Source organism: Dyella sp. 01N36 (assembly GCF_056399745.1).
This window is the reverse complement of the sequence record NZ_JBFTRY010000007.1, coordinates 1-110,259: the sequence shown is the minus strand read 5'-3', so window position 1 is coordinate 110,259 and position 110,259 is coordinate 1. Positions and strand designations below refer to the sequence as shown.

General features: G+C 61.9%; 103 protein-coding genes and 1 pseudogene. 40 read left to right on the top strand and 64 right to left on the bottom strand.

Going from position 1 to position 110,259, the window contains the following annotated elements:
- On the bottom strand, positions 1–187 hold a 187-nt coding region (locus AC1DMG_RS03500; RefSeq protein ID WP_477180176.1), incomplete at its 3' end, for a transposase.
- Between the two features lie 224 nt (positions 188–411).
- Here AC1DMG_RS03500 and AC1DMG_RS03495 point away from each other — a divergent pair.
- From AC1DMG_RS03495 to AC1DMG_RS03485, 3 genes are all read left to right on the top strand, one after another.
- Positions 412–2,514: a S9 family peptidase gene (locus tag AC1DMG_RS03495; protein WP_477177087.1), complete on the top strand. Its 2,103-nt coding sequence runs from the start codon at positions 412–414 to the stop codon at positions 2,512–2,514.
- Positions 2,515–2,797: 283 nt separating this feature from the next.
- Positions 2,798–5,008, top strand: coding sequence for a TonB-dependent receptor (locus tag AC1DMG_RS03490; RefSeq protein ID WP_477177088.1), 2,211 nt, complete (start codon positions 2,798–2,800; stop codon positions 5,006–5,008).
- On the top strand, positions 5,008–5,715 hold the full coding sequence (locus tag AC1DMG_RS03485; protein WP_477180175.1) for an acid phosphatase: 708 nt from the start codon (positions 5,008–5,010) through the stop codon (positions 5,713–5,715). Before AC1DMG_RS03490 ends, AC1DMG_RS03485 begins: the two co-directional genes overlap by 1 nt.
- A gap of 290 nt (positions 5,716–6,005) precedes the next feature.
- Here AC1DMG_RS03485 and AC1DMG_RS03480 read toward each other — a convergent pair whose 3' ends face one another.
- Both AC1DMG_RS03480 and AC1DMG_RS03475 read right to left on the bottom strand, forming a co-directional pair.
- The gene (locus AC1DMG_RS03480; protein WP_441603885.1) at positions 6,006–6,446 is read right to left on the bottom strand and encodes a hypothetical protein; all 441 of its coding nucleotides are present in this window, start codon (positions 6,444–6,446) and stop codon (positions 6,006–6,008) included.
- Positions 6,447–6,817: 371 nt separating this feature from the next.
- Positions 6,818–7,405: a c-type cytochrome gene (locus tag AC1DMG_RS03475; protein WP_477178624.1), complete on the bottom strand. Its 588-nt coding sequence runs from the start codon at positions 7,403–7,405 to the stop codon at positions 6,818–6,820.
- 362 nt (positions 7,406–7,767) lie between these two features.
- Between AC1DMG_RS03475 and AC1DMG_RS03470 the strand changes: the two genes are divergently transcribed.
- Complete coding sequence (locus AC1DMG_RS03470) at positions 7,768–7,974, top strand: universal stress protein (RefSeq protein ID WP_477177217.1); 207 nt, start codon at positions 7,768–7,770, stop codon at positions 7,972–7,974.
- Positions 7,975–8,086: 112 nt separating this feature from the next.
- Here the strand turns inward: AC1DMG_RS03470 and AC1DMG_RS03465 are convergent, their stop codons facing one another.
- Positions 8,087–9,052, bottom strand: coding sequence for an AraC family transcriptional regulator (locus AC1DMG_RS03465; protein ID WP_477177091.1), 966 nt, complete (start codon positions 9,050–9,052; stop codon positions 8,087–8,089).
- A gap of 178 nt (positions 9,053–9,230) precedes the next feature.
- Here AC1DMG_RS03465 and AC1DMG_RS03460 point away from each other — a divergent pair, with 178 nt between their 5' ends.
- Entirely contained in the window at positions 9,231–9,725 is a 495-nt protein-coding gene (locus AC1DMG_RS03460; protein ID WP_477177092.1) for a DUF417 family protein, read from the top strand.
- Between the two features lie 93 nt (positions 9,726–9,818).
- On the opposite strand, the gene AC1DMG_RS03455 is transcribed toward AC1DMG_RS03460, so the two are convergent.
- The 13 genes from AC1DMG_RS03455 to AC1DMG_RS03395 form a co-directional block, all read right to left on the bottom strand.
- A complete protein-coding gene (locus AC1DMG_RS03455) occupies positions 9,819–10,757 on the bottom strand; it encodes an acyltransferase domain-containing protein (protein ID WP_477178623.1) in 939 nt (312 codons plus the stop codon).
- Positions 10,758–10,760: 3 nt separating this feature from the next.
- Positions 10,761–11,654 carry a triphosphoribosyl-dephospho-CoA synthase MdcB gene (gene mdcB / locus AC1DMG_RS03450; protein ID WP_477177094.1) on the bottom strand — a complete coding sequence of 298 codons (894 nt, stop codon included), beginning with the start codon at positions 11,652–11,654 and terminating at the stop codon, positions 10,761–10,763.
- An 8-nt stretch (positions 11,655–11,662) separates the two neighbouring features.
- Entirely contained in the window at positions 11,663–12,337 is a 675-nt protein-coding gene (gene mdcG / locus AC1DMG_RS03445; RefSeq protein WP_477177095.1) for a malonate decarboxylase holo-[acyl-carrier-protein] synthase, read from the bottom strand.
- Positions 12,312–13,037, bottom strand: a complete 726-nt coding sequence (gene mdcE / locus AC1DMG_RS03440) for a biotin-independent malonate decarboxylase subunit gamma (RefSeq protein ID WP_477177096.1) — start codon at positions 13,035–13,037, stop codon at positions 12,312–12,314. Before mdcE ends, mdcG begins: the two co-directional genes overlap by 26 nt.
- A complete protein-coding gene (locus tag AC1DMG_RS03435; RefSeq protein ID WP_477177097.1) occupies positions 13,024–13,971 on the bottom strand; it encodes a biotin-independent malonate decarboxylase subunit beta in 948 nt (315 codons plus the stop codon). The genes mdcE and AC1DMG_RS03435 overlap by 14 nt, the downstream gene beginning before the upstream one ends.
- Positions 13,968–14,285 (bottom strand): malonate decarboxylase acyl carrier protein, encoded by a 318-nt coding sequence (gene mdcC / locus AC1DMG_RS03430; protein ID WP_477177098.1) that lies wholly within the window; start codon positions 14,283–14,285, stop codon positions 13,968–13,970. Before mdcC ends, AC1DMG_RS03435 begins: the two co-directional genes overlap by 4 nt.
- A gap of 11 nt (positions 14,286–14,296) precedes the next feature.
- Complete coding sequence (mdcA, locus tag AC1DMG_RS03425) at positions 14,297–15,943, bottom strand: malonate decarboxylase subunit alpha (protein WP_477178622.1); 1,647 nt, start codon at positions 15,941–15,943, stop codon at positions 14,297–14,299.
- A gap of 255 nt (positions 15,944–16,198) precedes the next feature.
- Entirely contained in the window at positions 16,199–17,575 is a 1,377-nt protein-coding gene (locus AC1DMG_RS03420; protein WP_477177100.1) for a S41 family peptidase, read from the bottom strand.
- Between the two features lie 287 nt (positions 17,576–17,862).
- Positions 17,863–18,996, bottom strand: coding sequence for a phosphatidylinositol-specific phospholipase C1-like protein (locus AC1DMG_RS03415; protein WP_477177101.1), 1,134 nt, complete (start codon positions 18,994–18,996; stop codon positions 17,863–17,865).
- A gap of 59 nt (positions 18,997–19,055) precedes the next feature.
- A complete protein-coding gene (locus AC1DMG_RS03410; RefSeq protein ID WP_477177102.1) occupies positions 19,056–21,302 on the bottom strand; it encodes a GH92 family glycosyl hydrolase in 2,247 nt (748 codons plus the stop codon).
- A 213-nt stretch (positions 21,303–21,515) separates the two neighbouring features.
- Positions 21,516–22,844 (bottom strand): phospholipase D-like domain-containing protein, encoded by a 1,329-nt coding sequence (locus tag AC1DMG_RS03405; protein ID WP_477177103.1) that lies wholly within the window; start codon positions 22,842–22,844, stop codon positions 21,516–21,518.
- On the bottom strand, positions 22,798–23,766 hold the full coding sequence (locus AC1DMG_RS03400) for a CDP-diacylglycerol diphosphatase (RefSeq protein WP_477177104.1): 969 nt from the start codon (positions 23,764–23,766) through the stop codon (positions 22,798–22,800). Before AC1DMG_RS03400 ends, AC1DMG_RS03405 begins: the two co-directional genes overlap by 47 nt.
- Positions 23,763–24,503, bottom strand: a complete 741-nt coding sequence (locus tag AC1DMG_RS03395; RefSeq protein ID WP_441603901.1) for a ZIP family metal transporter — start codon at positions 24,501–24,503, stop codon at positions 23,763–23,765. The genes AC1DMG_RS03400 and AC1DMG_RS03395 overlap by 4 nt, the downstream gene beginning before the upstream one ends.
- Before the next feature lie 809 nt (positions 24,504–25,312).
- On the opposite strand from AC1DMG_RS03395, the gene AC1DMG_RS03390 reads away from it, so the two are divergent.
- A complete protein-coding gene (locus tag AC1DMG_RS03390; RefSeq protein WP_477177107.1) occupies positions 25,313–25,516 on the top strand; it encodes a hypothetical protein in 204 nt (67 codons plus the stop codon).
- Between the two features lie 160 nt (positions 25,517–25,676).
- On the opposite strand, the gene AC1DMG_RS03385 is transcribed toward AC1DMG_RS03390, so the two are convergent.
- From AC1DMG_RS03385 to AC1DMG_RS03370, 4 genes are read right to left on the bottom strand one after another with little or no spacing between them, the layout of a single operon-like run.
- Complete coding sequence (locus AC1DMG_RS03385; RefSeq protein WP_477177108.1) at positions 25,677–26,105, bottom strand: DUF4259 domain-containing protein; 429 nt, start codon at positions 26,103–26,105, stop codon at positions 25,677–25,679.
- A gap of 51 nt (positions 26,106–26,156) precedes the next feature.
- Entirely contained in the window at positions 26,157–26,405 is a 249-nt protein-coding gene (locus AC1DMG_RS03380; RefSeq protein WP_441603904.1) for a hypothetical protein, read from the bottom strand.
- A 30-nt stretch (positions 26,406–26,435) separates the two neighbouring features.
- On the bottom strand, positions 26,436–26,912 hold the full coding sequence (locus tag AC1DMG_RS03375) for a GNAT family N-acetyltransferase (protein ID WP_477180174.1): 477 nt from the start codon (positions 26,910–26,912) through the stop codon (positions 26,436–26,438).
- A 19-nt stretch (positions 26,913–26,931) separates the two neighbouring features.
- Entirely contained in the window at positions 26,932–27,546 is a 615-nt protein-coding gene (locus AC1DMG_RS03370; protein ID WP_477180173.1) for a hypothetical protein, read from the bottom strand.
- A gap of 224 nt (positions 27,547–27,770) precedes the next feature.
- Here AC1DMG_RS03370 and AC1DMG_RS03365 point away from each other — a divergent pair, with 224 nt between their 5' ends.
- Entirely contained in the window at positions 27,771–28,193 is a 423-nt protein-coding gene (locus AC1DMG_RS03365; protein WP_441603907.1) for a VOC family protein, read from the top strand.
- Between the two features lie 119 nt (positions 28,194–28,312).
- Here AC1DMG_RS03365 and AC1DMG_RS03360 read toward each other — a convergent pair whose 3' ends face one another.
- A complete protein-coding gene (locus tag AC1DMG_RS03360) occupies positions 28,313–28,624 on the bottom strand; it encodes an OmpA family protein (protein WP_441603908.1) in 312 nt (103 codons plus the stop codon).
- A gap of 147 nt (positions 28,625–28,771) precedes the next feature.
- Here AC1DMG_RS03360 and AC1DMG_RS03355 point away from each other — a divergent pair, with 147 nt between their 5' ends.
- Positions 28,772–29,740, top strand: a complete 969-nt coding sequence (locus AC1DMG_RS03355) for a cytochrome b/b6 domain-containing protein (protein WP_441603909.1) — start codon at positions 28,772–28,774, stop codon at positions 29,738–29,740.
- Complete coding sequence (locus tag AC1DMG_RS03350) at positions 29,733–30,488, top strand: molybdopterin-binding protein (RefSeq protein ID WP_441603910.1); 756 nt, start codon at positions 29,733–29,735, stop codon at positions 30,486–30,488. The genes AC1DMG_RS03355 and AC1DMG_RS03350 overlap by 8 nt, the downstream gene beginning before the upstream one ends.
- Positions 30,489–30,591: 103 nt before the next feature.
- Here AC1DMG_RS03350 and AC1DMG_RS03345 read toward each other — a convergent pair whose 3' ends face one another.
- Entirely contained in the window at positions 30,592–31,296 is a 705-nt protein-coding gene (locus AC1DMG_RS03345; protein WP_441611168.1) for a hypothetical protein, read from the bottom strand.
- Positions 31,297–31,767: 471 nt separating this feature from the next.
- Between AC1DMG_RS03345 and ligD the strand changes: the two genes are divergently transcribed.
- On the top strand, positions 31,768–34,308 hold the full coding sequence (ligD, locus tag AC1DMG_RS03340) for a DNA ligase D (protein ID WP_477177111.1): 2,541 nt from the start codon (positions 31,768–31,770) through the stop codon (positions 34,306–34,308).
- A gap of 40 nt (positions 34,309–34,348) precedes the next feature.
- On the opposite strand, the gene AC1DMG_RS03335 is transcribed toward ligD, so the two are convergent.
- Entirely contained in the window at positions 34,349–34,549 is a 201-nt protein-coding gene (locus AC1DMG_RS03335; RefSeq protein ID WP_441603913.1) for a hypothetical protein, read from the bottom strand.
- A 498-nt stretch (positions 34,550–35,047) separates the two neighbouring features.
- Between AC1DMG_RS03335 and AC1DMG_RS03330 the strand changes: the two genes are divergently transcribed.
- Positions 35,048–35,488 (top strand): hypothetical protein, encoded by a 441-nt coding sequence (locus AC1DMG_RS03330; RefSeq protein WP_477178619.1) that lies wholly within the window; start codon positions 35,048–35,050, stop codon positions 35,486–35,488.
- Between the two features lie 127 nt (positions 35,489–35,615).
- Here the strand turns inward: AC1DMG_RS03330 and AC1DMG_RS03325 are convergent, their stop codons facing one another.
- Positions 35,616–39,512 (bottom strand): ATP-binding protein, encoded by a 3,897-nt coding sequence (locus AC1DMG_RS03325; RefSeq protein ID WP_477178618.1) that lies wholly within the window; start codon positions 39,510–39,512, stop codon positions 35,616–35,618.
- A 348-nt stretch (positions 39,513–39,860) separates the two neighbouring features.
- Between AC1DMG_RS03325 and AC1DMG_RS03320 the strand changes: the two genes are divergently transcribed.
- The 3 genes from AC1DMG_RS03320 (at position 39,861) to AC1DMG_RS03310 (ending at position 41,154) form a co-directional block, all read left to right on the top strand.
- Positions 39,861–40,127 (top strand): hypothetical protein, encoded by a 267-nt coding sequence (locus AC1DMG_RS03320; protein WP_441603917.1) that lies wholly within the window; start codon positions 39,861–39,863, stop codon positions 40,125–40,127.
- 124 nt (positions 40,128–40,251) lie between these two features.
- Positions 40,252–40,599, top strand: coding sequence for a YciI family protein (locus tag AC1DMG_RS03315; RefSeq protein ID WP_477179201.1), 348 nt, complete (start codon positions 40,252–40,254; stop codon positions 40,597–40,599).
- A gap of 24 nt (positions 40,600–40,623) precedes the next feature.
- Complete coding sequence (locus tag AC1DMG_RS03310) at positions 40,624–41,154, top strand: dihydrofolate reductase family protein (RefSeq protein ID WP_477178616.1); 531 nt, start codon at positions 40,624–40,626, stop codon at positions 41,152–41,154.
- 30 nt (positions 41,155–41,184) lie between these two features.
- Here the strand turns inward: AC1DMG_RS03310 and AC1DMG_RS03305 are convergent, their stop codons facing one another.
- Positions 41,185–41,973 carry an anti-sigma factor gene (locus tag AC1DMG_RS03305; protein ID WP_477178615.1) on the bottom strand — a complete coding sequence of 263 codons (789 nt, stop codon included), beginning with the start codon at positions 41,971–41,973 and terminating at the stop codon, positions 41,185–41,187.
- Positions 41,974–42,431: 458 nt separating this feature from the next.
- Here AC1DMG_RS03305 and AC1DMG_RS03300 point away from each other — a divergent pair, with 458 nt between their 5' ends.
- On the top strand, positions 42,432–43,457 hold the full coding sequence (locus AC1DMG_RS03300; RefSeq protein ID WP_477178614.1) for a DUF1254 domain-containing protein: 1,026 nt from the start codon (positions 42,432–42,434) through the stop codon (positions 43,455–43,457).
- Between the two features lie 124 nt (positions 43,458–43,581).
- Complete coding sequence (locus AC1DMG_RS03295) at positions 43,582–46,410, top strand: C1 family peptidase (RefSeq protein WP_477178632.1); 2,829 nt, start codon at positions 43,582–43,584, stop codon at positions 46,408–46,410.
- 34 nt (positions 46,411–46,444) lie between these two features.
- On the opposite strand, the gene AC1DMG_RS03290 is transcribed toward AC1DMG_RS03295, so the two are convergent.
- Complete coding sequence (locus AC1DMG_RS03290) at positions 46,445–48,010, bottom strand: phospholipase D family protein (protein ID WP_477178613.1); 1,566 nt, start codon at positions 48,008–48,010, stop codon at positions 46,445–46,447.
- 244 nt (positions 48,011–48,254) lie between these two features.
- On the opposite strand from AC1DMG_RS03290, the gene AC1DMG_RS03285 reads away from it, so the two are divergent.
- The gene (locus tag AC1DMG_RS03285) at positions 48,255–48,635 is read left to right on the top strand and encodes a DUF5329 family protein (protein WP_477178612.1); all 381 of its coding nucleotides are present in this window, start codon (positions 48,255–48,257) and stop codon (positions 48,633–48,635) included.
- 229 nt (positions 48,636–48,864) lie between these two features.
- Here the strand turns inward: AC1DMG_RS03285 and AC1DMG_RS03280 are convergent, their stop codons facing one another.
- Positions 48,865–49,341: a hypothetical protein gene (locus AC1DMG_RS03280; protein ID WP_477178611.1), complete on the bottom strand. Its 477-nt coding sequence runs from the start codon at positions 49,339–49,341 to the stop codon at positions 48,865–48,867.
- Positions 49,342–49,478: 137 nt separating this feature from the next.
- Entirely contained in the window at positions 49,479–50,459 is a 981-nt protein-coding gene (locus tag AC1DMG_RS03275; protein WP_477178610.1) for a fatty acid desaturase, read from the bottom strand.
- A gap of 406 nt (positions 50,460–50,865) precedes the next feature.
- On the opposite strand from AC1DMG_RS03275, the gene AC1DMG_RS03270 reads away from it, so the two are divergent.
- Positions 50,866–51,540, top strand: a complete 675-nt coding sequence (locus AC1DMG_RS03270) for a VOC family protein (protein WP_477178609.1) — start codon at positions 50,866–50,868, stop codon at positions 51,538–51,540.
- 54 nt (positions 51,541–51,594) lie between these two features.
- On the opposite strand, the gene AC1DMG_RS03265 is transcribed toward AC1DMG_RS03270, so the two are convergent.
- From AC1DMG_RS03265 to AC1DMG_RS03215, 11 genes are all read right to left on the bottom strand, one after another.
- Complete coding sequence (locus AC1DMG_RS03265; protein ID WP_441603927.1) at positions 51,595–52,278, bottom strand: hypothetical protein; 684 nt, start codon at positions 52,276–52,278, stop codon at positions 51,595–51,597.
- A 155-nt stretch (positions 52,279–52,433) separates the two neighbouring features.
- Positions 52,434–53,729, bottom strand: coding sequence for an amino acid permease (locus AC1DMG_RS03260; protein ID WP_477178608.1), 1,296 nt, complete (start codon positions 53,727–53,729; stop codon positions 52,434–52,436).
- A gap of 12 nt (positions 53,730–53,741) precedes the next feature.
- A complete protein-coding gene (locus tag AC1DMG_RS03255) occupies positions 53,742–56,054 on the bottom strand; it encodes an Orn/Lys/Arg family decarboxylase (RefSeq protein WP_441603929.1) in 2,313 nt (770 codons plus the stop codon).
- A 92-nt stretch (positions 56,055–56,146) separates the two neighbouring features.
- Positions 56,147–58,480, bottom strand: a complete 2,334-nt coding sequence (locus tag AC1DMG_RS03250; RefSeq protein ID WP_477178607.1) for an Orn/Lys/Arg family decarboxylase — start codon at positions 58,478–58,480, stop codon at positions 56,147–56,149.
- Between the two features lie 68 nt (positions 58,481–58,548).
- On the bottom strand, positions 58,549–60,024 hold the full coding sequence (locus AC1DMG_RS03245; protein WP_477180172.1) for a DcaP family trimeric outer membrane transporter: 1,476 nt from the start codon (positions 60,022–60,024) through the stop codon (positions 58,549–58,551).
- 146 nt (positions 60,025–60,170) lie between these two features.
- Positions 60,171–61,109: a transporter substrate-binding domain-containing protein gene (locus AC1DMG_RS03240; protein ID WP_477178605.1), complete on the bottom strand. Its 939-nt coding sequence runs from the start codon at positions 61,107–61,109 to the stop codon at positions 60,171–60,173.
- A gap of 47 nt (positions 61,110–61,156) precedes the next feature.
- A complete protein-coding gene (gene potE, locus AC1DMG_RS03235) occupies positions 61,157–62,488 on the bottom strand; it encodes a putrescine-ornithine antiporter (protein WP_441603933.1) in 1,332 nt (443 codons plus the stop codon).
- A gap of 307 nt (positions 62,489–62,795) precedes the next feature.
- Positions 62,796–63,272, bottom strand: a complete 477-nt coding sequence (locus AC1DMG_RS03230) for an ion channel (RefSeq protein WP_441603934.1) — start codon at positions 63,270–63,272, stop codon at positions 62,796–62,798.
- 57 nt (positions 63,273–63,329) lie between these two features.
- The gene (locus AC1DMG_RS03225) at positions 63,330–64,433 is read right to left on the bottom strand and encodes an AI-2E family transporter (protein WP_477180171.1); all 1,104 of its coding nucleotides are present in this window, start codon (positions 64,431–64,433) and stop codon (positions 63,330–63,332) included.
- 78 nt (positions 64,434–64,511) lie between these two features.
- Positions 64,512–64,724 carry a hypothetical protein gene (locus tag AC1DMG_RS03220; protein ID WP_477178603.1) on the bottom strand — a complete coding sequence of 71 codons (213 nt, stop codon included), beginning with the start codon at positions 64,722–64,724 and terminating at the stop codon, positions 64,512–64,514.
- 459 nt (positions 64,725–65,183) lie between these two features.
- Positions 65,184–65,855: a MarC family NAAT transporter gene (locus AC1DMG_RS03215; protein ID WP_477178602.1), complete on the bottom strand. Its 672-nt coding sequence runs from the start codon at positions 65,853–65,855 to the stop codon at positions 65,184–65,186.
- A gap of 361 nt (positions 65,856–66,216) precedes the next feature.
- Between AC1DMG_RS03215 and AC1DMG_RS03210 the strand changes: the two genes are divergently transcribed.
- Complete coding sequence (locus AC1DMG_RS03210) at positions 66,217–66,786, top strand: OmpA/MotB family protein (protein ID WP_441603941.1); 570 nt, start codon at positions 66,217–66,219, stop codon at positions 66,784–66,786.
- Between the two features lie 161 nt (positions 66,787–66,947).
- On the opposite strand, the gene AC1DMG_RS03205 is transcribed toward AC1DMG_RS03210, so the two are convergent.
- Positions 66,948–67,553 (bottom strand): hypothetical protein, encoded by a 606-nt coding sequence (locus AC1DMG_RS03205; RefSeq protein ID WP_477177133.1) that lies wholly within the window; start codon positions 67,551–67,553, stop codon positions 66,948–66,950.
- Between the two features lie 356 nt (positions 67,554–67,909).
- Between AC1DMG_RS03205 and AC1DMG_RS03200 the strand changes: the two genes are divergently transcribed.
- The 8 genes from AC1DMG_RS03200 (at position 67,910) to AC1DMG_RS03165 (ending at position 77,056) form a co-directional block, all read left to right on the top strand.
- Entirely contained in the window at positions 67,910–68,764 is an 855-nt protein-coding gene (locus tag AC1DMG_RS03200; protein WP_477178601.1) for a hypothetical protein, read from the top strand.
- 279 nt (positions 68,765–69,043) lie between these two features.
- Positions 69,044–69,742, top strand: coding sequence for a response regulator (locus tag AC1DMG_RS03195; protein WP_441603944.1), 699 nt, complete (start codon positions 69,044–69,046; stop codon positions 69,740–69,742).
- Positions 69,743–69,807: 65 nt separating this feature from the next.
- Positions 69,808–70,383 carry a DUF4136 domain-containing protein gene (locus AC1DMG_RS03190; RefSeq protein WP_441603945.1) on the top strand — a complete coding sequence of 192 codons (576 nt, stop codon included), beginning with the start codon at positions 69,808–69,810 and terminating at the stop codon, positions 70,381–70,383.
- A complete protein-coding gene (locus AC1DMG_RS03185; RefSeq protein WP_477178600.1) occupies positions 70,370–70,888 on the top strand; it encodes a hypothetical protein in 519 nt (172 codons plus the stop codon). The genes AC1DMG_RS03190 and AC1DMG_RS03185 overlap by 14 nt, the downstream gene beginning before the upstream one ends.
- A 219-nt stretch (positions 70,889–71,107) precedes the next feature.
- Positions 71,108–72,253, top strand: coding sequence for a TolC family protein (locus tag AC1DMG_RS03180; RefSeq protein WP_477178599.1), 1,146 nt, complete (start codon positions 71,108–71,110; stop codon positions 72,251–72,253).
- A complete protein-coding gene (locus AC1DMG_RS03175; RefSeq protein WP_477178598.1) occupies positions 72,250–73,536 on the top strand; it encodes an efflux RND transporter periplasmic adaptor subunit in 1,287 nt (428 codons plus the stop codon). The genes AC1DMG_RS03180 and AC1DMG_RS03175 overlap by 4 nt, the downstream gene beginning before the upstream one ends.
- Positions 73,533–76,712, top strand: coding sequence for an efflux RND transporter permease subunit (locus AC1DMG_RS03170; protein ID WP_477178597.1), 3,180 nt, complete (start codon positions 73,533–73,535; stop codon positions 76,710–76,712). The genes AC1DMG_RS03175 and AC1DMG_RS03170 overlap by 4 nt, the downstream gene beginning before the upstream one ends.
- On the top strand, positions 76,709–77,056 hold the full coding sequence (locus tag AC1DMG_RS03165) for a copper-binding protein (RefSeq protein ID WP_477178596.1): 348 nt from the start codon (positions 76,709–76,711) through the stop codon (positions 77,054–77,056). Before AC1DMG_RS03170 ends, AC1DMG_RS03165 begins: the two co-directional genes overlap by 4 nt.
- Here the strand turns inward: AC1DMG_RS03165 and AC1DMG_RS03160 are convergent.
- Both AC1DMG_RS03160 and AC1DMG_RS03155 read right to left on the bottom strand, forming a co-directional pair.
- Entirely contained in the window at positions 77,047–77,307 is a 261-nt protein-coding gene (locus tag AC1DMG_RS03160; protein ID WP_477178631.1) for a GDCCVxC domain-containing (seleno)protein, read from the bottom strand. The genes AC1DMG_RS03165 and AC1DMG_RS03160 overlap by 10 nt on opposite strands.
- 2 nt (positions 77,308–77,309) lie before the next feature.
- Positions 77,310–77,942, bottom strand: coding sequence for a cation efflux transmembrane domain-containing protein (locus tag AC1DMG_RS03155; RefSeq protein ID WP_477178595.1), 633 nt, complete (start codon positions 77,940–77,942; stop codon positions 77,310–77,312).
- A 62-nt stretch (positions 77,943–78,004) separates the two neighbouring features.
- Between AC1DMG_RS03155 and AC1DMG_RS03150 the strand changes: the two genes are divergently transcribed.
- Together AC1DMG_RS03150 and chrA are read left to right on the top strand one after the other, a co-directional pair.
- Positions 78,005–78,409: a MerR family transcriptional regulator gene (locus tag AC1DMG_RS03150; protein WP_441603952.1), complete on the top strand. Its 405-nt coding sequence runs from the start codon at positions 78,005–78,007 to the stop codon at positions 78,407–78,409.
- 172 nt (positions 78,410–78,581) lie between these two features.
- Entirely contained in the window at positions 78,582–79,754 is a 1,173-nt protein-coding gene (gene chrA, locus AC1DMG_RS03145) for a chromate efflux transporter (RefSeq protein WP_477180170.1), read from the top strand.
- A 40-nt stretch (positions 79,755–79,794) separates the two neighbouring features.
- Here chrA and AC1DMG_RS03140 read toward each other — a convergent pair whose 3' ends face one another.
- From AC1DMG_RS03140 to AC1DMG_RS03130, 3 genes are all read right to left on the bottom strand, one after another.
- Positions 79,795–80,154: an ArsR/SmtB family transcription factor gene (locus AC1DMG_RS03140; RefSeq protein WP_441603954.1), complete on the bottom strand. Its 360-nt coding sequence runs from the start codon at positions 80,152–80,154 to the stop codon at positions 79,795–79,797.
- A 64-nt stretch (positions 80,155–80,218) separates the two neighbouring features.
- Complete coding sequence (arsB, locus tag AC1DMG_RS03135) at positions 80,219–81,301, bottom strand: ACR3 family arsenite efflux transporter (RefSeq protein WP_477178592.1); 1,083 nt, start codon at positions 81,299–81,301, stop codon at positions 80,219–80,221.
- Positions 81,298–81,816 carry an arsenate reductase ArsC gene (locus AC1DMG_RS03130; protein WP_477178591.1) on the bottom strand — a complete coding sequence of 173 codons (519 nt, stop codon included), beginning with the start codon at positions 81,814–81,816 and terminating at the stop codon, positions 81,298–81,300. Before AC1DMG_RS03130 ends, arsB begins: the two co-directional genes overlap by 4 nt.
- Positions 81,817–81,911: 95 nt before the next feature.
- Here AC1DMG_RS03130 and arsH point away from each other — a divergent pair, with 95 nt between their 5' ends.
- Entirely contained in the window at positions 81,912–82,706 is a 795-nt protein-coding gene (arsH, locus tag AC1DMG_RS03125; RefSeq protein ID WP_477178590.1) for an arsenical resistance protein ArsH, read from the top strand.
- 49 nt (positions 82,707–82,755) lie between these two features.
- Here arsH and AC1DMG_RS03120 read toward each other — a convergent pair whose 3' ends face one another.
- The 4 genes from AC1DMG_RS03120 to AC1DMG_RS03105 all read right to left on the bottom strand — a co-directional run bounded on the left by AC1DMG_RS03120 (position 82,756) and on the right by AC1DMG_RS03105 (position 86,459).
- The gene (locus AC1DMG_RS03120; protein WP_477178589.1) at positions 82,756–83,724 is read right to left on the bottom strand and encodes an SOS response-associated peptidase family protein; all 969 of its coding nucleotides are present in this window, start codon (positions 83,722–83,724) and stop codon (positions 82,756–82,758) included.
- 97 nt (positions 83,725–83,821) lie between these two features.
- Entirely contained in the window at positions 83,822–84,157 is a 336-nt protein-coding gene (locus AC1DMG_RS03115; protein ID WP_441603959.1) for a helix-turn-helix domain-containing transcriptional regulator, read from the bottom strand.
- A gap of 23 nt (positions 84,158–84,180) precedes the next feature.
- Positions 84,181–84,558 carry a type II toxin-antitoxin system RelE/ParE family toxin gene (locus tag AC1DMG_RS03110; protein ID WP_477178588.1) on the bottom strand — a complete coding sequence of 126 codons (378 nt, stop codon included), beginning with the start codon at positions 84,556–84,558 and terminating at the stop codon, positions 84,181–84,183.
- A gap of 473 nt (positions 84,559–85,031) precedes the next feature.
- On the bottom strand, positions 85,032–86,459 hold the full coding sequence (locus AC1DMG_RS03105; RefSeq protein WP_477178587.1) for an amidase: 1,428 nt from the start codon (positions 86,457–86,459) through the stop codon (positions 85,032–85,034).
- Positions 86,460–86,740: 281 nt separating this feature from the next.
- Here AC1DMG_RS03105 and AC1DMG_RS03100 point away from each other — a divergent pair, with 281 nt between their 5' ends.
- Positions 86,741–87,316, top strand: a complete 576-nt coding sequence (locus tag AC1DMG_RS03100) for a TetR/AcrR family transcriptional regulator (RefSeq protein ID WP_441603962.1) — start codon at positions 86,741–86,743, stop codon at positions 87,314–87,316.
- A gap of 38 nt (positions 87,317–87,354) precedes the next feature.
- Here the strand turns inward: AC1DMG_RS03100 and AC1DMG_RS03095 are convergent, their stop codons facing one another.
- Both AC1DMG_RS03095 and AC1DMG_RS03090 read right to left on the bottom strand, forming a co-directional pair.
- Positions 87,355–87,579 carry a DUF2798 domain-containing protein gene (locus tag AC1DMG_RS03095; RefSeq protein ID WP_477177153.1) on the bottom strand — a complete coding sequence of 75 codons (225 nt, stop codon included), beginning with the start codon at positions 87,577–87,579 and terminating at the stop codon, positions 87,355–87,357.
- Between the two features lie 59 nt (positions 87,580–87,638).
- Entirely contained in the window at positions 87,639–88,067 is a 429-nt protein-coding gene (locus AC1DMG_RS03090) for an ester cyclase (protein ID WP_477178586.1), read from the bottom strand.
- A 148-nt stretch (positions 88,068–88,215) separates the two neighbouring features.
- Between AC1DMG_RS03090 and AC1DMG_RS03085 the strand changes: the two genes are divergently transcribed.
- A complete protein-coding gene (locus AC1DMG_RS03085) occupies positions 88,216–89,103 on the top strand; it encodes a LysR family transcriptional regulator (protein WP_441603965.1) in 888 nt (295 codons plus the stop codon).
- 36 nt (positions 89,104–89,139) lie between these two features.
- Here AC1DMG_RS03085 and AC1DMG_RS03080 read toward each other — a convergent pair whose 3' ends face one another.
- Positions 89,140–89,658, bottom strand: a complete 519-nt coding sequence (locus AC1DMG_RS03080; protein ID WP_441603966.1) for a VOC family protein — start codon at positions 89,656–89,658, stop codon at positions 89,140–89,142.
- A 12-nt stretch (positions 89,659–89,670) separates the two neighbouring features.
- Positions 89,671–90,954 (bottom strand): MFS transporter, encoded by a 1,284-nt coding sequence (locus tag AC1DMG_RS03075; RefSeq protein ID WP_477180169.1) that lies wholly within the window; start codon positions 90,952–90,954, stop codon positions 89,671–89,673.
- A 111-nt stretch (positions 90,955–91,065) separates the two neighbouring features.
- On the opposite strand from AC1DMG_RS03075, the gene AC1DMG_RS03070 reads away from it, so the two are divergent.
- On the top strand, positions 91,066–91,974 hold the full coding sequence (locus tag AC1DMG_RS03070) for a LysR family transcriptional regulator (protein WP_477178584.1): 909 nt from the start codon (positions 91,066–91,068) through the stop codon (positions 91,972–91,974).
- A gap of 124 nt (positions 91,975–92,098) precedes the next feature.
- Here the strand turns inward: AC1DMG_RS03070 and AC1DMG_RS03065 are convergent, their stop codons facing one another.
- The 5 genes from AC1DMG_RS03065 to AC1DMG_RS03045 all read right to left on the bottom strand — a co-directional run bounded on the left by AC1DMG_RS03065 (position 92,099) and on the right by AC1DMG_RS03045 (position 95,637).
- The gene (locus AC1DMG_RS03065) at positions 92,099–92,467 is read right to left on the bottom strand and encodes a hypothetical protein (RefSeq protein ID WP_477178583.1); all 369 of its coding nucleotides are present in this window, start codon (positions 92,465–92,467) and stop codon (positions 92,099–92,101) included.
- A gap of 16 nt (positions 92,468–92,483) precedes the next feature.
- Positions 92,484–93,068: a hypothetical protein gene (locus AC1DMG_RS03060; RefSeq protein ID WP_477178582.1), complete on the bottom strand. Its 585-nt coding sequence runs from the start codon at positions 93,066–93,068 to the stop codon at positions 92,484–92,486.
- A gap of 127 nt (positions 93,069–93,195) precedes the next feature.
- Positions 93,196–93,870 carry a hypothetical protein gene (locus AC1DMG_RS03055; protein ID WP_477178581.1) on the bottom strand — a complete coding sequence of 225 codons (675 nt, stop codon included), beginning with the start codon at positions 93,868–93,870 and terminating at the stop codon, positions 93,196–93,198.
- A gap of 363 nt (positions 93,871–94,233) precedes the next feature.
- Complete coding sequence (locus AC1DMG_RS03050; RefSeq protein WP_477178580.1) at positions 94,234–94,815, bottom strand: TMEM175 family protein; 582 nt, start codon at positions 94,813–94,815, stop codon at positions 94,234–94,236.
- Positions 94,816–94,905: 90 nt separating this feature from the next.
- Complete coding sequence (locus AC1DMG_RS03045) at positions 94,906–95,637, bottom strand: DoxX family protein (RefSeq protein ID WP_477178579.1); 732 nt, start codon at positions 95,635–95,637, stop codon at positions 94,906–94,908.
- Between the two features lie 75 nt (positions 95,638–95,712).
- Here AC1DMG_RS03045 and AC1DMG_RS03040 point away from each other — a divergent pair, with 75 nt between their 5' ends.
- Positions 95,713–96,087 (top strand): BlaI/MecI/CopY family transcriptional regulator, encoded by a 375-nt coding sequence (locus tag AC1DMG_RS03040; RefSeq protein WP_441603974.1) that lies wholly within the window; start codon positions 95,713–95,715, stop codon positions 96,085–96,087.
- The gene (locus AC1DMG_RS03035) at positions 96,087–97,634 is read left to right on the top strand and encodes a M56 family metallopeptidase (RefSeq protein WP_477178578.1); all 1,548 of its coding nucleotides are present in this window, start codon (positions 96,087–96,089) and stop codon (positions 97,632–97,634) included. Before AC1DMG_RS03040 ends, AC1DMG_RS03035 begins: the two co-directional genes overlap by 1 nt.
- Before the next feature lie 47 nt (positions 97,635–97,681).
- On the opposite strand, the gene AC1DMG_RS03030 is transcribed toward AC1DMG_RS03035, so the two are convergent.
- Positions 97,682–99,757, bottom strand: a complete 2,076-nt coding sequence (locus AC1DMG_RS03030) for a TonB-dependent receptor family protein (RefSeq protein WP_477178577.1) — start codon at positions 99,755–99,757, stop codon at positions 97,682–97,684.
- Positions 99,758–100,003: 246 nt separating this feature from the next.
- Between AC1DMG_RS03030 and AC1DMG_RS03025 the strand changes: the two genes are divergently transcribed.
- The 5 genes from AC1DMG_RS03025 to AC1DMG_RS03005 all read left to right on the top strand — a co-directional run bounded on the left by AC1DMG_RS03025 (position 100,004) and on the right by AC1DMG_RS03005 (position 105,787).
- Complete coding sequence (locus tag AC1DMG_RS03025; protein WP_477180168.1) at positions 100,004–101,680, top strand: PQQ-dependent sugar dehydrogenase; 1,677 nt, start codon at positions 100,004–100,006, stop codon at positions 101,678–101,680.
- A gap of 220 nt (positions 101,681–101,900) precedes the next feature.
- Complete coding sequence (locus AC1DMG_RS03020; RefSeq protein WP_441603977.1) at positions 101,901–102,344, top strand: MarR family winged helix-turn-helix transcriptional regulator; 444 nt, start codon at positions 101,901–101,903, stop codon at positions 102,342–102,344.
- 93 nt (positions 102,345–102,437) lie between these two features.
- Complete coding sequence (locus AC1DMG_RS03015; RefSeq protein WP_477178575.1) at positions 102,438–102,764, top strand: hypothetical protein; 327 nt, start codon at positions 102,438–102,440, stop codon at positions 102,762–102,764.
- Between the two features lie 313 nt (positions 102,765–103,077).
- On the top strand, positions 103,078–105,402 hold the full coding sequence (locus AC1DMG_RS03010; protein WP_477180167.1) for a SpoIIE family protein phosphatase: 2,325 nt from the start codon (positions 103,078–103,080) through the stop codon (positions 105,400–105,402).
- On the top strand, positions 105,392–105,787 hold the full coding sequence (locus tag AC1DMG_RS03005; protein WP_441603980.1) for an STAS domain-containing protein: 396 nt from the start codon (positions 105,392–105,394) through the stop codon (positions 105,785–105,787). Before AC1DMG_RS03010 ends, AC1DMG_RS03005 begins: the two co-directional genes overlap by 11 nt.
- A 91-nt stretch (positions 105,788–105,878) precedes the next feature.
- On the opposite strand, the gene AC1DMG_RS03000 is transcribed toward AC1DMG_RS03005, so the two are convergent.
- From AC1DMG_RS03000 to AC1DMG_RS02985, 4 genes and pseudogenes are all read right to left on the bottom strand, one after another.
- Positions 105,879–106,151 carry a hypothetical protein gene (locus AC1DMG_RS03000; RefSeq protein WP_441603981.1) on the bottom strand — a complete coding sequence of 91 codons (273 nt, stop codon included), beginning with the start codon at positions 106,149–106,151 and terminating at the stop codon, positions 105,879–105,881.
- A 120-nt stretch (positions 106,152–106,271) separates the two neighbouring features.
- Positions 106,272–106,619 carry a hypothetical protein gene (locus AC1DMG_RS02995; RefSeq protein ID WP_477178573.1) on the bottom strand — a complete coding sequence of 116 codons (348 nt, stop codon included), beginning with the start codon at positions 106,617–106,619 and terminating at the stop codon, positions 106,272–106,274.
- 368 nt (positions 106,620–106,987) lie between these two features.
- Entirely contained in the window at positions 106,988–109,198 is a 2,211-nt protein-coding gene (gene dcp / locus AC1DMG_RS02990) for a peptidyl-dipeptidase Dcp (protein WP_477178572.1), read from the bottom strand.
- 866 nt (positions 109,199–110,064) lie between these two features.
- Positions 110,065–110,259, bottom strand: a pseudogene (locus AC1DMG_RS02985) (IS110 family transposase); the annotation flags it as partial.

Below are 110,259 nucleotides of genomic sequence, written 5' to 3'. Positions count from 1 at the left end.
GCTTCATCTGCCCTTGCCCGGGAAACGCCTGCTGCGGATCGGCCACCAGCTCTCGTACCCATTTGCGCAGCACGTTCTCATGCAGCCCCAGATCACGGGCCGCCTGCGTCACCGCTACACCGCGCTCGTTAACCAGTCGCACCGCTTCAAGCTTGAACTCGCGACTGAACGTCCTTCGTGTTCCCATAAACCACCTCCGGCTTCATCATCCCACCTAAACCCGGTGTCTGTGAAACCGGCCGCAGTCCAGTACGTTTCAGCGCGCTTCATGCTGTCTTTCAGAACGCAGGATGCCTGGTGACCGAGTCGCCCATGGGTCAAGAGTCATGGCATCGATTTTCGCGCCCGACGCATCCAACCGTTCCAGGCTGGCATCAAGTAACAGCCAGTCGCCGCGAGAGTGAGTCGGTAATGAAGCCTGCGTGCACAAAAAGAATGAAGGCATGCGCCTTCGCCTTCGGATTGATGATGGCGTTTGCAGACTCGACCCTCGCCCGCCCCCTTACGCAGTCGGATCTTGTCGAGCTGGCCCAGATCGGTGCTGCCACCGTATCGGGTGACGGACAATGGCTGGTATGGGAGCAATCCTCAGAGAACCTGCTTGCGAAGCGAACGCAACGCTCGCTGTGGCGCCTTGATCTCACACGAAGCGGCGGCAAGCCCGAGAGACTCACCACCCTTGATGATGCCGCGCCGACGGCTCCTGAGTTTGGGGCGGACGGTGCGTTGTACTTCCTGTCCGAACGGCCATCGGCGACGCCGACGATCTTTCGGGTCGCGATGGATGGCGCCAGACCAACGGCCGTTTTGGCATCCGACGGCCTTGCGGGATTTCGCATCGCTCCACGGGGCGATTCCATTCTCGTCTGGGCGGATAGACGGCCGCACGCGTCATTCCTCGACGAGAAGGGCAGCGCGCCCAAAGCCATCAGCGGCGCACGGATCTTCGATCATCTTCCCATCAGGCACTGGAACCAATGGGCAGACGGCAATCGGTCCCAGTTATTCCTGATGCGTTTGCGCAGTGGACAAGTCACAGGACGAGGCTGCGCGGTTGCGCCCACGCTGGTCGGAGACGTTCCATCCAAGCCTGGCGGCGGAAAAGAGGAGACGACGTGGAGCCCGGACGGCAAAACGATCTATTTCTCACTAAGAGTTGCCGGCCGGATCGAGCCACTATCAACCAATGCAGATATCTACGCCCGGCAAGCAGACTGCTCCGATGGTCCGGTCGATCTCACCGCTGCGAATGCAGCAGCGGACGAGCTGCCCACGGTGTCGCCCGACGGGCGATGGCTGGCGTGGCTCGCGGCCTCGCGTCCGGGCTATGCCGACGACAGGCGCGTGGTGTGGCTTCGTGATCTGGCAAGCGGAATGATTCATCCGCTCACCCAGGAATGGGATCGGTCGCCTGATGCCATCGTCTGGTCCGCCGATTCGAGAACGCTTTACGTGACTGCCAATGACACGCTGGACCATCCTGCGTTCAGCGTCGATGTTGAAGGCGGTGCCGTGCGGCGGCTGACCGCCTCTGGCCATATCACGCTGATAGCGGCCGAGCCCGATCGTTCGCTGATCCTCAAGAAGGATGGCCTCACGGAGCCGCCGGATCTGTGGCGTCGAGAAGCTTCGGGAGAGCTTGAGAGGCTCACGAATATAAATGCCGAAAAACTGGCTGGAATCGACTGGCCACAGGTATTCCGTTTCACATTTATCGGCGCCAAGGGAGACGAGGTGTGGGGTCTGGCGCTACGCCCACCTGAGCTGGCTCGCGGCAAGAAAGCCCCCGTCTCGCTGATTGTTCATGGTGGTCCGCAATCCTCGCTCGGCGACATCTGGTATGCCCGATGGCCGTTGAATCTGGCGCTCTACGCGGAACACGGTTATGGCGTGGTTTCCATCGATTTCCATGGAAGCACGGGACACGGCCAGGCGTTCACGGATGCCGTCAATCGCCATTGGGGTGATCTGCCTCTTGAGGACATCCAGCGCGGCCTGGCGGCAGCGATCGAGCGCTTCGATTTCCTCGATGGCGATCATGCCTGCGCGGTAGGCGCCTCGTACGGCGGCTATATGATGAACTGGATCGAAGGCCATTGGCCGGACCGATTCCAATGCATTGTCCAGCACGACGGCATCTTCGACGAACGCGGGATGACCTACGAGACGGACGAACTGGCCCAGGATCACTGGGACTTCGGAAACCAGCCGTACTACGTCGCCCCCGCCGACTACGAGCGCTGGAATCCCGTCAATGCCGTTGCCCAATGGCGAACGCCGCAGCTGGTGATCACCGGCGAAAAGGACTTCAGAAGCCCCAGTGGGCAAGCCGTGGCTGCCTTTACAGCGCTGCAGGAGCGAAATATTCCATCCAGGTTGATCGTATTCCCCGACGAAGGGCACTACGAAGTAAAAGCGGCGGACACCATCCAGTGGTACGACGAAGTCTTTCAATGGATGGACCGGTGGACATCCAGCGCTGCGAACGCGAATCGAAGGCAGACCGCTCGGTGAAGTCGATCCGGTGCCACATCCAGTGGCATCGTTGGCGCCGCCCCTTCCGAAGCACCGCAAGTCCCTGACACAGCGATCCTTATGACCAGCTTATTAAATCGCCTTATTAAATCTTAGATTTACCTTACAAAATCACTTTCACAAATCTTATGATTATCTTAGCGAAAATAAATGCGATTATTCGGCGAATTATCGAATAATCATTTTGTTGCCAAATTGTCATTTGCCGTCATTACGGTGTCGCCCCACGTCGCCTCTCCCCAAAATCAACAACGGGCACACCATGACACGGCATATTTCGGCGCTATTCGGGCGCTCCCGCACCACGCTTGCTCTTTGCCTGGCCGCCGCGATCGCCTCCCCCGCATGGGCTGGCGACAACGCCACCGCCGACACCAGCGCCACGCCGCAACAGGCCAAGAGCCTCGATGCGGTGCAGGTGACCGGCACCGACACGGTGACCACGATCGCCCCGTCGCAAGCCTCCATGGTGGCCACCGAGCCGCAGTCGACCATCGGCCGCGTCTACATCCAGGAAAATGTGCCACCGACCGGCGACTACACCGACATCGCGCAGATCTCGCCGAGCGTGTACACCGTGACGCCGAACGGTTCGGGCCTGATGGAGGCGCCGGTCGTCTCCATCCGCGGCTTCCAGGACGGCCAGTACAACGTGACGTTCGATGGCATCCCGTGGATGGACTCCAATGACTTCACGCACCACTCCACCTCGTACTTCACCAACCAGCAAACCAACTCGGTGACGGTGGATCGCGGCCCGGGCACCGCCGGCACGCTCGGCAACGCCACCTTCGGCGGCACCATTTCGGTGGATTCGCTCAATCCGCAGCAGCAGTTCGGCATCAACCCGTACATCAGCCTGGGCAGCTGGGAAACGGCGATCGAAGGCGCAACGATCAATACTGGCGCCTTCACCAGCAGCGGCACCAGCGCGGTGATCAACCTGCAGAACAGCTCGTCGGACGGTTACCTCACCTTTGCCGGCCAGCGTCGCCAGACCGTGTTCGCCAAGGTGGTCCAGCCCTTGGGCGAGAACACCACGCTGACCTTCGTCGCCATGGACAACGAGCTGAACCAGTACGTGCCGTTCGGCGCCACCAAGGCGCAGATCGCGGAGCACGGCAACAACTATGCGCTGAACGACGACCCGACCAGCCAGGCCTACTACCGCTACAACAAGGACGAGATCAACACCAATTTCGGCTACATCGGGCTGCACTCGGCGTTCGACGGCTGGACGATCGACAACAAGGTCTACACCTACGGCTACAACCACTTCGGCTTCAACGGCCTGGATCCGAACGGCGAAACGCCGAACGGTACGTTCTATAGCGCCACCGACGTCCCCGGCCAGCACATGCGCAACACCAATCGCTCGTGGGGCGACATCTTCCGCGTGGGCAAGGAACTTGGCCCTGGCGAATTGCGCGCCGGCGTGTGGTACGACCACCAGGACGACATCCGCTGGCTGTATGAGTTCGACGACACGATCAACCAGCTCAATCCGGTGATCGCGCCCGGCGCGTCCTCGCTGGCGCTTGCTTCGGCGGATCGGCGCATGACCGACACGCTGATCACGATCCAGCCGTTCGTCGAGTACCAGTGGAACATCACCGACAATGCATATGTCATTGGCGGCGTGAAGTACAACAACTTCGAGCGCGATCTGAACGCAACGGTCAACCAGAAGACGGAAACGCCGCTCGACTATTCCAAGAAGTGGAATGCCACCCTGCCTTCGGCCTCTTTCCACTACAACTTCAGCTCGAACTGGACGGCTTATGCGCAGTGGGCCAAGGGTTACCTGGCGCCCAACCTCAACCTGCTGTACGTGCCCAATCCGGCGGTTTCCGATAGCGCCGTGGCGCCGGAAAAGACCACCAATATCCAGCTCGGCACCACCTGGACCGACGATCGCCTGACGGTATCGGGTGATGTGTACAAGATCGACTTCAACAACTTCGTCCAGAGCCAGAAGGTCGGCGGCGTCACCGAGTTCTACAACGGCGGCGGCGTGCACTACAAAGGCCTCGAGCTGGAAGGCACCTACGTGCTCGGCGCGGGCTTCAGCGTCTACGCCAACGGCTCGCTCAACCGTGCGATCCAGACCACCGACAACCAGTGGAATGCGAACACGCCGCACAAGACCGCCGCGCTTGGTTTCATCTATAGCGATGGTCCCTTCTACGCTTCGCTGTTCGACAAGTTCGTCGGCAAGACCTATTACACGGCCAATGCTGAGGATGACACGCCGATCGGCGGCTATGCGATCACCAACTTTGCCGCCAGCTACAAGTTCGATCCGCACATCAGCGATGTGAAGGACATCAAGATCGGCGTGCAGCTCAACAATCTGTTCGACAACACGCACATCAACGCGCTGGCCGGCGTCACGGCGGCGGACAGTACGCCGCTGTACTGGACCATTCCGGCGCGCAACTTCAACTTCACCATTTCGGCTGACCTGTTCTGATGAAACGCCTTGCACTCTTGTCGTTGATGTTGCTGATCGGCCAGCCCGCACTGGCCGACGGTGTCAGTCCGAATCGTGCTTCTATCGAACTGCCGAACCTGCTGCCGCCTCCCCCGGCAGCAGGTTCGGCTGCGGCCAGGCAGGATCTGCAGGCCGTGCTCGCCGTACAACGGTCGCGAACGACCGACGAACAGTCGGCAGCGAAAGCGGATATGGAACGCTCCGTTTTCCGTTTTGCCGACACGCTTGGCCCGGCCATGCAAGCGGCGACATTGCCGAAGACGGCCGCATTCTTTGAACGCGTCGCCGACTTCGACAAGGCCGAGGTGAAGGATGCCAAGCTTTACTGGCGACGGCCCCGTCCCCCAGTGACGTCCGACCAGGTGCACCCGCTGTCCAAGGAAAAGCCGGACGATTGGAGCTACCCGAGCGGACACGCCACCTTCGGCTATACGACGGCGATCTTGCTTGCCAACATGGTGCCGGAGAAGCGCGCGGAAATATTCGCTCGAGCCGACCAGTACGCGCAGCATCGCGTAGTGATGGGCGTGCATTTTCCAAGCGACGTGGAAGCCGGGCGCCTGGCCGGAACGGTGATCGGAGCGCAGTTGCTGCAGCAAGCCGACTGGCAGGCGGACTACCAGGCGGCGTGCGCTGAACTTCGGGCAGCACTGCAATTGCCGCAATCGCCCCCGCAAACACCTTGATACGCACTCAAGGCAGGGAATCTACCTGGTGCTGACCAACGCGGGAAAACGCGAACGGCGCGGAGCTGGCAAACCACGCCCCCAGAGTTGACCAGCCCCGCCCCCCCTATTCAGCCGGACTCGTGGACGGAGCCCGGCGAATGGATCAAGGTCCCGCCGCGATAACTTGCCCTGATCCGCGCCGCCCTGCGCTCCCTTCCCTTCCCCGGGAATCGTCGAGCTCTGCGTTGGGCCAGAAGCAGACCTGGGCGATGGTCTTGGGACCCATCATTTCGACAAAGGCTTCAGCGCTACTTGTCTTCCGAAATCGTCATGCCACCTATGCTCACGCCGAGATCGATACCTTGGCCTGCGCCAGATAGCGCAAGCGAGACCTGGCCCTTGGTGAGCACCTGTGCCGTTCCGGATTTCACGGCGCCTGCGCTGGCATCCGCCTGTGCATAGGTGCCGAGCACATCGCCAATCTTGGTGATATCGCTGAAATTGCCGATGCCGTTATCAATGCGCGATTTGCCGGCCGTCAGTCCGCCGCCATGGCTTTCGATCTTGACCTTCATGGTCTGACCGTTCGTGCAGGTAACCACGCCGGTTCCGCTCGTGTGCTTGTAGATCACCGACCAGCCGGATAGGTTGAACCGCATGGTGCATTCCAGGTTGGCGGCACTGACGATCTGGCAGAGGGTTAGCGCGCATAACACCAAGGATGTCTGAACGAGGCGTCGACCTTTCATAGGATGACTCCGTGACTGAGGGTGAAAGTTCCGGCTATCCATCGCATGCTGGGTGACGCGACACCTGAATCCTGATGACGATCACCGGGGTGAAGATCACCGATTCTCCACGTACCCATACCGCAGCAGCAGCTCATCGTCCCGCAAAGACGCGCTTCAGAAAACCGTAGTTTTACGCAGAGTCCGGTGTGCCATCCGATCCATGCTGCATCGGATGGCGAAGTCGCTACCGCGCACGCCATTGCCTTGGCCAAACCCGATGATCAGGCCCGGACGAGGGATTCGAGCATCGGCGACATGGCAATGTGCTGTTGTGGAGAACGTATCGGCTTGGTCCATGTCTGGCCAAGCGATCTCTGAGTAAACGATGGTCAGGGCATGGTTACGGAGAAAAAAGCAGCAGACGCTTCGATCTGCGCGTCGTCCATTTTTGATGCAACCTCGGTCATCGATCCCGGCTTGGGCGGTGCGGCTCGGGCCCTTGCCTGGAATTCGTGAATCCGTGCGATCAAGAATGTCTTTGGCTGGCCCGCAATGGACGGAAAGCGCGCGCCGTTACCTTGCCCGGATGGGCCGTGGCAACTAAAACAAGAGGGAACGCCATGCGTGCCCCCGCTTTCGGCAAGCCGCCTGCCAGCCGAAATCATCTCCGCCGAGGGAATATGCTGTGCCTGCGCAAGCGGTGGATGTTGCCCTGAAAAATACGTTGCAAGCGCGTGCATGTCGTCCTCGGAGAGCCTTTGTGCTACCGGTTGCATGACGACGCTGGTTCGAGTCCCGTCCTTGAACATCGACAGGGCGTGCGCGAGGTAGTCCGGATTCATACCGGCCAGGCGAGGCGCACCCACTGCATCGGAACCCGCCCCGCGATCGCCGTGACAGCTCACGCACAGGGCGACAGGAGGTGCCTGGGCCGCCAAGATCGTGGTGGCGGTGGACGTGGCTGATGGTCCGGCCATCGCAAGTGCTGGCAGCAAAGCGAGCAGGATGCAAGGGGTGACGACTCGGCTTAGTCGGCCAGAGGGAGATTCGTCCTTGCCATGCCGAGTGTGCGGGAACCCGAGATATCGCCAAACATGGGGAGTAGGCATTGTTCTGCACTACATGAAAGCGGAGTGCCGACGATACACCGGCCACCTGTTTCGATGCCGCGCATGCGCATCGTTATCGTTTGTGCCTTCATCGCGCTCCCTGGAGATGCAATGTGACCAGGCAGTCGGCAGACAGTCGCCCAGCTGTTCGCATCAACTCCGGACCGGAGTTCAACGGGCTCGCGTATGGCGGAATCTCGCTGACGCTCACGCCACGCGAGCGCAAATAGATCGTCGGATCGAATGGTGGCTGGCGGTCCTCGTTCGAATACACGCATCGCCCGCATGAAGCCATCGACCGTATCGCTCGCGAGCAAAGGTGTGACCTCATCATGATGGGTTCCCATGGCCGCTTGGGGATGGGTCGCCTTTTACTGGGTAGCGAAACCAACAAACTGCTTCTGAGTACGGAAGTGCCTGTCCTTGTGTGTGATTGAGATCGATGATGGAACGAGGACGGCAGCGCACTGCACGATGCGCCGTGGCCCGATCACGTGCGCGTCCTCGCATCATCGTCCCGCGCCCTTGTGTTCACCACGCAACAACTAACTAGCCAGCGCCTTCGTCGACTCCCGCCTGCTTTCGCCAGCGTGCCGGGGTCACGCCCATGTGCAGCTTGAAGGCTCGCTGGAAGGCGGCTTCGGACTGATAACCGATGGCTTCAGCAATGGCGCCGGTGGAGGCGTTCGTTGTTCGCAGTTCGTTCGCCGATAGTGTCATGCGAATATCCGTCAGCAAGTCGCTGGCCGACATGCCGAGTTTTTCCTGGAACAGACGGACGAACGTCGCCCGCGACATATTGCACTTCTGTGCGAGCAGCGGAAGCGTCCACGGATGTCCGGGGTTGTGGAACATGGCATCCAGTGCCGGAGCAAGCCGCGGATACCCCGCCAATGCCAGCAGCCCGGCGGGCGCTTCGCCCGACGCACTGGCAAACCTCAGAGTCAGGGCAAACAAGGCAGTCGACAAGGCGTCGAGCATCGCGCGTCCACCCAGGAAATCAGCACCACTCTCAGCGTGCATCAGCGCCATGAGGCTGTGTAGCGCTGCGCCGTTTTCCTGGCCGTTCGATGTTGCCGCGGCAACGCCGGTGCGCGCGATGAGGCGCGCCGGAAGATAGCGGCGCAGGAGACGCGCATGCGGGGGCGACAGCACAAAGCGTCCGCACAGCATATCCAGCCGATCGCCTCTGCCTGCGTTGTGACTGAACACGAGGTTGGCAGCAACGCGAGTCTTTGCGGGCTTGGCACGAGCTCCGCTGCCGTCGTGCAAGCTATGCGCTTCACCATGGGCCAACAGCAGGATGTCGCCAGCTTGCAGAACTTCGGGCTTCCCTCCATCGGGATCGACCAAGGATGCCGAGCCACTCAGGACGATGTGGTAGGCCATCTCCCCGCTTGCAAAAGCCGCCTGATCAATACGCCAGGGCGCTCCGTATTGGCAGCGCAAATCGAGCTGCCCGCGCACCGGCGTCACTTCCAGCAATCGGCTCAACCAATCGAGCGGTGGAGACATGGCCCATTTCCTTTGATACGTTTGAGCATGTAATCAAGACGATTCGATATTAATCGTCTCAGCAGTCCTTCGTAAAGTAGCTCCGTCGCACAGATCAACCCGAGCGGATGTGACGCCGCCCTGGTGGCCCGATGCACACCACGCGACTTCTGCCAACCCATCTCACGAAGGAAAAGCCATGAACGCCCTCCTCCAGCTTCTTGCCAAATCCGGCCTGTTGAAGAAAGACCTCGATTACCACCTGCTTCGTGCTGCGATGGTCGTCATCTTCGCCTGGTTCGGCTACGACAAATGGTTCCAGTCCGAGATCACGGCCCTGGCACCGCTGATCATGCACGGGCCTCTGATCTTCTGGACGATCCCGCTGCTGGGCATCCACGGCACCGCCATCCTCCTTGGCACTGCCGAATGGACGTTCGGTTCGCTGCTGCTGTTGGGCTTCTGGAACAAGAAGCTGGGTGTGTTGGGCGCGCTCGGCTCCATCGCCACTTTCATCTCCACCCTGACGATTCTGCCGTTCGTACCCGATGGCTGGGACGCTGGTGCCGGCGGCTTTCCCGCGATGGCGATGAACGCAGCCTTCCTGTTGAAGGACCTCGTGCTGCTGGTCGTATCGGTGTATCTGCTCAGGGAAGACGTGATCCGCGCGTTGAGTCTTCCGCGCAAGCATTGATGGTCGCGGCCTGCTTTCGAGGTCGTACGGCGCGGGAGGCTATCGAGCCTCCCCGTTGCCGCGTGTCGAACAAATCAGGCAAAGGCATGGAGCTCACGCCGATCCCATGACTCGCTTCAACCAATCGAGTATGCCGCCTACCGAACGAAAATCGTCAAGGCTTCGCGCGGGAATCCCGGGATAGACGCCTGCGGCCATATCGGCGAGGGCCCGACCGGGACCCAGTTCCAGAAAGACGGTGGCGCCCGCCTCCACGCAACCCGCCAGGCATTTTTCCCATTGGATGGGATGCGATATCTGCAAAGCAAGCTTGTGGATATCGGTGCCGGCATCCAAAACGGGATCGCCATCGATGCCACTGAAGAGACGAACCTTCGGTTGGCGTGCGGTTTGAAGATGGACGTCTGCCAGCGCGCGGTCAAAAGCGACAGAAGCGTTGGCAAGCAGATAGGTATGGGAAGGCACGTTCACGGGAATCGACGAAACGCGTAAGGCGCCATGTTGGGTGGCTTCGTGCGCGATGAGGTCCAGTGCGTCCTTTTTACCGGCGAGTACCCAGGCGTTGGCGGGATTGCAAATCGCAATGGCTGCTTCGCGACCTGCGCATAATTGATCGACGCTCGCCCGATCCAATCCACGAATAAAGAGCATGCCTTCATCGCCATGGCTTTGGGCATCCATCAGGCGGGCCCGTGTGTCGATGAGGTCGAGCGTGTCGACGGCTCCTGTCAATCCCGCCACGCCCCAGGCGGCGACTTCGCCCACACTGTAGCCGGCCACACAGCGCTGGCCCGGAAGTGCGCTATCGAGCAGCGCTGCTGCGGACAGTGCCTGGAGCGCGCATAGCAGTTGTGCCGTCCGATTGAGGTGGAGTGTCTCCTGGTCGGCTTGCTTTACCAGGGTGCGGGGATCGCTGCCGAGCTGCGCCGAGACATGTGAAAACAATGAAGCGGCTTGAGGTGCGTCGCCTGTCAGGTCGAACATACCGGCGTGTTGACCGCCCTGCCCGGAACAAAGAATGGCCAGTGCCATGCTTTACCTCATCTCAGCGGCAGAGCGATGCGATGGCAGCTGTTCCAGTTCCATGGCGAAGACGCTCATGGCGAGTAGGTCTGCCGCACCACCCGGACTGAGTCGGCGCCGGACAAACGCGCGATGAATGCGTTCGGCACGTCCCTGCCACGCCGGATCGCCGACGCCGCCTTTGTCGAGAAACGTTTGCGCTGCTTGCTGCGCGAAACGCAGACCCTCCGCGCCGCCGCGATGCAACAGGTTGGTGTCTTCGATGGCGGCAATCAGGGCAAAGCACGCCTGTACGCGCGCCGCTTCGAGATGGCCCGGCGCAAGGCGTTGCGCATCGTGCAGTGCAGGCAGTCCAACTTCATAGATGCTTGGAAAACCTTGCGCTGCTTCCTGGCGAGCACCGCCGGCACCATAGCGCGCGCCGGCCATTTCGCCATGGCTATCGGGGAGTCTCGGACCGGCAAGGATCTCCCTGCCCCATCGACGCTTCACCACGGTGCCCAAGGCTTCACCCGCATCGACAAGGCCGGCTTCTCGCAAGCCTGCCGCCGCGCAGAGCAAGCCGACGCCAAAGATCGCGCCGCGGTGCGTGTTCACGCCACCGGTGGCAGAGAGCATGGCGCGTTCGGCGCGCAAGCCGATCTTGCGTAGTGTTGTCATGGAGGCATTGTGCATGCCCGCTTCGGTCAAGGCGGCAAAGTAAGGCCGCAGAGCCGATGCGCTCCGCCTGAAGGTGTCGGCGTCCATATCCACATGGCTTCCCGTATCGACATGACTCACCAGGCCAGGCTTGGGCCACGTCTCGATTTCCAGTATCAAACTGCGCTCGGCCCATGCCGCCACGCGCTCCTGGAAAGATTGAACAGGCAGGCGGTCGGCCAGCAGGGCATTCGACGCAGCGGACATGCAAGCATTCATGATGCGATTCCGATGAACGATTCACGCCGACACAGGATCACGTCAGCAGCCCTCTTGAGGATCAGCTCAGGCACGCCGGAGTGCAGTTCGCGCCAGTTCACGCCGGCGCCATCGGCGCGCAGAAGTTCACCATCGATTCGTACCGGTGCGTGCGAATCGATATCAGCCAGGTCCGAAAGAAACCAGCTGATCCTATTGCGATCTGGAAGCGTCCAAACGATATCGAGATCGGAGCCCGGGCTCAGATAGGTCAGGCCTGTCAGCCGCTGCCATGCCAGGCTGCCGAACACACGAGCCTCCACGCCATAGGCCCCTGCGTGAGTTGCCAGTTGCCGCAGGCTCGGTTGCCACGCAGCTGGAGCCGTATCGACGCATTCGGCCAGTGTGGGCAGCGGGGTCGTGGCAACCATATCGTCAGCGGCCATCTGTATGGCTATGCGTCGCTTGCCTGCCGAAGGCGGCAGCGGCAAGCCAAGCGGCATCCCGTCACTGTCGCCAGGCGCGGGGCGACGCACGATGAGTGGCCAGCCGCGAGCTACCCAACCGGGCAGCAACGGCTCATTCGCCAAGTCGCTACGTGACGCCAGCAACGCGTTCCACGCAGCGGAACTGACGTGAACCAGCCGGTGTCGCTGCAGCAGCGGATCAGACTGAGGCGCGTGCAAGTTCATGGACACGCCTCGCGATATCGGCAGCCTTGGGGCGACCGTTGCGTTGTGCACCAAGTTGGTCGCGGTTGTCTTCGCGCTCGGCCGGACGGGACAGTTGCGCCTGCAGTTGATCGGCGAGCGAACTGGCCGGGTCCAGCGTGACAGCCACAGCGCCCGTCTGAAACAGGTTGTCCAGACCAGGCGCAAAGACCGGCGTGGACCTGGCCTTCTCCTCAAGCACGTCGATGGACAATTTGGTCACACGCGACATGGAAGGAAGATCCATCACCGCCGGCTCCGCACCAGGCAGCGCCAGCAGCGTGCGTGTTGCCAGCGCCGTGGCGATGAACGCCCCCGCGGCTGTATGGCCATAAAGCAGGCCGACCGTGGGGTGCCCCAGCTTGTCGGCGAGTATCAGGCACTTCGCCAGATGCGCCAGGAACTCATTGATGCCCAGCAGCTCGTCGCGCTTGCTCATGCGCTGGCTGCCGCTGTCGATCAACACCAGGATGGGCTCGTTGCCACCTGACTTGATGACTTCGATGACGTCACTGGCGAGCCTGGCGGCCTCTTCCACGCCGACAGGCGTTTGACCTTCGACGCCGATCACGGCGATCGAACCACCCTCCGGGAGACGGCCCCGCCCGGATATCAGGCCGCCCTCACGGACGACGTCGTGGCCACCAGGAAACAGCGATGCAAGAATCTTATCGAGCGTCATGACGAAGCTCCTGAAGTCGATCGGCCAGCGCAACGAATGCCTCGTAGGACATGGCGGGAATGTTTTCCGGCTCGGTCGCGCCCAATAAGCGCCAGATGTCGAGCGCATCGGCGCAAGCGCCAAAGTCGCCGATACGCTGTGCAAGGCGTGCCTGCTCCGCCTCCAGCGTGGCCAGCGTCGGCGCCGACACAAGCTCGATGAGATAGCGGGCGGCATCCCGGAAGCTGTCGATGGTGTCGTCGGCAAACACGTCCGCACCGCCGATCAGGCGCCGATGTTTGCCGCCCATGGTGCGCCATACCAGGGCGCGATCCCTGGAGTCGAATTCCTCTACGCCACGATTGGTCTCAATGACTTCCGGCCCGGAAACGCTGATGCGTCCCTGTTCCGACACCGCCAGGGCCGAACAGCAGCCCGCAATCAATCCGCCACCGCCGTAGCATCCTGCTCGGCCACCCACCAATCCCACCACGGGCACACCGGCGAAGCGCGCTTCCATCAAGGCGCGCATGATCTCGGCAATCGCCAGTTCACCGGCATTCGCTTCCTGCAGGCGCACACCACCGGTGTCGAACAGCATAAGCACCGGCACCGAGGCGATATCGCGGGCGGCACGCAGCAGTCCTGTCAGTTTGGCGCCGTGTACTTCGCCAAACGCGCCGCCCATGAAACGGCCTTCCTGCGCGGCAACGAACACGGGCGCGCCATCGATCCGGCCGTGCCCTACGATCATGCCGTCGTCAAACTGCTCGGGCAGGTTGAACAGCGCCAGGTGCGGACTTGTCTCGCGCATCTCCGGGCCGATGAATTCCACGAAGCTGTTGGCGTCGAGAAGACCCTCTACGCGCTGTCTGGCTGAGGCCTCGTACCAGCTATCGGTTGATACAAAGGACTGGCGCCCGAGTTTCGTATTGTCCAGGGCGAGCGTGCTCATGTGTGATCTCCTTCCATGGCGCTGACCGCCTGCGCCAGTCGAAGAGCGACCGTGTCGGGTCGCGCGCCACCGTCGTTGACCGAGAGCTTCAGCCCTCCCGGCGAGCGGCGTTCGACGAAGTCGGAAATCACGGCCTGCCACACGTCGCCGAAACCTTCTGCTGCCGTGCGAATGTCCACTTCACACTCCCCATCGGGAAGTATGCGTTCGACCAGCACCTCCAGATTTCCGGAGGCCACCACGCCGACGATGGCCTGTCGCCTTGTGCCCTTTGCGCGCTGCTGCGCCTTGTTGCGGTAGTTGAGTGTTTCCACGATGGGTCTCCTCACCAATTTCGGAATTTGGACGGCGGTGCGTACAGATGGCCGGACCATTGCACCAGGTCCTTGATGGAGCGTGCCGCCAGCAAGCGGCGATCGGCGTCCAGGGGATCAATGCCCAGATCTTCCGGGCGCCGGATCACGCCGCGCTCCCTCAACTGCTGCACCAGCTTCCTGTCGCGCGCGCGCCCTACGTCGGTATAGCCCGCGACGCCGCGAATGGCGTGCTCCCGCTCATCATGGCTTCGGCACAGCAGAAGGTTGGCAATACCTTCCTCGGTGACGATGTGGGTCACGTCGTCGCCATAGACCATGACGGGCGCCAGTTCCAGGTCGAGCTTTGCAGCCAGTTTCAAGGCGTCCAGTTGCTCCACGAACATGGGGGCGTTCTTCTCGCCAAAGGTCTCGCCAATCTGCACGACCAGCTTTCGACCACGACGCAACGGAGCAGGACTATCGGGATCGGCTTCCTTGCCCGCCTGCAACCAGGGCTGGCTGGGATGGCGCCGGCCGCGTGCGTCGCTACCCATGTTGGGAGCGCCGCCAAAGCCCGCCACACGGTCGGCGGTGACCGTCGATGAATTGCCATGCAAGTCGATCTGCAGCGTGGAACCGATGAACATGTCGCCGGCATACAAGCCGGCGGTCTGGCTCATGGCGCGATTGGAGCGCAGGGAGCCATCAGGGCCCGTGAAGAACACGTCGGGCCGCGCCTGGATATAGCCATCCATACCCACTTCCGAGCCAAAGCTGTGGATCTGCCGCACCCAGCCCGATTCGATCGCGGGGATCAAGGTGGGGTGCGGATTGAGCGCCCAATGGCTCGCCACCTTCCCTTTCAGGCCCAGGCGTTCGCCGTAGGTCGGCAGCAACAGCTCGATGGCGGCCGTGTTGAAGCCAATGCCGTGGTTGAGGCGCTGCACGCCATAGGGCGCGTAAATGCCCTTGATGGCGAGCATCGCGGTAAGGATCTGTGTTTCAGTGATGGCGCCGGGATCGCGCGTGAACAGCGGCTCGACGTAGAACGGCTTGCCGCTTTCGATGACGAAATTCACCCAGTCGCCCGGGATATCGACACGGGGCAGCTTGTCGACAATCTCATTGACCTGCGCAATGACGATGCCGTCCTTGAACGCGGTCGCTTCAACGATGGCCGGGGTGTCCTCGGTATTGGGCCCCGTATAGAGATTACCTTCGCGGTCGGCACTGACCGCCGCGATCAATGCCACCTGGGGCGTGAGGTCGATGTAATAACGTGCGAAAAGCTCCAGATACGTGTGTATCGCACCAAGCTCGATCTTGCCGGCAAAAAGCGATTTGGCGATGCGCTGGGACTGCGGTCCCGAATAGGCATAGTCCAGGCGCTTGGCGATGCCGAGTTCGAAAAGATCCAGGTGTTCGGGAAGCACCACGCCCGACTGCACCATATGCAGGTCATGGATTCTGTCTTTGTCGACCGCAGCCAGCGCGCTCGCCAGCAGGTCGGCCTGCTTCTGGTTGTCGCCCTCAAGGCACACCCGATCGCCGGGCCGTATAACCGCCTCGAGCAAGGCCGTGGCGTCTGCTTTTGCAACCCGCTTGCCCTGCGCGTACGTCGCCCCTGCGCGTAGCCTCTCATCGCGCAGGCGCTGCGCGCTGTCCCAGACGGTCATACATAATCCTCCACGTACTTCAATCAGAGCGTTTCCGCCGATCAGCGATGGCACGGGAGTCGCGGTCAGAAGGCCCGCTGCAACATGCCTCGCATTCGATGGAAAGATCCTAACGCGCGGAACGACTGGGATTTATGAAGTTATCAGAGGGGATTCAGAGGCATCCTCAATGAGAGGCGGCGCGGGTGCAAAATCGGGGGTCAGAGTGCACATTTTTGCACGCCTTTTGGCCACGCGAGAGTTCTGGTCGCGAACTTACATCTTGCGGGCTGGAAGCAAAGCTAGCTGACGTGCCGTCTCGAAGGCTGCGTCCTTGCCCATGTTCCAGTCTTCAAATCTGAGCGGCACGACGATATCCGGCTGCAGAGTCTTCACTCTGACTGGATAGAACCAGTTGAGCCAAAAGCATACGCGCCAGTTCTCGCAGGGCTGCTGGTAGTCGTGTTTCGCCGTCTGCGCGTAGACGCATACCTTGAGATTGGGCAAGCAGGCTTTACTGCCCTCGGAGAAAAAGGACAAGCGATCGCCGACGGGTTCGCCAATGATGGTGACCCGGTCGCCGCCAGCGTCTTTGACGAATGCAGCCGTCGTGATCGCAGCGGAAAACGTCTGCGAATTGGTGAGCACCAAAATGCGGCCGTCTCGCGCGATCAAGTTGGGTAGTGCATGCGCGAAGTGCCAGGTGTTGGTGTAATCGCCACCACCATCGCCGCGCAGGTCGAGTATCACGGCGCAAGGCGGGTTTGCGCGAAGCGTTGTTTTCGCCGCGTTGAGAAACGGCGCAATCCGGTGGCTGCCGACGTCCCCGATACTCTGCAGTTGCACAACCTGGGCACAGCTGCCCGCGGCGGGGAATATCCGGTAAGGGTTATCGAGATCCCGCCACGTTTGCGGCAGCTCGGCGGATTGCGGATGGTATGCGCTCCAGCCTTGCTCGGCGCCCTTGCTCAACTCGGGCGACAGCCAGGGTCCTTCCAGAGGCATGCTGTCGTCCTTGCGCTTCGAATAAGCATCCAGCGGACGCGTCACCGTTCGACCGTCGGGCAGCACGACAGTCCAGGTCGAAGCCGTGGCGGTGGCAGCGACGCCCAAACCGTAAAGCAAATCCTGCACGCTGATGTATGCCGCATCGTTTTCCTGGCGAAATGGCTCCACGCCGCCGCGAAGCGTGTCCAGTTGAAGCAAGATCTGATCGATCGGATGACCGTCGATACTCACTACGCGGCCGCCGAGCATGTCGCGATAGGCAGCCGCCGCCCGAGTTACGTAGAAACCTTCCGCAAAGCGCGTCACCCTTAGCGGAACGAGCAGCGTGCCCTGATCGGACGTTGCATCTATTCGGGAATGACCATTGTCGGCCAGCGCCATCACTTGCATTAGCGCCACGTGCAACTTGGCTGACGGCAGCGCACTTGGCAGGGCCCGCAGGGCGGCGATGCGTGCTTCCGCCTTTTGGCGGTCGGCAGGTGAAAAAGCACGATCGCGCGCTACCACCTTGGCGAAATAGTCGACATCTTGCTGCTGCGCCTCCAGTGGCGACGCCGCTGTCGGATAACTAGCGTCTGGCGCAGCGCGATGGAAATTGAAGTGCAACGCAAGAGCGAACCCGCCTGCGATCACAACGAGCGCCAAGGCCGCACTTGCGGAAATAAGGGCCACTCGTCGAAGGATTGCGCGCACTGATCACCCGTTTGTTCAGTCCGTGACGCCCAGCATCACCTACAGGTTGCATCGGCCGCCTGATAAGCCAGTAGTGCCGCAAGTCACATGGGCCTGGAGGCTTGCCATGAGCGCCCTGGCTCGCGGGGATAAAGCTGAACTGCCCGGTGGGTGACCTGATACCGCAATAACTTCCTCCAGTCGCAAGCGCAGCGCTGCCATGCAATGGCCCGCCCGATCGGCAGCGGGCCACCTCACAGTCAATGCTTCGCCAGCTTCTCCAGCGTCTTGCCCTTGCAGGCATCCGGCACGAGCACGGGGTTGCACCGTGCAGCGACGCCATCGGGCAAACCAACCTGATAGCCGTGCTCCGATGGTTCACCGGCGGGATAGTCGGTGCTGATCATCTGCGCGCCGCTGTTGATGATGGCATCGCGGCGGGTGCCGTCGTTGCGCTTGCCCTGCCCTTGTTCCGGGTCGTCCGAACGCGTGCGTACCAGGTAGCCGCGATGCACCAGTTCGTTGATCTGCGCTGCGGTGCACTCGTTGCATTCGGTGAAGGCTGCGTCCGGCGCGCCCGGCGTGGCGTTGGTGAAGATCATTCGGTCCTTCAGCACCGGATGTCCTTCGAGATAGATAGACTCCGCCTTGCGCTGGTCGAGCAGGAACACCACCTTGCCGCGTGCCTTGGTCAGTGTCGGCCAGCCGCCTTCGCGCACGGCCTCGTCCAATGTGGCGTGGCCGCCGCGCACCTGGTCGGGCGTGATGATCTCGTCGGCAGCGAAGACGGAAGCGATCTCCTTATCCAGTGCATCAAACACCGCCGGCGTGAACGGATCCGGCGTCACGCTGGGAATCTTTGCCTGCAAGGCGCCGTCTTTCGTTTCGATCAGGATAAAGATCGGTACGTGACCCGGATGCGCCTTTGACCACGTCCGCACTTCCGTGAGGCAGGCGGTGAACGGCTGGCAGGTGCTGCGCTGATCGATGTCCTGGATGTGCATTACCTTGAAACCGGGTTGATCGAACACGCCCGGCGGCGCCATCGGCGGATCATCCGGCAGGCCGGCCAGGTCGATCATGTGCGAGATCGACGGATGCGCGTACTTGCCGCCTTTAGGGTCGGCAAACACGTCCAGCTCGATCTGTCGCACGCCGTCGTCCAGCTGGCGAGTGAGCGCCGGATGGCTGTAGTCGATGGCGGCGAGCGCCTGCGGCGCTTCCGATTGCATCAGCCGCGTGGCGCTGGGCGCGAAGCCCATGTGATAGCTGTTGTGCGTGCCGATGACCTGGATCTGGTTGATGCGCAGCGCATCGTCGGCCGCAGCCGGCGACACCAGCGCCACGGCGGTCAGTGCAAACAGCGACCATGAAATGGAATGACGGAGAAGCATGTCGGACATCCTGAAATCGTGGAGAGACCGCGCCGGGTTCGCCGGCGCGATGCAGGGAATCAACGCTTGGCCGTGCAGAGCGCAAAGCCGGGATCGGACAGGGACGGCGGCGGTGTCGCGGTGCCCCAGCGTGAAGGTGTCGGCCCCATGACCAGCATCAGCGTGCCGCCCTTGGCGATCTGGCCGTGTCGGAACCACGCGTTGTCCAGCGGCTGGCCATTGAGCGTGGCCGACTGGATGTAGCGATTGACGCTGTTCCCGTCGAGGTTGTCCGCGACGATGGTGAAGGTGTGGCCGCCACCGAGGTCGATGTCCACGCGCGGATACGACGGCGTGCCGATCAGGTACACGTCCTGCCCTGCGTTCGGATAGAAGCCCATCGACTGGAACGCGTACCAGCTGGACATCGCACCGGAATCGTCATTGCCCGGAATGCCGTCACGCGTATCCTTGAACGCCTTGTGCAGATAGGTCAGCAAGCGATCCGCCGTGCGGTCCGGGCGTCCGGCCCACAGATAGAGATCGGGTATCAGGAAACCTGGCTCGTTGGTGATGTCGAAATGCAGGCCGTCGAACAGGGCATCCAGTCGCTTGACGAAGGCTTCGTTGCCGCCGGACAGCTGCACCAGCTTGCGCACGTCTTGCGGCGCGTAGAGCGAGTACGTCCACAAGTCGCCTTCGTAGTAGAAATCCGGCCAGGTGCCGCGGCGCACCAGGTATTGCGGCGCCCAGCTTCCATCCGCGTTGCGTGGACGAAGGAAACCGGTGATGCCCTCCTGTTGCCACGAGGCATCCCACAGGTTCGCCCAGTTGCCGGCATGGGACTTGTACAGCTCGGCTTCCTTCGCATGGCCGAGTCCGCAGGCCACTTCGGCGATGCCGAAATCGTCATAGGCGTATTCGACGGTGCGCGAGCCGGCGCGTTCGGTCGGCTGCGCGATGTAACCGAGCTTGTTGTACGACTCCAGGCCGCCGCGCCCTTCCTTGCGTGCATTGGCGGGCGGCACCTGCGCATCTTTCTCCATCGCCTTCAGCGCCGTGGCGTAGTCGATGCCGCCAAGCCCCTTGACGTAGGCATCGGCCACCAGCACGTCGGCATTGCTGCCGCCCTGCGTGCGGCCGTTGTCGTTGCCCACGCGCGCATCGGGCATGTAACCGGCGTGACGATAGGTATCGATCAGCGAACGCAGGATGTCACGCTGGCGATCCGGCGCGATCAGGATCAGCAGGGGCGCATCGCTGCGGAAGGTGTCCCAGATCGCCTGGAAGTCGTCGTAGTAGGGCTCCTTCGAGGACCACTTCGGATTCTCGCCGGTGTGGTCCGACGGCATCATCATGGTGTGGTACAGCGCGGTATAGAACTGGCGACGCTGCGACGGTGTCGCGCCGCTGATCTCGATGCGGCCCAGCGCCTTGTTCCACTGCGCCACGGCACCGTTGCGCACGTCGTCGAAGCGCCAGTCGCGCACTTCTTCGGTCGCGTTGCGATGCGCCTGCCCTGCACTCACAAAGGAAATGCCCACCTTCGCCTGGATCGCCTGCCCTGGCGTAACGCGATAGTCCAGCGACGCGCCCAGCGGCCGGTCGCTGCCGGTGCTGGCTTTGGGCGTGGCGCTCAAGGTGTCGCCCAGCCACGTATGTGCGCCTTGCGAAGGCGTATCGGTGATCAGGTCGACATACACGTCGTACTCGCCGCCCTCGTTCCAGCCGCCGATGTAGCGGCCCACGCCGACGATCTCATTTGGTGAGACGACCGACATCTCGCCGCCGAGGAAGCGCTGCGTCTCCTCGCCCGTCCCTTTGACCAGCAGATCCAGGTCCAGCGTGATGTGTGCGTCGCCGGCCTGCGCGAACGTATAGCGATGCATGCCCACGCGACGCGTTGCAGTCAGCTCGGCTTTCACCCCGTAGCGATCCAGGTTCACCGCGTAATAGCCGGCGCTCGCCTGCTCGCCGCTGCGTGGCGAATGGATGTCCTTGGGATCAAGAGCCCCCATGACCGGCGCGACGCGGATGTTGTCGTACTTGCCGCCGCCACCGCTCAGATGCAGATGGCTGAAGCCGCGGATGTCGCCTTCGCTCTGGAAACCCTTGCGGGCGCCGAAGTCGTGGACATCGGGACCTAGCTTCACCATGCCGAACGGCGTGGTCGCGCCGACAAACACTTCGCCGAACCAGTCCTCGCCGATCAGGGGATCGACGTCCGCCGCATGATCGGCGGCCATCGCGGGAACTGCGCAAACGAGCGTGGCAAGGCCAAAGAGTGTCACGCGCAAGACCTTGCGCAGCGATGGATAGCGTTTCATCAGGATCATTTTTCGACTGTCTTCTTCGTATAAGTCAACCGGACCGCGGAGTTGCGCCCGGACAGGTCATCAGCGTCGGGTCGCGTCGCTGCGCCGTCAGCGTGAGGACGCTGCGATGGCCGGACAGGTTACTCAACGAAAGTTGCAGTCTTAGATCAGGCATGCACCGGCAATCGAGGTCGCCAGCAGCCACGTTGCGCGCGCAGCCGACCTTCAATGTGTTCGCGGCGCCTGATAGCTCTCGCCGGGGACCAGCGTTGTGACGTAGCCCCCGCTCCAGTCGCGATCAAAGATCGATGCCAAGGTGCTGGCGGCCGATTTCCCGTTCAGGCGAACCGACACGTCCACGGTGTTGTGGAAATAGCTCCACTCCCAGTTGCCCGTGCCGACGAACGATTTGTCGTCGTCCGCGACGGCATATTTGGCGTGCTCCACTCTCGCGTACGGGATGAATCCACTTGGCGATGGAGGAACACGGCTGAACTTCACCGTGATATTGGGTAACGACGCAAGACTCTTCAGGTAGGACTGCGTAGGTTCGCTGAGCGACCAGTCGCCGACGATGATCCGGACGTCCACGCCCCGGGCGGCTGCGTCGCGAATGGCTGTGTCCAGATCAGACCACCAGCCCTTGGCGCCAAAATGTCTGATCGCCGACAGTGTCATGACCTGTATGCGCATGACGTGCTGGCTTGCGTTGATCATATGGATCAATGCCCCCTCTTCGCTGCTGACCCATGCAGGCATGAGTGACGGCGGGCTGAAAGCAGGGAAAGCCGTGATCAGTGAAGAGTCGCCATCCTGGAGAACGACCGGATTGTCTTCGGTCGCGGGCGTGAAGCCGGGCGAAACCTGGGCCGCCTCGGCAGCCTTGGGCAAATCCGGATGGCCGGCCAATTGCCAGTCGAATTCAAAGGACGCTTCCACCGTTTTTGCGAAGCGCTCATTGCGAATACGCGCGCCTATCTCGTGGATCTGCTCAAGTGCTCGCCAGTCCCAGTTCTGGCTGCCAATGAACACCGCCTCCTCGTCGATCACCATGTATTTGGCGTGCAGCACCCCACCCGTCAATTCGTCCACGGGAAGAACGCGGATCGTGATGCCAGGTACTTGACGCAGGCGATCCACGCCCTCCTGGTTACTCTTCAGGAACGTGTGATCCACCAGCACCCGCACGGCGACACCTGCCGCAGCGCGCTCGGCAAGTGCGTTCAATACAGGCGAAAGTGCCCCGCCGCCCGGCTTGTCTGCAATGTAAAACGCGGCCACGTCGATGCTCTTGTGGGCCGAGCGGATCATCTGCAGCCATATGGCCTGCGTGCGCGGCACGCCTGGTTCACCATAGAACGTCCCCTCCGGCACGCTTTCAACGATCTGGAAGTCAGGCTCGGGAGCGCGCGTAACGGGCTTTGCGGCAACGATCGACAACGAACAGAGCCCCAAGCCCACGCATGCACAGATCAGCTTGAGCGTCGTTGACCGAACGCTTCGTGGCTTAAGGTGGACCCAGCAGAATGGCTTCTTTGTTTGAGACAGTTTCATGTGGGGACTCGTGATGCCTCGTGGGAAACGAAATGGCGGTATCGGTGCGATGTGGTTCGCCTGCGATCGCGCATTGGTGATCTTCCAGTTCCTCGGCACTGCCGCGGTTGCCCTGGTCGAGCGACGCCTTGATGCTGAGCAGGATGAATCCTGGACGGCCGTCCGGCGCTCGCGCTCCGACGACGGCGAGGCCATGACGACCCATGGCGTCTCCTGCAGGGAGTGCGGCCGCCAAGGACTTGAACGGATCAACCGATAGCGATTCGCCGCCCACCCATCGGGCGTCATAGGCATGCCCAAAGGGAGGCAGCGGCTGAGCCAGCTTCTGCCACTGGATACCGATGGTGGGAAGCAAGCGTTCCAGAACCTCGTGCACATCCGTCCGCACACAGTCGATATGGATGTGGAGCTGATCCTGTGATCGTCCGTAGCGGGAATTCACTGCGAGCATCAGCTGGTCACGCGGACGAGGTCCGTGCAACGCCGCCTCCACATATCGCTTCGCGTCCCAGGCGCGCGCGAAATAGTTGGGCGCGCGGTCCTTCTGCAATGCCGGATCTTCCACGCCGCTGATGCGGTCAAGCGGTATCACCAGGTACTGATAGCGCCCCTTCTGATCCTTCAGGATGGCGTAGCCACCAAGAGCTCCATCGCCTGGAACTACGATGCAAGGCGATGGCGGGTGGACGCGGGAGGCCGCTGCAGGCGCGCAGACTTGACCCAGCTTCTTCCAAAGTGCATTTCGGTCTTTGACGCCATCCGGTTCTCGCACCTGGCCATCGGCAGTGACTTCCTGCGACAGGCTTGCCAGCACGAGCCCGAGGAAAATCAGGCGCAGTCGCTTGTGCCAGGCTGCGCAGCTCATCATCGAACCCGTCGCCCAACGCCTGCCGGCCGTCCGTACCAAACGCTTGGCCGTCATGCCCGTTCGCCCCGGGCCAGCAGCCACATGGACACCACACCAGCGGCAATGCCGATGGCGGGCGCCAACCGCGCACTTCCGGTTGCCTTGAGCCACGCCGCGGGAAGGATGTCCGCCAATGCGACATACAGGATGGAGCCGGCGGCGAACGCCGCTGTCAACGCTGCTGCTCTCTCCGATGGCAAGGTCGCTGCCACGGCGAGCGCCCCGGCAGGCACGGCGATGGCCATGGCGAGCGACAGAATGAAGGCGCGCCGCGGATCATAGCCATTGGAAACAAGCACGCCGGCGCTCGCCATCTCACGGGGAATCTCGTGGATCGCAATAGCGGCAAGCGCCGCATATCCGGCCGCAGGACTCGCCAAAAAAGCGCCGGCCAGGATGATCCCATCGACGCAATGGTGAATAAAATCGCTGGCGAGCGTCATCCGCGCGGCCGGCGCGATCACGCTTGCGCTGAGGCCCCGGGCACGCACCACGTTCTCGACCAAGGCGAGAAATGTCGCGCCAATCATGAAAGCGAGCATGATCTCGCTCAGGTCGTCATGTGACCCCAACGCGTGCGGCAAGAGATGCAGAAGGCTGTCGCCGATCAGCAATCCCACGGCCATGGCCTGCAGCCATGGCAGCCAGCGAGTCCGCACGCCGCCAGGCATCCAGACTACGATGCGGGAGAACAAGGACGTCGCCCCAAGCACGAGGGACGCCAGGAAGATTTCGATCAGACGAGCATGCACGGATACGTCCCGATTGGCCGTTGCTTGACGACATCCATGCCCATCAATGAGGCCATCAAATGTTATGTTATAACATCATGGTGACGCACTGGGGCGACGGATACAGCCCTGCCAGAAGTCATGGCGCGCCAGTAAGGCCATGCGATTGCGCGCCATGCCGTGAGCCCCGGTATGCAGAAATGCGCAGAAATGCCCGCCGCCAAATTCATGGTGAAGCTTCATCCCCCCCTGCACAACGCATCGCTACTTCTTTTGACGGATGGCGCAGTTTGGTGCTTTCTGCGAATTCTTGAACGGTTCCGCGATACGAATCAGTGGACGCATAAACCGCCTTCATATCACTTGATGGCAGAGGTGCGCGCCATGGTTTCTCGGTACACGCGTCAATGCGTTCGCAAGTTCGTTTCGCCTCGCCCTCCTTCCACCCACGGGCGATGCACGGGGATCAATTTCATCGAGTCATTGCCGGGAACCTTGGCGATGGCTTCGTAGACTTTTGGTGCATCTGATATCCAGGAGCCGATCGTTCCATGGACAACGTGCGGGGGAATCGGCTGGGGGAAGCCATGCACGCACGTGGCGTCTATAAGCTCAGCGTCTTGGCCGCGCTGTTGGGCGTCACCGAAAGTGCCGTCAGTCGATGGCGGCACAGTGGCGCGATGACAGTGGAGAACGTCGCTTGCGCGGACGATGACTTCCTCAAGCAATGCACGGCAGCCACGCTGCCGCGCGGTCGAAGCAGGCCATGGACTGGCGTCATGAGCGCGTGAAGCCGGTCCATCCAACCCATCGCGTTCATGCCAAGGGGTTTGACCCCACTCAACATCGGCAAGGCGGTCAGCACGGTATTGGATACCACGCTGGTGACAACCCTCCCGTGGTCCGACTTTCAACGTGCCGCACTAGCCTTCCAGTCGGACGCACAAAAGACGCTGCAGGCACTTCGTGCGGATCTGCTTGATTACATGAATGAGGCTTATGCCACGGTACTGAAAGATGGTGATGAACCATAGGACAGATGGGTCATGACCCATCTCGCCGGATGCTGGCGCGTCCGGCGAGATGGAGTCGCCAAAGAGCACGATGCCATGGGTGGCACTGGGCATGTCTAGCCATGCGTGGAATCGACCCACTGACGTCGCCGTCGAAGGCGATATCTCGCGTCCTTGCAGGTCACTGGCCGGAACGGCTGTGTTTCATATCTCTGGCCAACGACTCGACATGGCCGATCCAGGCGGAAAGCAAATCGGCGTCTTCTTCCCAGAGCTCTCTCAGTTCGCTGGACTCGCCGCAGACGCGCAAGCATGCCTTCGAACCAAGCTCGGCCAGGGAGGAGAAGTCGAGTGAGGCCAGGCCTTCGCGCCAGGCTATCCGCGCTCCGGTTTCGTCATCGTCCAAGGGCTGCCCGTTCCTTGCCGACAGGATGACTGCCGCGCAAGCGAGCACTGCCTGGCCATCGTCATAGTCCACGTAGTCCACGGCAAGCGCGCGTTCGAATGCTGCTCGCATCACTGCTCGCGGGTCGGCCCGCGGAATGAGCTGTTCCTCGAGGAAATCCAAAGCGGTGTCATCGTCGAAGACTCTTGCAGCCCACGCACCCATCTGCTTCTCCTTACGTCAATAGCTGGTTGAAATGCTGCATTGGCGACACAGTCATTCCTTCAACCTGTGGCTGTCCTCGGCGGTCAGGTCCAGCCCGTAGACCTCTCGCAGCTTCTGGATGTGCTGCAGCGTCTTCGTCGAAAAGGGTTTCTTGTTCTCAAAGGCATGCAAGGCGATCCCTTCAATCAGATCACCCAATGAGATGTCCATGGTCTCGGCGAGGCTCTTGAGTACTTTCAAGATCCGCTTTTCGATGCGTACGCCTGTCTGCACGCGATCGATCTTCTTTTCGTCATTCATGGTGAATTTGTCGGTTGCCCAGATTCGAAATCAACTCTTGGCCAAGGACTTCCGGAACAGGAGGCTCCTTGGGCTGCGCTCCAGAAAAGGCTCTTCCTTGTAATCCAAGCTTCGGTAGAGGGCAACCGCGGAGACGAGATCCTGGCCGGTGTCGAACTCGATGGTCCGGGYACCCTTTCCCGCCACGAATTGTTCCGCCCGCATCATCAATGCCCGTCCCATGCCTGAGCGCCGTGCCGAAGGAACAATCCAGAGGCGATAGAGCCTGGCAAGTCCGGCTTCTGCAGCATGACTGACCACGATCATGCCCAGTACCGAGAGATCACGGATGGCGAAGATGACATGGGCCTGCTGCAGCTCCTCCGCAGAGAGTGAACCCTCCGGCTGGTCGTGGCCGCTCTGGCGAAGCTCGGCCGTCATATGCGAACTGATGCGATGAAACAGGCTGCAGTTCGCCGCCGTCTCCAGAAAATCGATCGTGTTGCTTGAGGTGATCGCGTCGTTCATTGGAGTTGCTCGATTCCGATTAGTGGGGTTGCGCGGTGGAGTGCGCAAGCATGCCGACGATCGCGTCGCGCCACTCCGGGCCCTGCGCCGTGAAGAACTGCTCGAACTCGGCGAGATACCTGGCATCGGCGTTTTTCAGCAGCGTGCGACTGCACCACACGTGCACGTGCACGGTTGCCGGGTCTCTCTGGCTCAGCGAAATGTCGTAGCGCGACACTCCCGTCGCTGGAATGAAGATGAGATAGCCGACCTTGCCCTGCGTGGGCTCGTAGCGATCCATGACCCAGGTTGCAGCGCCCCACTGCGACTTCGTCTGGAAAACGGCGCCGACTTCCTGGCCGCCACCGGCGGGGCGCACAAATTCAGGGTTCCAGTCGGGCGTCCACTCTCGCTCTTTTACCGGCCCAAAATAGGGCGCCAGCGCCGCCACGGTTCCCGGTAAGTCGAAGTCGAACTCGCGTTCTGCATACATCGATGGAGCTCCTGTATGGGATGAAGGGCTCGACACGCCGTGGATGCCGTGTGCGGCAAGCACACCGTGCCCCTCCTTCGCATCGCCTTGCGAATGCACCATCGCCACTCCCAGGCCGATCGCCAGGGACGCGGCTACAGGGCCGATCAGTATCATCTTCATGCTCATTGAAACCCCCAGCCAGGTAGGTGGCTCTCGACCACGCCGTCCGCTCATTGCAATTTAGGTACCTTGGTACCACGGTACATCATAAAGCCGAAATGACCTGCCGTGCAAGCGGGTCGCCGGGCGTGGCTCCTGCCCTCGCGGCCGAATGAACACGCACTCCACGGTCCGTTGTCAGGACAATGGCCCGCGAGTAAGTTGCATCCATGGCGCTTAAACGGATGGACAACGTAGGCATCGTGGTCGAGGACCTCGACGCGACGATCGCTTTCTTTCGCGAGCTCGGCCTCGATCTCGAGGGGCGGACCATGATCGAAGGAGCATGGGCCGGACGTGTCACGGGATTGGGCGATCAACGCGTCGAGATTGCCATGATGCGCACACCCGACGGCCACAGCCGGCTCGAGCTCTCCCGGTTTCTCGCTCCGCCAACGATCGCCGATCACCGGAACGCCCCGGTGAACGCGCTGGGCTACTTGCGCGTCATGTTCACCGTGGATGATGTCGATGAGACGCTCGAGAGGCTTCGCAAGCGTGGCGCGCAGCTTGTGGGCGACGTCGTCCAGTACAAAGACGCGTATCGCCTCTGCTACATCCGCGGTCCTGAAGGACTGCTTATTGGACTCGCCCAGGAACTTGGCTGACATCCCGGGCCCATGAACCGGCTCAGGGCCTCTGAGGTGAGTGATCCACGATATCGCCGGGCATCAGCTTGCGCGTGCGCCAGTGCCCGCATGAGGGCATGGCTTCAGGCGAACAGGCACTAGGGAAGCTTGAACTTTCGCGTGGCGCGTACCGGCCAGATCGAGGTGAAGCTCGATCCGCCAGCCACCCGGAATGCCGCGGAAACGCCGTTCGTTATGCCCAGTTCTTCCAACACGTCTTTTGCGCGCCGAAAGGATAGCCGCGGATCGGACGCGAGCATGAAAAGATTGATCTCTTTGGGGCTGACATCGTAGCCCTCCAGCTCGACGGTATGGCCCAGGGCCTCCTTCAGCCTTGCCTCGATCGTTGCGAGGAAGGCTTCGTCGGCCAGCGACTTGCGCCAGAACTTGATGATGAGTTGATAGTCCATCGATCGATTGTAAGCGCAACTACCTGCGCTATCGTCAACAGCCTTTCACCATGCGGCAAGCCACCGGGCAAGCAAGTGTCTGCGCATCTTCAGGCGAGTACACTGTTCGCATACTGGCCCGTCATCGCCACACCCAGGTGCAACGACATGAACGCCCCCAGCGCCGTCGAGTCCCCTAGTGTTTCCGTGACACCCAGGTCGTCGTCGACGGCTTCACGGCTGGTCTATCGTCATACGCTGCCGATCCGGATCATGCACTGGATCAATGTGATCGCATTGACCCTGATGCTGCTCAGCGGCCTGCAGATCTTCAATGCGCATCCCAATCTCTACTGGGGCAACCGCTCCGACGAGGGCACCGCCTGGCTGGCCCTGGATGCACATGAAGATACGGCCGGCAATCTGGTCGGCACCACGCGGGTTGGCCAGCACCAGGTCACCACGACCGGCGTACTGGGCGTGTCCAAAGGCAGCGACGGCACGCCGACCGCGCGGGGTTTTCCCTCTTGGCTGACGGTGCCCAGCGCGGGCTGGCTGGCCATGGGTCGGCGCTGGCATTTCTTTTTTGCCTGGGTGTTTGTGCTCAATGGGCTTTGCTATATCGCCTACTCATTCGCGCATAAGCACCTGCAACGCGATATGTGGCCGACACGTGCGGACTGGCGTGGCATCGGCCGCTCCATCGTCGATCACATCCGGTTCAAGCACCCCCATGGGGACGAGGCGCTGCGCTACAACATTCTGCAACGGCTTGCTTATCTGACCGTGATCTTCATCTTCGGCATCGGCATCGTATTGATGGGCCTGGCGATGTCTCCGCGCCTGGATGCGGTGCTTTCGCCCCTGGTCGAAGCGGTGGGTGGACGCCAGTCAGCAAGGTCGATTCACTTCATCATCGCCTGGGCGTTTGTCGCCTTCGTGGTGATTCATGTCTTCGAGGTATTGGTGAGCGGGGTCTTCAACCAGTTGCGCGGCATGATTACCGGCTACTACAAGGTCAAGCCCGGACCGGCGGCGACTGTCGATGCCAAGCCTGAGCCAGCGGCGCCCGCCATGTCTCCCGAGCGCGCCACTGCCGAACAAATGCCGATCGTGGAGGACCCCCGCCATGAGTGATCGCCGATCGTTTCTGCGTATGGCCGGCATGGGGGCCGCGGGCATTTTCCTCGCGGGTTGCGACCGTATTTCCCAGAGCGGCCTGGGTGCCCGGGTATTGGGCAGCGCCGAAGGATTGAATCGTCGCGTGCAGACGCTGCTGTCGCCCTCCACCGCCATGGCAAAGGAATACTCCGAGGCCGAGATCTCCCCGGTGTTTCATCCCAATGGCACCACCATGCCGGACACGCCTGCCTATCAGGCATTGATGGCCAACCAGTTCCGCGACTACAAATTGCAAGTGGACGGACTGGTGACGCATCCGGCGATGCTATCGATTGACGACCTGAAGGCGCTGGATGACCGCACCCAGATCACCCGGCACGATTGCGTGGAAGGCTGGAGCGCGATCGGCAAGTGGCGCGGCACTGTGCTCTCGGCCGTGCTCGACCACGTGGGCGTGAGTCCACAGGCAGCCTTTGTCGTCTTTCATTGCTTTGACGAAATGGACGCGGACACGCCGTACTACGAAAGCGTGGACATCCGCGAAGCAAGACATCCGCAGACTTTGCTGGCCTTTGAATTGAACGACCAGCCGCTGCCGGTACCGAACGGCGCACCCTTGCGCCTGCGCCTTGGCCGGCAGCTTGGTTACAAGCAGGCCAAATACATCAGCCGCATCGAGCTGGTGAGCTCGTTCAAGGATATCGGCGACGGCAAGGGCGGTTATTGGGAAGACCAGGGTTACGAGTGGTACGCGGGCATCTGACCCGAGGCCGGAACCCGGGTCGCACAGCGCACGTGGAGTCCGGACTTGTCCATGGTGCTTGGACAAGTCCGGATCGACCGCGATGGCCTCGACGCAATGCCTGTTACATCGGCGGCGCAGTACCGTTCAGCCCGACTGCCACGAACCCGGCAGCCACCGGATTGCCCGGCTTGCCGGCCACGAAGACCTTCGCACCTTTGACGATGGCGCTCTTGTCGGCTGGCGCGAAGGTCACGATCGGCGTGTTCGCCGTGACATTGATCGTCTTCTCGCCCGAGCCGTAGTCGACCACCAGCGTGCGCGCGCCACTGCCATCAGCCGTCTTCACCGTGCCGTTGGTCATCGCCGAATGCATGGCCGAACCACCGGCTGCGCTGCTCTTGACGGTGCCATTGGTCATCGCCGACGACTTCACGCTGCCGTTGGTCATGGCCGACCCGGCACCGCCATGGGCGGGCAGATCCCAGGCGTAGTCACCCAGGCCCGTGCCCTTCATCGCCGGCGGAAACACCACGACTTCCAGGGCGTTGGCGGCGGCGCCGTGCGGCACATTGGCCGAACCAATGTAGGAGCCTGGCTGGATCGCATCCAGATTGCTGGGCACCACGCCGGCGATATGGGTATCGGCTGCGATCGCGACGTTCTGCGCGCCCGTCGCCGTCTGCACCGTAAAGCCCGTGGCGGTGACATCCGTCACCGTGCCGCGCACATGCACCGCTTGATCCGCGGCGATGGCGGGTACGGCGGTCGCCATGGCGATGGCCATGCCGGCGAGCAACAGCGTTCGTTTCAAAGTTCCATATGTCATGACTAACAACCTCCAGTGGATATCTCGGATCAGGTGTGACCACTGTTACTTCGCCTGGAATCAACTGAAGGTTACTCAGGAGATGTTGGAACGGCATGAAGATGGAGCGAGCAGAGGCGACCCGGGCGCCGTACGAGCCTCAGGCCGGCCAAAGCAGGAACCGCGCCAACGCCCGCTCAAGGCGCAATCCGCACGTGATGGCCTTTGGAAGGTCATGCAGCGAGCAGCACCGTTGCCGTTGGACGGCGCGACTTGCGCAGGACTACTGAGCCTCGCGCTCTCTACGCGCATGTCGCGAGACAGGCTAAACAGGAGGCGCACATCGGGCTTCGTGTCTGCAAAAGGTTGACGGTCGATTCACCTGCCCCGTGAGAATCGTTGCGCTGCATGAGGTGGATCGACGTTGCGCGATCCCATGAGACGCCACCCAGTCACGACCAGGCAAGCCGCCATGGCGGCGGGAAGACAGCCATGTCACTACGCGACTACGCCCGCAAGCGGCACTTCGACAAAACGCCGGAGCCTCGTCCAGAAAAGTCCGTCGGAAAGGCCGGGCGTGAACTGTTTGTGGTGCAACTGCATCACGCGCGGCGGCGCCATTACGACTTCCGGCTGCAGGTGGGAGACGTACTGAAGAGCTGGGCCTGCCCCAAGGGACCCAGCTATGACCCCAAGGTGAAACGGCTCGCCGTGGAGGTGGAAGACCATCCGGTGTCGTATGCCTCCTTCCACGGCGATATTCCCGATGGCTACGGCGCAGGTCACGTCGATACCTTCGACACGGGGGTGTGGGCGACCTCGGGCGATGCGGAGGCGCAACTTCAGAAAGGACATCTGCGCTTCGAGCTGTTCGGCCAGCGGCTCAAGGGTGGCTGGCACCTGGTTCGAGGTCATCGCCAGGAAAAGAAGCCCGTGTGGTTCCTGATCAAGGACGAGGATGCCTATGTGTCCAAGGTCGAGGCCGATGACCTGCTCGACGCGACCATGGTTGCCAGCACCAGGCGAGCATCGGGAAAGAGCGGCGGCGCGAAAGAGGTGGTGGAGAAGTTGACGCACTCAAAGCGCAGACACGCTCCAACCGCCGGCAAGCGACGCGTGTCGCCCTCGCGATGGATCGCCAAAGTCGAGGGCGCCAAGAAGCGAGTTGCACCCAAGGGCTTTTTCAAGCCGGAGTTGGCGACGTTACGCGACGCGCCTCCCACGGGTGACGACTGGCTCAACGAGGTGAAGTGGGATGGCTATCGCATCCTCACCTCGATCACCGACGGACACGTGGAATGCTGGTCGCGCAACGCCCTGCCCTGGACCCACAAGCTGCCCGAGATCAGGCAGGCCATCGAGGCGCTCGGGCTGAACTCGGCGCAGTTGGACGGCGAACTGATTGCCCTCGTCGATGGACAATCGGACTTCAACGCCCTGCAGCAGACCTTGTCGGGCGAACGCGCGTCGCCGCTGGCCTATGTGCTGTTCGACCTGCCTTATCTGGAAGGCTACGACCTCTCCCGCTCGCCCCTGATCCATCGCAAAGAGGCGCTGCAGCGCCTGCTCCAGGACGCCCCATCCCAGCTTGCCTATAGCAGCCACATCGTGGGTGGCGGCGAAGCGGCCTTTGAGAGTGCGAGCGCCCACCACCTCGAGGGCATCATGTGCAAGCGCGTCGGTTCGCCTTATCGGGGTGGACGTGGCGACGACTGGGTCAAGGTGAAGCGCCTGCAGTCCGATGAGTTCGCCGTGGTGGGCTATACCGCTGCCAAGGGATCGAGGAAGGGATTTGGCTCGCTGTTGCTGGCCAGGCCTGCGCCCGCTGGCGAGTGGAGTTACGTAGGTCGCGTGGGTTCAGGCTTTACCGACGCGATGCTGCGTGAACTCACCCGCACGCTGGCGCGCGCCGGCTCGCGTTCGCCCACCATCAAGCATGCGAGCGAAGCGCCTCGCGATGCCCACTGGATTGCGCCGACCGCGGTGGCCGAGGTGTTCTATCGCGGCATCGGCAATCACGGACTATTGCGGCAACCCAGTCTCAAGGCCATGCGGCCGGACAAGTCACCCAGGGACTTACGCAGTGGCGATCGCACCGGCAAAAGCCATGTGGCTGCAAAGTCCCGCCGTGGCACGTCGACCGAACCGGCAGGCATCGTCATCACACATCCCGATCGCGTGGTCTATCCCGGGGAAGGCATCACCAAGCAGGACATCGTCGACTACTACACGGCAGCCATGACGTGGTTCCTGCCTGGCGTCATCAACCGGCCGATGTCCGTGATTCGTTGGCCAGGCGGCATCAACAAGCCCAGCTTCTTCCAGAAGCACTTGCCAACCGGCGGCCTCAATCATGTCGGCTCCGTCCGCCTGAAAGAGGAAACCGGCGCCTCTGCTGTCTACCTCTATCCGGACAGCGCGGACTCGATCATCGAGCTGGTGCAATACAACGCGATCGAGTTCCATCCCTGGGGTGCGCATATCGATGACCCTGATGGCGCCGATCGCATCGTGTTCGATCTGGACCCAGGCCCCGATGTCGAATGGACCCGCGTGAAGGCCGCCGCTCGCCTGCTCAACAAGCTCCTGGATCAGCTTGGCTTGAAGAGCTTCCTGCGCACCACCGGTGGCAAAGGGCTGCACGTCGTGGTGCCCTTGAAGCCGGTGGCACCGTGGGACGAGGTGAAGTCCTTCGCGCACGGCTTCGCGCAGGCGCTCGAATCGATGTACCCGCTGGAGTTCGTGTCGGTCAGTTCCAAGACGCGACGCGCAGGCAGGATCTACGTGGACTATCTGCGCAACGGCCGCGGCGCCACGGCAGTGGCGTCCTATTCGCTGCGTGGCCGCCCAGGCGCACCTGTCGCCATGCCCTTGCGCTGGAGCGAGCTGAGCCGCCTGAAGAGTGCTTCGCAGTTCGACATGCGCTCTGCTCTTGCACGACTGAAGCGGCAACGTGCCGACCCTTGGGAAGGCATCGACACGACCAGGCAGAGCCTGGCGACAGTCATGAAGGCGCTCGAAGCGAGATCGTAGGCTCGGTCACCGATAGGTGGCCCAGCCTCCTGTGCAGCCTTCAGGCGCTGTCGTTCGCCGCCGATGCATTGAGTGCCGACGCCACGGCGGCGTCGCCGCTGACGATGTCCTTCCACTGGAGTTCCGTGCCCTTGCGATGACCGCGAGGCGTCAACTTCAAACCATTCGCGTCGAGCACCAGGGTGTAGGTCTCGCCATCGATGGTGACTTCGCGGCGCAGGGTTTTGTCGAGAGGTGTCATGGAAGGCTCCGTGGGTTCTCGTTCGTGCGTGATGGTACTACCCTCGGCGCGTCATGGTGACCGGTCCGCGACATCGCACATCCACCACAGAACGTCGACAACATCGATACATGCAGCCACGCACAGTTCATCGTTTCGCCAGTCAGCCCATGTCATGAAATTTTCACGCCGAGCGGCCTTGATCGTCTTCATCGTCGCACTGCTGGTTATCCTTGCCGCAGGTTTCTACCGCGCCGCGATGCATGAAGATTTGCGGCCCGAGCCGGCGCCTGCGACATCGGCACAGCAGCCATAACAAGCCGCGCCGGCAATTTACACACCGCCGCAACGAGCGATGCGGAAGGATGCACGGGCGATCGGCTGCGAGTCCGCACTACCCAGGCTGGATTCTCCGACCGGGCAAGGACATCAAGGCCATTCGCACCGGGGCAGCGTCCGTACCGCATTCGGACCCTGCCCCTCTTTTTGTCTCACTTCGCAGCCCTCAGGACTCCAGCCATGCCGATCCGGAAAAACAGGGCCCTCACCCAGGCGTTGCCCATGGCCTGGTGGTGGGAACTGGCGGCGAAATCGACACAGATGCTGGGCGCCTCGGCGGAGGTGGTCCTGCGGCGCAGTGCTCAGATCAGTGGCATGAGCAACCCGCCCTCCGCGGCCGATCAAAGGGAATTGACCACGATGGTGACGGAGAAGGTGGCAGCCGCGCAGCAATCAGCCACAGCCATGATGATGAGCGCGAGCGCCACCGCCTCGCAGTTCTGCTGGAACCAGTGGATGGCGAGCACGGGACTGAGCGGTCGCAAGGCCGTCACCTCCTCTGGCATCGCCGCCAGCGCATCGCGCTCGTCTGCCGCCATGCTCACGGCCGGTCTGCAGCCGTATCGCCAGCGGGCGATGAGTAATGCCAAACGGCTGCGCAAACGCCGACCCAAGCGGTGACTTGGTCTATGGACGGCCGTTTGCAGGAGCGCACTGGTGCGCGACCACCTGGGGGAGCGGTGTTACGGTGGCGCTTCGGTCGCGCACAAGTGCGCTCCTACAGGGTCGCGCGCGGTGGCGTTTAACCTCAGCGCTGCCGGACCAGGCGTTTTGCTTCCAATCGCTCGATCATTCCATCGACCTGCGATAGTTCGACGAGGACGGCGTCGCGGCGTTCGTTGACGCTTAGACCGGGCGCCGGTTCCTGCAGGCCCATGCGCAGCAATTGCAGTGAGCCGGTGATGCGATGGAGCACATCGCGCTGGGCGGTTGTATCGCCCGCCTTCACCGCCTCGTCGAATCTGGCGAGATCCGACCGCCCCGCTTCCAGCAGGCCGTGCAACAGCGTCTCGACTTGTTCTTCCGAACCGAAGATGGCGACCAGCTGAGTCACTGCATCGTCACTGGCCTGGGTTTGCCGATCGACGACTTTCGCCAGGCTGCCGACCATGCTTTCAATCTTCTGTTGCAACTCTTCCAGGCGGGCAGGCTTGGCGAGGAAGTCGTCCATGCCGGCCCGCCGGCACTTTTCCACCTGCTCCGGCAACGCGCTGGCCGAGAGCGCAATGATGGGCATATGGGCGCCCGTTTCGACTTCCGCATCGCGTATGCGCTGCGACAGCGCATAACCATCGAGCACGGGCATGTGACAGTCGGTCAGCAGCAGGTCGTAGTGGGTGGCAGCCAGCGCCTCCCAGGCGCGCTGGCCATCCTCGGCCATGGTGCATGCGTAACCCAGAAGATCCAGCTGTCGCTCGATCACGGCGCGATTGATGGGATGGTCTTCGGCCACCAGGATCCGGGCGGAGCGCGCCTGGCGGGGCGCGGCAACGCTTTCCTTGTCGCCAGCCGAGTCCAGGCCCAGCGCCGCGCGGCACGCCTCTACCGCTGACCGCCACAACAAGGGACTGCCGCAGAGCATCATCTTGCCGCCTTCACGATAAAAGCCCCGCGTATCGGTATCGGGTATCACGTGAATCGCCGGCACACCCTCCACGATGACGCCTTGCTCGATCAGACGCGCGTCCGCGATATAGACGTCCGCATCGTCTTTACTGAGTTCCACGACGTCCTCCGCATCCGTCTCGATCACGCTAAAGCCCATCGCAGACAACGCGTTGGCCAACTCGCGTTCGAACATGCCGTCACGCGTGCAGACCAGGGCCCGCTTGCCTTCGATACCGGGAATGATGCTGGTGCCCTGCAGCACCGGTAGCACCACTTCGACGGTGGCTCGCGTGCCCTCGCCCACCTTGCTTTCAAGGCGAACGTCGCCGCCCATCATGCCCGCCAGGCGGCGACAGATGCTCAGGCCCAGGCCCGTGCCGCCAAAACGTCGGGTGGTGGACGCCTCCGCCTGGGTGAACGGCTGGAACAGGCGATTGAGTTGATCAGGCGAGATGCCCATGCCCGTATCGGTGACGCTGAATCGCAGGCGCTGCCCTCCCTTGACCTCGTCGAGCAGATCGATACGCAGCTTGACGTGTCCGGACGCGGTGAACTTGAGGGCGTTGCTGATCAGGTTGTTGATGATCTGCCGAATGCGATTGGCGTCGCCTCGATATTCCGACGCGAGTCGCCAGTCCAGCACCAGGTAAAGGCGCAGGTGTTTCTCTTGCGCCCGTGCCGCGAAGGTGCCCACCGCACTGTCGGCCAGCAGGCGCAGGTCGAATGCCTGCGGCTCCAGTTCGAGCTTCTCGGCCTCGATGCGCGAGAAATCCAGGATGTCGTCGAGGATCTGCAGCAGCGCCACCGCCGAATCCTGCGCCATGCCGACCATGTGCGACTGCTCGGTGCTCAGCGGCGTCTTGGAGAGCAACTCCACCAACCCCAGTACGCCGGCCATGGGCGTGCGGATTTCGTGACTCATCATGGCCAGGAACGCACCCTTGGCGGCCACCGCCGCCTCGGCCGTGGCCTTCGCCTCCACCAGTGCCCGCTCCTGTTCCTTCTCGATGGTGACGTCGGCGCAGTAGACGCTCCAGAAATAGCCGCCTTTCCCACTGGGCTTGGGTTCCCCGCCCAAGGCGCGAATCCAGCGCGTCACGCCGTTCACCCTGGTCTTGAACTCGACCACGCCMGAATGCTTCGATCGCAGGCTTTGATCCACCGCCTTCTGGACCATCTCGCGATCCTCATCGACGGCCGCTTCGAGCGGGCCGGCGTGGCCGGCAAGAATGTCCTCGCGGGACATGCCGAAGATGGCCATCGAGGGCCCGCTCACTGATTCATAAGTGCGGCGGTCCGCGGCATCCACGTGCAGACGGATCACCACGCCAGGGAGATTTTCGTTGGTGTCGACCAGTCGCTGCTCGGATGCACGAGCCCTCGCTTCGGCATCCCTCATGCGCTTATAGGCAAAACCGATGATGGCCACGATGGACGCCACCACCAGCAATCCGATCAGCACCCAGTTCCACGGCACGCCGTAGCTGTAGTCGGCGCGCAGCCAGCGCGTGCGGATCGCCTGCCGCTGATTGTCCTTGACGCCCGCAATCACGCGATCGATCAAGCCCGCAAGACGGGCCTTGTCGCGACTGACGCCAAAGGTGATGTCCTGATCCAGACCCGCCGGCGCCACCACTCGCAGGGTGGCGGCATAGCGATCGCGGATCAGCGCATCAATGGCAGGCAAGGTGCCGATGTAGGCCGACACTTCGCCTTTTTCGACCAGGCGCAACCCTGCTTCATTGCTGGCGACCGGCACCAGTTCGCTGCGCGGCAGCAGCATCTTGAGACCGGCGAGCAGACCCGCCTCTTCGCGAACAGCCACCTTCTTGCCGCGCAGGTCTTCCGGGCCGGCGATCGCGGCGCCATGCAGCGGCGCCACGATGACTTCAGGAAACCGCTCGTACGGGCGGCTGAATACCATGGCCCCGGCGTCGTAGTCGGCGGGCATCGCGGCCGCGACCATGTCCACTTCATTGGCGCCGACGCGGCGTTGCAGTTCGTCCAGGTCGCGTGCAGGCACCAATTCAAAACGCAGGCCCAGCTCTTTCTTGATCAGCGAGAGATAGTCTTCGGCCAGGCCATCGAGCATGCCGTCCTTGTTGATGAAGCTATACGGATAACGATCGGTTTCGTAGCCCACGCGCAGCGTGCCCAGGCCGGCGAGCCACTGGCGGTCGGCATCGGAGATCGCCGTGCTGCGTGGAAGCGGCGCAGTGAAGTCTTCGTCCATACCCCATTGCTGTCGAAGACTGGCCAGCTGGTTCGCCGGCACGGTGGCCTCGGCCTTGCGCAGGATGGAGGCCAGCACCAGGTGATCGCGCGGCACCGCCAACGAGGCCTGCAGCGGCGGGATATCGGCAAGGCGCTGAAGGATGGTGACGTCGTCGTGCTCGCGCTCCGTCAGCAGCCAGCGCGTGCGTGCGGAGGAACCGATGTACGCGTCGGCCACGCCCTGGGCCACCATGTCCAGCGCCTCGCGGCCATCGTCGGTGAAGATGAGTGTGGCCTGGGGGAAACGATCCTTGATGATCTTGTTGTAGACGCGGGCGACGCGCTCCATCGCGATCCGCCCATGGACCACATCGGCCTCGGTGCGGACCTTCAGGTCACCCTTGCGAGCAACCAGCACCAGGCTGGCTTCGACGTAGGGGTTGAGGTATTCAAGGCGATCGCTACGCCGGTACGGCTGGCCCACCAGCAAGTCGAAAGGAATGGGCTTGCCCGAATCGCTGAAGGTCACCGCATCCCAGTCCGTGAACGGACGAAACTGCAACCTGAGTCCTACACGGCCAGCGAGCAGCTTGGCGTATTCCACGCCAATGCCTTCGGCCCCGCCCGCCACCCAGGCCTCGATGGGAAAGTGATTGCCCGCAAAAATGCCGACGTCGACCACAGGGTGCCGAGCGATCCAGGCCGACTCCTCTGCGCTCAGCGCGACCTGGGCGTCCGGCTTGACCGGCACATCCGGCGGGACCTGCGTGGCGAATGCAACGAACGACAGCGACGCGCACAGCAGGAACAGCGACCACAGCACCCACCGACAGCCCCCCTGCCGCGACCCACTGGAAGGTGAGGCAATCATGGTCAGGCCGTGAAAGCGATGCATAAACGTGCCCAGCCTTGTCGATTCGATCAGTCAGATTAGGCGCACACGATCGACAGCATCTATAAGAATAGTCTCAATTGCAGGCGGTGGCGCTGGTTGATTCATGGGCGCTGTTTCGTGACTCCCAAGCTGCCGCAGCGGGGCCTGGCTGTGGGCGTCCGGACGTCGTCGTCAGCGCGCTCCAGGGCATGCATTGCGCGGTCGTGCTGCCGTTTCGGCGACAGCCAGCTTTGCGCCGCTACGCTAGGCAAACCCTGGGAAACCCGAGGTATCGCCATGACTGCAGTTACGAAGACGCCGCTTGAACACGTCAACGATGTGCTGGCGCAACTCAAGGAAATGCGTCACTACGCAAAGAACAACGTAGAAGCGCTGACGGCGCAGTGGTTACTGTTCGACGGCGAGCTGAAGAAGCTCAAGCAGGCCGGTTCCATCGAGACGCTGATGACGCGCCAGAGCGAATTGCACGATGCACTGAACGACCAGATCGCCACGTTCGAGGAGTTGGCCGTGACGCTGCAACCTCCTCCGGAAGAGACCTAGCCACGCGGGATGCCGCGTCCACGCGAAACGTTTTTCGCACGACGTGTCGAATCCGCGTCCTGCCGTTCGTCATGACAGTGAGGGCAGGCATTGTGCCCGCCTCAGGGTGTTCACGGGAGTCGTCATGCCACAGTATCTGGTTGCCATTCATCACCCCGACAACTATGACCCGTCGCAGGAAGGCGAAGCGATGATCAACGATATCCACCGGCTCAACGAAGAGATGATCGCCGCAGGCGCCCGGTTGTTCGCCGGCGGCCTGGAGTCGCCTGGCAAGGCGAGGTCCCTGCGCAAGCAGTCCAGCGGCGAGTTACTGGTTACCGACGGCCCGTACGCCGAGGCCAAAGAGCATGTTGGCGGTTTCTGGATACTGGATGCCGCCAACATGGACGAGGCGCTGAGCTGGGGACGCAAGGCCGTCGTCGCCTGCCGGGCACCGGTTGAGGTGCGCGCCTTTCTCCGCCATAGCTGACCGCTTCTGCCTGGGAGGCTTTCCATGGCCACGCTTGTCTTCGCAATGAACCAGTCCCTCGATGGCTATGTCGACCACGACAAGTTTGGGCCCAGTCCATTGCTGTTTCGTCACTTCGTAGAGCAGGTGCAGAACCTGACGGGCAGCGTGTACGGCCGCCGCATGTACGAGATCATGCGCTACTGGGACGAAGACTCTCCCGAGTGGAACACAGACGAACGCGACTTCGCCATGGCGTGGCGGCGCCAGCCGAAATGGGTCGTGTCGCGCACGCTGTCGTCGGTCGGCCCCAACGCCACCCTTGTCGCCGATGACTTCGAGGCTGCCATACGGCGGCTCAAGGCCGAGCTCACCGGGGAGATCGAAGTCGCCGGTCCCGGTCTGGCGCACAGCCTCACTGAGCTTGGTCTTATCGACGCGTATCAGATCTATCTGCACCCCGTCGTGCTTGGTCAAGGCAGGCCGTACTTCGCCGGCCCTCGGCCGCGGCTTCGCCTCGTGGCCAATGATGTCATCGACGGGGATGTGATCCGACTGACCTACGTTTCCGCCTGATGGCGCGCTGGCTCCGACGGACGCCAGCGACTAACTCCACCATCTCCACCGTGGCAAGTACAAGCTTGCCGTATGGGGCTGCCCGCCGCTGTCCGGTGCGGCGCCGATGGCGCCCGTGGCGACAACGGGCCCGGTGGGCTGGCCCGTCGGCGAGCCACTGATGGGCTCTACCGATACCGCGAGGGCGGCCGTGGGTCCCAGTTGCGCGAGCAGAACCGGATCGAGCTTCAACGTGGTAGGCGCGTTGGCGGCAATCATGCCGACCGAAATGGGCTTTTGACCTGAAGGCACCAGCCACAACTGCGGCGCCTTGCCTTGGGCGAACGAGGTCGGCGCCACCGGCACGACGATGATGCGGGCCTGTTGGATATCCATCGTAGCCGTCCAGCCCACCTGACCATTCGTCTGGGTGATGGTCGATGCCATGAACGCAACCGCTGGCGCGCCCGGCCTCGTGCGCGGCCCCATGCTCACAAACAGCAACAGCAGGCACGCCGCGGCCAAGGTGCTCGCGCCCAGGCCGAACCAGTGCCAGAAACGCAGGCTGTCCCACAGGCGGGGCCGGGTGTATGCGCGCTCCCGTGTATCCATGCGCAGCGCCTGCTGGATGCGAGTCCACACATGATCGGGCGGCTCGACCGGCGCAATCTCCTCACTCATGGGCTGCAATCTGCGATGCCAAAGCTTCACGGCGGTAGCGGCCTCGTCGCTGGTTTGCAGCTCGTGTGCCACGGCGGCGCGCGCATCGGCATCCAGCACGCCAAGCACATATTCGGCGTAGCGCAGCTGGGAGTCGTCGTGGTTCAGTGGTGTATTCATGCGTCCAGGCACGTGCGAAGTTGCAGCAGGCTGGCGCGTCCATGCTGCCGGCCATCACCCATGGCGAAAGCGAAGTAACGCCCAGTGCAAGACCCACCCCAAGAAGCATCGAACGTACGCGTTGATTGCTCTTCATGTTCATCTCCGTAGCTGGCGACTTCCGACTGGAAGCACTGTTAGATACGGATGCGCGCGGTCAACGGATGCACAGGCGCCAAAAAAAACTTAAGCGCCTGGCGTCGGCGAGCTAGGTAAAACTACTGGATGCACTTGATGGGTTTTACCGATGCAGGCATCGATGCTGCCGGCGCAAGCTGAGCGCCAGCTCGCGGCCCTGCGCTAAATCTCGATGCCGCACGTGCCCGCTACGGCCATGGTCGCTGCGCCCGCCGCAACAGCCGTGACCCTCGCGCCTTGTGGACATCATCCGTCGCCCGTTTACAACCATCGGAAACGCCATGCGCATACCGACCTTACGCACCGCCCTTGGCATCGCCATACTCAGCACCGCGTACGTCCACGCAGGTACGGCGCCGACGGACGTTACGCCCGTCACGATCAACAACTTCGCCCGCGCCGAATCCGATACCTACCTCGCGTCCCTGGTAAAACGCGGCGGCCTCGGCGTTCTTCGTTCCGAACGCGAACCCGCCTCCATCGACAAGCAGGATGTCATCCGTCTCAACCGCGACACGCTCTATACCTTTGGCGTCTTTGACCTGGATGCCGGCCCGGTCACCATCACCCTGCCCGACGCCGGCAAGCGCTTCATGTCGCTGCAAGCCATCAATGAAGACCACTACGTGCCTGCCGTGGTTTACGGCGCGGGCAGCTACACCTTCGACAAAGAGAAGGTGGGCACTCGGTATATGGCCGTTGCCATCCGCACCCTGGTCGACCCCAACGACGCAAAAGATCTGCAGGCCGTCCATTCACTACAGGACGCCATCAAGGTCTCCCAGGCAAGCCGCGGTACGTTCGACGTGCCGCATTGGGATCCGGTAAGCCAGAAGAAGATCCGCGATGCGCTGCTCGTGCTTGCCTCATCCGCCAACGGTTTCAAAGACGCGTTCGGCAAGAAAAGTGACGTCGACCCCGTCGCGCATCTCTTGGGCACCGCAGCCGGCTGGGGCGGCAACCCCGACAAGGACGCCACCTATCTCGGCGTCACGCCGCCAAACAATGACGGCAAGACGGTCTACCACCTCACCGTCAAAGACGTACCGGTCGATGCCTTCTGGTCGATCAGCGTCTACGACGCCAAAGGCTATTTCGAGAAGAACGCACTGAACGCGTATACGCTCAACAACATCACCGCCAAACGCAGCGCCGACGGCTCCATCGTCGTCCAGTTCGGCGGTTGCAATGGCACGATCCCCAACTGCCTTCCCATCATGCCCGGCTGGAACTACACCGTCAGGCTTTACCGGCCGAGGGACGCGATCCTGAGCGGCGCCTGGAAGTTTCCGGAGCCGACGACTTAGGACCCCAGGGGCACGACATCCCCGGTGCATAGCTTGGCTGGCTCAATACGACCACCACCCCATGGGCAGCGTGCGAAGGCGGCAAGCATTCGTCGCGAAATAACCAGGAGAATGAACCGTGGCCATGCTACTGATGAAGGACGCAACAGGGCCGGATGTCACGCAATTGCGCAAGAAACTGGCATCGGCACTGCAGGCAGACGCCGGGGCGTTTCCCGGCCTGGCGGCGGGCAATCGTTTCGACGACCTCACTGACGCCGCGGTCCGACGCTGGCAATCGGGCATTGGCCTGGTGGCGGATGGGATCGTTGGTCCGTATTGCCAGAGCGTCCTGGGCATGATCGCCTTGCAGGCGACCGACGTGCCAATCACCGTGGATGCGGTTAAGCAGCTCTTCCCAGCCACCAAGGCGTCCAATATTGCCCGCAACCTTCCCTATGTGGCGGCAGCGTTGAATGTCGTCGGGTTGCGCGATCGCCCGATGATCTGCGCCGCGCTAGGCACCATTCGCGCGGAGACCGAAGGCTTCGTGCCTATCTCCGAGTTTCCCTCGCACTTCAACACGACGCCGGGCATGCCAGCCTACAGCGCCTACGATGGGCGCACCTCGCTCGGCAACACACAGCCCGGTGATGGCGCGCGCTTTAAAGGCCGTGGCTTTGTGCAGCTGACGGGAAGAGCGAACTATCACACCTACGCGGCGCAGATCGGCCTGGATATCGAAAGCTTTCCGGACCTGGCGAACGCGCCTGAAGCGGCAGCCGTGCTGCTGGCCGTGTTTCTCAATCATGCCGCTGACAAGATGCGCGCGGCGCTTGCGTCCAACAACTACGCCGCAGCGCGCAAGCTGGTCAATGGCGGCACCTACGGGCTCGACAAGTTTCGCAGCGTGTTTCAGCTGGCGGACTCGGTGTGGCCGGTGGTTGCCCGCGCAGGTCGTACGGCACGTGCCCGCAAGACGGCCACTGCCCCGACGCCGGCCCGCAAATTCACCGCCAGCAAAGACCCCGTCGACTTGCGCGATCGTTCCTATACGCCGCCACCGGTCAGCCTGCCCGACTGCTCGCCCAGCGACGAGTACGTACAGCAACTTCTACCTGCCTACAGCAGCGCCGGCCTGATCCTGGATCAGGGGCAGGAAGGCGCATGCACCGGCTTTGGCCTGGCGTGCGTCATCAACTATCTGCGTTGGCGAAAAGCCTGCATGCCTTCGGCGCTGGACTCGGTCAGCCCGCGCATGCTGTACAACTTCGCGCGGCGGTACGACGAATATGCCGGCGACAATTACGATGGATCAAGCTGCCGAGGCGCGCTGAAGGGCTGGTTCTACCACGGCGTATGCCTGGAGGAAGACTGGCCCTATCAAGCCGAGGACACACAACCGCCCAGCTTCGGATACGCCGATCGCGCCACCGCCAACACCCTGGGCATCTATTACCGCATCGACCTCAAGACGATCACCGACCTGCAGGCCGCCATCCTGGAAGTGGGCGCCATCTACGTCTCCGCGAACACGCATGATGGCTGGCAGAACGTGCCGACCTCGCGCAAGAAAATCAACGGACACGACACCCTGCCCGTGATCGAGTTCGACGGACGTCCCTCGCAGACCGACGGCCACGCGTTCGCTCTGGTGGGATTCAATACGCGCGGTTTCGTCGTGCAGAATTCCTGGGGCAAGAGCTGGGGCTGCGGCGGCTTTGCCGTGCTGACCTATGCGGACTGGCTGGCCAACGGCATGGATGCGTGGGTGGCCGCGATGGGCGTGCGCGGCCTGGTGTTTGGCCAGCGCGCGGCGGCCATCCCCGGTGCAACGGGGCGCGCCGGCGCCGATCGATCGGGCGCATGGAACGAGGCCGACGCCTACGCACACAGCGTCGTGCTCGGCAATGACGGGCGCGTCACGCGATATCTCACGCAGGACGCCTTGAACCGAGGCCTGCTCTACCAGGCATGCACGTTGCCGGATCAGTGGTTCCGCCAACAGGCGTCTGCCACCAAGCGCCTGGTGATCTATGCGCATGGCGGCCTCAACAGCGAGGCCGCCGCCATCACGCGTGCGCGCGTCATGGGCCCCTACCTGATCGGCAATGGCTGCTACCCGCTGTTCATGGTGTGGAAGACCGGCATGCTTGAATCGATCGAGGACATCATTGCCGACCGATTCCGGCCTGCCCCTTCGCGCGTCGGCGGCGTCCGCGAGGCCTTGACGAATGTGACGGATGGATTGATCGAACAAACCATCGGACGTCCGTTCGCGCGTCCGATCTGGAGCGAGATGAAGGAGAACGCAGAGGGTTCCAGCTTTCCAACACGCGGGGCGGATCTGCTGGTAACGGCCTTGCAGAATCTCGAGCAGAGCTGGGGCGACAAACTTCAGATCCACCTGATCGGGCATTCGGCGGGCTCCATCTTCCTTGGCTGGCTCGTTGACCTGCTGGCCGCGCGCGGACTCGATGCGCGGGCCACGTCCATCCATCTCTACGCTCCGGCTTGCACCGTGCAGTTCGCCAATCGCCACTACACGCCGCACGAGGCGCTGATGAAGTCGATGTATCTGGACATCCTGTCCGACGAGAACGAACGGGACGACGATGTGGCGGCCGTCTACCGCAAGTCATTGCTCTATATGGTTTCAGACGCGCTTGAGCAAGATGTGCGCACGCCCATCCTCGGCCTGGCCAACGTCATGGACGTTGGCTACAACGGGTGGGACGGCTCATCGAGCACCGGCGAAGCGCTGGGCAACTGGCGCCAGGCGGCCAAGCAAAGCGGATTGGACAAGCGCATCGGCATTCTTGATGTCGACAAGGTGAAAACCAGCAGCTCCGGCAGCACCATCAGTGCGGGACATGGCAGCTTCGACAACAACATCGAGGTCGTCAGCCGCACGCTCGAGCGCATCACCGGCGGCAAGCTGGCCATGCCGATCGACGATCTGCGCGGGTTCTAAAAAAGGAGGCGTAACCACGCACCCGCCTCAACGACTAGAGCAAGCCATCGATGGGGAGCAAACGCAGGAACGTGACTTCGGTACGCCGCTTGGTGGTCGCACCCGGGTCGCTCTTGTAGGTCACTGGCTTGCCGTCATCGTCGGCTTGCCAGATGAGTTGGTGGGAGGCGGGAGCCATCTCCACCAGATAGGCATTGGAGGGCTGCGTTGCCGTCTGGAAGAAATCGCTGATCGCCTTGGCCAAGCCTGGCGAATCCACGATGACGCCCATTTCGGTGTTGAGCAGCTTGGAGCGCTGATCCATATTGAGCGAGCCGATAAAGACCTGGCGGCTGTCCACCACAATGGTCTTGGCGTGCAAACTGATGCCCGACGACTGGCCCATCGAGGTGGAGGGCTGGCTTTGGCCGGACGATGGCTTGAGCTCGTACAGCTGCACGCCGCCTTCGACCAACGCCTTGCGCGAGTGCACATAGCCTGCATGCGCCGCGGTTTCGTCGGTCGAGGCGAGCGAGTTGGTGAGTATCTTGATCGAGATGCCACTCTGCGCCAGGGCCACAAGATGCTTGGTGCCGGCGTCACCGGGAATGAAGTACGGTGTTGTCGCGATGATCTCGTGCTGGGCACCATCCAGCATGGTCTTCAGCCGCGGACCAATGCGCAGTGCCGGCTCGTCGTGGGTGGCTTCGATCTTCTCCGGCTGATCGGCCACGAGTTCCGCATCGCCCCAGAACCATGCGCCGCGCTTGTCGGCGGTCGGGCCATCAGGCAATTCGTCAAGTACGGACTGGGCGTAATCGGATTGTGCGAACGCCCGCACGTCCTTCTGGAGCAACTGCCGCGCGGCGGCCAGTTGCTGACCGGAACCATCCGTCTTCTTGAGCTGGTTGAGCGGATACGCGGCATCGCAATTCCAATAGGCATCGAACGCTTCGGACGCCTGCTGCACGACGGGGCCGATGGCCACGACATCGAGATCGCGAAAGTGTGTGTCGCTCCCCGCATCAAAGTAGGGGTCGCCGATGTTGCGTCCACCAACGATGGCCACGTTGTTGTCGACGATGAAGGATTTGTTGTGCATACGTCGATTCAGGCGCCGCCACTCCAGCATGAACTGGGTGGCACGCGACAACAGGCTCGGATCGCGCGTCTGAAAGGGGTTGAACAGGCGGATCTCGATATTCGGGTGGGAGTCCAGCGCCTCGAACAGGTGATCCTTGTCGTCGAAATTGTTGTCATCGATGAGCATGCGCACACGCACACCGCGATCCGCCGCAGCAAGCAGGTGCTGCAACATCAGATGCCCCGTCATGTCGTTGGCGAAAATGTAGTACTGCAGGTCGATCGAGTGCGCGGCGTGATCGGCCAACGCCACCCGGCTCAGCAAAGCGTTGGTGCTCAAGGTCAGCAAGCGGAAGCCTGACTGCTGCTGATGCCTGTCCACTTCGGCGTGCGTGTACTGCGCTGAGGCGGTATCGGTGGCCGGCGGCAGGTGATGCGTTTGTGCCTTGTCGGTATTGGGCGGCAGTGTGGAGCACGCCTGAAGGACGTGACAAAGAATGGTGAAGGAAAGTACGACGATCCAGCGATGCACACGCATGTTTACATCCTCGGATCGGGCAAGCCGTCAACGGATCGTGGATCCGCTCCCATTCCACTTCCATCATTTAGTTAACATAGCTACGCACTATCGCCGCTGACTGCCGGCACGCTCACGATCGTTGCGATGCACAGTCCTCGCTCTTCATTCATAAAGGGCATTGACGCCCAGGCCTTCGACGTGTGCGTAATAGCGGCGCACCAGACCTGATCGCATCGCACGCCTTACTCATCGAGATGACGCCGTGAGATATCAACGATCGTTCGGCAACATCGTCATGGCGTTCGCGCTGGTGATCGCCTCGACCGTCGCGCACGCCGGACTGGACGCCCAAGGCCAGCGCGAAGTGGCAGCCTTGCTTAGCTTTGTCGGCCAGAGCCATTGCAGCTTCATCCGCAACGGCAAGAGCTATAGCGGGGCCGATGCGAAGAATCATCTTGAGCTGAAGCTCAACTACTTGCTGGAGCGAGACAAAGTAAATTCTGCGGAGGAGTTCATCGACCGCGCGGGCACGGTAAGCAGTTTCAGCGGCCGGCCTTATCTGGTGAACTGCGGCGGCGCCGATCGGCCCTCGGCGGATTGGCTGAAAGAGGAACTACAGCTGCTTCGAAAGACGCAGCCCTAGGTATTGTCTCTTCTCTTCGGGCATGGCTGAAAGCAGTCATGTCGCGCGAGCCCGCTCTTGCCGAGCGGGCTCGCTTGCAAATACTCATCACCAACGCATGCGGAAACCCAGCGTGCCGTTCACCACGCTTCGAATCGACTGCAAAATCCTCCGTTCGCTCCGCTTGAGCGATGAAGGATTTTGCCATCGCCGGCGCGACCGATGCGTCAGTCAGCGCCCGCCGCTTACCTCAGGGATCGGGTACAGGCACCACGCGCAACGTGGCGGCAAACATCTCGCGTGTCTGTGGATCGGTGATAAGCGCGGCCGCGGCCTGGGCCTGCGCGTAGTGCCTGGCATGTGCCGCCGCATTGCCCTCGGCGGCGGCGACATTGGCGGCGACCGCCTGGGCAAATGCCAACTCCCACGGTGCGCTGCCGTGTTGCTCGAAGTATGGCAATGATTTCCTGAGATAGTGAGCTGCCGGCGCAGGAAGCTTGAGCAGCGCATACGCATGAGCAAGCAGCTGCGCCGCATGGGCATGATTGCTTGCGTCGCCGACGATCTTCCACAAGTACATGGCTGCATGTGCAGCCTGCAGCATCTCTTCGCTCTCCTCAGCCGAGCGGTGGTCGATTTCGGTGAGTGTCCAGGCTCGATTGTTGGCCTGAGAGGCCAGACGCCGCTGCCAAAGGGTGGCGTCTTGTTGAGTGGGTTTGTCAGCCATGAATCCAAGCCTCCACGTGCGTCGCGCGCCCCGGCTGCCCGCGCGAGAGGGCTGCACGCCCGGTTATACACCTGCAAGCGTCGATGAATGGTGGGAGTGTCCGCCCAGCGCTAGCGCCGCGACCAGGCTCCCCTTCGTCAGCGCACTTTGCCAAACCCGCGAAACTGGCGGAATGCTGCCCGGAAATAGCCGGTCTCGGTATCTGCAGCCGCGGAACCCGCACGAGCGAGCGGCGGAAGTGCCGTCCACGGCAGTGTCGGATGCTGATGATGCAGGCAATGAAGATGGTGATTCATCAGCACGGGATGCCAGATGGCCGGAGCGCGAAAATTGCGGGCGCGCGCATCTTCGTCCAGCAGCACATCGTAGTGCGGCAGGTTATCCGCGACCGAGAGCCACAGTCCGCGCAGAAACATCGTTGCCGCAAGCGCAGGCCACCACGCCCCGTAGAGATAAAATGCAACGGCGTGGAGCGCAACCGAGAGCATCCAGTCGCGCCGTATCAGGGCGCGTCGCTGCGCATTGCCGGCAAAGGCCACGAACAGGCGTTGCACCTCACGGCCGGTGGGATCTTCGCTGCGAAGCTTACGGGCGACGAGTCGGGACACCCATGGCGCCGGCAGCAGCGTGAGCAGGGGCAGCGCAAGTTCCGCCAGATAAAGGCCGCCCAGCAAATGCGCGTAGTAACCGATGCGAGCAAGCAAGGGAGGCGTCGCACCATCATGCACATCGGGTCGGTCAAAGGATTCGCGCGTGTAGCGGTGATGCATCAGGTGCCCGAAACGGGCAGCGTCGAACGGCAACATGAAGGCGATCGCCAGGGCGCGTCCAACGGCTTCGTTGAGCCAGCGCCGGGGCAGCAAATGCCCATGGATGGCTTCATGGATCAGCCCCCAATGCATCGGCGTCGCCACCACCAGCGGAACCGCGATCCACAGGGCGGATGCCCCGTACTGCCGCAGCAAGAATGGCCATACCATGAGTTGCATCAGCATGACGATGGCGACGACGCCCAGGAGCGCCAGGTTGGCGCGAAGGTCGATGGGGACATGCCTGGACGTTCGCCGTTCGGTCGCTGCCTGAGCGCCACCCGCTTCTACCGCTGCCTGTCGATCCATCGCCTACCCTTAAGTGCACCATGGTCCCCGCCTAAACTAGCGGTGCCTTTTGACATTCAGTGGTCGATCCGCAGCGCTGACAACCGCTCCCCCGCAACGGTTCGCCATCTTTCCCTATTGAAACCCATATGCCCGGCAAAATCTCAGTTCGGGTTCGCAGGCGGGCCGGGCGAATATAACCCGCAGGGGAACCCGGCCCAGACGCCCGAGGCCCATACCCTGGCGAACCGCCCCGCACCTGCACCGCTCACCCGGGACGGCGGGAAGCCCACTTCGCGTCGACGACGACCGCTTCATCTGCCCCGCGGCACACTAGCGATCTTGGTGTCCCCGCCCCGGTCCCGCCCACCCGCCTTGTTGTGGCCACGCAAAGGCCGCGTTGCGGTCCAAGCCATCGGAGGTTCACATGAGCAGCACTGCCGCCGAGACCCTGCAGGCGCGGGGCGTTGACATGAAGTTTGAGATCGTCGTCATTCCCGTATCGGACGTCGAGCGCGCCAAGCGCTTTTATGTCAGCCTGGGTTGGAGGCTGGACGCCGATTTCGCCTCCGATGACGGCTACTTCCGCGTTCTCCAGTTCACGCCGCCCGGCTCCAGTTGCTCCGTCATTTTTGGCAAGAATGTGTCGGCGGCGGCGCCAGGCTCCGCCCAGGGCCTGTACTTGATCGTCTCCGACGTCGAGGCGGCCCGCAAAGAACTCGCTGGACGTGGTGTGCAGGTCAGTGAAGTGTTCCACGGTGCCGGCACCTATGCCGGCTCCGATGAGCCCTACCTGTTCGGGCGGGTTCGCGTCAGCGGCCCGGATCCCGAGCGCAACAGCTACCGCTCATTCGCCTCGTTCCACGATCCGGACGGCAATGGCTGGTTGTTCCAGGAGATCACCCAGCGACTACCCGGGCGCATCGACAGCGGCGTGGCCACGTACACCTCCTCGACCGACCTCGCGGCGGCGCTGCGGCGTGCGGGGGCCGCGCACGGCGAGCACGAGAAACGCAACGGCGGCAAACACGATGAGAACTGGCCGGACTGGTACGCCCAGTACATGATGAGCGAGCAGACGGGGAAAGATCCGCCGCTGTGAGCATCGCCAGCCGGGCGCGTCAGCGAGCCATGCGACCCGGTGCGCTTCGATGCATCACCCACCCAGGGCGATGATCGCCATGGTCAGGCACACGCCTATCACCATCATGCCCAGGCCTGCCCGCCACGCGCCCAGGCCGGCGTACCTGCCCAATACGAAGCCACCGAAGAACAGCATGGCCAGGCTCAGCACGCGCGAGACCAACAGTGCCCTGGGCACATCATCGATCAGCATGAAAGGCAGCACGACGGGGAACGTCGACAGCACGACGATGAAGAACACGCGCGCAGCCCGCAAGAAATCGATGAAATAAAGCCGCGGGCGTTCCGGCAGCGGTTCAAGATGGACCAACCTGCCCCGCAATGGCTCCAGGTCGGCGTCCGTCACGAGGATCTCGATAAACGACGGCAGCGCGTTTCGGACCAGTCCGATACCCGTCGCCGCATCGGGTGCGCTCTTCATATCAAGTGCAAGCGTCAGCCGATGGCCGCGGCTGGTCAGCGTATGCAAGAGATACATCATGGCGTCGGCCAGGCCCCAGGCGAGGTTGCAACCCAGGGCGGCGCGCCACATGGTCGATGGGGATTCCTGATCGGGCCCGACCGTCGAGACGGCGCCGACAAAGGTCAACGCCATCAGCAGGCCAAAGCACATCTCTGAAACGCGCTCCACCACATCCAGACCCGCGCCCGCAACCACGGATGGCTTGGCTTCTGAGGGGCTTCTCGCGTGATTCATGACGCTACTCCTCTAAGCGGGTCCGTTGCCGGGGCGTGTCGAGCGAGCACCCGGATGCGGACAGCGGAACGGCGATCGACGTGCTGGCCTGCTGATCGGTCTCACCACGAAGACCGCTGGAACGCATCGATGCGGCGGCGGTAAAGATGGCCGTCCTATTTCTTTTTGATCAGTGCGAAAAGCGGCGCGGAAATAAGCAGGATCAGAAGCGCCTTGCGGCCCAGTTCCGCGCCCTGCCCAAGCACGACGCTCAGGCAATACAGGCAGGCCACCACGCCAATCACGATATAAAGCCGAACCTTGCCAGCCGACATGTCGATCTCACGATTGAGCCGCCACATGGACACGACTGAATAAAGGTACGGCAGCACCATGAGCACGACCGTGGCATCCGTGATGTGGGCGAACTGCGTCGCCACATCCGGCGACGTCGTGATGAGCAGCATCAAGGTCATCATCGCGCCGGTCACGATCAGGTTCTGAACCGGCATGCCCTGCTGGTTGGTCAATGAAAAACGATGGGGAAACATGCCGTCGCGGCCAGCTGCCTCGGCGGACTGGGCGGTAATCAGAATCCAGCCCACCAGCGAACCGGATGCCTTGAGGATGGCCGCCAGCGAAATGATCACGGCCGCCCAGGGACCCAGCATCACCTGGGCGGCCTCCGCGAATGGCGCGCCGGAAATGCGCAGCTCGGCCCCGGGAATGATGCCCATCAGCACGGTGCAGCAGGAAATATAAATCGCCGTCGAAACCAGCAAGCCAATGATGGTGGCCAGGGGCACGTTGCGCTTGGGGTTCTCGATGACGCCCGCTGAAACAGCGGCGCTCTCCACGCCGAGAAACGCCCACAGGGCAATCGCGCCACTTCGACTGATCGCCGTGATCGTCGGCAGCTGCTCGGGATTCCAGCTGGCGGCAAAAACATCGGGCCGGAACCAGAACCAGCCGAGCAGACCAACGAAGGCAATCGGCAGGATGCCGGCCACGGTGCTGATCGCCGTGAAATGTCCCACTGCGCGGGCATCTCGCGTGTTGAGCCAGACAAACAGCCAGATGATGCCCGCCGTGCATGCATTGGCGATCCACGGATTCTTCAGCACCGGAAAAAAGACCGCTAGGTAACCGGTCACCGACACCGCAATCGCCACGTTGCCGATGACGTTCGCGACCCAATAGAGAAAGTTGGTCTGGAAGGCCGGGAACGCCCCCATGTGATCGCGAGCATAGGCATAGGGTCCACCCGCCTTGGGTTCGACCATGCCCAGGTGCGCGAAGACCAGGCCAAGGGCGCTGGCGCCCAGGGCCGCGACGATCCAGCCGAAGAGAGAAATACTCCCGACGCTGGCAAGACTCGACGGCAACAGAAAGAGGCCGGTCCCCACCATATTGGCGACGACCAATGAGGAAGCCCCAAGTAGCCCCATTTTCTTGCCGCCGCCGGTGACCATAGGAGTACTCGCCTAGTAAGACCTCAGACACTGCAAGTAGTACTCACCGTCTTCGACCTCCACGCCATGCGTGTCATGGCCAAATCCAGGGAAGGTGTGATCCCAGCTCTGAAGTGCCTTGAGGTAGCCCACGTAAGGGCCATCGGCCGAACCGGCCACCTCGCCGGGCATCAGCATCGGTATGCCGGGCGGGTATGGAACCACGCTGGTCGCCAGCGTTCTGCCGGCCAGATCGGCCAAGGCCACACGCTCGATCTGCACCCGCAGCAACTGTTGATAGGCGTCTGCCGGCGACATGCGCACTTCGGGAAGGCTCGAATAGGCATGCTGCAGATGCTGCGTCTGACTGGTCCGCTTCATCTCCGCAAACATCTGGTCGCCAAGGCCACGCAAGCCAAGACTGCCGTAACGCTCCGGATGACCTGACACCAGATCCGGCATCACACGCTCCAGCGGCCGGTCTTCATCGTAGTCACGCTTGAAATCCAGGAAGGCCGTGATCAAGGTGCTCCATTTCGCCTTGGTGATGCCGATCGAGAACAGGAACAAGACACCGAAGTCACTGGTCTTCTCCACCACGATGCCACGCGCCCCGAGGTAGGCCGTGAGCAGCGTCGCGGGGAAGCCTTGCGCGCCCAGCGAACCGTCGTCCTGGACACCGGGAGTCAGCACCGTCACCTTGATCGGATCGAGCATGCAGTAGCCGTCTTCCAGGTCGCCGAAGCCGTGCCAGTTGTCGCCGGGATGGAGGACCCAAGCATTGGCATCCTCCGCGAGCAGTTCCGGTGCCGCATCGACAAATTCGATCTTCTTGCCGGTATTGAGGTCAGTGATCACTTCCGGATTCCATGTACGGAAGAACCACGAGCCCTTCTGGGCGAAGTCGCGATTCAAGCGCCCCACGATCTGGCGGAAATGGATCGCCTCATCGATGCACTCACGGGTCAGGCTCACGCCACCCAGGCCATCCATCATCGAAGCGGCGACTTCGTTTGACGCCATGATCGGGTAGAACGGCGAGGTGGAGCCGTGCATCATGAATGACTCATTGAATCGCGCATGCGGGATGCTGCTGCGACCGTCGCGCACGTGGATATACGACGCCTGCGAAAACGCGGCGAGCAATTTGTGCGTGGAGTGGGTGGTGAAAACCGTCGGCCCGTTCGGATCATGCGCCGTGGCCGGCCCGTGCATGGCCAGTCTCCCGGAGTAAAGCGGATTGAACCTGGCATAGCCATACCAGGCTTCATCGAAGTGGACGCGATCGACCCAGCCACCCACTTCCTCAAGCACTCTTGCGGTGTTGTAGCAAAGGCCGTCATAGGTGGAGTTGGTCACCACCACGAACACCGGCTGTTGATCCGCCAGGTTCTTCGATAAGGGATTCGCCGCGACAGCGCTGCGAACGCTGGCCTGGGAAAACTTGTCCGGATAGATCGGCCCGATCAGCCCGTATCGATTGCGATGCGGCACCAGATAGTGCGGAATGCCGCCGGTCATGGTCAGGCCGTGCTCGATCGACTTGTGACAGTTGCGGTCGCACAACACCACCTGGTCGCGCCCCACGCAGGCCATGAAGATGATGCGATTGGACGTGGATGATCCGTTGGTGACGGTATAGCTGCGATGCGAGCCGAAAATGCGCGCGATGTACTTCTCGCTCTCGCCTATCGGCCCGGTATGGTCCAGCAGCGAGCCGATCTCTCCGACGCTGATGGACAGATCCGTGCGGAAGATATGCTCGCCATAAAAATCGTAGAAAGCGCGACCCGTCGGATGCTTGAGGAAGGCGGTGCCACCGGTGTGGCCTGGTGTATGCCATGAGTATTCGTGCACTTCATTGAAGTTGGCCAGCGCGGCGGTCAGCGGACCGAACAAGGTCCCGAGGTAAATCCGCATGGCGGCGTGCACACGGCCGCTGACAAAGGTGGCCGAGTCCTGCGACAGCCAGATCAGCTCGTTGATCGCCTGGACCGTCTCCACGCTCAGCGTTTGCGCCTTCTCCGGCTCCGTCATGAGAAAGATGGGCACGTTCTCGTTGCGCGCACGAATGACGTTGATCAGCCCGATGGCCGCCGCATTGTCCTTCTCCACGCCTTCGGCATTGGGCAGCGACCAGTCGATCAGCATGGCGTGGATGGCAGCATCGGAGACGATGGAGGAGCGCGCGTCGTCGACGGTCGAGGCCGTGGTCGTCTCGATATTGCGGTCGGCAAACTCCTGCTCCAGCGTGCGGCAGGCCCTGCCGCCGGCGCTGTCGGTGCCGACTTTGGAGTGAACCAGCAACACGCGCAGCTTTTGACGCAGGTTACGACGCTCGAGCATGATGATTCTCCTGGTTGGCGGCATGCGTATGCCCGCCGCCATCTGAAACCCACTGCGCGCCGTGATCGTTCGTCACTGACACGGCCCACCATTCATTTTTTGCGCGTAGCCTTTGCCTGCTTGGCCGCAACCTGCTTATCCAGCACGACGCGCACCCACATATCGCCATTGGCATCGGCGTGCATGTTCTGCACTTCTCTTGCGAAGCCGGGGAACTTGCGCCCATAGGCCTCCACGGCCTGCAGGAAGCGAAAGATCGGGCCGCCTTTGGGATCCATGCGCTCGCCCGGCATCAGCACGGGAATGCCCGGCGGATACGGAACAATCATCAGCGCGGCGATCCGCCCTGGCATATCGGCGATGCGCACTTCTTCCGTGGTGCCATGAATCAGATGCTGATAAGCCTCCGCCGGGGTCAAAACAGGCTCGGAAAGCGTCTCGCCGGCCTTGTTCGCCATCGCCTGCAGATCGAGCTCACTCATCGCCTCGTGCATCTCATCGCACAGCTGCGGCAGGGTCATCTCGCGGTAGCGATCGGGATAGGCATGCACCAGGTCGGGCAGCGCCTCTTCCAGCGTCGCATTGCGGTCGTACAGCCGCTTGAACGACAGCAAGGTCTCCAGCAAGGTGCCCCACTTGCCCTGCGTGGTGCCCACGGAAAACAGCACCAACACGGTGTAGTCGCCGGTTCGCGCAATCGCCTGCCGTCGCGCATCGAGGAACTTGGTCAACACCGCACCGGGTATGCCGCGCTTGGCCAGCTTGCCCTTGGCATCCGTGCCTGGGCAAAGAATGGTGACCTTGGTCGGATCAAGCATGCAGAAATCATCCTTGACCACATCGTCCGGCAAGCCATGCCAGGCGTCGCCAACCCGCAAAGTCCAGCACGCTGTCGATTCGGCCAGTACATCGAGCGGCGCCTCATGGAATGGAACCTGTTTTCCCTTGATGGGAACACGCGGCGGCTGGAACAGCGAAAAGAACCATTGCCCGTCGTCCTGCAGACGCTGACCGACCAGCGCGACCGTCCGGCGAAACGCCACGGCAAGGTCGACCGTTTCGCGCAGCAAGGCCGGTCCCGATGGCTCATCCATCATGGCCGAGGCGATATCCAGCGACGCGATCAACGGGTAGAACGGCGATGTGGTGCCATGCATCATGAATGCTTCTTTCACCGGCGCCATCGCCAGCTCGCCACGCTTGCTGTTGCTCACGTGGATATAGGACGCCATCGAGAATGCAGGAAGCATCTTGTGCGTCGACTGCACGGCGAGGACGGTCGGGCGATTCTTGATGTCACGCGGCACACCCATCGCGAAACGATGCTTGTAAAGCGGATGGAATTTTCCGTAGGCGTACCACGCCTCGTCGAAATGCACGCGATGGACGCTGCTTGAGAGCATCTCCACCACCTTGTCCACGTGGTACAGCAACCCGTCATAGGTTGGATTGGTGACGACGGCGTAGACAGGCTCCTTCGACTTGGCGCCCGCCGACAGAGGCGAATCGGCGATCAGGCTCTGGATATGCGCATGGGAGAAACGCTTGGGAGGAATCAGGCCGATCATGCCGTAGCCGTTGCGGCTGGGCTGAAAATAAACGGGCCGCGCCCCTGACAAAGTCATCGCATGGTTGAGCGACTTGTGGCAGTTGCGGTCGGCAATGACCATCTCGTCCTTGCCGATGCAGGCCTGGACCACGATGCGATTGGAGGCTGACGAACCTGCGAGCACGTAGAACGTCCAGTCCGCGCCAAATACCCGCGCTGCCATGCGCTGCGAATCGGCCGGCGGCCCCTCGATATCCAGCCATGAACCCAGCTCCGCATTGGAGATGCCGATGTCGGCCCGCATGATGTTCTCGCCGAAGAACTCATGGAACTCCGCGCCGGCAGGATGCTTGAGATAGGCGGCACCGCCCATGTGACCCGGGGCATCCCACTGATACACGCCCTCTTCCGTGAGCTTCTTGAGCGCCTTGAAGTACGGCGGCAGCAGGCCGCTGTGATAGTCGTCGATGGCGAACTGCAGGCGGCGCGCAAAGAACTCGGGCGTCTCGCTGCCGACGTTCACGTATTCGCGCACCTCCGAGATCAGACTCAACGGTACGTCGGGCGTCTGGATGCTGCGCGTCAGCAGGAAGATCGGCACCTTCAGCGACTTCTCGCGCACGGCACGCACGATCTTCATCGCCGACTCTTCCGCCATCGTCCCGGTCTCACCGAGATCCCAGTCAATCGCCACCGCCGAATACGAGGGCTTGCCGCGCGCGATCGCCAGACCGTCCTCGCCACTCATGGCCTGCACGACCTGGATGCCGCGATCTTCGATGGCCTTGCCCAGGCGGGACAACGCCAGCCGGAAGGCCGATCCCTCGTTCGGCAAGTCGGTGGAGACAAAAAGAATCCATGGATGATTCATCGACATGAGGTGCGTACTCCGGTGCAGTTCAAGCGTTGCCGATACAGGCGGTAACCCGGCGCATTCGCGCGACCTCAGGGGTTAAGGTCATAGCGAAACGTTGTTTGCAGACGCTGTCCCTGCCCACGCAGATCGGTAAGCGCAATGTTCTGGCCCCACAGGTACTCCACACCGAACATGGCGCGCTCGCTGAATTTCCAGGCCAGGTTGATCGACCCGAACTTGGTGCTCTTGGGCTGGTCCGGATTGATCAGCATGTTCGATTGCGGGCTGATCCTGAGATAACCCCAGGCCAGGCTTGAGGTCAGGTCTTCGCGCCAGGCGTGCGTGTAACCCGCGCCGTAGCCTCGTGCGCGGATGGCGCGCAGGTCGCCTTGGGTCGTAAAGGCGGCGTCCAGTCCAAGCCCTGAAATATCCTGCAGGAAATTGGCGTAGCCCTTGCCGTAGCTGGCCCATCCCTGGACGCTGTCATGTTCGAACAGGGCCGTGGTGCCGGTCAGCTGGGTTGCAAAGCCCGTCGTGCTGCGCGTGCGCGCCGTGGCATTTTCCACGCGCAGATCGCGAAGAATATTGGCCCACAGGACATGCCAGCTGGGCGCCTGCCACCTCAAGCCGAGAGTGATGTCGGGGCGACGCGAATACGTGTTGAATCCTTCGATGACGCTGATGTCCGCATTGGGCTTTTCCAACGACATCGGCAAGGTCAAGGCGCTCTCGCCGCTCCTGTACAGCACGGGTGAGAAGCGGATCTGCGGACCATATTTGAAGGTGAACGAGTTGGGTCCCTCGTAATCGAGCGTGTTGGGGAACACATCGATATCGGTGAACGCCGAGATGTTGTAGCCGGCCAGCAAGGAGTAATGCTCGTTGTCCAGCTCGCCGTAGAACGCCTGCAGGTTGTACGGCATGTCGCCGCTGCCGCTGCCGAAGAAGTTGTTCTTGTAGACGACTTTGAGCGTCCCGTAATCGGTCTGGCGCTGGAAATCCATGCGGAAGATGCTTTGCCTGGCGCTCATGGTGKAGCGCCTCCCACTGTCATAGAGCGGCTGTCCGCGTACCGGGATCGACGAGGGAACAAACAGATCCGCCGCGCCCATGTAGGTGCTGTCGGCCATCGCATCCAGCTGCGCCACCAGGTCGATCTTGAGCAGATTGCCCGTATCACCCAGCCGCACATAGCCTTCAGGCAGTGGTTCGTAGGCGCCGGCAACGGCAGAAGGCGGCCGGTAGGGCGGCGGCCCGGAAGGTGTCGGTGCCGGCGGAGCCGTTGCCGAACTCGTCAGCGCTGGCGCCGCTGCCTTGGCTTGCGCGGCAGTGGCTTCCTGGCTTTGCTCCTTTGCTTCCAGCTCCTCCAGGCGCGACTGCATCTTCTGCATCACCTGCTGCTGCGCCTGCATCTGCGCCTTGACCTGTTCCAGTTGTGCCTTGAGCTCTGCAGTCTCCGATGACTGCGCCATCGCCCCCGGACTGAAGGTCGCAAGACCGCCTATCAGGAGTGGCGCACACAGGAGTGTCTGCTGTCGCATGAAGCCGAACGATGGCCGATGCATGCTGATGCCTCCAGTCAACCTAGTAGCACTGAACGGGAAGCTGGTGCCGGACCTTCGCGCGGCGCCTCAACGCTGCAATGACATCAGCTCAACCAAACACAACGAGAAGGCGCCGGCACAAAGCGTATACCGGCGCCCTCCTGGCGCTACTCGGGTAACGCCGTATCGCGGAACCAGTCCTTGACCGACTGATCAGGCTTGCCCATGTACTGCTCGTAGATCCCGTTGATCTTTCCCGTGCGATAGAGCCGGCTCAGCACCTGGTCGACCAGCAGACGGAAGTCCGGGTCGTTGCGCGCCAAGGCCAACGACAACGGCTCATTGTCGAAAACCCGGTTGAGCACGACGACCTGGCCCGTCCCATCCTTCTTGGCCAGGTCCAGAAGCACATTGCGCTCGGCAAAGAATCCGTCGACCCTGCCATCCTGCAGTTCCTTCAGGCCGGTATCGAGGTCGGGCACGGAAGAAACGACGCTGTTGACCTTCAGTTCGTCGCGACGCTCCTTGAGCAGCTTCTCGGACAGCGAGCCCGCGATGACGGCAAAGTTGCGCTGCTGCAGCACCGCGAGCATCGGCGAACCTCGCCAGATCGGGCGTCCACCGGACTCCCCCGTCTCAAGCAGATCGCGCAACGCGACCGGCGCATCCTTGCGCAGCATCACGCCGGTACCTCCCGTCAGTATCGGGATCGAGAAACTCACCTCGGACATGGCGCTCAAGGATGGCGCGGACGGCCCACAGAGCAAGTCGACACGACCCTCGGCAACGGACTTGAAACGATCGGCTGCGTCCACCGCCACAAACTCCGTGGAGATATTGGGCGCGTGCAAGAGCTCCTGTGTCGCATCCACAATCTGGCGGCACACGGCGATCGCGTAGCCGTCGGCGGTGCCAGGCTTGTCCTCATAGGTGAACGGCCGGGCGTTGGCATAGTAGCCAATGGTGAACTTGCCGCTCGCACGTACGCGATCGAGCGTAGCGCTGCCGGGGCTCACGGTCTGCGCCACGATCGTCGGCACCTGCATCACCAGCAGCCCGATCATCGCCCAGCGCAACAGGCTGTTACGMACAACAACACTATTCATGCGTGACATGTCGTCTCTCCTGGAAAGCCTTGTTCTGCCTCGGCGAGTTATCCACGCAGGGGCTCCCCGGCAAAGGGAGCCGAAAAGCGAGGCGCCAGGAAGCCGTAAATGGCGAAGGTAAGCGCCATCACGATGGTTGCACCGAGCACCGCCTCCATACCGGATGCATAGATGGCATAGGTGCTGTAAAGCATCGCCACGGTAACCACGAACGCATTGAGCCTGAAGGTATGTTGGGGAACCGATGCCTTGCGCATCATGATCATCAGCGCCGAGAGCGCGAGAATATAGGGGATGACGTTGGTCACCACCGCAAGGTTGACCAGCACCGCAAACTGCTCGCCCAGGCTGGGTGATGCCGTGGACAACGCCATCAGGCTCTGCACCACGCCCATCACGATCATGCCGATGACCGGCGCCGTCATCTTGTTGGTCTTGGCGAAGAACGTCGGGAACATGCGTCCCTCGGCAGCCGTCTTTGCCGTTTGCGCGATGGTGAACTGCCAACCCAGCAGTGAGCCCAGGCAGGCAAGAATGGCCAGCGCGCGGATGATCGCGCCCACGGTCGGGTTGAACATCTGCGAGTACGCCAGCGCGAACGGTCCGGTGGACTTGGCCAGCTCCGCATTGGGCACAATGCCCTGGATCACCGTGGTGGACAGGACGTAGATCACGGCAGCGCCCAGCGTGCCGAGCATGCATGCCATGGGTACGTCGCGCTTGGGATTCTCCACGGCATCGGAGTTCTGCGCCGCCGACTCCATGCCGAGGAAGGCCCACAGGGTCAGCGCAATGCTCGAATCCATGCCCTTGAAGAAACTCAAGCCTTGAGGATTCCACGCGGCCGAAAAAGTCGATCCCTTGAACCAGAACCAGCCGATGATCGACAGGCCAGCCACCGGGACGATGACGCCCCATACGGTGATCGAGCCAATTTTGCCAGTGACACTCGGACCGCCGAAGTTCGCGAGCGTCGTCAACCAGATCAACCCGATCACGCTGATGCAGGTGGACATGGGCGTCGACGACAGCCACGGGAAGAAGGCGGCGAGATAACCCACCGCTGAGATGGCGATCGCCACGTTGCCGATGGCCAGCGACAGGAAGTACAGAAAGAACGTCAGGAAGTAGCCGCCCTTCCCATACGCCTCTTCAGCATAGGCCGCCATGCCGCCGGCGCGCTGACTGAGCAGCCCCGCCTGCGCGAAACCGTAGGCGATGGCCATGGAACCTAGCGCCGTGACAGCCCACGACGTCAACGAGATCGCACCGACCTGGGCCATGTTTGCCGGGAGCATGATGATGCCTGAGCCCATCATGTTGACCGCCACCAGGACGGTTAGCTGCATCATGCTCATTTTCTTCGTGCTGCCGTTCATCACCGCCTCCCAATTCCGAATTGCGGAGTTAGCGCGACCCGCCACGCAAGCACTCGCAGCCGACCGAAACGACCGGCAGTCGATCAATGAATTGCCCCGCCCCTGTGAAATGAATTCTCAAGCAACAAAAAACATCTTTAATCGATAGTGAGCCACCATCAATCAAATCAGCGTGAACCGTCGCAAATACTCGCGCTTAATCCTTTGGAAGGCTATATGGCCAAATACTTAGTTAATCATGAACCTGCCAATGACTCTGCAATGCAGGAATTACTGAATTAAAAATACCAAGTTTTCCTAGGTAGTTTTATTGGCTTCGACGCCGACGAAGCCTCCATGGGCGCCTGCTCTTTTTTATCCTGGCCTTGTTCTGGTTGATGATGTCCATAACGGCGGCAGTCATCACCGCGGTCGATAAGCCGAACATCAGGATGCCGTTGGCCGCCTCAAGCGGGCCGAGCATGCGCCAGCGCGGGGACATCACGACATCGCCATACCCCAGCGTGACGAAGTTGACCCCCGAGTGGTAGAGCGCCGTCTTGAAATCGTCGAACTCGCCAAGCAGCATGAACAGCGCCGCCCAGATCACGGTCTCGGCAAAGTAACCAAGCGTCAGCAGGAGCAGCACCGTGTACAGCAGCAATACGTTGCCCGTTGCCGTTTCCTTGCCCCTGTGGGAAAGCTTGTAGCGGGCATACTGACGCAGGCTGATGTTGAGGAAGAACGCCTGCAGCAGCAGGCAAACCAACATCACGGGGAGGCCGATCAATAGATTGAGCAACACGGGGACCTCCTCCGCGCATCGATGGCGGCAGGCAACGGTGAGGAGTGCGCGGCCGGGTCAGGTCTGCTTTGGCGCCGATGGTTCGTCGATCGGCGGCTGTTCCTCAACCCATTGCCAGAACAGCTGGTAGCCGACTGCAAGCGCCACCGGGCCGATGAACAGGCCGATGATCCCGCCCGTGACCATGCCGCCCAGTGCACCGATCAACACCACCGGCATCGGCACATCGACGCCGCGGCCCAGCAAGAGCGGCTTGAGTACGTTGTCGGCCAGGCCCGCAACAAAGACATAGACCGCAAACACGATGGTGCCGACACTGGCGCCTTCCGTGGCGAACACGTAGGCGATGGCCGGTATCGTGATCAGGGTGGCCGGGAGCTGCATGATGCCCAGCAACAGCACGGCGAGGGCCAGGAGGCCGGCGCCTGGAATACCTATCAGCACGAAGCCGACGCCAACCAGCAGCATCTGAATGAAGGCGATGCCGATCACGCCCTGGGCGACGGCCCGGATGGTGGCCGTGCACAGGTGAGTGATCTGCGGCCCTCGTCCCGAGCTGAAGATGCGCGAGGAAATCTTCACCGCGCTGCGTTCCCCGCTTTCACCGAAGGCCATGAGGATGCCGGCGATGATCAGGGCAGCGATGAACATCAGAAAACCCAGGCCGGCATTGGCAAGCTTGCCCAACGCCATAAGACTGAACTCCTTCAGTTGCGGCGCGAGCTTCTGTGCCAGGCCGGTCAGGTCGGTGGCCGCTTGCAACCAGAAGCCATAGAGAGGCTTTCCAATCAGCGGCCAGCTGGCCACCGACTCGGATGGCGAGGGAATGCTGACCTTACCCTCCTTGACCACGTCCAGCGCCTTTTCAACCGACTCGGTCATCGACGTGCCCAACAAGTAGACCGGCACCATCAGGATGACGACGGCGATCAAAACGATCAGGGTTGCCGTGCGGCCATCGCGATTGCCCAGCCTCCCCCGCAGCCTGAGATGCAGGGGATAGAGGGTGATCGCGAGGATCACCGACCAGAGCATCAGGTGAAGGAAGGGACTGAAGATCTCGAAGCAAAAGATCACCAKCGCCGCGATCAGGCCGGCGCGAATCAAGACATCGAGCAGCCCGCGGGACAGGGCTTTCTCGTACATGGGTCTCAGCAACATGGATTAGCCCCTTCAACGGTGGGATTTCAGCTATCCCTGTGCGACTGCAACTTGAACGCTCTGGAACGAGGGTGTTCGCTAGCTCGTCCATTCGCCATCAGCAATGATGGTGGGCGGAAGCTCGGCCAAGGCTTCCGCCGGACCCTCGAGCTGCCAGATATGTACGCAGCAATTCCAGCCGTAATCCTCGGACACCCGGCTTAGCGCAGAACGCCACCGTGAGAACCAGGCGTCAACCGCCGCGACTTCGTCCCGGTCATCCACGACGACGATGATGTTGGCTCTAGGCATGGCATAGGCCTGTGTCCAAGCGACACCAGGGAAACATGCTGCACCTCCCGCAGGCACCGACGAGTTCAAGGGCTGGATTTGACTGTTCCATCGCTACCGCAGTGCCGAGTGCCGCCGTCGTCGCCGACAAGGCGAATTGCAGCATGGCATTGCAAGACGTGGCGAACCTGCCAAACATGGTGTCGGCGTTTCCGATTCAAGGAGCCCCATCGGCAGACAAACGCCGTGGTGCACCAAAGAGCAGGACGAGAAATGCGTTGCATCCCCAGGGCAACATCACGCCTTCAGGCCCGATGATGATGTTGTACGCGGTTAATAAAACTATCAGCGTTCAACGAGCGTGAACTCAGCGGCCGGCATGATCCCCACGCGCAGACGTAAGCAATAATACGTAGTCATTGATACTCAGGACTCAGCCACACGATCGAAGTGCAGCGGCGCGGTTTCGATCCACCCAGCCTACGAAGCAACCATGTGCCAGCTCAAAAGAAGCTCGTGACCTCCATTGATGGCAAATTGCACGCCAATGCAGACCAATAGAAAACCCATCACACGAGTCAGCGCATCGACACCGCCCTCGCCGAGCAGACGCAAGATCGTTGTGGCTCCGCGCAGGCAAGCCCAGAACTCCAGCGTAAAGAGCACGGCGACCGTAATGACGGCTAGGTGCACTGAATAGGAATAGCTGCGCGCGGGGATGGTTGAGGCGGCGCTGATGATGAAGGCAATGGTGCCAGGCCCCGTGGTACACGGCATGGTCAACGGAACAAATGAGATATCCCGGAACTGCGTCGCCGGCGTCGCCTCGGAAAATGCTTCCTGCGCCCCCTGCTCCGTGATCCGCTCAGGCGGAAATAGCATGCCGAAACCGATGTACGAGACGATCAGGCCGCCAGCAAGCCGCAAGCCGGGGATCGAAATCCCGAACAGGCGCATGACAACGCTGCCTGCATAGAAGCAGACCAGAAGCACAATGAATACGTAGATGGCGGCACGCAGGACCTGCCGATTGCGCTCCGCGTCCGGATAGCGCGCTGTCAGCGCCAACAGCACCGTGGCACTGGTGACTGGATTGGCGATGGTCGTCAGGCCCAACAGCCCCACCGCGACGTCATTGAGAAATGCGGGCATGTCTGGGTATCTAAGCGAACGAAAATCAGCTCCGCCCTTATCCACTTGTCGCGATGATGGGAGCGTGACCGGCGCGTCGCATGAGCATCGAAAGCATCATCGTTCGTCGAGCAAAGATACCGGTGCGTTGGCGGCGCATTTCTATCGCCGGGCATTGCGCGTCGCGACAATCTACTCAACGCATCTACGTGTTTACACCTAATGGTTTAATGCATGGAAAAATGGAGTTATTTTCTTCCTACTTTATTAACGCCAATTCGGCGAAGATTAGATAAACAAGAGGAAGCAAAAACCAGAAATATCTGGCAGGACCAATCGAAGATCGCCTCCTTTGATAAGACACCAACGTGAGGGAACTACCATGATCAAGTTTCCGCAGCTATGCGTACTAGGTGTGGCACTCCTGGCGGCAGGGTGTGTCTCTCAGCAGAAATATGATGAGTCGCAGCAGAAGAATGCGGAGCTGGAGGCGCAATACCAGCAGCTCAATGCGAGCATGGGGAGCGAAATTCAGTCCCGCGACGTGCGCATCTCGCGCATGCAGGATGCCATCAAGGTTTCGCTCAACGATCAGCTGCTGTTTCCATCAGGCGGCTGGGAGATATCAGAGCAGGCCAAGACCAGCATTGCCAAGGTCGCCAAGATCCTTGCCCCTCATCAGAAGAACAAGATCAACGTGAGCGGCTACACCGACAGCACGCCCATTGGTCCGGAACTGGCGAAGCAAGGCATCACGACCAATCAGATCCTGTCGCAGAAGCGCGCGGACAATGTGCAGCAATTCATGATCTCGCAGGGCGTCAATCCAAGCCTGGTATCGGCCAAGGGCTATGGCGAGGAGAATCCCGTAGCGTCCAACGACACCGCCGAGGGCAAGGCTCAGAATCGTCGCGTGGAGCTCACCGTAGCGAGCCCCGGTACGAGCAACTGAATCGGCGCGGATATCGAACTTGACGGGCGCGGCCAAATGGACCGCGCCCGTCGCCTGTTGCCCACCTTCACATCCGCGCCGGCGTGAATCGTTCGCTTGCGTCATCACCATGACCCAAGGATCGGGTGATGCTCGCGACGTCCTACCCGCCTGCCGCACCCTTACCCCTGCGGGGTGACGGTGACCGCCAAAGCCTCGGCATAAGTGATGCGCACCATGTCGCCGACTTTCAGCTTTGAGAGTCGGGCCTGGCGTGCGGGATCCTTCACCTCGATGATACGGGTCTTGCCATCAGCCCCGGTAAGCGTGACGGTATGCTTCTTCAGGTCGACCGCCGTGAGTTTCGCGGTCACCGTGACTGCCTGCTCGGCCGTACCACCCGGTTTGTTGCTTTTCTCATCCCGCGTGATGTCGCCTTCAACCTCGGTGCCCGCTTGCGCACTGTTGGCAGGAAGCAACTCAAGCGCAACGGCATGTTGGTACGTCATGGTGATCTTGTCGCCGACTTTGACCTGGTCGAACCGCGTGGCGGCCGGCCCAACCGCTACCGTGTCTTCTTTGCCAGCGGCCGTTCGAAGCGTGACCAGGCGTTTTTGATAATCGATCTGCGTCACCGTAGCCGTCACGGTCTCCGTCTCGTTGGCCAGCTCGTGTGCCGTCGCGGTCACCGGCGGCGCCGTGGATGTCTGCGCATAGACCGACAGAAAAGGTGTGCCTGCCGCTACGACCGCTAGAAGCAAGCAACGTGGGAAGTCGAAGGCGCTCATATCACATCTCTCTGTCAGCGACGAATCAAGGCGTACATGCCATGAGAGCATCCCGTTTCGGGGCCGCTCTGCCCTTTTCATCCAATCACGCAGCATGCCACCCCCGCCCCATGCCTGCAGCGCGCATAGACTCCTACAAGCATCGGCTGTGATGCTAGAGATCTCCAGTGGCTAATTACCGATTATTTCTGTGTAGAAATACGCAGGCTTAAAATGCGCACGCAAGAGTTTGCTAATTGCCCACGATCTAATTAGCGCGTAGATCTACTTATGCCTTTAGTGCTGCAAGTTTTTGCTGTGAATTCCCAATTAGTTGCGCCAATATGTATTGTCGATTAGAGCGATGAGGGGTCATCATGAGTGGCCGTTCCGGTTCTCTTTTTGCTCGCACCACCCTCGCGCTAGGGCTCGTTTTAACCTCCGGTGCTGCCTCATTGTTCGCGATGCCGGCGTTCGCACAGTCACAAGACTATTGGGACGGAAACTGGCACGGCAGCATCACGCCGTACGGCTGGCTTCCCGGCGTGTCCGGCGAAACCCGATACCAGCTTCCCAGTGGCCCGGATGTCACCGTCAAAAACAAGAGAGACCCCTTGAGCAGCCTCAGTGGCGCCCTGCTGCTCGAAGGCGATATTCGCAAGGGGAACTGGGGCATGTTCGGCGACATCGACTGGATCAAATTCTCCAACGAGAAGGGGCGCTTCACCTCGATTGGAGGCGAACGCTTCGGAGCCGACGCCGGCCTGGATACGCGCTGGGGAATGAAGGGCGGCCTGATTACGCTGGCCGGGCTGTATACGCTTGGGCACGGCACGCTTGGTTATGCCGACCTGCTCTTCGGCGCGCGCTATGTGTGGTTGAAAGGCAACATCAGCTGGAACCTCAACGTGGTCAACAACCAGGATGCCTTGATCCTGCAAGGTAGTGGCCACCTGCATAATCAGACGCATGCCGGTAACGCGATTATCGGCGTACGAGGTCGCTGGACGCCGTTCGCTGACTCGGGCTGGTACTTTCCGTACTACGCCGACGTCGGCACGGGCGACTCCGACAACACCTACCAATTGAACGTCGGCGTGGGCTACGCATTCCACTGGGGCGATATCGCCATCAGCTATCGCGATATCAAATATGAGCAAGGCGGCAGTGACAAGTTTCTCAAAGAGGCAAGGATCAGTGGGCCAAGTTTCAACTACACCTGGCACTTCTGAAATCCGGGTTGGCCAGGGCTTTTCTCTGGCGGACTCGCCGGCAGGCATCGATGCGTCGATGTCACGGTGCCCAATCGGCTTGGAACGGCGACGCCTGGGGAACGAAACGCGATCTAACGGTTAACGAGCGTCAAGCAAAGGGCGAACAGTGCTGCTGAATCTCCCGGCGCGAGGGCGGTGTCGAACACGCCCACGCCAGGGTGACAGGTCCCGGTTGCAAGGATCGATGTTCGCTTGGACTCCTCGTTCATTGAGGCTGTAGCAGGGAGATGTGCCACCATGACAGAGAACACTTCATTTCAGACGAGCGACAAGCCGTCATTGCGCGTGCTGCTGGCAGATGCAGACCAGGGCATAGCCGAGGAGGTGGCCGGCTTATTGGCTCCGATTGTTGGATCCTTCGAAATCACCCACGACGGAATCTCCCTGGTCAAGCGCGCGCTCACCGGCGCCATCGACCTGGTCGTTTCCGATATCACGTTGCCGCTGCTCAGCGGGTTGCAGGCATTGCAGCAGTTGCGCGAGAGAGGATCCACCGTACCCTTCATCGTTCTTTCTGCGCATGGTGAGCCAGCCGTCACGCGCGAGGCCCTGCTCTCTGGTTGCAATGGCTACGTCATCAAGCAACTGGCCAGCGAGGAACTTTGCAGAGCGGTGGAAGCGGTTGCGCATGGCTACCAGTACCTGAGCCCAAGCGCCCTCACCGCCATCATGCTCGCGCCGCCACCCACTCACCGACTGTCGCGCCGACAGGGACAGATCATCAACTGCGTCGCCGATGGATTCCGTACGTCGGAGATCGCTTCTTCGCTGGGCATATCGCCCCGCACGGTGGAAAGCCATCGGCAGGCGTTGCTGCGCCTGTTTGGCGTTCACAACAGCATCGCGCTTATTCGTGAGGCGGAGAAGCAAGGTCTCGTGCGACAAGGGATGGCCCGACGCATGGCAGAAGTGTCCATGGATCCCGCACTGAGTTGAGCCACGATGGGTGCGTGTCACTTCGCCTGCATGACGTCTCTGGCATCGAGACAGGGAGCGCTGATGTGAAGCTGTTCATCGTGCCGGGAGCTTGCACTGTGGCCCTGATGCTTGGTTGCTCAACGGTGAGCGTCAGCAATCAGTGGCGGAATCCCTCTTTTGCGGGACCGCCGCTATCCAACGTGCTCGTCGTTGGCATTACCCGTAGTGACACGATGAAGCGCGTGTTCGAGGACGTGTTCTCCCAAGAACTGCAAAGCGCAGGCATCCGTGCAGAACGCAGCTATGCCCGGCTTCCGCAAGGCGCCACATCGCTGAATCTCAATGATCTGAAGACCACGGGAATCGATGGCGTCCTCACCACGCGCGTCGAGCGCGTCGAGCAAAAGATCAATGTGACGCCGGGCGGCCCGAGCTACGGAGGTTTCTATGGTTGGTATGGATCAGCCTGGGCATCCACCCCCGATGTACATCAATACGAGGTGGTGACGCTCGAGACCAGCGTGTGGGACGTCAGGAGCGAGAAGCTCGTATGGACGGTGACTACGCAAGGCGTGCGAACGAATGATCTCACTCAGGCCACCAGGGACCTGGCCGCCACGCTGATACCGAAACTGAAAAGCGAAGGTGTCCTTCGCTGACCTCTCGCGGGCGCCCCGAGATGGCACCCCGGTAACGGGATCGGACTCTCTTGACTGGACCTGGGTCCAGCTGCGCTATGATGAACACTTCATGCGCACACGCCTTCACATCAGCCGCCGTCACCGCGTCCTTTGGACCGGGGTGGTGCTGTTTTGTCTGTTGTTCCAGCAGCTCGCCATGGCTGCCTATGTCTGCACGCTGCCCACCAGGCCGGCCGACACGGTGATGACGGGCGATTGCGCGGCCATGGGCATGGGCTCCATGGAGAAAGCCTCTTTCCAACACCAAAATCCGGATGCGCGTTGCGCCGAACACTGTGCCGGCAACGCGACTTCGGCACATGATGTTCGCCTGCCAGCCGTTCCGCCACTGTTGTTGCCCATGGCATCCCCGCTGCTGCTGGGAACCATCGCGCATGCGCCCGAGCAGGCGCCCGTGCCTGATGCCGCACTGCTTCGTCCCGATCCGCCGCCGACACTGCGGTTCTGCTCCCTGTTGATCTAGCCCTCGATCGCTAACCACTCGGCGGCCATGCCTGCGTGCATGGCTCGTACGGTTTTGTGATCGGAGCTAGCAATGTTTTCGCATCGAATTCTGACGCGTGCCTGCACGGCGCGCTTTTGGCTGTGCCTTTTATCGGTCGCCACAGGTCTGTTGGCATCTTCAGCCCGGGCGGACGATACCGCCTCGACCCTGACGTTGGACGCAGCAACCCGGCGCGCCATGGCGCAGGCGCCGCTTCTTCAGGCACGTCTTGCCCAGCAGGACGCCGCGCGCGAAGAAGCTGGGCGCGCCGGCGCCCTCCCCGACCCCCAGCTGACCGTGGGCATCGACAACCTGGCCATCCAAGGCCCGGGGGCCTTCACGGCCGGCGGCGACACCATGACCATGCGCACCGTCGGGCTTTCCCAGGCGCTGCCGTCTCGGGCCAAGCGCCAGGCGCAGCGCGACGTCGCGCAAGCGAATGTCGAACAAGCCGCGTCCACCTCGGCGATGACCCGGCTCGCCATCGAGCAACAAGTCGCCGGCGCCTGGATCGGCGCATGGGGGGCTCACCGTGAACTCCAGATGTTGCAAGCCATGCGGCGTGAGTGGGCGATCGATGTCGTGGTGGCCCAAGCGCGATTGCGCGGAGGCAACGGCTCTGCTGCCGATGTACTGGCCATGCGCAATGAAGCGCTCGATCTGGAAAACCGCATCGACGACGCCAACTCGCGCGAAGCCCAGGCTCGAGCGGCATTGGCGCGATGGCTGGGCACGCCGGTCAACGAACCACTGGCCGACGCACCCGACTTCACCGTGCTCCCACACGACGAATCCTCCTTGCTGTCCAACCTGGACCATCAAGGCAACCTCCTCGGCTGGCCTGCTCGCGAACACGCCGCCGAAGCCGCCCTGGAGGCTGCCAAGGCCGAGAAGCATCCCGAGTGGAGCGTGGGATTCAACTATGGCTCGCGTGTGCGCGGCCTGTCCGACATGGTGTCGCTCCAGGTCGGGGTGAGCCTGCCCTTGTTCACGCGCAATCGGCAAGACCGCGGCATCAGCGGGCGTGCTGCAGACCTCGATGCAGTTCGAGCCGAGCGCGATGACGCGCGGCGGCAACAGGCCGAGGCTGTGCAGGCAGCCTGGGCGCAATGGGATGCGCTGGGCCGGCAAGTGCGTCGACATCTCAGCCAGCTACTGCCACAAGCCAACGATCGCGCGGCGCTGGCCCTGGCGGCCTATCGCGGTGGCGGCGATATCCAACCCTTGCTGGATGCGCGCCGCGACGAAATCTCTCACCACACCGACTTTGCTCGCATGCTGACCGACTACGGCCGTGCCTGGGCAGCCTTGACCTACCTTCTTCCCGAGGGGGACACCCCATGAAACGTGCTGTCCTGATCTCATTCATTCTCGCGGCACTGCTCGTTACTGCGATCATCGCCTACTGGACAGGCCGCCGCGGCAATGCTCCGGCGGAATCTTCCGCAGCCACAGGATCCGCTACACCGGTGGCCCGTACCACGGTCCTGTATTGGTACGACCCGATGACGCCCGGGCAGCATTCCGACAAACCGGGGTTGTCGTCGATGGGTATGCAAATGGTGCCCAAATATGCCGATGCGGGAATGGACACGAACACCATCCGCATTGATTCGGCGACAGTGCAGAACCTGGGCATGCGCACGGCGACCGTGGAGCGTCGTGCGCTCCCTGCGACGATTCAAGTGCCCGGAACCATCAGCTGGGATCTGCGCCAGGCGACCGTCGTCAGTGCTCGCGTGGACGGAGTCATCAGCAAGCTGTACGTACGCGCTCCGTATGCGAACGTGGCTGCCGGTGCGCCGCTAGCCAGCTTGCTCGCCCCGCAGTGGAGCAGCGCCGTGGCCGAATCGCAGGCCTTGCAACATGTGCAATCGGCAGAGGCCAGAGCCTTGCGCGGCGCCTCGCAACAGCGGCTGCAGGCACTGGGCTTGTCACCAGCAGACAGCGGCGCCCTCGGGAGCAGCGGCCAGATCACCCTGCATGCGCCGCAAGCAGGCGTGATCAGTACGCTCGATGTGCGCGAGGGGCAACGCGTCAACGCCGGGCAGACCCTGATGACGATCAACGGGCTATCCACGGTGTGGGTCGAAGCGGCGTTGCCGCAGGCGGTTGCCGGGATGATGCGCGCGGATACACCGGTCGACGTTCACGTCGACGCCCTGCCAGGCCAAGTGTTCCACGGCCATGTGGAAACGCTGCTGCCCGATATCGACATGGCTACCCGCACGCAACGTGCACGCATCGTGCTTGCCAATCCGGATGGCGCGTTGAGTCCCGGCATGTTCGCCAGCGTGCAGTTCGACCCATGGCCAGGGGAAGCCTTTCCAGTGGTGCCGGACGATGCATTGATCGCCACGGGTGATCACACGCGGGTGATCGTCGCCAACGACCGCGGTCGCTTCCGCGCCGTCGCGATTCGCACCGGACGCTCGGCGGGCGGCTACACCGAAGTCCTGGACGGCCTCGCTGGCGGCGAGAAGGTGGTGGTGTCCGGCCAGTTCCTGATCGACTCGGAAGCCAGCCTGTCGGGGGCGCTCGATCGCTTGAACGATCCTGGCGCGAATCCTGCTCCTGCGAGCAGCGCGTCGATGCCGGGCATGCCGATGTCAGGAGATCGTCCATGATCGCGACGCTCATCCGCACCGCGATCGCGCATCGCGCCCTGGTGTTGCTGGCTGCCCTGGTGCTGGCGGTGGCCGGCGCGTTCGCTGCCATGCATACGCCGATCGATGCCCTGCCCGATCTGTCTGACACCCAGGTGATCCTCCGCACGAACTGGCCAGGCCAGTCGCCCCAGGTGGTGGAGGATCAGGTCACCTATCCGCTGGCCACGACCATGCTATCGGTGCCTGGCGCCAAGACGGTCCGCGGCTACTCGTTCTTCGGCGACTCATACGTCTACGTGTTGTTCGATGACAGCACGGATCTCTACTGGGCACGCTCGCGCGTGCTGGAGTACTTGAGCCAGGTACGCGATCGCTTGCCCGCTGGCGTCAGCCCCTCGCTGGGCCCGGATGCCACCGGGCTGGGCTGGATCTACGAGTACGCACTGATTGACCGCACGGGACAGCACGATATTGGCCAGCTACGCGCATTGCAGGATTGGTTTGTGCGCTATCAGCTCAAGACCGTTCCCGATGTGGCCGAAGTGGCAAGCCTCGGTGGCATGGAGCAAGCATGGCAAGTCGTGCCCGATCCGCAAGCGCTGGCCGCGCGCAACCTCACGATCACGCAGTTGGTCGAAGCCATTCGCGCTGCCAACGGCGCGAACGGTGGTTCCGTCATCGAGCAAGGCGAAGCTGAATTCATGGTGCGCAGCGAAGGTTACCTGCGCAACCGTGAGGACTTCGAGCGTGTGCCCATTGCCACCAACTCCGGTGGTGTGCCGGTACTGCTGCGCGATGTCGCAAAAGTGCAGCGCGGACCCGGCTTTCGACGTGGCATCACTGAACTGGACGGCCAGGGTGAAGTCGCCGGCGGCGTTGTTGTATTGCGCACGGGAAAGAATGCGAAGACCGCGATCGCCGCCGTCAAAGTCAAGCTTGCCGAACTTAAACGCAGTCTACCGGCCGGCGTGGAACTTGTGCCGACCTATGATCGCTCCGAGCTGATCGATGCGGCCGTCGATAACCTCTGGGGCAAGTTGCTCGAGGAGTTCCTGGTCGTCGCCCTGGTCTGCGCGTTGTTCCTGGGTCATTTGCGCTCCGCCCTGGTGGCGGTGATCACGCTGCCGCTCGGTGTGCTGGTTGCGTTTATGGTGATGCATTTGCAAGGTGTGTCGGCCAACCTGATGTCACTCGGAGGTATCGCCATTGCCATCGGTGCGATGGTCGACGCAGCCGTGGTAATGATTGAAAACACCCACAAGCATCTGGAGCATTGGCGTGATGCTCACGATGGGCGGGAACCGCAAGGCGCTGCACGCTGGTCACTAGTGGCGGAGTCGGCTGTCGAAGTGGGGCCCGCGCTGTTCGTGAGCCTCCTGATCATCGCGCTGTCGTTCGTACCGGTGTTTGCACTGCAAGGCCAGGAAGGCAAGCTGTTCAAGCCGCTTGCGTTCACCAAGACCTACGCCATGGCGGCGGCCGCCGGCCTCGCCGTTACCCTGGTGCCCGTGTTGACGGGATACCTCGTGCGCGGCCGCATCCGCGCCGAGCGCGACAATCCGCTCAATCGAGGCCTCATCGCACTTTATCGCCCCATCCTGGAAGCCGTGCTGCGATATCCGAAGTCGACACTGGTGGCGGCCGCCATCCTGCTACTCAGCGCCGCGATTCCCATCAACCAGCTGGGCAGCGAATTCATGCCTCCGATGGACGAAGGCACGCTGCTGTATATGCCCACTGCACTGCCGAGCCTGTCTGCCGGCAAGGCGGCGCAGCTGCTGCAGCTCACGGATCGCATGATCAAGACCGTGCCCGAGGTGGATCACGTGTTTGGCAAGGCCGGACGCGCCGAGACCGCCACCGATCCCGCACCACTGGAGATGTTCGAAACCACCATCACGTTCAAGCCGAAGAACGCTTGGCGGCCAGGCATGACCATGGACAAGCTCAAGATCGAGCTGGACAAGGCCGTGCGCGTACCAGGTTTGACGAATTTGTTTGTACCGCCAATCCGCAACCGTATCGACATGCTGGCCACCGGCATCAAGAGTCCAATCGGCATCAAAGTGCTTGGAGCCGATCCAGCCGTATTGCAAACCGTGGCCGACCAGATCGAAGCCGTGGCCAAGAAAGCGCCCGGGGTCAGCTCAGCCATTGGCGAGCGCGCCGAGGGTGGCCGCTATGTCAACGTGCACATTCGTCCCGATGATGCGGCCCGCTACGGACTAACCCAGCAGCAGGTACAGCAGCTGATCGCAACACTGGTGGGCGGAGATCCCATCGGGCAGACCATCCAGGGGCGGGAGCGCTATCCGATCGTGGTCCGCTATCCACGCATCGCGCGTGATTCGGTCGCAGCATTGCGGCAGTTGCCGATCGCCACTGCCAGCGGCGCGCAACTGATCCTCAGTCAAGTCGCCGACATCAACTTGGACATGGGGCCCCCGATGCTCAAGAGCGAGAACGGCCAGCTGGCCACGTACGTCTACGTCGATACCACGGATCGGGACCTTGGCGCCGTCGTTGCCAACCTGCAGCGGGTCGCGGCACAGCAAGTGACCTTGCCGCCAGGCATCACGGTGGCATGGTCGGGACAGTTCGAGTATCTGGCCAGCGCGACGGAGCGACTGAAGCTTGTGGTGCCCATCGCGCTGCTGATCATCTTCGGACTGATCTATGCCGTATTTCACCGAGCCAGCGAAGCTCTGATGATCATGATGAGCGTGCCGCTGGCCCTCGTCGGCGGGCTGTGGCTGGTCCTGCTACTCGGGCACGCCGTGTCGGTGGCGACCATGATCGGCTTTATCGCTCTGGCCGGTGTTGCCGCCGAGTTTGGCGTGGTGATGCTGCTGTATCTGCGTCACGCCTGGGAGCAGCACCTCGCGCTCGATCCGCATGCCGGACCGGCCGAACTCGACAACGCGATTCGCGAAGGAGCCGTGCAGCGCGTGCGGCCGAAAGCGATGACCGTCGCCGTCATCCTTGCCGGTCTTTTCCCCATACTGCTCGGCCATGGCGCCGGCTCCGAAGTCATGCAGCGCATCGCTGCCCCCATGGTGGGCGGCATGCTCACCGCACCGCTGCTATCCATGCTTGTCATCCCGGCCGCGTTTCGCCTTCTGGTCCTGCATCGACTGCGCAAGACCGGCCAGGCGACCGTCGCACTCGCTCCCGACCAAGGAACCACTCGATGAAAAAACACCTTCCCGCCTTCGCCATCCTGGGCGCACTGGCTGCAGCGCCCGGCTTCGCCCTAGCGCAAGCAATGGACCCGAACATGCCCGGCATGCAGCACGATGCCCACGCTACCGATGCGCACGGAACCGGTGTGGTCAAGGCGATCGACACGGCCAGGAACACCGTCACATTGCAGCATCAGGCGATCGCCTCCGCCGGCTGGCCAGCGATGACGATGGCGTTCAAAGTGGCCTCGCCGGATCTCCTGAAGGCCATCAAGGTCGGCGACAAAGTGCAGTTCTCACTGCATCCGGCAGGTATGGACAGCACGGTAACGGCGATCAAGCCTGTTCAGCCCTGACCCGACGGCGCCGAACGCACGGCATCGGCTCCATGGCAGCAGGAGTCTTCCTGCTGCTTCGGCGGACAAGGCGCCGTGCCGTAGGAACAGAAGACGCAACAGTCGCCAGCTTTGGGGCGCACGACCTCGCCACAACCTGGGCAGTCGTAGAAAAACCAGCAATAGTCGGTGGGCATCGTCTCCTGCGAACGATGCCCGCACCACGGACAGGTCACCGTGCTTTGCAGGATAAGTGTCCGTTTTGAATCCATGGTCATGACCCGGATGAAACCGGGCCCGAGCGGAACTGCGGCCATGCCGAGGTCAGCACGTCCATCCCGGTCCGCACAAAGAGCAACGCCAGCAGTGCGCCAAAGACCAGGTCAAGCCACGCCCAGCCCGTCCAGGCGATCACGGCTGTCGTCAACAAAACACCGGTGTTGCCGATCACGTCATTGCGCGAGCACAGCCAGACCGAGCGCATATTGATGTCGTCGCTGCGGAACCGCGTCAGCAGCAAGAGGCAGGTCGCGTTGGCCACAAGCGCCACACCTGCAGCGATGGCCATAACGGCTGGCAAAGGCGTGGCGCCGGCGATCAGTTTGTGCACGACCTGGGCAAGCACGGCAGCAGCGAAAGCGAGCTGGACGCCTCCCTTGACGAGAGCGGCCCCGGCGCGGGCACGCAGCGAGCGCCCCAGTACGATCAGACTCAGCCCATAGACCAGGGCATCGCCCAGGCTGTCCAGCGAATCGCCCTGCAGGGCGGTTGAGTCCGCCAAGAAGCCCGCACCGAACTCGCCCACAAAGATCGCCACATTGATGGCCAGAACGAGCCACAGGATCCGACGCTGCGCTGCCGATCGGGCAAGCGCTTTTCCGGTGGATTCGCAGTCACAGCAGGCCATGGTCTAGTGCTCCCTGGAACAATGGCCTAGGCTAAAGTCCGTAGCTGCTACGGAGTCAAGCCATGCGCATCAGCGACCTGGCCAAACGAACGGGTTGTCACCTTGAGACGGTGCGGTACTACGAGCGCATTGGCCTGCTGCCGAAGCCCGATCGTTCGATCGCCGGCTATCGCCAATACGGTGAGACGGATGTCGAGCGACTCCAATTCATCGTGCGCAGCCGGGCGCTGGGCTTTCATCTGGATGAAATCAAGAGTCTGCTGACACTGGCCTCTGAGTCCACCTTGTCGTGCCAGGAAGTCGACGCCCTCGCCCGCAACCACCTTGCTCAAGTCCAAGCCAAACAGCAGGAGCTGGCGGCGCTCGCCAAGGAGCTGCATCGCATGATCGATACATGCCACAAGGACACCCGCGAGACATGCACGATTCTGCGCGGCCTGTCTGGATCGCAAAGAACAGCAGCATGATCAACAACGCGCCACTGCCGGGCGGCTGCCAGACCATGGAGGTCGACGTGGTTGCCGACCCGTGTCGGCTTTCATGTCTCCAATGCCACAGGCAGCTTCTTGGGAACCATGGCATCGCGGCGCTGTGCGATTGCCCATGAAGCCGACATCGTCTCCCGTCCCGCAAGAAAACTTGAACGCCGCCGCCCAGGGCACTGCACGGGAAGTGGGCGCCGCCTTCCTCAAGCTCGGCCTGACCTCATTTGGCGGACCGATCGCGCACCTGGGTTACTTTCGCAGGGAATTTGTCGAGCGGCGACGCTGGCTGGATGAAGAACATTTTGGCCAGCTCTTGGCGTTGTGCCAATTTCTGCCGGGGCCGGCGAGCAGTCAGCTGGGGTTCTCCCTGGGCTTGTTGCGCGCCGGCTGGCTGGGCGCGATCGCCGCCTTCATCGCCTTCACCTTGCCATCGGCACTGTTGCTGTTCGCGTTCGCCGCATTGAGCCAGGGCGTGATTCACGGTCTCAAGCTGGTGGCCGTAGCGGTCGTTGCGCAAGGCGTGCTCGGCATGGCGCGAACCCTCACGCCGGACCGTCCCCGCGCTTTGATGGCCGCGCTCGCTGCCGCCTTGATTGCCGTCAGTGCCAGTTCGGCGATGCAGTTGCTGGTGGTTGCCGGCGGTGCAGCGCTGGGACCATGGCTGTGCCGCAACGTGACGGCACGACAGGGAGAGACGTTCTCGTTGCATTACGGCCACCGCCTCGGCACGACACTGCTTTGCGCCTATGCCGTCTTGCTGCTCGCCGCGTTGACCATCGCACCCGGCTTGCCGCCGCTTGGCCAGGTTGCGGGAGCGTTCTATCGAACCGGCGCCCTGGTGTTTGGCGGCGGGCATGTCGTGCTGCCGCTGTTGAAGCAGGCCGTCGTGGATCCGGGATGGGTCACCAACGATACCTTCCTGGCCGGATACGGTGCCGCGCAAGCCGTGCCCGGGCCGATGTTCACTCTGTCTGCATTCCTGGGCGAACGGATGCAAGGCGGCTACGGCGGCACGCTCGGAGCCGTGGTCAGTTTGCTGGCCATCTTCCTCCCCGGACTATTGATGGTCTCGGGCAGCCTGCCTTTTTGGCGGGCACTTGCTGCGCGCGATCAAGCGGCGCGCATGCTCGCCGGCGTTAACGCTGCCGTGGTGGGCCTGTTGGCCGCTGCGCTGTACAACCCGGTGTGGGTGAGTGCGGTGCGCGATGCAGAAGACTTTGCCATCGCCTTGATCGCTTTTGCGCTGCTGGTTGCGGCTCGATGGTCTCCGCTGGGAGTCGTCGCCTGGTGCGTCGTGGCCTCTGCGCTGCGAACGCTATGGATGTGATCGGGCCGATCCAGGGATCTCGACACAAGCGATCGAGGCCTTATGCCGTGCGCTTTCTGGTGCGCGCTTGGGTGCCGGTGGATTTGACCGCGGGCGGGCGCGCGCAGGACTGTCCCGTCGCGCTACAGCAATTCTCGGTGAGATAGCCCACCAGGTCGTTCATGACGTCAAGAACCGGCGAGTAGTAGATGAACCGCCCATCCTGCCGGCTCGTGATCAGCCCTGCATGGACGAGCTCCTTCAAGTGGAACGAGAGCGTGGCGTTGGCCAGCCCCAGCCGCTCGGCGATCGCACTGGCTGCCAGGCCATCGGGTGCGTGCTCCACGAGCAGGCGATACACGGCCAACCGCGACTCTTGGGCGAGTGCGGACAGCACGGTGATGGCTTGTTTGGTCTGCATGGCGTGCCGGAAGCTCGGTCAGGAACCTTCCAAGTGTAAGAGCAATGGCAGTGTCGTTGAGTACTCAGGCCGCGTCAGCTTCGTACCAGCGCTTGCTCACGGTCACGATCCGAACCACGGAGAGCATCACCGGCACTTCAATCAGGACGCCCACCACGGTGGCCAATGCGGCACCGGAGTGCACGCCAAACAGGCCCACTGCCGTGGCCACGGCAAGCTCAAAGAAGTTGCTTGCCCCGATCAGCGCCGACGGCGCCGCAACACAGTGCGGCACACCGAGCTTCCGATTAAGCAGGTACGCGAGGCCAGAGTTGAAATACACCTGGATCAGAATCGGCGCCGCAAGCATCGCGATGATCAGCGGCTGGGCGAGAATCTGTTGCCCCTGGAAGCCAAAAAGCAACACCAAGGTCAACAGCAACGCGCCCAGCGAGATCGGCCCCAGCCTGGCCAGCAATCGCTCAAGCGCGTCCTGCCCGCCATGCGCCAGTACAGCGCGACGCAGGAGGACGCTGATCAGCACCGGCACAACGATATAGAGCATCACCGATAGCATCAGCGTATGCCACGGCACCGTAATCGCCGAGATGCCGAGCAGCAGTCCCACGATCGGCGCAAACGCAAACACCATGATGGCGTCGTTCACCGCGACCTGGCTCAAGGTGAAATTGGGCTCGCCACCGCACAGGTTGCTCCATACGAAGACCATCGCCGTGCACGGCGCCGCGGCAAGCAAGATCAGGCCCGCCACATAGGAATCAAGCTGATCCGCAGGCAGCCACGCGGCGAACACGTGCCGAATGAAAATCCAGCCCAGCAAGGCCATCGAGAAAGGCTTGACCGCCCAGTTGATGAAGAGCGTCACGCCAATGCCTTTCCACTGACGTCGCACACCCGCCATCGCGCTGAAGTCGATCTTCAGCAGCATGGGGATGATCATCAGCCAGATCAGCCCCGCCACCGGCAGGTTGACCTTGGCCACTTCCATGCGGCCCAGCGCTTCGAACGTACCGGGCAACACATGACCGAGCAAGGTGCCTGCCACGATGCACAGCGCCACCCACAAGGTCAGATAACGCTCGAAGAAACCGATGCGGGCCACCTCCGCCTGCGGCGCGACATCCATGGCAGTGGTCGCCTCGGTCATGCGACATCCTCGCTGTCGTCTTCACCGGTCAGCGCACCGATACCATCGAGCGCCCACTTGAGGTCTTCCTGACTCATCGTTTCGACAGGCAGGCTCAACAGCGCCATGAGGCGATAAGTGATCAGCATATGTGCCTTGCGGAAGGCTTCATTGATGGCCACGGGACTGCCCTTGACCGCCGCCGGATCGGGCAGCCCCCAGTGCGAACGCACGAAGTCGCCAAACAACACCGGGCACGGCTCGTTCGCTGCGCTATCACAGACGGTGATCACGATATCCAGCGGCGGCGCGTCTTCGCCGACGAATCGGTCCCACGACTTGCTGCTCAGCCCCTCGATAGGAATGCCCGCCGTCGCCAGCTCCTCCAGCGCATAGGGATTGACCTGACCCGTCGGCTTGCTGCCAGCGCTATACGCCTCGAACCGCCCTGTACCCAGGTGATTGAGCGTTGCTTCGGACAAGATGCTGCGGGCCGAATTGCCGGTACAGATAAAGAGAACGCGACAAGGATGCATGGTGCCTGTTACCCGGGGTGGCAGTGACGGTTGTAATTCTATATTTCCATAATGATAGAATCGTTACATCGACGCAACCGGTTCGAAAACCCGCCATGACGCTGCACGACCTGCCCCACATCACGGCCGACGCGCTCGACAAGCCCAGCCTGGAAAAGCTCGCCCTGCCCGCAGGCTCCGATCATCCGCCACGGATCCTCATCCTCTACGGCTCATTGCGTCCGCAGTCGTTCAGCCGAAAACTGGCCCTTGAAGCCGGGCGGATTCTTCAACAGTTCGGCGCCGAGACCCGCGTATTTGATCCTCACGACCTGCCCGTCCTGGACAGCGTGCCGGCGAGCCATCCCAAAGTGCAGGAGCTGCGCGAGCTTTCCCTGTGGTCGGAAGGCCAAGTGTGGGTAAGCCCCGAGCGCCACGGTGCGGTGACTGGCGTCTTCAAGAACCAGATCGACTGGCTGCCGCTGGAAGAAGGCAGTGTCCGCCCCACCCAAGGCCGCACGCTGGCCGTCATGCAGGTTTGCGGTGGCTCGCAGTCGTTCAACGTCGTCAACGCGCTGCGCGTGCTCGGCCGTTGGATGCGCATGGTGACCATCCCCAATCAATCGTCGGTTGCCAAAGCCTGGCAGGAGTTTGACGAAAGCGGCCGGATGAAACCGTCACCGTATTACGACCGCGTAGTTGACGTGATGGAAGAGCTCTTCAAGTTCACTCTGATGGTGCGTGACCGTAGCGATTACCTGGTTGACCGCTACAGCGAACGCAAAGGCGCCGCCGAAGCACGTGCCTTGTCCGCCGCGGCAAAGGTCGTGGAAGTTGTCGCCGCATCGACTGCTCTTCAGGACAGTGCACCTCCGAAAGCGCCCCACTGCTGCGCAAGCGGAGGCTGTTGAGCCTGCTGATCTGGCTCGGGAGGCACACCAGCCCCTCTCTGCGCGAGCTCTACGCCGCGATCTTGTGCGCGTAATACGGCCGCGCCCGATCGTCCAGGATCGCGTACAGCGCCGCGAGATTATTCGGATCGGGATTGAGCCAGGCATCGATGTGCTCGGGCTTGATGGGAATGATGCAGCGGTCGTGACCGGCGGCGGCCACTTCAGGCGGCGGTTCGTCGGTGACCGCGGCGAACGAGAACAAGTCGACGCCGTGATCCGCGCCTGGCGAGATATTCCAAAGGCACGCCACGAGCATTTCCTGTGCGGGCTGCGGATCGAACTCTAGCTTGACGCTCTCTTCCGTCTCGCCGGGCGCCAGCTCCCTGCCCTCCATCTTGTGCCGTGCCACGCTTTCATAAAAGCGGGTCACGATCATGATGCCGTGGCGATAGCCGAACAGCTTGCTCCACGACTCCTCGAGTTTGTCGCGGCGCGCATTGTAGGTACCTGGAAATCGACGCTCGATCGCATCGTTCCAGCCTGGCAGACGGCACTGGTAGCGCATGGGAACGACAATGCGCTGACCATCGCGCTCGACCATCACCGGGGCATAGCTGCCGGGATAGATGAGCGAGTCCTTGTCGAGCAGCTCCTTGCGCTCAAGATCCTCCAGATTGCGGCGCGCCGCCTTGATCTTGTTGGTGGCGATGCGCTGATCTTCGGCAGCCTTCTTGGTGGGTTTGGGCCCAGCCAGGATGGCCTCGGCATTGAGCAGCCGCTCCGTCTGCAGCGTCAGCTCCGCCTGCAGCTTCTCGACCCACTCCCGATCGCCCTCGGCGACAATCCTGGCCAGCTCAAACCCCTCCTCGCCCCGCGGCTTTCGGAACGGCTCGCGCATGGCCTTGGGGATCTTGTTCCAGCCGCCGTCCTTGCGCTTCTCCCAGAACAGCTCGACGAAGCGCTTCAGGCTGATGACGGCGCCGAACTCCCGAACGAACTTGTCGTAGTCGGCTTCGATTTGCGCTGAGTAGCACATGGCATTGAGCTTACAACTGCCGTGTGGTGCGGCATGTCAAGACGCGATGAGGCCACACCCATTTTCGCAGCCGTTGCTACTGACCTGCGAAACCCGGCTATGCCGCCCCTGCCGGAGCCACGTGGGCAGACACGAGCGGGGCATCGAGCACTGCGCGCGTGAGCTGCCGAAAAATCGCGCCGAGCGCATCCATGCCGGGGTTGCCGTTGGCGGACAACATTCGATGCAAGCTCTTCGATGGCGTGCCCGTGGCCTTGGCCAAGCCCTCGAAACCGATCAGGCCATGTGTAAGGTCACGCATGAGCAAGCGCGCGGCCTCGGTCTCTCCGTTGAGAAGCATGGAAGTCGCCTCGTCCAATAGGGCGCGGGCAAAAGCTGCGTCGTTTTGAATACGGTTCGCGATGGTCTCGCGATAGTCGACAGTCAGTGCCATGGCGTAGCGACTCCGAGCATGAATCACATGATGGGTACGGCTTTCTTTGATTTCGTTGCGGTGGCAGCTTTCTTTCCTGCCACCCTCTTCTCGGCTTTGTATTGGGCCACCAGCAAGCGGGCAATCGCGATCGACTTTTGCTGGTCGCTTTTGTCACTACCGGCCAACAGCACGATGAGCTGCTCGCCATCCTGATGGACATATATCCGGATGCCGGGCCCCCAATCCAGACGCCACTCGGCCACTCCACAGCCAAGACCTTTCAAACCTGCCGTATGCCCGGCCGCCAATCGGGCAATCACTGCCGCGACTTTTGCGGCCGGAACAGCTGCCAACGCATCGAAAAACTCGCGGTAACGGTTCCGTCCATGGTTATCGATGAATTCCTTCACCTGCTTCACAAGGCGTCCTTTCCCTGCTCATTGAAAGTAACATATACGTTACCTTTTGTCCAAGGCCGCCAAGCCATTCTTTCCCTCTGCGTCCCCAGGACGTCGCGGCGGCAGCTCATTCGCATCCAACAACGACGGATGTCGCGTTGCGATTTACATCGCATGGCGTGACGTGCATTGGTATGCCCGAAATTCCAAATGCGGTTCGCAAAGCATCCGATCCACGACTCTGGCAACACACTCGAGAATTAATCCTTCAACGGCCACCAGGAGAGCGCCACAAGCGCATGGATTGCGTCAGCGTAGGCATCTGCCTCCCCATGGTGGTTGCGAGAAATGGGGGCAGGTTCATCGCTATCTCCAGCCTTCGATTTGAGAAGTGAACCTGCCCCGGCGTCTACCGTTTTTGAACTTCGTGATGCCCGGGCCAAGCCATCGCTGACTCGGCCCAATCCAATGCCGTTGACGGCGCCAGTGCGGTATTACGACGCGATGCCCATGTTGGCCAGGCTGGGGTGCAGGTCGCGGACCGGACTGAGGACTTCCAGCAGCGCGCCCAGGTGCAGAATCGTGGATTCCGCAAACCACGGCGCCACCAGCTGCACACCGATCGGCAGGCCATCCTTGCTGGTGCCAAAGCGCATCGACATGCCCGGCAAACCGGTAACGCTCAAGGGTGCGGTCGCATCCATCACGTGCAAGGAAGAAACCGCCTGGCCGTTGATGACGAACTCCGCTGCGTCATGCGCATGCGCCGGCACCGGCGTCACCGGGCAGAGCAACGCATCATAGCGAGCGAAGTACTGAGCGAAGCCGTCACGCATCGTCTCGATCTGTTGTTCGGCGATCACAAAGTCTTCGATCGAGGTGTCAGGCGTGTCAAAGACGCCCTGGACATGCTTGTAGATCAGCGCTTCGTGCCCGGCCGTCGCCTTCCTGAAGGCAGGCTTGGTCTCCATCGCCTGAAGCTTCCACAGCAGTTCGAGCGCATTGATCTTCTCCAGCACCGGGATGCGCACCTCTTCGACGATCACTCCCGCACTCTTCAGCGCTTCCGCCGCGGCCTTGACCGTCGCCGCAACATCATCGTCGATGGCGCCAAAACCCGGTTCGACTAGCCAGCCGACGCGGACTCGGCGATTGGGCATGGCTCCTACACCGGCATCCAGGCTGGTCGGGCTGGTGGAGAACCCATCAGCGCCGTCCGGACCGGCCAGGAGCTCATAAGCGAGTGCAATATCGCGAACCGAACGAGCCATCGGGCCGGCGTGCCAGAAACGACGCGGCACGCGCGGCCAGACGCCGGTCATCGGGATTCGACCATGGGTTGCCTTGAGACCAATGACGCCGGTCAGGGCCGCCGGGCCGCGCACCGAAATAGCCACGTCCGTCGCCAAGCCGATGGGCGACATGCCCGCCGCGATGGCCGCCGACTCACCACCGCTTGATCCACCCGGCGTGCGATCAGGATTCCATGGATTGAGCGTGCGGCCCGAAAGCAAATTGTCACTCTCGATCCAGTAGGAGAACTCCGGGAGATTGGTCTTGGCCAGAAGAATGCCGCCCGCCTTCTTCATTCGCGCGATGGCGGTGGCGTCGCTATCGGGAATACGCCCCTTGAAGATCGGCGAGCCCAATTGGGTGAGCACGCCCGCCGTGTCGAAGGAGTCCTTCGCGGTGAAGGGAACGCCGTGCAGCGGGCCAAGTTTGTCACCCGCCAGAACGGCAGCCTCAGCCTCCTTCGCCGCTTTCAGCGCCTCGTCCGCCATGGCGACGATGGCATTGATCTTGGGATTGGTCTGGTCGATGCGGTCGATATGCGCCTGCACGACCTCGACGGGTGAAACTTCCATGGTGCGGATCAGCTCGGCGAGCCTGGTTGCATCCTGGTAGATAAGTTCGTTGCTCATAGGGGGAGTCTCAACGTGTTTGACAGGGGGATAACAAGGTCAGAGAGCCTGACTACCTAACGCTTGTTAGGTTGGAGGATAAGCATCATACTATCCGCCCGTCAACCACTTTTCGGTGCGCGGGGTTTGGCCCCGGCCCTGGCTGTTGAGAGAATGCATCGTGAAAAGCGGGGCCGAATTCCGCCCCCGCTCGTGCGATCAACCGGCCGGCGGCCTGCAGGTGAACACCATTACCGAGCTGGCGTGCTACCTGCGCAGCTCAAGTCATCGAGGATAGATTCGTGGATAGTCAGGCAGGCACAAGTTCCAGGGACAAGATCCTGGACGTCGCGACAAAGATTGCGCAGGCGCATGGCTACGGTGGCCTGAACCTGCGTGCGCTTGCAGAAGAAGTTGGCATCAAGGCGGCCAGCCTCTACCACCACTTCCCAAGCAAGGCCGACCTTGCGGCCGCCGTTGCCAGGCGCTACTGGGAAGATGCGGCAGCGGTACTGGAAGTGCTGTCTACCAAGACTCCCGATCCTGCCGACCGCTTGCGACGATTTCCAGGAACCTTCCGAAAGTCGCTGGAGAACGACAACCGCATTTGCTTATGCAGCTTCATGACCGCCGAGTTCGACGATCTTCCCGACGCGGTAAAAAAAGAGGTCGAGACCTTCACCGACGTCAACGTCGCGTGGCTCGGCAAGACGCTTGTGGCGGCGGGCATCGTGGGCACCAAGGACGCCAGGAAACGCGCCAACGCCATTTTCGCCGCCGTAGCGGGCGCGCAGCTGATGGCGCGCGGTCGCTCCGATATCAAGCTTTTTGATGCCTTGATCAAGAACTACCAGGCGGCCGGGCTGCTGCCATCGTAAGCGCCCTCGCCCGCCGGGCTGCCCTCCGGTGACGCCTGTCATTCGGTGATCGCACCCGCCAACTTCCGGATGACGGGAGCCGCCATCACCACGAGCGGCAACATGACGACCCATGAATAGAGATAGGCGTGGACCCAATGGGATAGAAAAGTCCCGCTGGATACGAAGGGGGCGCAGGCTATGCCGGCCGCAATCGAGCAAGTGATTCCCGACTGGATCACACCAAAGACATAGTGGGAGTATTTTTTGGGAAGCTTGCGCATCGGGATAGCCTGCCGATGCGAAAGCGCGAACGCGCCTCGCACAGCATGGTCAGTTCGTCTCACTGATCCTGCCGCCGCACGGCAGCCAGGCTGCGCTGAACTTCCAGTGCATTGCGCTCCACCCAGTTGTGTTGAAGCAATCCGTCTTCGCGCACGTGAATGACCGAGGTGCCCGTCATGCGGATCGGCGTATGGCAGGGCTCAAATCCCATGAAGCCGTTGTTGCGGCCGGTAACGATCCAGCGTGTAACGACCCGGTCCCCTGCGTCATTGGGAAACATTTCGACAATGTCGAACTTGAAGTCGTTGATGGAACGCAGGAATGCCCCGACCCATGTCTTGAAGGCAACACGCGGTTCAATCAAGACGCCGCCCGAGGTGACCCCGAAGTCTTCGGCCACGATGTGATCGGCCGCCTCTGGGTTCTTGCCCTGCCACACTTCGCGCCAGAATCGTTCGACGATTTGAACAGCATGCTTCTCGGCCATGGGATCAGTCTCCTGCGTATTCGCCAGGTTTGAGGTGTTGGCGCCTTGCGTACTGAGAACTCTCGGCGCGGTAGGGAGGCAGTTTCAGCTGTTGCTGTCAAGAAGTAAAACGAATAATATTTCTCTCATTTAGAAATATTTCTTATTTATGAATGCATCCGACATCGACCTTGATCTGCTGAAGGCCTTCATCGTGGTGGCCGATCAGGGCAGCTTTACGGCGGCCGCGGAAGTCATCGGCCGCACCCAGTCCGCAGTCAGTCAAAAGCTGCTTCGACTTGAAGACGCGCTGCAGATGCGCCTGTTTGAAAGAACAAGCCGATCGCTGCATCTGACCAAGGATGGAGAACGGGTGCTCGTCGCGGGCAGACGCCTGCTCGATCACTACCAGGCATTCATGCAGGAGGTTACGCAGCCGCCGAAGGCATCGGTACTCAGGCTCGGCATTTCGGAAAACCTGCTGCAGACACAACTACCTCACCTGCTCGCTGGATTCCGTCGCCGCTATCCCGAAGTCGCACTCGATCTGACTACAGGCTCCAGCCAGGACTTGCTCGCAGCCCACGAATCGCAGCAACTGGATCTCGTCATAGCCAGGACGCCAAAGAGCGGGGCCTTGCGACGCGGGCGTGTGATCTGGCGCGAGCCTCTGGTCTGGGCCGCCTATCCGGGATTCCGGATGGATCCGAAGACTCCCGCACAGCTGGTGATGATGAAACCGCCTTGCGTGTATCGCGAGACCATGATCGAAGCGCTGGAGTCAGCGGGACGCGAATGGACGGCGGCCTGCACCGTCGGCAGTTTCAGTGGCGTGCGGGCGGCGGTGCTGGGAGGTTTAGGCGTAACGGTGCTGAGCAAGTCCCTGGTACAGGAAGGCATGAAAACCATGGCGCCCTCCCGGCACTGGCCAGCTCTGCCGACCGTCGAAGTGTCAGTACTTGGGGAGTCGCCTGAGACGCGCCATATCGTCGAGACCCTGACTTCGCTGCTGATCGAAGCACTGACCGAGGGTGCGTCCAGGAGAGTCAGAAAATAACGCCTGCGCAGAGGCACGACGGCGTCTGACCAGAGCCTACGCCTTGCAGTGCCTGGACGATGCATCCCCCACCCACTGATAGGCCTTCCCATTCGGGTAGGAGACCAGCTCAAGCTGCATGCCCCACGGGCTGAGGAAATAGACCCAGGTTTCGCCAGCCGATGGACCTTGCGTCATCACCGTGGGCTCGCCGAGGACGGTAAGGCCTATCCGGTGCAGGTATGCCACCGCCCTATCCATGTCATCGACATAGAACGCCAGGTGGTGGCCACCGATATCCGAGTTTCGCGGCGGGGTTTTCTCCTGGGTTTCGGTCGGGGCATAACCGAAGATCTCCAGATTCGTATTGCCGGCGGTCATCATCACGATCCTGTCGATGACCGCGTCGCTGGCAACGTTGAGGTGCACCGACATCCAGTCATCGCTGGACGCGAAGGGGCCAAATTCATAGGCGACTTCGAAACCAAAATGATCGCGAAAGAACGACACTGCTTCGTCGAGGTTGGGCACGGTAAAACCGACGTGATCAACTTTTTTGATGCCGGGAATGCTCATGTCTTCTCCGAGTTACTTTGATGCAAAGCCCCTTTGGTGATTTCCCGCGGACTCGGCAGTCGTTGCCGGAAATGCTCCGCCAGGCGATGTGTCGCCAACTTCAAGCGCTCGAGGTTTTCCAAGTCGAGCGATGAACGGGATCGTCAACAACGCCAAGCCCGCCATCGCCGTCGCCAGATAGYCCACCGCACCCAGGCCCCTATGCGGTATGACCAAGCCTCCGATGATGGCGCCAAGTCCGATGCCTGCGTTGGCAGCTGAAACATTGAGCGTGCCCGCCAGCGCCTGGGAGTGCGAGGCCACTCGCATGACGCGCACCTGGCAGATCGGAAACAGGGCTGTGTAGGCAACGCCCCAAAGCACGAACGGTATGTCGAACCAGCCACCGGCGCGTGCGAGCGACACGCTCGCCGCCATGCCGACACCAAGGATCACCACGAAAAGGGCCGTGGCCCCCAGTGGACTGCGATCGACCGCGCGGCCGCCGAGCCAGTTTCCGATCAGTCCGATCGCGCCAAACCCCATCAGCCACCAGCCAACCCGCGCAGGCGCAACGCCAACCAAGGTTTCCAGCGTGTCCGCCAGGTACGTATAGGCGGTGAACATCGCCGTGAAGATCAGCACCGACAGACCGACATGGGCGACAAAACGCGGGTCCTTGAGAATGCGCGCCTGCTCGACGAGCCGCATGCGTCGTGGAAGTTCCAGCGTCGGCATGAAGGCCGCGATCAACATCGCCATCAACAGCGACAGGCCAGCCAACAGCGCAAAGGCGGTGCGCCACCCAAAGGCGTGCGCGGCAAGCGTGCCCAGCGGGATGCCAAACAACAGCGCCGCGGAAATGCCCAGATACACCATCGATACCGCGCGCCCGGCGTGCTGGGATCCGGCAAGTTGCCCGGCGGTCTCGCTGGCCGTGCCCCAAAACACCGGAAGCAAGAGCGCAGCCATGAATCGCGCCAACGCCAGGACCCAGATGTTCGGCGCCATTGCAGCCAGCGCATTGGACGCGGCAAAGATCAGCAGGATGATCACGAATAGACGCTTGCGTTCGATATGCGACAGCAAGCCGGTCAACAGCGGGCCGAACAGCATCACCGTGAATGCAAAAAGCGTAACAAGTTGTCCGGCGGCAGAAATGGAGATGCGCAGTTCGCGCGCCAACGCAGGCAATAAGCCAACGATCACAAACTCGGTAGTGACGATGACGAAGGCGGCCACCGCCAGGATGGCGATCGCTCCAGCGCCACGCCCGGACGGCGTGCCGCCCGGCGTCGCTGTTGGCAGAGAAGACATGAACGTATCGAGGACTAGTCAGGGTTTCACTAGCTTATTGCGGATACGTAATCTCTATTAGGGTATTATTTCCATATATTCTGGATTGATTTTCCATAATTAGAGCGCAAGATGACTCCGTCGGAACGACTGAAAGGGCTTGAGGCGTTCGTCTTCACCGCCGACGCCGGCAGCTTTACCGCAGCGGCCGAGCGCTTGAATCTCACCAATTCGGCGGTTGGCAAAAGCGTGGCGCGACTGGAAGCGCGACTGGGCGTGCGCCTGTTCGAACGTTCCACTCGAACACTATCCCTCACCGATGCGGGCGCCGCGTACTATCAGACTTGCGCGCGCGTGCTCGCGGACCTCGCGGAAGCAGAATCGGTACTCGCTGCGCAACGTGTGGAACCCATCGGTCATCTGCGCCTGGATCTGCCTGCTGCTTTTGGTCGCATGAAGGTGTTGCCGGTGTTGTTGCCGTTCTTCGAGCAGCATCCCAACCTTCGTCCCCATCTGTCATTCACGGATCGCTTTGTCGATATCGTGGATGAAGGCATCGATGTGGCCGTGCGTATCGGCGGCGCGAATATCTGGCCAGAAGCCGTGGGACATCGATACCTGGGCGCCGAACGCCTGAGCCTGTGCGCCTCACCTGCGTATCTCAAACAGCATGGCGCGCCACAGTCTCCTGCGGAACTCACCCGGCACGCGGCCATCGTCTACGGCCGAGCCGACGGCAGCACCAGCCCTTGGTTGATCGCACAAGAGGCCGGCCCGCCGGAACCATGGACGGTGCAAGCAACGATGGCCCTCGGCAGCGGCGAGGCGGTGGTCAGCGCCGTCAAAGCCGGCTGCGGCATTGCCCAGCTGGCGACCTGGCTAGTGAGGGACGAATTGCAGCAAGGGACGTTGGTGAAGATTCTTCCGCAGCTGGAAGTGGAAGGCCTGCCGCTCAATCTCGTGTGGCCGCGCAGCCGTCAATTGCTGCCCAAGGTTGATTCGATCCTCAAACTGCTGACTGCCTCGCTGCGTATCGACTGAGGCCGCCGGCGCTACTCGTGCAATCGTTATCACCCCGCGGCCGCCGGTATAGCCCTCCCTACTCCTCTGGACAGTCGGACTCCTGGATCGGAAGTGGACCGTTTGTCCTGAATATCCATCGAAGCTAGACGGCTGCAGAGCCGCCCGTCTCCGACTTGCCCGATGGCTGCTTTCGAATCACAACGTAAGACACGCAAGCGGTGGCTGGAAAAGCAATCGCATGCCATAGCGGGAACATGCCCAACCACCTGGCCAATTCACTCCAAGACCACGTCATCAGTGTCGTGAGGAGCGCGATCCCGAACGGGACGGGAACGACGACGATGGTTGCCGGCCCCCACGACGGGGTGAGCAGCAAGGTCGCGACGACGACAAGCACGAGCGACCTTCGAGAGTCAGGCATGCGCCTGGCAGCGAACCAAACAGCGAGCACGGCAACAAACATGATCGCAGTGAGGCCCAGATAGACCAGCAGCATGGAGAGATAGATCATGCCCACCGCCCTCAAATCACTTGCTGCTCATGTGGTAATACGGGTCAACCGAGCTGATCAAAACGCCCATTTCTGACTGGATATAACGGTTTGCCGTGCTATCGGGGTTGGCCGTGACTTCTTGATGCACCGGCATGTCCTTCAGAAGCGTTCCGGTCTGCGCATCGAAGACGTAGATCCTGGCGCTATAGCCGACTCGTGGCGGCTTGTAGCCCCCTTGGGCATGCATGCCGCCGCGAAACTGAAAGAAGCTCGGGACCAACAGTGGATTGATCTGCAAGGCCAGCCGATACGGCGGTTTTGATGCCTTGCCTGACGAAAGAATGCCACTCTTGAACGCAGCGTCATCATCTTCTACGAGATGAATGACAATGCGACGCTGCTCGGCCCATGCCGAGAAAGCCTTGTCGACCAAGGCGCAGCTTTGATCTTCGCTGGTGCAGGCCACATAGGCCGTGAAGCGAGGATTCCCATCGTCGCCAAACAGCGCCATCGACTTCAGCGACTGTTGCTCACTCTGGCCAAGCACGGTCGGCGACCGGGCACATCCCTGGAGCATTATCCCCAAAACGATCACTGCGATCAGCACCTGTGGCCGCACGCGAAGCCCCTTTCCGATCGTTCAATTCACCATTGAGTGTGACGGCCGCCCGGGTCGCCGGCAATGTCCCCGATGCGTCGGGCGCAAACCTTACCCCTGCCCTCGCTGGGATTCCAACTGCAACGTGCTAATTGATCTGTGCAGCATGCATGCGTCGCACGCGTACAGTACTGCCGCCGTCATAGGTCACCACATACGTGGAACCTTCATGCGTCTGCTTCACCACTTGCAAGGGGTCGGCGAGCACGGCTTTTTCCAGAATATCTTTGTGATAGGCCGCCAATTCGCCCGTGGGAATCAGCATCAGCGGCGGACTGATCTGCTGGAAGCGGTTGAAATGGCTGCCGCATTTCGTCGTGGTGGCATCGAACTTGAACCAGCCCTGCCCGCAGCTCTGTCCAGATACTTCCGGCAGACGCTTCAGCCAGATGAAGTACTTGTTCTCATGCGTGATCCACAAGCGGTTATGTCTCGTATTGTTCCCTCCGATGTCGTCGGAGTTCCAATAACGGACCAGCGAGGCCTCGTGGCAATCCGCCGATGCACACTCCTGCAGTACCAGGTATTCGTTGTCCTGCAGGTGGATGGGCTCGATGCTGAGGATGTCGTCCTTGACCAGGGGCTGTGCGGGAAACACCACCGACGGCATGCGCGGATCGACCTTGAAATCGCCGGAGATCAGATAGCCGCCAGACTCCGATGAATACGGCGGCGCCGTGACCTTGACGGCAGGCAAGGTCGTCTGCGCCCAAGTGCAAAAGCTCGTCACAACCAGGACGCCGGCGATCAGTACGTGTCTCACGGGACCTCCTATCCTTGAACAAAGCGCTCTCATTCCAGCGGCCCTGAGCCAGGCGGCGCACATCGGCGAGCCAACGCAAGCTACGTCACTCAGTCAACCAAACGATCACCATCATTCTTGCACAGCCGCGCGACCTCTTCCCTCAGCTCATCCATGCGCCTGTGCTGGCGATACAGCACCGTGCTTGCGAAGACGTAGCATAGCGGCAACCCGATGATGACGACGCCCGTAAAAAATCGCGCCCCGGTTGCACGCGAAATCCGCTCGCCCGAGCGTCTGCCATGCCTTCCCGTCGCAAGCAGCCTTTGCGCCTTTCGGATCGAGTCCCGGGCGAGCCGTCTGCGGCGAACGCACAGAATGCCGCTAAGTGCGACTGGAGGCATCCGGCCGCAAGTAGATGATCAGGCAGCAACAGATCAGGGCCATTGCCACCAGCGGATGCCAGGCAGCGATGACGGCAGCCGCCACAAAAGTGGCCAAGGTGGACAGTGACCGGATCTTCATCACCCGTCGATCCGCGGCAGTCACTTTATGCGCGCCTTGCCGATCGATTGCCTCCTTGCACAGCAAGACATAGGTGGCATTGATCAGGGCGAAGACGACGGCGTAGAACAATACGGGAACGGAAGCCAGCCCCGACTCAGCGATCCACGCGGTGGTAAAGGGCACAAAGGACACGCTGAACAAGTGCGCAAAGTTCGTCCATATCAACGAGCGCGAAGCCTCGGCGACGTATCGACACACATGGTGATGATTCACCCACACGATCGCGAGAAAGAGATAGCTCACCGCATAGGCCACGCCTGAAGGCCAGAGTTTTCCCAACGCTGCAAACGACGCCTCATGCGGAGGATGCAATTCGAGCACCAGGATGGTGATGATGATGGCGAACACGCCATCGGAAAAGATCATCAGCCTTTCAGGACTCTTGCTGGGAACGGTCATGACAGTCTCCACTCGTCGCTGTCCACCGGATCGAATCGCTTGCGAATCGCTGGCAAGGTCCTGCCGGCAACTCCACCATCGGCAAGTCGATCAGCACGATCGCCGCTTGCGAAGAAAGCCGTCGACCGAGAACGGGCCGGCGCCGCCGATGCACAACGCAATCAATGCCGCCAGGTAGAGAAGATCCGTTTCATACCCAGGCTGACCGAAATGCGCACCAGCGGCATCGTAGGACATCAGTTTGATCGAACTGAAACCATTGGGCAGATGAACCGTAACGATGGCCACCAATAACACAATGGCCATGGGCAGCGCGGCAACAGGCACGAAGGCGCCGCAGAGCACAAGCAAGCCACCAACGACCTCGATGGCAATCGTCGCCCAGCCAAACACCTCGGCGAAAGGCATGCCCATCGCGTGGAGAATCGCGACAAACGCCTCCGGTCCACGGGCCAACTTGGCATAGCCGTGCTCGACGAAACCAAATCCGACGATGAGTCGCAGCGGCAGCGCGTACCACGACGCAGGCACCGGTAGCGGCGAAATGGCAAGGTTGCGTAGAAAGCGAGTGATAGGTGTCAAAGCAGGTTCCTCGATGCAACGGGTCTGCCGCAGGAATTCCGGGACTGACTCCTTAGCCCATTCGCCGATGATCCTCCAAGAGTTACCTGCAGCGACAAGACGCCTGCCTGATGGTCCGGGTCGAGTGCGTTGACCAACCTCCAGGTCTGGACCGCCGAACGCGGCTTGTGGTGTCCATAGGCGCGCTTCGTTTGGCTGTCCCTGGATCCGGGGCCAACCCGCATTGGCAGAATGGCGCATCTACTAATGATCTAGTTGACAATCACGCGCCGATGCATAGAATCTACTAACGACATAGTAGATGGATGCGTCGCCATGAAGATCTCGCTCACCGACCGAGAGGCGGATGTGATGCAGGTGCTATGGGACCACGGCCCCTCGGTCGTTGCGGAGGTCCGCGAGCGTCTAAGCGATCCCCTTGCCTATACCACGGTGCTCACGGTGCTGCGGACCTTGGAAGCGAAGGGCTATGCAGGGCACGAAGAGGAGGGTCGCGGTCATCGCTATTTTGCCAGCGTGAAGCAGCAGGCGGCGCGCAAGAACGCCCTGCAGCATCTGACCGACAAGTTGTTCAAGGGTTCGACGGAATTGCTGTTCTCGCACCTGGTGTCCGATCAGAAACTGAGCCCGGAACAGATCAGGCGCATGCGCCAGTTGCTGGCTGCACAGTCCGACAAGGACAAGCCGTAATGCTCTCCATGATTGGTTATGTGCTGATCGTAGGCGTGCTACTGGGCCTGGCGGCGCTGATCGCCGAACACGCCGCCACGCAGCGCCAGGCATCAAAGCGCTGGATCTGGTTGACCACCATGATCGCCTCGTTGCTGCTGCCGGTGATCATTCCCAACGTCACGATCCAGATGCCGAGCCTGATCAAGCAGGCTCGCGTCCAGGAACGGATCGTGTTGCGTGAGGCAACCTCGGTGCACCTCCCGATGGCAGCCCTCGATCACGGCATGCAGAACGCCAGCATCGCACCCGCCCGGCTCGAGACGTTGTTTCATGGGGTCTGGCTGGCGACTTCACTGCTCGTTTTGGCTGGATTGGTGCTCAGCGGCAGCCTGCTGTATTGGCGAAAACGCTTGTGGTCGCGGGGAAATCTCCTGGGCACACCGGTGCTGGTCGCCCCGGATGCTGGACCCGCCGTCGTCGGCTTGCTTCGCCCCTGCATCGTCATGCCGACCTGGTTACTGCAACAACCCGCCGCGCGGCAGCGATTTGTTCTTGCACACGAGCAATCGCACCTGGACGCAGGCGACCCGCACGTGCTTTCCATCGCGCTGTGTTTGCTGGTTGCCATGCCGTGGAATCTACCGCTGTGGTGGCAATTCCATCGGCTGCGTCGCGCTATCGAAGTGGATTGCGACGCCCGCGTCCTCCGCGGCGGGTCGGCCGTGAGGGGCTACTGCGAAACATTGATTCAAGTGGGACAGAACCAGTCCCGCTCCATAGGCGCCGTGGCTGCCATGTCGGAGTCCGGATCATTTCTTGAGCAAAGGATCAAAATCATGTTGCTTAAACCAGGGAAGCGTGCGCGCTTGACCGCGCTGGCGATGATCGGTGCCGCGGTAGGCATGGCGGCATTCGCGGCGCAGGTGACGCCGCCCAACATGGCCGATGCCTCGGCGCAGCAGGCGGTGAATGTGAGCCCCGCCATTCTCGCCAACTATGTGGGCACCTATCAATTCGGCACTTACTCGGTGATGACGGTGAAGCTGGAGGGCTCGCAGCTATCCACGCAACTTACCGGGCAGCGATTCATTCCCATTTATCCGAGCAGCAATGTTGCGTTCTTCCTGAAAGTGGTCAACGCACATATGAATTTCGTGGTGAATGCGCAAGGCCAGAGCACGGCCATCGAGTTCTACCAGAACGGCAACCACGTCTTGGCGCCGCGCATCGACGCGGCAGCGGCCCAGGGCATCCAGACCGCACTCGACACACGTGTGAGCGCCCAGCAGCCCTATCCCGACAGCGAGCAGGTCTTGCAGATCCTGCTTGCCTATAATCCCGACGCTCCACGCCTGAGCCCCGATCTGGCCGCGCTGATGCGCGAACAGAAGCCGCGCGCCGATGCCTTTCTAAGCGGGCTTGGTCCGGTCACATCCCACGAGTTTGCCGGAGTCACGCCCCAGGGATGGGACAAGTATCTGGTTCGCCATGCGAATGGCACCGAGGAAGTTGCCTTTGTGCTCGACCGTAATGGAACCATCGACGGTGCGTTCCGCCGCCCGTGAGCCATCCGCTGCGCAGTCGCAGCTCCCCGACTGATGGACAAGATTCCTCAGAACACCAGCCTCGCGCCGAACATCCACGTTCGGCCCGGGGCTGGTTCGTAATAGCGACCATTGCCGTCGTTGACGATCACCGACCCGACATAGCGGTGGTCAGCAAGGTTATTCACGCGGGCGCTCAGTTGCATGCGCGCCGCCTGCCCCAGCGGGAAGCCGTAGGTTACACCGGCGTCCGCGACGACATAGCCGGCGGCGCGGGCGGTGCCAAAATCGTTGGCTGTCGTCGGGCCCGCCGCGGTAAGCGTGAGGCCCTGGCTCCAGCGCGCGTCGCCGCCATGGCGCAGCAGCAAGGAGCCGTAGTCCTCCGGCACGCCTGGCATGCGGCTGCCGGCGCGCACCGGCACGTTCGGCGCGACGCATGGCGTGGCGGTGCAAGTGAGGAAACGGCTGCGGAACTGTGCCTGCAAGTGCGTATAGCCGGCGACCAGATGCCAGGATGGCGCGATCTCGCCATCCATCGATAGCTCCACACCCTGCCGCCTCGCCTCAGGCACGTTGCGATAAGTGGTGCGTCCATTGACGCTGGTATCGATGGCCAGTTCGTCGCGCGTGTCGGCGCGGAACAAGGCCGCGTTGAAGGCGAGCGCTTGCGTGGCCTGCCACTTGGCGCCCAGCTCGATGTTGTGGCTGCGCGCGGGCCGAAGGTTGAGGGCAAGGCCCGGCGCACCATCACTGCGATATCCCAGCTCGTTGTAGCTGGGTGTTTCGAAGCCTTCGCCGTAGCTGGCGTAGAGCCGCAGCGTCTCCCCTGGCCGCCATTGCATCGCGGCGACCGGCGTGGTGGCCGAGTAGTTTACGTCGCCGCTGTCATCGGGATTCGACGGCGTGATGTAGTCATCGTGCGCACTGAAGCGCACATCGTCATGCCGCAATCCGAGCATCAGCGCCCACGCTGGCGCAAAGTGCCAGTACCACTGCGCATACGCGTCCACGTTGTGGACGTTGTCGTCCTCATCGCGACGCAGCGCACCTTTCACGCCCAGCGTGTCGCCCACGAAGTTCTCGTAGCCCAGGCGGTGCTGCCGCTGGTAATCGCCACCGCCGCCGAGCACGAATTCGTCATCGCCACCCAGCCAGTCGCCGCGATGCGTCCAACGAAGGTCCGCGCCGCCGTAGTGCGTATCGGGTTGAACAACGCCGCCGGGTTGTAGCGGATTGGCTTGCGTGGCGACGGGGATGGATTGGTACTGGGTGATCTCGCGCTGGCCGTAATACGCCATTGCGCGCCATTGCCCATCGTCGCCGGAAGGCCGTTCGTAGATCAGGCCCAACTGGTCCTGACGAGTGCTCTTGCGCGTGTCGAACTGCTCCGCCGCGGGCGACGCCTGCCGCGGATCAGCCTGCAGCTGCGCCCTGGTGAGGCCCATTGGATCCTGCGCCACAGGCTGATCCAGGTGGTTCATCACCAGCGTGAGTGTCTGCCCCTGCCCCAGGTCAAAGCCGAGGCGCGCATGTGCCGTCTGGCGATTGACGCGGCTGTGGTCACGGTAGCCGCCCGATAGCCACTGCGAAGCGGCGACGTTGTAATCCATGGCGCCGACGGTGCCGCGCGTATCGGCGAGATAGCGGAAGCTGTCGTTGCTGCCAGCGTAAACGCCCAGCGTGGTCTGCGCCGTGGCCGTACCCGGTGCGCTCCACAGCTGCACCACGCCGCCCGCGGCATTGCCGTAGAGGACAGAGAACGGGCCGCGCAACACCTCCACACGCTCGGCTACATCAAAATCGAAGTGCGACACCTGGCCCTGGCCATCCGGCAACGTCGCGGGAATGCCGTCGACATAAAGACGAATGCTGCGCACACCGAAGGTACTGCGCGAGCCGAAGCCACGGATCGATATCTGCTCGTCCTGCGCATAGTTCTGCCGGTCGCGCGCCAGGATGCCGGGCACGCCCACCAGCACCTCCGAAAGATTGACACCGGGATTGCCGACTTCGGCCGGCGCCACCTTGACGATGCTGAGCGCCGCGGGAACATCCAGCGCAGGCATGTCGAGGCGACTGGCATTGACTTGCACGGCCGGCAGCGTGGCCTGCTGTGCACTGGCCATCCACGGCCAACACGTCATGCACGCTGCGCCGATCATCAGGTGGACACGCCGCGGATGCATCGCCCCTCCCGTGGCATCGAAGGCAGCAGACTATCATCACGAATAGACATCGATGGATGCAAGTGACAAATATGTCATCCGCGACATGCGCCACTTGCACGCGCGCTAGGGCATGCTTGCAGCCTCGTCATGTCATCTGGACGTCCGTTTGATGGCCCATGACTTTTACATGACAGTGCTTCCGCCCTACCCCCAAGGAACGACATGAACGGCTCAAGGCCCGCCCCCAAGTCCCGCCGTGCCGGCACGCTCCTGGCGCTCGCTTCGTTGATCGGCGTTGTTTCAATGCATGCGCTGGCCCAGCAGGACCTGGCGCGTTTCCATAATGCGCCCGCTTCCACGGACAAGACGCCCAATCCCTACGCCGGCAAGGCTGACGCGGCCAACGACGGCAAGACGCTGTTCGGCTCGTATTGCGCGGCCTGTCATGGCGCGGCTGCACAGGGCAACGGGAACGTGCCGCCGCTGGCGAGCGCAACGGTGAAGAAGGCTCCGCCCGGCGCATTGTTCTGGTTCATCAAGCACGGCGACGTATCCAACGGCATGCCTGCGTGGGATTCGCTCAGTGAGGATCAGCGCTGGAAGATCGTGACTTATTTGGAATCACTGGAACCCGGCAAGGCCGCCGCAGGAGCGCCCAAGGCGGTCGCCTCGATGACGCCCGGCAACTGGCCTGCACCGACGCCGCCCTTCACTGATTTCCGTTACGAATCGCCGGGCACCAGCCGCAAGATCACTGCGGCCGATCTGCCCAAGCCGTACGCCACCAAGTCGGCCGGCAATGCGCCGCAACTGGTGGAACGTCCGGCCGATGCATGGCCCAAGGCGCCTCCGGGCTTCAAGGTGGAGCTGTACGCCACGGGGCTGGACAATCCGCGCCTGCTGCGCACGGCGCCCAATGGTGACGTGTTCGTGGCCGAGACCGGGGCGGGTCGCATTACGATGTTCCGCGGCATCACCGCTGATGGCCACCCGAAGGAAACCCACGTCTACGCCACTGGCCTCAACGAACCGTTCGGCATCGCGTTCTATCCAGCCGTCCATCCGCAATGGATCTACGTGGGCAACACAGATGCCGTCGTGCGCTTCGCATACAAGGAAGGCGATGTGCAGCCATCGGGCAAGCCCGAGCACATCGCCGATTTGCCGCACAGCGACGGCGGACACTCAACGCGCGATATCGCCTTCTCGCCCGATGGCGCGCGCATGTACGTTTCGGTCGGCTCCAAGTCCAACGTGGACGATACGGACACCACGCCGGAAGAAAAGAACCGCGCCGACATCCTCGTATTCAAGCCCGATGGCTCGGATATGCGCATCTTCGCCAGCGGTATCCGCAACGCCGTCGGGCTCGCGGTCGATCCCAGGAGCGGCGAGTTGTGGTGCTCGGTGAACGAGCGCGATGGCCTGGGCGACAACCTGGTGCCCGACTACATCACCCACGTGCAGGAAGGCGGCTTCTACGGCTGGCCATGGTGGTACATCGGCAACCACCAGGACCCGCGCCACGCCGGCAAGCACCCGGAGCTGGCCAGCAAGGCCATCGTGCCCGATGTCCTGCTCAATCCGCACAACGCCTCGCTGCAACTCACCTTCTATGAGGGCGCGCAATTCCCCGAGGCCTATCGCGGCGACATCTTTGCGTCTGAGCATGGCTCATGGAACCGTTCCGCGCGCGTCGGTTACGAAGTGATCCGCGTGCCGCGCCACGGCACCGCACGTGCCAGCGGCGACTACGAGGACTTCCTCACCGGCTTCGTGCTGCCCAGCGGCCAGGCCTGGGGTCGCCCTGTCGGCATCACCACGGCAGGCGATGGCTCGCTGCTGGTCAGTGACGATGGGTCCAATGTGATCTGGCGGGTGAGCTACGGCGGGGGCTGAGGGCGATCGCCGCCCCCGTGGTCGTCGCCACGGCGGTTCGACCTAGCGAAAGTATCGATGGGCCGGAAGCGGACCCCGGCCCACGCGATCCAGATGCCGAAGACCACCTTGCAATGGTTGGGTACTCATCCACCCAGTCGTTTCCCGGGTGACGTAAACTTGACAGTTTAACTTGACAGTTTAACTTGCAAGTTAAACTGTCAAGTTCTAGACTCGCCCCATGGTCAAGACACCCCATTCCAAAGCCACCATGGCATCGGCAGCCAATGAACTGGCGACGGCAGTTGGGCAGTTGCTACGCCGCCTGCGGTCAGAGACGGCCACGGATGAACTCAATCTTTCGCAAGCCGGCGTCCTGGAGAAGCTGGATCTGCACGGCCCCATGAGCACGGCGGATCTCGCGCGCGCCGCATCGATGAAGCCCCAATCGATGCGAACGGTTCTCGCGAACCTGGAACAGGAGGGACTAGTGGAGCGCAAGCTTCATCCGTCCGACGGTCGCCAAGTTCTTTTCGCAGTGACGGGCAAAGGCGTCGACGTTCGACGCAAACGCGGCCACGCCAAGCGCGAATGGCTGCTTGCTGCATTGATGCGACTTGAGCCCGACGAACAGCGAACCATTCTGGATGCGATCCCGCTGATCAAACGCCTGGGCGAGCCATAACCCAACGCTGCCGGGTTCGTCGCGTAGTTCGTCAACTGGGTGGATGTGTCTTTTCGGCACTCAACGCCTTACAACCTGCAAAGGAGTGACATCGTGGTCACGTGGCTTCACGATCTTTCCTATTTCTTCGGCGGCATGTTTCTCGCCAATGCCTTTCCTCACTTTGTCTGGGGCATCTCCGGACGTCCATTCCAGTCGCCGTTCGCCCGCCCACGCGGTGAGGGCCTGTCGTCTTCGACGATCAACGTCATCTGGAGCTTCGTGAATTTCGTGCTCGCCTATCTTCTGCTTGTTCGCGTAGGCAATCTCGATATCCGCGACGCGCAACCCATGGTGGCGCTGGGACTTGGCGCGTTACTGATCAGTCTTGCGCTGGCCAAGCGATTCGGTCGCTTCAATGGCGGCAACCTGCAGAGTTGATCTTGCATGCGCCTCCTGCGCCCGCGGGAGGCTAGGGAATGGTTCGTAATCCATGTCCGCCCCGGTTAGAAAACGGACATTCAAAACCATCTACTACAGCGACAAATGTGCGACATCGACGCCGATGTTCGCCCATAGCGGCTCCGCCAACGCGGCGCAGGCGGTCATCCCAGTCGCGCGCGTTCTGAATTCGGGTGCAAAGCCAACACGCACGGCCTGAGAGCAAATGCGTCACAGCGCACAACGGTCATCCGGCTGTCTTGCCGAAACGGGCCGCGCATGGCTGAATGGCAAGGTCTACAGGGGTTTCGCCATGGTTTTGCGCAGCATCGCTACGCGGCTGTCTCTCTGGGTGCTGGCCGGCTCCGTGTTGGTGCTGGCCATTGCCGGCGGCGTGCTGTTCTACCGGGTGAGCGGGCAAATCCTGGAGAAAGCGCATGGCGAAGCGACGGCGCTCGCCAATGAGGCGGGCAACCGGATCGAACAGCGCCTGGCGCGCGTAGCCGACACCGCCCAGACCCTGGCCGTTGTGGTGGGCACGCATCCGGCCGGCGCCGAGGCCACGCTGCGCGGCGCGCTCGCACGCAATGCCGATCTTTCCGGCCTGGCCGTGGCCTTCGTGCCCACCGCAGACAACCCGCCCGTGTMGCCCTTCATCAATCGCCAGGACGACGGCTCGCTGGGCTGGCGTGACCTGCGCAAAGACAACAACCCGTACTGGGAAGCAAACTGGTTTCTGGCGGGCCTGAGCTGCTCGCAAGGTTGCTGGCAACGCCATTTCTATTCGCAGTCGCGTAAGCGCGAGATGATCAACTACTCCGTGGCGATCAGTACGGATGGCCATCCGGTTGGCCTGATCAATGCCGACGTCTCCCTGGACTGGCTGAGCCGCACCCTCAAGGAGCTAGGCAAGCCCGCAGGCGCCTATGCCTTCGTACTGGACGAAAGCGGCGCGTATCTTGCTCACGACAACCCTGCCCTGGTCGGCATGCGCGGGCAGGCTAATTTGCTGCAGGCGCTGGCCAGTCATGAGGCCAGCCGCGTACGCCTGGCGGTCGCGCAGAACCCGCAGGCTCAAGGCAAACCGGTGTGGATTTATTTCGTGCCCATCGAAGGAACACACTGGCGCTTCGGCCTGGCCATACCGGAGACCAAGATCTACGCCGGCGTKCGGCAAGCCTTCGTTCAAGCGTTGCTGCTGGGTTTGCTCGCCCTGCTCGCACTGGCGGTGATCACGCTGGCGGTGACGCGGCGCATCCTGACCCCGCTGGCCACGCTCGCCTCGGGAGCCGAGCAGGTGGCGCGCGGCGCACTGGCCTTCGAATTGCCCGCCCCACGTTTCCCTGACGAGGTTGGCCGCCTTACCCAGGCCTTCGACCGCATGCGCACGGAGCTGGCACTGCACATCGCCGAGCTCACCCGCAACGCGAAGGAACAGCAGCGCCTGGCCAGCGAGCTGGACATCGCCCACCAGATTCAGACAGCACTGTTGCCGGGCGAGCATTACCTCGACGCTCACTGCGAGAACTTCGAACTGCACGCGCTGCTTCGACCCGCCCGCGCCGTGGGCGGCGATCTCTACAGCTACTTCATGCTCAACGAGCGGCGCTTCTGCGTGATGGTGGGCGACGTGTCCGACAAGGGCATTCCCGCCGCACTGTTCATGGCGCGCACTATCACGCTCGCCAAGGCATTGGCGCCAAGAGCGCGCTCGCCGCAGCACCTGCTGTCGATGCTCAACGTCGAACTCTGCCGCAATAACGACAGCTGCATGTTCGTGAGCCTGCTGTGCGGCATGCTCGATACCACGACCGGAGAACTGGTGATGGCCAGCGCGGGCCACGAACCGCCCGTGCTCTGCGACGTGGATGGCGTCCGCCTGGTTGAGCTGGATACCGGCGCCGCCCTCGGCCTTGATGACGAGGCCCGCTATCCGCCGCGTACACTGCGCCTGCGCCCCGGCCAGACCCTGCTGCTCTACACCGATGGCATCACCGAGGCGACCGACACCGATCAGCAGTTGTTCGGCGCCGAACGCATGCTGGCCTGCCTGGGGCGATCCCCATCGGGCTCCGCCGCCGATCTTGCTGCCGGCCTGCTGGCCGAGGTCGACCGTTTCGCCGAAGGCGCAGGGCAAGCCGACGACATCACCGTCCTCGCCCTGAACTGGCATCATGCCCTTGCCGACGGGAATGCACTCATGCTCGAGCTGACCATCCATGCGTCGATGGACGATGTGTTTGACACGCTTGATCGTTGCGACACCTCGCTGCGCGACCAAGGCGTGTCGCCCGCCGTGCGGGACGACGTGCGGCTGGTGCTGGAGGAACTCATGGTCAACATGGTGCAGCACGGTCATGCAGGCGGCGCAGACCGCAAGATTGAACTGCACATGCGTCTGGGCGACGACGCCGTATTGATCGATCTCCACCATGATGGACATCCCTTCGATCCCTTGCAGGTGCCCACGCCCGCGCTCACCGGCGATGTTGCCGACGCCGACGAAGTCGGCGGCCTGGGCATCCACCTCGTGCGCGCCATGGCCAGCGAACTCAGCTACAGCCACGACGAGCATGGCAACCACTTGCAGCTACGCTTCCTCCATCCCGCACGACCGGAGCCAGACCATGACGTTTAGCCTGAACGTTGAAAACGAGTCGCCCAAGCGAACCATCCTCCATCTCCATGGCCGGCTCGACGCGCAGACTTTCAATGATTTCGATCTGGCCATGCTGGACCTGCTCCCGCGCGTCCCTGAGGAAAGCACGATCGTGCTGGACCTATCCGAACTTGGGTACATCAGCAGCGCCGGCCTGCGCAGCATCGCCAAGATCCGTCGAACCATGCGTGCACGCAACGGACACACGCTGCTGCTCAATCCCCAGCCGCAGGTACGCAAAGTGTTTGACATCGTCAAAGCGGTGCCGGTGAACGAGGTGTTCGCCGACGCGCGGGAACTCGATGAGTATCTCGACCGCATGCAACGCAACATCACCGGTGACGACCCGGCCGGCGATCCCTGACGCATGGGTGATTACGATGGGGTCCGGCAGGAGTCATGGGGCCACGACTTGAGGCCATGAGCTTTTCGCCATGGGCCGGAATCATGCATGGCTAGGGGACATACTCCTGGTCACCGACCATGGTTACGAACCCTTCTGTCCAGCTGTCGCTGTCCAACAGGCGCTCTGAGACGTCAAAGCCGTCTTCATCGTCTGCAGCATGGGGGTCAATGATGTTCGGATGGTTGGCGAAGCCCGGCAGCACCGCCAGACGGTCAATGGCGGCATGCGCAGCAACTTGGGTGCGATAGACGCCGATCATCTTCCAATCTTCGATGCCGCCTGGAAGAGTGTGCCTATGCTGGACGACAAATACGCTTTCCATCCTCGCGTTCCCCCCGTGTGCTTCATYGCGCCTTATTCGCGCCGCTGATCATGTCTGCCCGTCAGCGGCCCCATGGCAGCCCGCGAGGGCTCGCGTCACGCGCGAGCCGCTCTTGTCACCCTAGGAGCGCTCGACGCCTTTCAGCAGCTGCACTTGCCACTGTCCGCCCAGGCGTATCGTCCTGGTTTCATCGACGGGAAGCTCCATGCACCCAGACCACGCATTGTCAGAGGGAGTGCCGGGAGCATTGGGAGCGACCGCTTCGGTCATCAGCGAAACATGCAGCTGCTTGGGGTCCTTGCAAATCCGCCTGATCGACACGCGCACCCGGAAGGCGGCATGGTCGCCTTCGACGGAATCCGTTGAGGCGTACTCCGACGGTTGATCGTCAGGGACTGATAGCGAGGTCTGGTTGACTATCCTGCCGCCGCGAACAAAGGTCACACCGACGGTTGTGATCGGCGTCATTGCAGCAACCGCCGGCATCGCGGAGGCGAACGGAGCCATGGCGCAAGTGGCGACGAAAAGAACAGACGAAACGATTAAACCCTGTGCACATCGATGCATGGCGAGACACTCCCTGTGGTCATAGCCAGTCACGGGCCCCTACAGTGGCTCCGTCGACAACGATTGTCAGACGCTTCCATTTATCACGCAATCCGTCGGGATTGGCCCGGCCACGCTGCGGCATGGACGGGGCACCCCATTCTTACCGGACTTGATGTTCAACCACTCCGAACCCGGCAGCTCGCCCGAAAGTCGCCAACGTTCTTGATGGCCGTCCAAAAGGAAAAAGGTCGGCGTAGCCGACCCTTTCCCGTTTCAACGCCTGGAAGTCATTGCTTCTTCGTCGGTACTTCCTTCAGACCACGGTTGAGCAGCATCGGCTCGATGCTCGGATCCTTGCCGCGCCAGTTCTTGTACATGGTGGCCAGGTCCTGCGTGTTGCCCTGCGAGAGGATCATCGCGCGGAAGCGGTCACCGTTCTCGCGGGTCAAGCCGCCCTTGTCGACAAAGCCCTGGAAGGCGTCATCGGCCAGCATTTCCGTCCACAAGTAGGCGTAGTAGCCGGCGGCATAGCCGTTGCCCCAGATGTGCTGGAAATAGCTGGAGCGATAACGCGGCGGCACATAGCTCAGGTTGATCTTGGCCTTGGCGAGCGCATCCGTCTCGAACTTGTCCGGGTCCTGCTTGGGCGCATCCGCGCTCAGGCTGTGCCAGCTCATGTCGAGCAACGCGGCACCGAGGAGTTCGGTCATGTCGTAGCCCTTGTTGAAGGTCTTGGCCTTCTTGAGCTTCTCGACCAGCTCCTGCGGCATCGGCTCCTTGGTCTGATAGTTCTTCGCGTAGTTGGCGAAGATCTTCGGATCGGTCGCCCAGTGCTCGTTGAACTGCGAGGGGAATTCCACGAAATCGCGCGCCGTTGCCGAACCCGAAAGACTCGGATACTGCGAATTGGCGAACATGCCATGCAGGCCATGGCCAAACTCGTGGAACATGGTGATCACGTCGTCAAACGACAGCAGGGCCGGCTGACCCGGCGCGGGCTTGGTGAAGTTGGCGACGTTGAACACCACCGGCTTGGTGCCCAGCAGCTTGGACTGCGCCACCAGGTTGCTCATCCAGGCGCCACCCTGCTTGTTGTCGCGCTTGAAGTAGTCGCAGTAGAACAGGGCCATCGAGGTGCCGTCCTTGTCGAACACTTCGAACACGCGCACGTCAGGCTGCCAGACGGGGATGTCCTTGCGCTCCTTGAAGGTCAGGCCGTAGAGCTGGTTGGCCGCGTAGAACACGCCGTTCTGCAGCACGTTGTCGATTTCGAAGTACGGCTTGATCTGCGATTCGTCCAGATCGTACTTGGCCTTGCGCACTTGCTCGGAGTAGTGGTTCCAGTCCCACGCCTCGACCTTGAAGCCACCCTTCTGCTGGTCGATCACGTCCTGGATGTCCTTGGCTTCGCGCTCGGCGCGTGCCGTGGCAGCCGGGGCCAGCTTGTCCATGAAGGTGATCGCCGCTTCCGGCGTCTTGGCCATCTGGTCTTCCAGCTTCCACGCGGCGTAGCTGGAGAAGCCCAGCAGTTTGGCTTGCTCCGCGCGGATCTGCGCGATGCGGGAAATCAACTCGCGCGTGTCGTTGTCGTCGCCTTTTTCCGCACGATCCCACGACGCCTTGAACAACTGCTCGCGCGTAGCGCGATCGTTGAGGTTCTGCAACGCCGGCTGCTGCGTGGTGTTCTGCAGCGGGATCACCCACTTGCCATCCATCTTGCGACCGGCTGCCGCCTGCGATGCGGCGGCGATATCGCCATCGGACAACCCGTCGAGCTTGGTTTTGTCGTCGACCACCAGCGCTCCGGCCTTGGTGCCCGCCAGCAGCTTCTTGGTGAACTGAGCGCGCAGGCCGGACTCTTCCTTGTTGAGGTCCTTGAGCTTGGTCTTGTCGGCATCGGAAAGCTTCGCGCCGCCGCGCACGAAGTTCTTGTAGGTGACCTCTACCAGGCGCCTGGATTCCGGGTCGAGCTTGAGCGAATCGCGCTGGTCGTAGATCGTCTGGATGCGCTTGAAGAGCTTGTCGTTGAGGACGATGGCGTCCTGATGCTCCGCAAACTTGGGCGCTTCGTCCTGCTGCACCTTCTGAAGTACGTCGTTGGTGTTGGCACCCGTTACCGCAAAGAACGCGCGACGAACGCGGGAGAGCAGCTGCCCCGACTTCTCCATGGGGATAAAGGTGTTCTCGAAGGTCGGCGCATCCGGGTTGTCGGCGATCTTGTTGATCTCCTCCAGGTGCTGCTTCATACCCTCCTCCAGCGCGGGCTGGTAGTCGCCATCCTTGATCTTGTCGAACGGCGGCGCCTCGAACGGCAGCGTGCTGGGCGAGAGGAACGGATTGACGGCATTGACCTCGGCGGCCGGCGCCACCGAGGACGCCTTGGCTGGCGCGGTGCCGGCGGCAGCGGGACCAGGCGGTGAAGCCTGATCGTTCGATTGCTGCGAACAGGCAGCCAGAGCAATGGACGTGGCTATGACGAGCGTACGAAGGCGTGGCATCAGGACTTCCCCGGTGGACTGCACAAACCCCCACCTAACCACACCTTGCCTCGCCTGCCATGGGTCGAAAGTCAGGCCCGCACCTATTCAGCAGGCCGCCGCCCCTCCACTACCAACCATTCGCGAAATGTCGCGATGCCGGGCAGCCAGGAACTTTCGGCCCGACAGCCCCGCAATGCGCCCCTTGCGACGCCAGCTTCAGCTTCCCAATCAAGCGGATGAGCCGGTCTGCTGGCAGCCCGCCAGTGACCATGACGCTACGCGCGATCACCACGCCCCGGCCACCGGTGACCGTCTGCAACATAGCTGCAGAATGGTTGAGAGGTGAGCACTTTTGACGAACTGGCGGCCGGGGTTTGCTTCGGGTCGGAAGCGGACCTTGCAGTTTTCATAGCAGTAGGCGGATTAGGACCGCTTCCTGCTTGCGAAGAAGACCTTTATCTCGGCACCGTACCTTAAAGACATATCCACGATTTCAGTCGGAATAGTAAGTTCGGCCCAGCTCAGATCAGTCCAGATACTGATCTTAATGTGCGTGCCCTGGAACCGACCGGCGACTGTCGATGCGACCCAAGCCAAGCACCCATCGATCTCCGCAAGGCTACAGGTGACAGATACATAGAGACTTAGATCATGAGGGCGAGCGCCGCCCGACCTTGCCGTGAAGTGCCTCAATGCGATCTGCTGGGCCTCTGGATCAAGGCCTTCGATGACAACGTGGTAGACGACGTTGTCGGACGGGTTAGCTGAGGTCATAGCGATACGGCTGCCCAACGATTGTTAGCGTCCATTTGCTCCCCTAGTTCGCGAGTGTCCGCTTCACGCCCTGAGCCGTTCCGTMAACTATCCGACGAAGTCAGCCCGGCGAGCAAGGGCGAGCCACGACGCTGCAAGGCCATAAGGTAGCGCGACTCATCGTAGGGCGTGTGGGACAGCCAGCATCGATGCAGGATGCGGATCCATTTGAAGGCCAACGCACGCACAGCGACCTGATGCGGACTGCCCTTGGCGCGCTGCTGGCGATAGAAGGCGCCGGCCCAGAAGGACTTGTTGATGGTCTG

Bases quoted from the DNA above. Each gene is read 5' to 3' on its own strand.
- AC1DMG_RS03495 (WP_477177087.1), top strand. From the start codon at position 412: ATGAAGCCTGCGTGCACAAAAAGAATGAAGGCATGCGCCTTCGCCTTC.
- AC1DMG_RS03490 (WP_477177088.1), top strand. From the start codon at position 2,798: ATGACACGGCATATTTCGGCGCTATTCGGGCGCTCCCGCACCACGCTT.
- AC1DMG_RS03485 (WP_477180175.1), top strand. From the start codon at position 5,008: ATGAAACGCCTTGCACTCTTGTCGTTGATGTTGCTGATCGGCCAGCCC.
- AC1DMG_RS03480 (WP_441603885.1), bottom strand. From the start codon at position 6,446: ATGAAAGGTCGACGCCTCGTTCAGACATCCTTGGTGTTATGCGCGCTA.
- AC1DMG_RS03475 (WP_477178624.1), bottom strand. From the start codon at position 7,405: ATGGCCGGACCATCAGCCACGTCCACCGCCACCACGATCTTGGCGGCC.
- AC1DMG_RS03465 (WP_477177091.1), bottom strand. From the start codon at position 9,052: ATGTCTCCACCGCTCGATTGGTTGAGCCGATTGCTGGAAGTGACGCCG.
- AC1DMG_RS03460 (WP_477177092.1), top strand. From the start codon at position 9,231: ATGAACGCCCTCCTCCAGCTTCTTGCCAAATCCGGCCTGTTGAAGAAA.
- AC1DMG_RS03455 (WP_477178623.1), bottom strand. From the start codon at position 10,757: ATGGCACTGGCCATTCTTTGTTCCGGGCAGGGCGGTCAACACGCCGGT.
- mdcB (WP_477177094.1), bottom strand. From the start codon at position 11,654: ATGTCCGCTGCGTCGAATGCCCTGCTGGCCGACCGCCTGCCTGTTCAA.
- mdcG (WP_477177095.1), bottom strand. From the start codon at position 12,337: ATGAACTTGCACGCGCCTCAGTCTGATCCGCTGCTGCAGCGACACCGG.
- mdcE (WP_477177096.1), bottom strand. From the start codon at position 13,037: ATGACGCTCGATAAGATTCTTGCATCGCTGTTTCCTGGTGGCCACGAC.
- AC1DMG_RS03435 (WP_477177097.1), bottom strand. From the start codon at position 13,971: ATGAGCACGCTCGCCCTGGACAATACGAAACTCGGGCGCCAGTCCTTT.
- mdcA (WP_477178622.1), bottom strand. From the start codon at position 15,943: ATGACCGTCTGGGACAGCGCGCAGCGCCTGCGCGATGAGAGGCTACGC.
- AC1DMG_RS03415 (WP_477177101.1), bottom strand. From the start codon at position 18,996: ATGCTTCTCCGTCATTCCATTTCATGGTCGCTGTTTGCACTGACCGCC.
- AC1DMG_RS03410 (WP_477177102.1), bottom strand. From the start codon at position 21,302: ATGAAACGCTATCCATCGCTGCGCAAGGTCTTGCGCGTGACACTCTTT.
- AC1DMG_RS03405 (WP_477177103.1), bottom strand. From the start codon at position 22,844: ATGAAACTGTCTCAAACAAAGAAGCCATTCTGCTGGGTCCACCTTAAG.
- AC1DMG_RS03400 (WP_477177104.1), bottom strand. From the start codon at position 23,766: ATGACGGCCAAGCGTTTGGTACGGACGGCCGGCAGGCGTTGGGCGACG.
- AC1DMG_RS03385 (WP_477177108.1), bottom strand. From the start codon at position 26,105: ATGGGTGCGTGGGCTGCAAGAGTCTTCGACGATGACACCGCTTTGGAT.
- AC1DMG_RS03380 (WP_441603904.1), bottom strand. From the start codon at position 26,405: ATGAATGACGAAAAGAAGATCGATCGCGTGCAGACAGGCGTACGCATC.
- AC1DMG_RS03370 (WP_477180173.1), bottom strand. From the start codon at position 27,546: ATGAAGATGATACTGATCGGCCCTGTAGCCGCGTCCCTGGCGATCGGC.
- AC1DMG_RS03365 (WP_441603907.1), top strand. From the start codon at position 27,771: ATGGACAACGTAGGCATCGTGGTCGAGGACCTCGACGCGACGATCGCT.
- AC1DMG_RS03360 (WP_441603908.1), bottom strand. From the start codon at position 28,624: ATGGACTATCAACTCATCATCAAGTTCTGGCGCAAGTCGCTGGCCGAC.
- AC1DMG_RS03355 (WP_441603909.1), top strand. From the start codon at position 28,772: ATGAACGCCCCCAGCGCCGTCGAGTCCCCTAGTGTTTCCGTGACACCC.
- AC1DMG_RS03350 (WP_441603910.1), top strand. From the start codon at position 29,733: ATGAGTGATCGCCGATCGTTTCTGCGTATGGCCGGCATGGGGGCCGCG.
- AC1DMG_RS03345 (WP_441611168.1), bottom strand. From the start codon at position 31,296: ATGACATATGGAACTTTGAAACGAACGCTGTTGCTCGCCGGCATGGCC.
- ligD (WP_477177111.1), top strand. From the start codon at position 31,768: ATGTCACTACGCGACTACGCCCGCAAGCGGCACTTCGACAAAACGCCG.
- AC1DMG_RS03335 (WP_441603913.1), bottom strand. From the start codon at position 34,549: ATGACACCTCTCGACAAAACCCTGCGCCGCGAAGTCACCATCGATGGC.
- AC1DMG_RS03330 (WP_477178619.1), top strand. From the start codon at position 35,048: ATGCCGATCCGGAAAAACAGGGCCCTCACCCAGGCGTTGCCCATGGCC.
- AC1DMG_RS03320 (WP_441603917.1), top strand. From the start codon at position 39,861: ATGACTGCAGTTACGAAGACGCCGCTTGAACACGTCAACGATGTGCTG.
- AC1DMG_RS03315 (WP_477179201.1), top strand. From the start codon at position 40,252: ATGCCACAGTATCTGGTTGCCATTCATCACCCCGACAACTATGACCCG.
- AC1DMG_RS03310 (WP_477178616.1), top strand. From the start codon at position 40,624: ATGGCCACGCTTGTCTTCGCAATGAACCAGTCCCTCGATGGCTATGTC.
- AC1DMG_RS03305 (WP_477178615.1), bottom strand. From the start codon at position 41,973: ATGAATACACCACTGAACCACGACGACTCCCAGCTGCGCTACGCCGAA.
- AC1DMG_RS03300 (WP_477178614.1), top strand. From the start codon at position 42,432: ATGCGCATACCGACCTTACGCACCGCCCTTGGCATCGCCATACTCAGC.
- AC1DMG_RS03295 (WP_477178632.1), top strand. From the start codon at position 43,582: ATGCTACTGATGAAGGACGCAACAGGGCCGGATGTCACGCAATTGCGC.
- AC1DMG_RS03290 (WP_477178613.1), bottom strand. From the start codon at position 48,010: ATGCGTGTGCATCGCTGGATCGTCGTACTTTCCTTCACCATTCTTTGT.
- AC1DMG_RS03280 (WP_477178611.1), bottom strand. From the start codon at position 49,341: ATGGCTGACAAACCCACTCAACAAGACGCCACCCTTTGGCAGCGGCGT.
- AC1DMG_RS03275 (WP_477178610.1), bottom strand. From the start codon at position 50,459: ATGGATCGACAGGCAGCGGTAGAAGCGGGTGGCGCTCAGGCAGCGACC.
- AC1DMG_RS03270 (WP_477178609.1), top strand. From the start codon at position 50,866: ATGAGCAGCACTGCCGCCGAGACCCTGCAGGCGCGGGGCGTTGACATG.
- AC1DMG_RS03265 (WP_441603927.1), bottom strand. From the start codon at position 52,278: ATGAATCACGCGAGAAGCCCCTCAGAAGCCAAGCCATCCGTGGTTGCG.
- AC1DMG_RS03260 (WP_477178608.1), bottom strand. From the start codon at position 53,729: ATGGTCACCGGCGGCGGCAAGAAAATGGGGCTACTTGGGGCTTCCTCA.
- AC1DMG_RS03255 (WP_441603929.1), bottom strand. From the start codon at position 56,054: ATGCTCGAGCGTCGTAACCTGCGTCAAAAGCTGCGCGTGTTGCTGGTT.
- AC1DMG_RS03250 (WP_477178607.1), bottom strand. From the start codon at position 58,480: ATGTCGATGAATCATCCATGGATTCTTTTTGTCTCCACCGACTTGCCG.
- potE (WP_441603933.1), bottom strand. From the start codon at position 62,488: ATGAACGGCAGCACGAAGAAAATGAGCATGATGCAGCTAACCGTCCTG.
- AC1DMG_RS03220 (WP_477178603.1), bottom strand. From the start codon at position 64,724: ATGCCTAGAGCCAACATCATCGTCGTCGTGGATGACCGGGACGAAGTC.
- AC1DMG_RS03215 (WP_477178602.1), bottom strand. From the start codon at position 65,855: ATGCCCGCATTTCTCAATGACGTCGCGGTGGGGCTGTTGGGCCTGACG.
- AC1DMG_RS03210 (WP_441603941.1), top strand. From the start codon at position 66,217: ATGATCAAGTTTCCGCAGCTATGCGTACTAGGTGTGGCACTCCTGGCG.
- AC1DMG_RS03205 (WP_477177133.1), bottom strand. From the start codon at position 67,553: ATGAGCGCCTTCGACTTCCCACGTTGCTTGCTTCTAGCGGTCGTAGCG.
- AC1DMG_RS03200 (WP_477178601.1), top strand. From the start codon at position 67,910: ATGAGTGGCCGTTCCGGTTCTCTTTTTGCTCGCACCACCCTCGCGCTA.
- AC1DMG_RS03195 (WP_441603944.1), top strand. From the start codon at position 69,044: ATGACAGAGAACACTTCATTTCAGACGAGCGACAAGCCGTCATTGCGC.
- AC1DMG_RS03180 (WP_477178599.1), top strand. From the start codon at position 71,108: ATGGCGCAGGCGCCGCTTCTTCAGGCACGTCTTGCCCAGCAGGACGCC.
- AC1DMG_RS03175 (WP_477178598.1), top strand. From the start codon at position 72,250: ATGAAACGTGCTGTCCTGATCTCATTCATTCTCGCGGCACTGCTCGTT.
- AC1DMG_RS03170 (WP_477178597.1), top strand. From the start codon at position 73,533: ATGATCGCGACGCTCATCCGCACCGCGATCGCGCATCGCGCCCTGGTG.
- AC1DMG_RS03165 (WP_477178596.1), top strand. From the start codon at position 76,709: ATGAAAAAACACCTTCCCGCCTTCGCCATCCTGGGCGCACTGGCTGCA.
- AC1DMG_RS03160 (WP_477178631.1), bottom strand. From the start codon at position 77,307: ATGGATTCAAAACGGACACTTATCCTGCAAAGCACGGTGACCTGTCCG.
- AC1DMG_RS03155 (WP_477178595.1), bottom strand. From the start codon at position 77,942: ATGGCCTGCTGTGACTGCGAATCCACCGGAAAAGCGCTTGCCCGATCG.
- AC1DMG_RS03150 (WP_441603952.1), top strand. From the start codon at position 78,005: ATGCGCATCAGCGACCTGGCCAAACGAACGGGTTGTCACCTTGAGACG.
- AC1DMG_RS03140 (WP_441603954.1), bottom strand. From the start codon at position 80,154: ATGCAGACCAAACAAGCCATCACCGTGCTGTCCGCACTCGCCCAAGAG.
- arsB (WP_477178592.1), bottom strand. From the start codon at position 81,301: ATGACCGAGGCGACCACTGCCATGGATGTCGCGCCGCAGGCGGAGGTG.
- AC1DMG_RS03130 (WP_477178591.1), bottom strand. From the start codon at position 81,816: ATGCATCCTTGTCGCGTTCTCTTTATCTGTACCGGCAATTCGGCCCGC.
- arsH (WP_477178590.1), top strand. From the start codon at position 81,912: ATGACGCTGCACGACCTGCCCCACATCACGGCCGACGCGCTCGACAAG.
- AC1DMG_RS03120 (WP_477178589.1), bottom strand. From the start codon at position 83,724: ATGTGCTACTCAGCGCAAATCGAAGCCGACTACGACAAGTTCGTTCGG.
- AC1DMG_RS03115 (WP_441603959.1), bottom strand. From the start codon at position 84,157: ATGGCACTGACTGTCGACTATCGCGAGACCATCGCGAACCGTATTCAA.
- AC1DMG_RS03105 (WP_477178587.1), bottom strand. From the start codon at position 86,459: ATGAGCAACGAACTTATCTACCAGGATGCAACCAGGCTCGCCGAGCTG.
- AC1DMG_RS03095 (WP_477177153.1), bottom strand. From the start codon at position 87,579: ATGCGCAAGCTTCCCAAAAAATACTCCCACTATGTCTTTGGTGTGATC.
- AC1DMG_RS03090 (WP_477178586.1), bottom strand. From the start codon at position 88,067: ATGGCCGAGAAGCATGCTGTTCAAATCGTCGAACGATTCTGGCGCGAA.
- AC1DMG_RS03085 (WP_441603965.1), top strand. From the start codon at position 88,216: ATGAATGCATCCGACATCGACCTTGATCTGCTGAAGGCCTTCATCGTG.
- AC1DMG_RS03080 (WP_441603966.1), bottom strand. From the start codon at position 89,658: ATGAGCATTCCCGGCATCAAAAAAGTTGATCACGTCGGTTTTACCGTG.
- AC1DMG_RS03070 (WP_477178584.1), top strand. From the start codon at position 91,066: ATGACTCCGTCGGAACGACTGAAAGGGCTTGAGGCGTTCGTCTTCACC.
- AC1DMG_RS03065 (WP_477178583.1), bottom strand. From the start codon at position 92,467: ATGATCTATCTCTCCATGCTGCTGGTCTATCTGGGCCTCACTGCGATC.
- AC1DMG_RS03050 (WP_477178580.1), bottom strand. From the start codon at position 94,815: ATGACCGTTCCCAGCAAGAGTCCTGAAAGGCTGATGATCTTTTCCGAT.
- AC1DMG_RS03045 (WP_477178579.1), bottom strand. From the start codon at position 95,637: ATGCGCCATTCTGCCAATGCGGGTTGGCCCCGGATCCAGGGACAGCCA.
- AC1DMG_RS03040 (WP_441603974.1), top strand. From the start codon at position 95,713: ATGAAGATCTCGCTCACCGACCGAGAGGCGGATGTGATGCAGGTGCTA.
- AC1DMG_RS03035 (WP_477178578.1), top strand. From the start codon at position 96,087: ATGCTCTCCATGATTGGTTATGTGCTGATCGTAGGCGTGCTACTGGGC.
- AC1DMG_RS03030 (WP_477178577.1), bottom strand. From the start codon at position 99,757: ATGACGTGTTGGCCGTGGATGGCCAGTGCACAGCAGGCCACGCTGCCG.
- AC1DMG_RS03025 (WP_477180168.1), top strand. From the start codon at position 100,004: ATGAACGGCTCAAGGCCCGCCCCCAAGTCCCGCCGTGCCGGCACGCTC.
- AC1DMG_RS03020 (WP_441603977.1), top strand. From the start codon at position 101,901: ATGGTCAAGACACCCCATTCCAAAGCCACCATGGCATCGGCAGCCAAT.
- AC1DMG_RS03005 (WP_441603980.1), top strand. From the start codon at position 105,392: ATGACGTTTAGCCTGAACGTTGAAAACGAGTCGCCCAAGCGAACCATC.
- AC1DMG_RS03000 (WP_441603981.1), bottom strand. From the start codon at position 106,151: ATGGAAAGCGTATTTGTCGTCCAGCATAGGCACACTCTTCCAGGCGGC.
- AC1DMG_RS02995 (WP_477178573.1), bottom strand. From the start codon at position 106,619: ATGACGCCGATCACAACCGTCGGTGTGACCTTTGTTCGCGGCGGCAGG.
- dcp (WP_477178572.1), bottom strand. From the start codon at position 109,198: ATGCCACGCCTTCGTACGCTCGTCATAGCCACGTCCATTGCTCTGGCT.